At 54.4% G+C, this 102,758-nt stretch carries 77 protein-coding genes and 9 pseudogenes; 42 read left to right on the top strand and 44 right to left on the bottom strand.

Annotation, left to right across the window (positions count from 1 at the left end; genetic code table 11):
* From SD626R_RS02855 to SD626R_RS02840, 5 genes and pseudogenes are all read right to left on the bottom strand, one after another.
* Positions 1-226: pseudogene (locus tag SD626R_RS02855) on the bottom strand (IS1595 family transposase); the annotation flags it as partial.
* A 127-nt stretch (positions 227-353) separates the two neighbouring features.
* Positions 354-1,157 carry a nucleotidyl transferase AbiEii/AbiGii toxin family protein gene (locus tag SD626R_RS02850; RefSeq protein ID WP_092563189.1) on the bottom strand — a complete coding sequence of 268 codons (804 nt, stop codon included), beginning with the start codon at positions 1,155-1,157 and terminating at the stop codon, positions 354-356.
* A gap of 5 nt (positions 1,158-1,162) precedes the next feature.
* Positions 1,163-1,993, bottom strand: a complete 831-nt coding sequence (locus tag SD626R_RS02845; RefSeq protein ID WP_092563186.1) for a type IV toxin-antitoxin system AbiEi family antitoxin domain-containing protein — start codon at positions 1,991-1,993, stop codon at positions 1,163-1,165.
* A 124-nt stretch (positions 1,994-2,117) separates the two neighbouring features.
* Positions 2,118-2,303: pseudogene (locus SD626R_RS17120) on the bottom strand (DUF955 domain-containing protein); the annotation flags it as partial.
* Positions 2,304-2,693: 390 nt separating this feature from the next.
* Positions 2,694-2,936 (bottom strand): ribbon-helix-helix domain-containing protein, encoded by a 243-nt coding sequence (locus SD626R_RS02840; protein ID WP_092563183.1) that lies wholly within the window; start codon positions 2,934-2,936, stop codon positions 2,694-2,696.
* Between the two features lie 343 nt (positions 2,937-3,279).
* Between SD626R_RS02840 and SD626R_RS02830 the strand changes: the two genes are divergently transcribed.
* Positions 3,280-4,644, top strand: a complete 1,365-nt coding sequence (locus tag SD626R_RS02830) for a restriction endonuclease (RefSeq protein WP_092563177.1) — start codon at positions 3,280-3,282, stop codon at positions 4,642-4,644.
* Positions 4,645-4,717: 73 nt separating this feature from the next.
* Here SD626R_RS02830 and SD626R_RS02825 read toward each other — a convergent pair whose 3' ends face one another.
* The 3 genes from SD626R_RS02825 to SD626R_RS02815 all read right to left on the bottom strand — a co-directional run bounded on the left by SD626R_RS02825 (position 4,718) and on the right by SD626R_RS02815 (position 7,000).
* Positions 4,718-5,587 (bottom strand): hypothetical protein, encoded by an 870-nt coding sequence (locus SD626R_RS02825; RefSeq protein ID WP_092563173.1) that lies wholly within the window; start codon positions 5,585-5,587, stop codon positions 4,718-4,720.
* Positions 5,584-6,534: a helix-turn-helix domain-containing protein gene (locus SD626R_RS02820; RefSeq protein ID WP_092563170.1), complete on the bottom strand. Its 951-nt coding sequence runs from the start codon at positions 6,532-6,534 to the stop codon at positions 5,584-5,586. The genes SD626R_RS02825 and SD626R_RS02820 overlap by 4 nt, the downstream gene beginning before the upstream one ends.
* A 109-nt stretch (positions 6,535-6,643) precedes the next feature.
* Positions 6,644-7,000 (bottom strand): DUF8165 family protein, encoded by a 357-nt coding sequence (locus SD626R_RS02815; RefSeq protein ID WP_092563167.1) that lies wholly within the window; start codon positions 6,998-7,000, stop codon positions 6,644-6,646.
* A gap of 504 nt (positions 7,001-7,504) precedes the next feature.
* Here SD626R_RS02815 and SD626R_RS02810 point away from each other — a divergent pair.
* On the top strand, positions 7,505-8,044 hold the full coding sequence (locus SD626R_RS02810; protein WP_199239159.1) for an HNH endonuclease: 540 nt from the start codon (positions 7,505-7,507) through the stop codon (positions 8,042-8,044).
* Between the two features lie 361 nt (positions 8,045-8,405).
* Here the strand turns inward: SD626R_RS02810 and SD626R_RS02805 are convergent, their stop codons facing one another.
* From SD626R_RS02805 to SD626R_RS02800, 4 genes are all read right to left on the bottom strand, one after another.
* Positions 8,406-8,570 carry a hypothetical protein gene (locus SD626R_RS02805; protein ID WP_241988260.1) on the bottom strand — a complete coding sequence of 55 codons (165 nt, stop codon included), beginning with the start codon at positions 8,568-8,570 and terminating at the stop codon, positions 8,406-8,408.
* A gap of 113 nt (positions 8,571-8,683) precedes the next feature.
* Positions 8,684-8,812, bottom strand: coding sequence for a hypothetical protein (locus tag SD626R_RS17115; RefSeq protein WP_255310039.1), 129 nt, complete (start codon positions 8,810-8,812; stop codon positions 8,684-8,686).
* Complete coding sequence (locus SD626R_RS16305; protein ID WP_137703772.1) at positions 8,767-9,000, bottom strand: hypothetical protein; 234 nt, start codon at positions 8,998-9,000, stop codon at positions 8,767-8,769. Before SD626R_RS16305 ends, SD626R_RS17115 begins: the two co-directional genes overlap by 46 nt.
* Positions 9,001-9,057: 57 nt before the next feature.
* Positions 9,058-9,483, bottom strand: a complete 426-nt coding sequence (locus SD626R_RS02800; protein ID WP_176697257.1) for a J domain-containing protein — start codon at positions 9,481-9,483, stop codon at positions 9,058-9,060.
* Positions 9,484-9,867: 384 nt separating this feature from the next.
* Here SD626R_RS02800 and SD626R_RS02795 point away from each other — a divergent pair, with 384 nt between their 5' ends.
* Positions 9,868-11,535, top strand: a complete 1,668-nt coding sequence (locus SD626R_RS02795; RefSeq protein ID WP_092563164.1) for a hypothetical protein — start codon at positions 9,868-9,870, stop codon at positions 11,533-11,535.
* Between the two features lie 268 nt (positions 11,536-11,803).
* On the opposite strand, the pseudogene SD626R_RS16300 reads toward SD626R_RS02795, so the two are convergent.
* From SD626R_RS16300 to SD626R_RS02780, 3 genes and pseudogenes are all read right to left on the bottom strand, one after another.
* Positions 11,804-11,953, bottom strand: a pseudogene (locus SD626R_RS16300) (IS1595 family transposase); the annotation flags it as partial.
* Between the two features lie 489 nt (positions 11,954-12,442).
* Positions 12,443-12,799, bottom strand: a complete 357-nt coding sequence (locus SD626R_RS02785; RefSeq protein ID WP_092563158.1) for a DUF7970 domain-containing protein — start codon at positions 12,797-12,799, stop codon at positions 12,443-12,445.
* A complete protein-coding gene (locus SD626R_RS02780) occupies positions 12,796-13,662 on the bottom strand; it encodes a ParA family protein (RefSeq protein ID WP_092563155.1) in 867 nt (288 codons plus the stop codon). Before SD626R_RS02780 ends, SD626R_RS02785 begins: the two co-directional genes overlap by 4 nt.
* A gap of 346 nt (positions 13,663-14,008) precedes the next feature.
* On the opposite strand from SD626R_RS02780, the gene SD626R_RS02775 reads away from it, so the two are divergent.
* Positions 14,009-14,596, top strand: a complete 588-nt coding sequence (locus SD626R_RS02775; RefSeq protein WP_092563152.1) for a DUF7437 domain-containing protein — start codon at positions 14,009-14,011, stop codon at positions 14,594-14,596.
* 5 nt (positions 14,597-14,601) lie between these two features.
* A complete protein-coding gene (locus tag SD626R_RS02770; protein WP_137703771.1) occupies positions 14,602-15,135 on the top strand; it encodes a PIN domain-containing protein in 534 nt (177 codons plus the stop codon).
* A gap of 62 nt (positions 15,136-15,197) precedes the next feature.
* Here SD626R_RS02770 and SD626R_RS02765 read toward each other — a convergent pair whose 3' ends face one another.
* The 3 genes and pseudogenes from SD626R_RS02765 to SD626R_RS17465 form a co-directional block, all read right to left on the bottom strand.
* Positions 15,198-16,499 (bottom strand): site-specific recombinase, encoded by a 1,302-nt coding sequence (locus tag SD626R_RS02765; RefSeq protein ID WP_092563146.1) that lies wholly within the window; start codon positions 16,497-16,499, stop codon positions 15,198-15,200.
* 362 nt (positions 16,500-16,861) lie between these two features.
* Positions 16,862-17,032 (bottom strand): annotated as a pseudogene (locus tag SD626R_RS02760) (type II toxin-antitoxin system PemK/MazF family toxin); the annotation flags it as partial.
* Positions 17,033-17,164: 132 nt separating this feature from the next.
* Positions 17,165-17,566 carry a DUF8048 family protein gene (locus tag SD626R_RS17465; protein ID WP_092563206.1) on the bottom strand — a complete coding sequence of 134 codons (402 nt, stop codon included), beginning with the start codon at positions 17,564-17,566 and terminating at the stop codon, positions 17,165-17,167.
* Positions 17,567-17,996: 430 nt separating this feature from the next.
* On the opposite strand from SD626R_RS17465, the gene SD626R_RS02750 reads away from it, so the two are divergent.
* From SD626R_RS02750 to SD626R_RS17455, 5 genes are all read left to right on the top strand, one after another.
* The gene (locus tag SD626R_RS02750; RefSeq protein WP_092563144.1) at positions 17,997-22,469 is read left to right on the top strand and encodes a PAS domain S-box protein; all 4,473 of its coding nucleotides are present in this window, start codon (positions 17,997-17,999) and stop codon (positions 22,467-22,469) included.
* Between the two features lie 3 nt (positions 22,470-22,472).
* Positions 22,473-25,181: a response regulator gene (locus tag SD626R_RS02745; RefSeq protein WP_092563141.1), complete on the top strand. Its 2,709-nt coding sequence runs from the start codon at positions 22,473-22,475 to the stop codon at positions 25,179-25,181.
* 158 nt (positions 25,182-25,339) lie between these two features.
* Positions 25,340-25,663: a HalOD1 output domain-containing protein gene (locus SD626R_RS17460; protein WP_158601460.1), complete on the top strand. Its 324-nt coding sequence runs from the start codon at positions 25,340-25,342 to the stop codon at positions 25,661-25,663.
* Between the two features lie 10 nt (positions 25,664-25,673).
* Positions 25,674-26,267, top strand: coding sequence for a response regulator (locus SD626R_RS02740; protein WP_092563137.1), 594 nt, complete (start codon positions 25,674-25,676; stop codon positions 26,265-26,267).
* Between the two features lies 1 nt (position 26,268).
* On the top strand, positions 26,269-26,652 hold the full coding sequence (locus tag SD626R_RS17455; protein WP_394324691.1) for a DUF5658 family protein: 384 nt from the start codon (positions 26,269-26,271) through the stop codon (positions 26,650-26,652).
* A 268-nt stretch (positions 26,653-26,920) separates the two neighbouring features.
* Here SD626R_RS17455 and SD626R_RS02735 read toward each other — a convergent pair whose 3' ends face one another.
* Positions 26,921-28,174: an RNA-guided endonuclease InsQ/TnpB family protein gene (locus SD626R_RS02735; protein ID WP_092563134.1), complete on the bottom strand. Its 1,254-nt coding sequence runs from the start codon at positions 28,172-28,174 to the stop codon at positions 26,921-26,923.
* Between the two features lie 358 nt (positions 28,175-28,532).
* On the opposite strand from SD626R_RS02735, the pseudogene SD626R_RS02730 reads away from it, so the two are divergent.
* Positions 28,533-30,035, top strand: a pseudogene (locus tag SD626R_RS02730) (transposase); the annotation flags it as partial.
* A 57-nt stretch (positions 30,036-30,092) separates the two neighbouring features.
* On the opposite strand, the gene SD626R_RS02725 reads toward SD626R_RS02730, so the two are convergent.
* Complete coding sequence (locus SD626R_RS02725) at positions 30,093-30,515, bottom strand: arsenate-mycothiol transferase ArsC (RefSeq protein WP_394324693.1); 423 nt, start codon at positions 30,513-30,515, stop codon at positions 30,093-30,095.
* A gap of 189 nt (positions 30,516-30,704) precedes the next feature.
* Between SD626R_RS02725 and SD626R_RS02720 the strand changes: the two genes are divergently transcribed.
* Positions 30,705-31,139, top strand: a complete 435-nt coding sequence (locus SD626R_RS02720; protein ID WP_092563203.1) for a low molecular weight phosphatase family protein — start codon at positions 30,705-30,707, stop codon at positions 31,137-31,139.
* A 128-nt stretch (positions 31,140-31,267) separates the two neighbouring features.
* Here the strand turns inward: SD626R_RS02720 and SD626R_RS02715 are convergent, their stop codons facing one another.
* Entirely contained in the window at positions 31,268-31,597 is a 330-nt protein-coding gene (locus SD626R_RS02715; RefSeq protein ID WP_092563128.1) for a hypothetical protein, read from the bottom strand.
* Between the two features lie 284 nt (positions 31,598-31,881).
* On the opposite strand from SD626R_RS02715, the gene SD626R_RS02710 reads away from it, so the two are divergent.
* The 5 genes from SD626R_RS02710 (at position 31,882) to SD626R_RS02690 (ending at position 39,161) form a co-directional block, all read left to right on the top strand.
* Positions 31,882-33,714, top strand: coding sequence for an ABC transporter substrate-binding protein (locus SD626R_RS02710; RefSeq protein WP_158298354.1), 1,833 nt, complete (start codon positions 31,882-31,884; stop codon positions 33,712-33,714).
* Between the two features lie 67 nt (positions 33,715-33,781).
* Positions 33,782-34,807: an ABC transporter permease gene (locus SD626R_RS02705; RefSeq protein WP_089308970.1), complete on the top strand. Its 1,026-nt coding sequence runs from the start codon at positions 33,782-33,784 to the stop codon at positions 34,805-34,807.
* Entirely contained in the window at positions 34,804-36,231 is a 1,428-nt protein-coding gene (locus tag SD626R_RS02700; protein WP_089308969.1) for an ABC transporter permease, read from the top strand. The genes SD626R_RS02705 and SD626R_RS02700 overlap by 4 nt, the downstream gene beginning before the upstream one ends.
* Positions 36,232-36,234: 3 nt before the next feature.
* Positions 36,235-36,690: a DUF7529 family protein gene (locus tag SD626R_RS02695; RefSeq protein ID WP_137782649.1), complete on the top strand. Its 456-nt coding sequence runs from the start codon at positions 36,235-36,237 to the stop codon at positions 36,688-36,690.
* A complete protein-coding gene (locus tag SD626R_RS02690) occupies positions 36,687-39,161 on the top strand; it encodes a dipeptide ABC transporter ATP-binding protein (protein ID WP_092563123.1) in 2,475 nt (824 codons plus the stop codon). Before SD626R_RS02695 ends, SD626R_RS02690 begins: the two co-directional genes overlap by 4 nt.
* A 700-nt stretch (positions 39,162-39,861) precedes the next feature.
* Here the strand turns inward: SD626R_RS02690 and SD626R_RS02680 are convergent.
* Genes SD626R_RS02680 through SD626R_RS02670 form a run of 3 tightly spaced genes read right to left on the bottom strand, consistent with a single transcriptional unit; the run spans position 39,862 to position 43,134 of the window.
* Positions 39,862-41,061: an ABC transporter permease gene (locus SD626R_RS02680; RefSeq protein WP_092563120.1), complete on the bottom strand. Its 1,200-nt coding sequence runs from the start codon at positions 41,059-41,061 to the stop codon at positions 39,862-39,864.
* Entirely contained in the window at positions 41,058-41,801 is a 744-nt protein-coding gene (locus tag SD626R_RS02675; protein ID WP_089308965.1) for an ABC transporter ATP-binding protein, read from the bottom strand. Before SD626R_RS02675 ends, SD626R_RS02680 begins: the two co-directional genes overlap by 4 nt.
* Positions 41,794-43,134, bottom strand: a complete 1,341-nt coding sequence (locus SD626R_RS02670) for a CARDB domain-containing protein (protein WP_092563117.1) — start codon at positions 43,132-43,134, stop codon at positions 41,794-41,796. The genes SD626R_RS02675 and SD626R_RS02670 overlap by 8 nt, the downstream gene beginning before the upstream one ends.
* A gap of 417 nt (positions 43,135-43,551) precedes the next feature.
* Here SD626R_RS02670 and SD626R_RS16295 point away from each other — a divergent pair.
* Both SD626R_RS16295 and SD626R_RS17110 read left to right on the top strand, forming a co-directional pair.
* Positions 43,552-43,694 (top strand): annotated as a pseudogene (locus SD626R_RS16295) (ISH3 family transposase); the annotation flags it as partial.
* Positions 43,695-43,993: 299 nt separating this feature from the next.
* Positions 43,994-44,362, top strand: coding sequence for a hypothetical protein (locus SD626R_RS17110; RefSeq protein ID WP_241897989.1), 369 nt, complete (start codon positions 43,994-43,996; stop codon positions 44,360-44,362).
* A gap of 898 nt (positions 44,363-45,260) precedes the next feature.
* Here SD626R_RS17110 and SD626R_RS02655 read toward each other — a convergent pair.
* The 5 genes from SD626R_RS02655 to SD626R_RS02635 form a co-directional block, all read right to left on the bottom strand.
* Positions 45,261-47,009: a sensor histidine kinase gene (locus tag SD626R_RS02655; RefSeq protein WP_092563111.1), complete on the bottom strand. Its 1,749-nt coding sequence runs from the start codon at positions 47,007-47,009 to the stop codon at positions 45,261-45,263.
* A gap of 290 nt (positions 47,010-47,299) precedes the next feature.
* Positions 47,300-47,839 (bottom strand): winged helix-turn-helix transcriptional regulator, encoded by a 540-nt coding sequence (locus tag SD626R_RS02650; RefSeq protein WP_092563108.1) that lies wholly within the window; start codon positions 47,837-47,839, stop codon positions 47,300-47,302.
* A 42-nt stretch (positions 47,840-47,881) separates the two neighbouring features.
* A complete protein-coding gene (locus SD626R_RS02645) occupies positions 47,882-48,178 on the bottom strand; it encodes a hypothetical protein (RefSeq protein ID WP_092563105.1) in 297 nt (98 codons plus the stop codon).
* Between the two features lie 96 nt (positions 48,179-48,274).
* Positions 48,275-48,901 (bottom strand): PepSY domain-containing protein, encoded by a 627-nt coding sequence (locus SD626R_RS02640; protein WP_092563102.1) that lies wholly within the window; start codon positions 48,899-48,901, stop codon positions 48,275-48,277.
* A 311-nt stretch (positions 48,902-49,212) separates the two neighbouring features.
* Complete coding sequence (locus SD626R_RS02635; RefSeq protein WP_092563099.1) at positions 49,213-49,698, bottom strand: chemotaxis protein CheW; 486 nt, start codon at positions 49,696-49,698, stop codon at positions 49,213-49,215.
* Between the two features lie 297 nt (positions 49,699-49,995).
* Between SD626R_RS02635 and SD626R_RS17105 the strand changes: the two genes are divergently transcribed.
* From SD626R_RS17105 to SD626R_RS02610, 5 genes are all read left to right on the top strand, one after another.
* Positions 49,996-52,989: a PAS domain S-box protein gene (locus SD626R_RS17105; RefSeq protein WP_092563096.1), complete on the top strand. Its 2,994-nt coding sequence runs from the start codon at positions 49,996-49,998 to the stop codon at positions 52,987-52,989.
* Between the two features lie 123 nt (positions 52,990-53,112).
* Positions 53,113-54,591: an ATPase domain-containing protein gene (locus SD626R_RS02625; protein ID WP_092563093.1), complete on the top strand. Its 1,479-nt coding sequence runs from the start codon at positions 53,113-53,115 to the stop codon at positions 54,589-54,591.
* A gap of 48 nt (positions 54,592-54,639) precedes the next feature.
* On the top strand, positions 54,640-56,181 hold the full coding sequence (locus tag SD626R_RS02620; RefSeq protein ID WP_092563090.1) for an ATP-binding protein: 1,542 nt from the start codon (positions 54,640-54,642) through the stop codon (positions 56,179-56,181).
* Positions 56,178-58,007 carry a PAS domain S-box protein gene (locus SD626R_RS02615; protein ID WP_092563087.1) on the top strand — a complete coding sequence of 610 codons (1,830 nt, stop codon included), beginning with the start codon at positions 56,178-56,180 and terminating at the stop codon, positions 58,005-58,007. Before SD626R_RS02620 ends, SD626R_RS02615 begins: the two co-directional genes overlap by 4 nt.
* 55 nt (positions 58,008-58,062) lie before the next feature.
* A complete protein-coding gene (locus tag SD626R_RS02610; RefSeq protein WP_092563084.1) occupies positions 58,063-59,163 on the top strand; it encodes a sensor histidine kinase in 1,101 nt (366 codons plus the stop codon).
* Positions 59,164-59,206: 43 nt separating this feature from the next.
* On the opposite strand, the gene SD626R_RS02605 is transcribed toward SD626R_RS02610, so the two are convergent.
* Complete coding sequence (locus SD626R_RS02605) at positions 59,207-61,618, bottom strand: PAS domain-containing protein (protein WP_092563081.1); 2,412 nt, start codon at positions 61,616-61,618, stop codon at positions 59,207-59,209.
* Between the two features lie 119 nt (positions 61,619-61,737).
* A complete protein-coding gene (locus SD626R_RS02600; protein ID WP_092563078.1) occupies positions 61,738-63,942 on the bottom strand; it encodes a HAMP domain-containing methyl-accepting chemotaxis protein in 2,205 nt (734 codons plus the stop codon).
* 183 nt (positions 63,943-64,125) lie between these two features.
* On the opposite strand from SD626R_RS02600, the gene SD626R_RS02595 reads away from it, so the two are divergent.
* From SD626R_RS02595 to SD626R_RS02575, 5 genes and pseudogenes are all read left to right on the top strand, one after another.
* Positions 64,126-68,298, top strand: a complete 4,173-nt coding sequence (locus SD626R_RS02595) for a PAS domain S-box protein (protein ID WP_092563075.1) — start codon at positions 64,126-64,128, stop codon at positions 68,296-68,298.
* A gap of 102 nt (positions 68,299-68,400) precedes the next feature.
* Positions 68,401-69,294: a PAS domain S-box protein gene (locus SD626R_RS02590; RefSeq protein ID WP_158298356.1), complete on the top strand. Its 894-nt coding sequence runs from the start codon at positions 68,401-68,403 to the stop codon at positions 69,292-69,294.
* The gene (locus SD626R_RS02585; RefSeq protein WP_137706897.1) at positions 69,291-69,806 is read left to right on the top strand and encodes a sensor histidine kinase; all 516 of its coding nucleotides are present in this window, start codon (positions 69,291-69,293) and stop codon (positions 69,804-69,806) included. Before SD626R_RS02590 ends, SD626R_RS02585 begins: the two co-directional genes overlap by 4 nt.
* Before the next feature lie 265 nt (positions 69,807-70,071).
* A pseudogene (locus tag SD626R_RS17100) lies at positions 70,072-70,221 on the top strand (RNA-guided endonuclease TnpB family protein); the annotation flags it as partial.
* 192 nt (positions 70,222-70,413) lie between these two features.
* A complete protein-coding gene (locus tag SD626R_RS02575; RefSeq protein WP_092563066.1) occupies positions 70,414-73,758 on the top strand; it encodes a PAS domain S-box protein in 3,345 nt (1,114 codons plus the stop codon).
* A 215-nt stretch (positions 73,759-73,973) separates the two neighbouring features.
* Here SD626R_RS02575 and SD626R_RS02570 read toward each other — a convergent pair.
* Positions 73,974-74,312 (bottom strand): annotated as a pseudogene (locus SD626R_RS02570) (ISH3 family transposase); the annotation flags it as partial.
* Complete coding sequence (locus tag SD626R_RS02565) at positions 74,311-74,685, bottom strand: hypothetical protein (protein WP_092563063.1); 375 nt, start codon at positions 74,683-74,685, stop codon at positions 74,311-74,313. The gene SD626R_RS02565 and the pseudogene SD626R_RS02570, both read right to left, overlap by 2 nt.
* 381 nt (positions 74,686-75,066) lie before the next feature.
* On the opposite strand from SD626R_RS02565, the gene SD626R_RS02560 reads away from it, so the two are divergent.
* A complete protein-coding gene (locus SD626R_RS02560; RefSeq protein WP_092563060.1) occupies positions 75,067-75,303 on the top strand; it encodes a hypothetical protein in 237 nt (78 codons plus the stop codon).
* A gap of 170 nt (positions 75,304-75,473) precedes the next feature.
* Here the strand turns inward: SD626R_RS02560 and SD626R_RS02555 are convergent, their stop codons facing one another.
* Entirely contained in the window at positions 75,474-76,295 is an 822-nt protein-coding gene (locus SD626R_RS02555; protein WP_176697255.1) for a recombinase family protein, read from the bottom strand.
* A gap of 74 nt (positions 76,296-76,369) precedes the next feature.
* On the opposite strand from SD626R_RS02555, the gene SD626R_RS02550 reads away from it, so the two are divergent.
* Positions 76,370-77,104 carry a replication initiation negative regulator SeqA gene (locus SD626R_RS02550; protein WP_241996732.1) on the top strand — a complete coding sequence of 245 codons (735 nt, stop codon included), beginning with the start codon at positions 76,370-76,372 and terminating at the stop codon, positions 77,102-77,104.
* Positions 77,105-77,182: 78 nt separating this feature from the next.
* Here SD626R_RS02550 and SD626R_RS02545 read toward each other — a convergent pair whose 3' ends face one another.
* The 4 genes and pseudogenes from SD626R_RS02545 to SD626R_RS17445 all read right to left on the bottom strand — a co-directional run.
* Entirely contained in the window at positions 77,183-80,527 is a 3,345-nt protein-coding gene (locus tag SD626R_RS02545) for a helicase-related protein (RefSeq protein ID WP_092563057.1), read from the bottom strand.
* Positions 80,524-84,630 carry an Eco57I restriction-modification methylase domain-containing protein gene (locus SD626R_RS02540; RefSeq protein WP_092563191.1) on the bottom strand — a complete coding sequence of 1,369 codons (4,107 nt, stop codon included), beginning with the start codon at positions 84,628-84,630 and terminating at the stop codon, positions 80,524-80,526. The genes SD626R_RS02545 and SD626R_RS02540 overlap by 4 nt, the downstream gene beginning before the upstream one ends.
* A gap of 136 nt (positions 84,631-84,766) precedes the next feature.
* The gene (locus tag SD626R_RS17450) at positions 84,767-85,021 is read right to left on the bottom strand and encodes a transposase (protein ID WP_394324692.1); all 255 of its coding nucleotides are present in this window, start codon (positions 85,019-85,021) and stop codon (positions 84,767-84,769) included.
* Positions 85,012-85,320, bottom strand: a pseudogene (locus SD626R_RS17445) (transposase); the annotation flags it as partial. The gene SD626R_RS17450 and the pseudogene SD626R_RS17445, both read right to left, overlap by 10 nt.
* A 551-nt stretch (positions 85,321-85,871) precedes the next feature.
* Between SD626R_RS17445 and SD626R_RS02530 the strand changes: the two are divergent.
* The gene (locus SD626R_RS02530; protein ID WP_092563054.1) at positions 85,872-86,555 is read left to right on the top strand and encodes a hypothetical protein; all 684 of its coding nucleotides are present in this window, start codon (positions 85,872-85,874) and stop codon (positions 86,553-86,555) included.
* A 4-nt stretch (positions 86,556-86,559) separates the two neighbouring features.
* Here SD626R_RS02530 and SD626R_RS02525 read toward each other — a convergent pair whose 3' ends face one another.
* Positions 86,560-86,928 carry a hypothetical protein gene (locus SD626R_RS02525; protein ID WP_092563051.1) on the bottom strand — a complete coding sequence of 123 codons (369 nt, stop codon included), beginning with the start codon at positions 86,926-86,928 and terminating at the stop codon, positions 86,560-86,562.
* Positions 86,929-87,049: 121 nt separating this feature from the next.
* Between SD626R_RS02525 and SD626R_RS02520 the strand changes: the two genes are divergently transcribed.
* The 6 genes from SD626R_RS02520 to SD626R_RS02495 all read left to right on the top strand — a co-directional run bounded on the left by SD626R_RS02520 (position 87,050) and on the right by SD626R_RS02495 (position 92,135).
* Positions 87,050-87,928: a DUF4238 domain-containing protein gene (locus SD626R_RS02520; protein WP_092563048.1), complete on the top strand. Its 879-nt coding sequence runs from the start codon at positions 87,050-87,052 to the stop codon at positions 87,926-87,928.
* 68 nt (positions 87,929-87,996) lie between these two features.
* On the top strand, positions 87,997-88,893 hold the full coding sequence (locus SD626R_RS02515) for a TIGR02391 family protein (protein ID WP_092563045.1): 897 nt from the start codon (positions 87,997-87,999) through the stop codon (positions 88,891-88,893).
* Between the two features lie 101 nt (positions 88,894-88,994).
* Positions 88,995-89,180: a hypothetical protein gene (locus SD626R_RS02510; RefSeq protein ID WP_092563042.1), complete on the top strand. Its 186-nt coding sequence runs from the start codon at positions 88,995-88,997 to the stop codon at positions 89,178-89,180.
* A 566-nt stretch (positions 89,181-89,746) separates the two neighbouring features.
* Positions 89,747-90,085, top strand: a complete 339-nt coding sequence (locus SD626R_RS02505; protein WP_092563039.1) for a hypothetical protein — start codon at positions 89,747-89,749, stop codon at positions 90,083-90,085.
* Positions 90,086-90,321: 236 nt separating this feature from the next.
* Positions 90,322-91,293, top strand: coding sequence for an ABC transporter ATP-binding protein (locus SD626R_RS02500; RefSeq protein WP_241996733.1), 972 nt, complete (start codon positions 90,322-90,324; stop codon positions 91,291-91,293).
* A complete protein-coding gene (locus SD626R_RS02495; protein ID WP_089309340.1) occupies positions 91,290-92,135 on the top strand; it encodes an ABC transporter permease subunit in 846 nt (281 codons plus the stop codon). Before SD626R_RS02500 ends, SD626R_RS02495 begins: the two co-directional genes overlap by 4 nt.
* Positions 92,136-92,425: 290 nt before the next feature.
* On the opposite strand, the gene SD626R_RS02490 is transcribed toward SD626R_RS02495, so the two are convergent.
* Positions 92,426-93,349, bottom strand: a complete 924-nt coding sequence (locus tag SD626R_RS02490) for a hypothetical protein (protein WP_137782650.1) — start codon at positions 93,347-93,349, stop codon at positions 92,426-92,428.
* A gap of 47 nt (positions 93,350-93,396) precedes the next feature.
* On the opposite strand from SD626R_RS02490, the gene SD626R_RS02485 reads away from it, so the two are divergent.
* From SD626R_RS02485 to SD626R_RS02475, 3 genes are all read left to right on the top strand, one after another.
* Complete coding sequence (locus SD626R_RS02485; RefSeq protein ID WP_089309338.1) at positions 93,397-93,849, top strand: ArsR/SmtB family transcription factor; 453 nt, start codon at positions 93,397-93,399, stop codon at positions 93,847-93,849.
* 94 nt (positions 93,850-93,943) lie between these two features.
* On the top strand, positions 93,944-94,336 hold the full coding sequence (locus tag SD626R_RS02480) for a DUF7994 family protein (protein ID WP_089309337.1): 393 nt from the start codon (positions 93,944-93,946) through the stop codon (positions 94,334-94,336).
* Positions 94,333-95,403 carry a M23 family metallopeptidase gene (locus tag SD626R_RS02475; protein WP_089309336.1) on the top strand — a complete coding sequence of 357 codons (1,071 nt, stop codon included), beginning with the start codon at positions 94,333-94,335 and terminating at the stop codon, positions 95,401-95,403. Before SD626R_RS02480 ends, SD626R_RS02475 begins: the two co-directional genes overlap by 4 nt.
* 838 nt (positions 95,404-96,241) lie before the next feature.
* Here the strand turns inward: SD626R_RS02475 and SD626R_RS02465 are convergent.
* Positions 96,242-96,538, bottom strand: a complete 297-nt coding sequence (locus SD626R_RS02465) for a DUF8011 family protein (RefSeq protein WP_089309334.1) — start codon at positions 96,536-96,538, stop codon at positions 96,242-96,244.
* A 90-nt stretch (positions 96,539-96,628) separates the two neighbouring features.
* Here SD626R_RS02465 and SD626R_RS02460 point away from each other — a divergent pair, with 90 nt between their 5' ends.
* Entirely contained in the window at positions 96,629-98,047 is a 1,419-nt protein-coding gene (locus SD626R_RS02460) for a restriction endonuclease (RefSeq protein ID WP_241996735.1), read from the top strand.
* Between the two features lie 138 nt (positions 98,048-98,185).
* Here the strand turns inward: SD626R_RS02460 and SD626R_RS02455 are convergent, their stop codons facing one another.
* The 3 genes from SD626R_RS02455 to SD626R_RS02445 form a co-directional block, all read right to left on the bottom strand.
* Positions 98,186-99,169 carry a restriction endonuclease gene (locus tag SD626R_RS02455; RefSeq protein ID WP_092563030.1) on the bottom strand — a complete coding sequence of 328 codons (984 nt, stop codon included), beginning with the start codon at positions 99,167-99,169 and terminating at the stop codon, positions 98,186-98,188.
* A 435-nt stretch (positions 99,170-99,604) separates the two neighbouring features.
* A complete protein-coding gene (locus SD626R_RS02450; RefSeq protein WP_092563027.1) occupies positions 99,605-100,861 on the bottom strand; it encodes a Cdc6/Cdc18 family protein in 1,257 nt (418 codons plus the stop codon).
* Between the two features lie 618 nt (positions 100,862-101,479).
* Positions 101,480-102,577, bottom strand: coding sequence for an IS630 family transposase (locus tag SD626R_RS02445; RefSeq protein ID WP_092563024.1), 1,098 nt, complete (start codon positions 102,575-102,577; stop codon positions 101,480-101,482).
* Between the last annotated feature and the right edge of the window lie 181 nt (positions 102,578-102,758).

Below are 102,758 nucleotides of genomic sequence, written 5' to 3'. Positions count from 1 at the left end.
CGTGGGTGTAAACTGGCTTAAATTCGCAATTACGGCACCGAACTCGGTCGTGTTTTTCCCACGTCATAATGCTCTGGTGACCACAGCGAGGACAGGATGTATTCTCCCAGAACCGCTTGAGTCGCCGCTCGATGCGCGCATCGAGCGGCTCGGTGTTGATCTCTATGACTCCTAGCTCGATCAGTTGCCGAAACATCCCGCCGAACGCTGACTCAGTGGAAGACATATCGCCAGATTAGAACTGTCTGAGTGTAATTATACGGGCTTTCCGCGTTTCTACATAAGAGCGAGAGCGATCGCCAGAAATCCGGACGCGATACTCATTGGTCATCCACACCGACATCGGCCGTTGGCTACGGCGATCCCTGTTGGGAGATCACCGTGTCCAACTGTTCCCAGACCATTTCGAACGCCGGCGGATCACCGGTCAGATCCGGCAGCGTGGTCTCCCACTGGTGGCGGATCGTTTCTTGTTGTTCGTCCGGAAGTCCGTCGTTCAGGTCAACGGTGAGCCCATCGTGTTTGCACTTCGCGTCGAAGGCGGGCCCCACGTCGGCAAAGTTGATCGCGACCGAATCGGTTTCGAGCAGCTGATAGAGATCATAGTAGTCACGGGCGGCCCCGCGCTGGTAGATCGCCCGGAGCTTTTCGGCGAAGATCTCCTCGACGCTGTACGCCTGGAGATCGAATTCGGGCACGTCTTCGTACGCGTGCGTGTGCTGAACAGGGTCGAAGGCGACGTGTTCGTCGACCATCACGTCGATGCTGGTCGTGTTGGGGTGGTTGAGGACGGCGCGGTACTGAATGCTGATGTCGACGTAGTGGGCCGGGTAGTGGTCCTGCTGGGATTCGTGGTGCTCGCGAACCTCGAATTCGATGCCAGAGCGGTTGGCGATCGTATCGAGGACCGCTCGGAGCTCCTGTTTGGACCCCTGGTACTCCCCTTCGACGCCAAAATCAAGATCTTCCGAGAATCGCCACGACTGCGGAAAATACAGCTTGGACAGCGCGGTCCCGCCTTTGAACAGGAGGTTGTCGCCGTAGTCGCTCGTGAAGATGCCCCAGAGGAGCCACGAATTGACGTAGTTCTTTTCGGCGTATCCTTGCCGAACGCCCAATTCGCGAGCGAGAATCCGGAGCCGGTCTTGACTGATCACTGCGATCAGGACTCCGTCGGCTCCAGTATGGCTGACTTGACGTTGATTCGGAGGCGATACGTACTGTTGGTCGATCCGGTGTCGGGCCGCGTCGGGTCCAGTGAGGAATAGCCACTCGTGAACGACGCAACGAGTTCCTCGCGGGTGGGGAGGTCGATGCCGAACTGGTCGGCGAGATAGACGATCCGCTTGGTCGCAGCGCCGTTGTCGAGGCGTTTGAGGTACTCGCCGACGGTGTCCCAGTCGCAGCCCCGGTCGTCGGCGGTGCGCATCGCGGTCGCAAGTTCCCGAAGGCCACCACAGAACTTGGGGTGGTCCGCACAGTCGACCAGCGTCTTCTCCAGGTCGCTGACCTGAACGGTCGTGCCCTCGACCGATGTCGGCTCAAAGCCGAAGAATTTCCGCTCGGTGACTGTCGTGACGCGGTACGGGACGCTGTGGATCTCCCTGCTTTGCGCTCGGGTCGGCGTGACGACGTACACTGTCCGAGGTACTTGTTCGGTTAGCCCGTGGTGGTTGAGGGCGCTGTAGTAGCCGATGTACATCGGCTCGGCAACGTGGCCGGCGATGAGGTACTCGTGGGTGGTGTACATGGCCTCCTCGCCGGCAGTGAGTGGAATGATCAGATACGTGCCCGGGAAGAGCCGGTCGAGCCAGCCCTTCCCGGTGAGCCGGGAGGCGATCTCGCGGGCGGTGTTTGGGGGGACTTCCAGCGTCGTCTCGATGTCGTCGACGGAGATAATCTGGTGACCCGCGCCAGCAAGTCGTGTAAGGAGTCGACTTTCTCGAGTCGAGAGGCCTTGCCGTATATTTGCCGATCGTTCTGTAGTACTCATACCTGCGTTTCTTACATAGAGTATAAACACGGGCCTTCTTTAGCCTTGCGACTGCCGCGGATGGCGGAGACGAGCAGACTTAACCAACGAGATTGGGGTGTAGAACCGAGTGTTGGTTAATAGTTCAGACGCCGTCTTCGAGCACGTCGATGAGCTCTTCTGCCGTCCGACTGATTCGTCCGAGCCGCTCGCGAACGACCTGCAGATCGTTTGATTCCCACGCAGCGAGGTAGAACGCCGACCCACTGGTGTCGAATCCGCAGTACCGGCCGACGACGTACGCGACGGCCTTGACCTCTCTGGGGGCACGAAAAACAGGTCACGAAGTACGCCGTCCGGAGGTAGGCCCTCTGATTCTCAGGATTCCGTTTAAATTGGCTGTAGAACGTCCCAATATTCCTCTAGGCGTTGAAAATCATTGACACGGCTTTGTTTACGTACAAATAGCACGTGAAATTGCTGCTAAGCAAGGTTGCTCACTCCTCCCGCCGTTCTCGGCACATACTGCAAAAATCATCGACCTCACCTAGCGACGACACCTCTGTTGTTTCCTCGAATGAATCTTCCTCTGTATATGTCTGTGCCCACCCGCAGTGATCTGGTTCGGTGAAGTGCCACATCTTGCCGACCTTTCGTGAAATTCTCATACACTGTTCATATTGCCACAGTTAATAAGCACATTGTCTGTACTTACGTCCTCCTACGACACCGTCTCGCCCTGCTCCCGCTGCTTGCGGCTCTCGGCTAGATGCGCCAGCGCCTCCTCGGAAAGCTGCGTTGGCGGGTTAACAGCGTCCCGAAGCGCGTCGCGGATGGACTCGGATTTGTTCGCATAGCCACGCTTCTCCCAGACGTTGTTGACCTGGGCCAGCAGCGACTGTGGCACCCGGACGTTGATTTTCTCCATTTCACCGTCGCCGCCGGCATCGCTGTCAGTGCTCATATACTGTGATACACATGTATCACGTAGGTAGCTGCGGTCGGATATCTCGACCGTGATTGACCAAGTCGAGACTCCAGTCTGCGGTGAGATGCCGATGCTCCGAGAGGTTTAGGACGACAGCTTGGCCACCGACGTGGAAGCCGACGTATTCGACTGTGTCTTGGTGGAATTGTGCGGGCGATGCGACTGGGACTGCACTTGAACCGGCTGTTGGTACATTGCCGTTCATCGTTGCTCGCGGGTGGTTCGGTGACCCCCGCACCCCTCAAGGGGCGACAAACAGGGAGGCGAGCTGTTCGGCAACGTATTTGACAGTTGCAACATACTATCCACATAATTGAGGATGGCTGTACTGGACGACCTCTCCGGATTCGAATTCGAGGACGTGATGGAGGACGTGTTCCGCACCCTCGGTTACGAGAACGTCCGGCAGGCTGAGAAGACAGCCGACGAGGGTCGCGATGTCATTATGGAAGAGGTCGTCGACGGCACCCGGCGTGCGATCGTCGTCGAGTGTAAGCACACGGGAACCGTCGGTCGGCCGGTCGTCCAGAAGCTCCATTCAGCGATCGCCACGTTCGGCTTCGACGGCCCGAAACGCGGGATGGTCGTGACGACCGGCCGGTTCACCAACCCTGCCCAGGAGTACGCGACACGCCTCCAGCAGAACGACGACCCACATCCAATCGAACTGCTCGACGGTGAGGACCTCCGAGAGATTGCCGACGAGATCGGGCTTGACCTCTACAACGGTCGCATCGAAATCCTCTGTGACGAAACGCTCCGCCCGTACGATCCGGCCGGCGACGTCGACGCGCCCGTCGCGGAGGCGTTCCGCGACATCGAGAACATCGACGCTGTCGGCCTCCCAGACCCACACTCATCGGTGACGTTCCGCCCCGTGGTCGCGGTCACCGCGAACACGAACGCCGTCTTCGAGACATCGGTGGGCGTCATCCACCGGATCAACGACCGATCGCGATTCGTCGCCCACGCCGAGCGCGGGCAGCCACAGGTCGCGGACGAAGACGTCGTGACGCTGGTCACCGATAACCTCCACGCGACGGTCGACCTTGACTCGGAACAGTTCAGAGAGGTGTTCGACGATGTCGAGGAGAACCGGTTCGGGCAGACCCAAACGGAGTACAAGGAGTGGGCTGTCAACCGACTCCAGCAGCACCATACGACGACGGTGACCTACACCGGCGACAACAACGTCACGTACAACAAGACGTGTGAGCCGAATGTCTCGGATATCTCCGTCCAGTCGATCGAACCAGTGTACCTCCCCGAAATTCGGCAGACCACCGACATCCAGGAGTACACCTATCCCTACGAGTACTACGCAGCGGGCCCGTCACGAGTGACCGTCGAGGACGGTATCCATCGATGCGTCCACTGTGACACGAGCGGCGTCGACGAGACGTACACCTACTGTCCGAATTGCGGGGCAATCGCCTGCGACAGCCACATCAAAACGGAGCGGCTGGAAGGCGAGCCGGTCTGTACGGGGTGTGCAGTCACCGAGCGGTTCACACTGAAGACGAAGTACTTCTACGACGACCAGAACCTCGAGACGTTCCGCGAGGAGTACGCCGACATGCCGTTCCACGAGAAAGCGATGGAGAACAAGTGGCTGGCCGGGGGGTGCGTGGTCGCGACGCTGTTGGCCCTCATCGTCCTCCTCATTATTGGCGGCGTCATCTGAACTGACTGACCCTCACATCGCTTTCCCAACGAGATCTATGCGCGCCTTCTTGGAACACCCAGGAAGTGTTGCGTCACCGAAGTCGAACCGTTCCCTCATCATGCTCGAGAATACCCTTCGTGACTAGTCGCTCAATCGCGTCGTCGACGGCGTCTTCTTGATCGCCAGAAAGCGCCCGCACATTCGAGAGCGCCTGCTCTTGAATTGCTTCGACGCCGTTGATACCCTCGTCAACAGCCCTCAAGACGATGTATTCGATCTCGAACGCTGTCGCGAACGCTTCGATGCGGTCGATGAACGTATCTGGAAGCCCGGACAGTGAGCTCACCGCCATTTCGATTGCGAATAGCGGGTGGGAGCGGTCACGGATCTGTCGTGCTTCAGTGGAGCCGGTGTTGAACGGTCGCTGATCGTCAATCTCCGTCAGAATCACCTCGTAGTCCAACCCACGCTGGGCATACGTTCGCATATCTTCGATGTCGCGGCGCCGGCCACTCCCCAGGTCTCCGCCGGAGACCGCTTTTAACAGAAACATATCCTCATCGGAGAGGATGTGTGCTGTTGCGTGACGGCCGGTCCAGAACTCTTCAGCCCGGTCGTGCATTCGGTCGGTGATCCACACTTTCCCGACGACTTGCTGTTCGAAGAGGTCAATCTGGAGTCCACGCTCTTCGTGATGTAGTTCGACGGTTTTCCCGACACCTTCGAACGATTCCGTTGGCTCGCTAACCACTGAGAATCCCTGGGATATGAGCGTCTGATAGACGTGTTCGAACTCAGATACCACACCCAGCGCGAGGTCGATATCCTCGGTTTGGTCTTTCAAGCCATGAACTGTCATCGCCGATCCCCCAAGGAGATACACCGTCACGGACTCCGACAGCCAGCTGTCGAACTCTTCGAGAAACGCTTTGATCGCCTCGCTACCACTGAATACAGTCATGCGACCCCGTACTGATCTTTGAGCGCCCTGAATTCTGCTTCACTCGGGAGGACGACAGGAAGGTCGTCTGTGGTGTCGAACTCTCCGTGGAGTGTCAGATACATCGCAGTCACTGTCGACTCCAGACTGTACCACTGCGCAGTCTCTGTCAGCGTCTCTTGATCGATATCCAACGTCTCGATAAGGAGCATCGCATAACTGACACGACGAGACCCGCTATCGAGGACGAGCGTGTGGCACACGACGTTGGCAGGTGTGAGCTCCTCGTCGGGCGCATACCAGAACGCGGGTTCGCCGGCGAGGAAGAACTGTAGGCCGTACTCCACAAACCGAGCAAGCCCGGTCAGTTGCCAGTCGGTGGCGGCCTCGAGTGCTTCTGTATCTTCGGCTGTCTGTACGCGGACGAGTGCTCGCTTCGGATCACACCATTCGACGGTCGCACTCGGTGCAAGTCCTCGGACGCGCGACCGGTGTTCGTGCCGGACGACTGCACGAGCGAACGTCAGCAGCGGCGAGAGGTCCTCACTTAACGCATACTCCGGGCCCGATGGGGACAGCATCGCGCGATGCTTGAGTGGTGACAGCGCCTTGTGGACACCTTGCCGGGTAATACCGAGTCGCTCGGCGATCTCGGACACGCGTCGGGGCTCGTCGAGATACCAGCACACCCGAAGTGTGGCCGGCGAGAGGAGGTCGGGCCATTCGACGTGTCCGAGTTCGGATCGAAGGGCCCGGTACGCTTCGACGACCGGGTGGTCTGTGAGGGAGACTTCCCGCTGGTTGTTTGGCCCACGGTGTTCGGCGAGCAACCCCGATTCGAGTAACTTGTCGAGTACGTCGTAGAGATGAGTCTGCGAATACTCAGTGTCTATCGCGAGATCAGCTGCTGTTGCTTCCCGGCCGGTGCTCAACGCGTCGATGACAGCGAGTCCGGCCTTCGTAAGCATCTCTGTCCACTCTAAGCACTATACGTATAAATACGTTTCTTGGTTTAGGTTGACGAAATCTGATCCACTATTGCTACCTCTGTCATAGAATCATCACCAGCGACCAAATTCATGCGGTCTCGTATTCGCTGAGCGACCGATTCGGACTGCTTGTCACCCACTTCCCAACTTGTACGATCGCAAACGAGTTGATTGCGGCGTCGAGTGCGTCACCAAGCCTCCCGCGAACCGTCGCCGGAAGCGTCTCAACGCGAATCGCTGTCAGCGGGTTCTGACCGAGTGCGTACCCCGTCGCCATACTTTCTGGATACACACAGATTACGTCCTCACTCCGGACATTTTCGAGCACTCGCTCGGCATCCCGGTACTGGTGGACGGTCGCATTGAGTTCATCCACCGGGAAGAGATCAGTCGCGTCCCCGTACTGTATTCGCCCTCCCGCCGATTTATAATGTCCTTTGGGCATATCTGTTCTAATATATATGTTCTACAAGCATTAAGTTTGTGCCGGATATCCGTCCACTCTGTCCTCAAGACTGACCATCGCTAGTTGTCTCTGCCCGATGTCACCGACAACTCATATCTCATGGCGGGACTATACAGGATGGAACCACACGTTCGGAACTCCCAATTTCTGAAATCCAAAATTCCATTTGAGTGGGACTCTTCAATTGCGGCCATTGAAACTGACTGTCTCCCCGGCAGCTGTGGCCGCTGTAATGCGACCGACATCAGCGGTGGTGGATAGACGTGATTTCTAGTGGGTAGTGATCGGTCTGTGGTGTCTATTTTTATTTCCCGATGGGGGTGAGGTGAACAGTCAAAAAAAAGAAGCACCGCACGGGAGGAAGCTCCCACAGAGCCGTCTCGATTTCCAACCAGTTTGCTGCTCGCGGCATCGTGTGGACACACACTGTCGGCGTCAGGTCACAGCCGACCAGCCACGCGAGCGGCCATCCACACCAACTTAATGCGACCAACACATCTTGAACAAGCAGTCTTCGACCGCTGGGGCCGGCAATGCGTACTCTGCGGTCGAACGCCAGAGGAATGGCTCGAAACCGATTACGGAGCGCGCAACCAAGACAAACTGTCCTTCCATCACGTCAACGGCGACGATACGGACCACCGTGTCGAGAACGTGATCCCGCTGTGTCAGAGCTGTCACGTCCACATCCACAAGGTGGACGAGCCACCCTACCGGATATGGCATCGGCAACTCCCGATCGAGCATCGTCATGCGTGGAACGAGTACCACCACGAATACTACGAGGGACCACCCCTGACTCGTGAAGAAGCTGTGAACCAGTTCGGCGACGATGGAGGCGTCCCAGTGAGTGTAAAGTATCTCGTTCATGAACGCAAGGACTTCGACCCTGCTGAGTTCGAGGCACCTGATGTCGACTTGCTTCCCGAGGATCACGCTGACGATGAGTGTGATGAGGCTGACTCAGGCGACGTGGATGATGATGACGGTGACGGCGACGAAGACGACAACTCTGCGTCATAACGCCCGACATTAGGACCAACTTCTTGCGGTCTAGTGCTTCTACTCCCAATTAAATATTTTTGGAACACTCATGTGTAGAAGATTGCTGATCGCTCGCCTTCTTGCGGTTTGACGGATTTGTCTTCGGTTCGAGAATCGTCTTGTAAACCGATTTCCTTGGGTTTAGCACTCACTTCGAGTTCGACTTTTAATAAAGCACTTCTGAATGGGGCCCTGAGGCGTTTATCCTCCCCCAAATCGTGGTACAACTTTGGATCAACCGTCCATGTTGTCTTCTATCCACTAGAATGGGACCGTTGCGTCCTTAGAGCCGTCTATCGCCGTAGCTGGGCGATACTGAAACCACGTTGAAGCAGTAGTGCTACTCGTTGACGTCGACGACGGTCGCCTCTTCAGGCGGCGCAATATCGAGTTCGGCAGCGCCGCGCTCGATCTCTTCTGGTGCCGTCCCCTTGGCCTCGGCGAGCAGCTCGGTGAGCTCCTCGTCCGAGATTGTGTCGATGTCGGCCGGTGTTTTGTGTCCCATATCATCTTCTAGCCGCCGCGAAGTGATATTCGTGGGTGTCGGAATCTCTTGATTTCGCTCTTAACCAACACAGTGGACCGATATTGCCTAGTTGTTGGTTAGGATTTGCGTTCTCACCAGTCGGCGACGGTCTGTTCGTCGACGTCGCCCTGGACGTCCTCGCCGCACTCCAGACAGGTGAACACGCAGTCGTCGGTCATGTTGAGGAGGATGAACAGATATCGACGATCACCAAGACCCATTCAGCATCAACTTCGAGGAGCAGATTACGCACGGCAGGATGGAATATATGATCGAATACTACGTTGAGGAACTCCTGGATGGCAGCTGTAATCGGGAAAACCTCTGGTGTTGGTACAGCACCTAGAGTGCCGCCGACCGCCCCGCCCAGAGTAGCACCGTGTTCGCCGCCCAGTGTGAACCCGCTCATACCTTAGTCTACGCCACAATCGCGTAAAAAGCTCACACTCGATCTCTGGACCAATGTTCAATCATCGAGCAGCTCGTCACGAGCCCGCTTCAGCTCCGAGACGTCCCACTCGTCGCTGCCGCCCTGATCGCCGTGCTCTTTCTTCACCAGCTCTCTGAACGGACCCTTCACGACAGGATCGGGCGCGTCTTCCGAGAGGTCGAGGACTTCGTACGGCGGTGGCGTCTCGACCCGGCCGCCGGCGACGACCACCGACTCGTCCCTGTTACCAGTCGGCAAGCGGGGGGTTTCGAACTCCGAGTCCACCGTGGTGACGCCGCACTTCTCGGCGAGGCGCTTCCGGCGGGCGTAGAGTGCGATCGCCCGGGCGTTGTCGCGCAGTGAGCTTTCACCGATCGCACGCGATCGCGTAGCCGATGTCGGTAGGGCGATCGTCGTACAACCAAAGAGCCCAAGGAGTAGCACGAGGGACAGCGACCGCAAGGAGCCGTCTGTTCATATGTTAGCGAACAAATTTTATATATTATTGTTCGGATAAACTACATTTAGGAGCAATCGGCATCGCTTTTTTGTGCCAACAGTGGCGGCACTCCCGTCCGTGATCTATACTTGTGTGTTGGTTGTTCAACTTCGGACAGCCAACAGGAGATGATCTACAGAGCCGGTGACGACCGTTGTGTCGTGCGATTTGTTGTGCTTCCAAACACTCTATGATATGTTGCTATCCACACAACCCCCGACTCACGTCATGCGGTTTGGGTCTTTGGATCTTCAAACAACGACGATCAAGGTACGGATTCCCGTTTGGACCGCACAACAAGAGACACCCCAGTAACGAATATTACCCTGGGCTGGGCAGTACTGATCATGTCGCGCAAATGGACCCTCAAGTATCTCCGGAATGGGTTCGTTGACGAGGTGAAGCAACTGCGAGCCGAGCAGGGCTACAATACGAACGAGAAGCCGACCCACAAGTGGCTTCGACAGAATGGATTCGGATACTTCCTCAAACGTGTCCGCGAACTCAACATGCGTCCTGATGAGTGGCTCCTCGAGGAGTGTGGCTTCGAGCAGTCGGGGAAAGACTACCCGTGTAGCAATCCCGAAACAGTCCGGCGCGTCGAAAGCTGGCTCAAGTATGAAGAGGAGGTTGGCGAGCGGATCAACGGGACGAGTATCTCGACAGCTCGGACACACATCCGGCGCTCAATGGAAATCGCCAAGGAGACGACCGGAACGAGTGACATCTTCGAGCTGGGCCGCGGCGAGCGTGAGGTCTGTTTCAATCGCGCGGAGCAGCTGATGCGGGGGTTCAAGGACGAGTTCAATAGTGGCCAGACGAAGTACAACTACGCGACGACGCTTCGCGATCTTCTCGCACGGATGGAGGAGAAAGACGTCATCGACCACGACCCGCTGACGTCGCTGGTCGGGATGTCTGGCTGGGCCGGAGATTCGACATCAGTCACAATTGCGCCCTCTACATCGCTCGTAAAGGCGTACTTCGACGCCTGCGAAACCCGAACGGAGCAGATGGTGATGATCTGCCTAGCCGTAATGGGGTGGCGGCCAGCTGACTTCTGTGATCCGGAGGCGATCCGCGGCATCCACTTCGACGGGGAGCGCCCCTACGTCGAATTCACAGATGAACGAAAGAACGGCCCCAGCCTCGTCCCGATTATCCTGTGCCAAGACTTCATCGAACAGTGGGTGCGGTTCGTCAAGACGGTGCCGGACAACGGCACAGCGCTGTTCCCATCTGATGATTCCGATGACGGGGCGCGGTCGACGCAGTGGGTTCGAGATACCGTCAAAGCGATCGGAGAGCGCGTCGACGAGACGCTTCGCAACGGTGAGAAGCCCACCCCGAAGCACTTTCGCAATTTCTGGTACACCGAGTATACTGCAGCGTACTCCGAGTTCCGTCGGGACAATAACTTCGCAGCCTCAGCGCAGGGGTCACAGTCTGACCGCATCCCAATCTCATCGTATAATGATCCTCTCATGGGTAGCTGGTTCGACACGTTCGAACAGTTCGCCCACACCAAACTATCGGTCCCGGTTGAGGACCTCGAGCCTGCCGACGAGATCGGCAACATCGACATCGGCGATATCGATGGAGACGCAGCGTTCGACCTCGTCGAGACGGCTAGACAAGCTACACTAGAGGGCTGGGAAGGTGCGAAGGCGTTGTTCCCCGCTGGGGCTGCTGCCTATCTCACGAGCTACGCAGGCGTCGCTGCTGGCCGAGTAGCAACTGCGTGGGGTCAGGCAAAGCATGACGGGATGACACTCCACCCAGACTTCGAGCACTACCCCAACATGAGCAAGAAGCGGCAGGCGGGGTTGGGAATAGGGCTCGGCGTGCTCTTCTCGATCGAACTTGGCTACCTGTACATCATCGGGATGTTCGGGGAAATCGCCTCCGGAGACATAACAGCGTGGCTCCCGATCGTGTTCGCGGTCATATGGTGGATCTGGCTGTTCGATTCCGAGTTTCCTGACCGTGAGGAAGCGCTCGAGGCGCTGAGGTAGGCTACCGCCTCTCCCACTCGCCAACCTCTCGAGCGTCGATGTCGACCCGAGCGGTGACGCCGCACGAACAGTGGATACCGACGGACTTCGTGCCCGTGGTGATCGCCCTTGTCGTGTCGCCACACCCCGGGCAGTCGACGTCGAACGTCTCGATCATGCTCGTCGATATCGGCCGCTCGGGGATAGACAGTTCGCCCGGCTCGCTCTTATGTAGAACTGCGGAAAGCCCCCATAACAAGACAATCGATGGTGATATCAACATACGCTGGTGACCGCAGCGTGGACAGAATGTATTCTCCCAGAACTGCTTGAGTCGCCGCTCGATGGCCTCATCGAGCGGCTCCGTGTTGATTTCGATAACTCTCAGCTCAATCAGCTGTCGAAACATCCCACCGAACGCTGGCTGAGTAGAAGCCATATCCCCAGATTAGCATCGGCTCAGTGTAATTATACGGTCCTTCCACGTTTCTACATAAGAGCGGCCACTTTAACCAACAAACCAGCCCTGCTTACTCGCCGCCTCAAGCAGCTCCTTCACTTAGGGATTTCCTGATTCCACGACGTACTTCGCAGGAACCACCGTGTTTCCCGTAGGAACCGCAGTCTCCACAGGCGTGTCTCCGGAGTCAACTCTTGGGTCGGTGAGTCCACGAGAACCGCTGTCCTGTCCGTCTTTAGTTAACCCCTACACCTCGGTTGTGTAGCGGTAGCGAGCATTTTTGAGGGTATCATAGAAACGTTCACATACCCGCAGTACGGCGATCTACACCAAGAGTAACTCCAGTTTCACTCCATTTTTGAACTCAACTAGACAAACGCTCTCTCATCCTACCCATGATAACCGTTCTATGACATCCTCGGGCTAAACGTAATTGTGGTCTAAGCGTAGTCAGAAGCGACGACGCAGCTACTCTGTCCGTTCGTTTTCGAGCCGTTCGGCGACCTCCTCAGGGTGCTGTATCGCGACCTTCAACACTGCCTCATGTAACTCTCGTCCCGTCTCGTTGCGGATATTCCGGTCACGGAGGTGGCGTTTCACCTCGATATCGAGGAAATCTTCAAACTTCTCGTGCGTGGATTTCCGTGGGTAGATCTGCGCCTGGACGGATTCGTCAAAAGAGAAGGCCGGCTCGTTTCTGTCGTCTACAGTCGACGTGCTCGTATCCTGCCCGGTGGTCTCATCGGCGTCGACGACGGGTCCGGACTCCTCTTCCTCTGCCGCTTGGTCTTTTCCTGCCTCGTTGAGGTCATCAAATCCGGTCATCGGTCGATCCCTCCTTGTTCGACGATCTGAGCGAGTTCGGCGTAGTTCTCCAGTTGGTCACAGCTCTCGTCGTAGTCACGGACGGGAAGAGCAGCGTCGTGCGCAGCGTCGATGGCGCCACGGAACCGGATCCCCGGAAGCCCACCGTCGTACTCACCGACGTCGATAGCGTCCCACTCCTCAGGGGTGATGCGAGCGTAGGAAGGAATGATATCGTCGGCGATATCGAGGGAGTTGAGCTGTTCGAGCAGACCCCGATCGCGGGTGTCCTGGTCGATCCGACTGTTAAGCGCCGTTGGCGTCACCGCGAGGATATTCAGCTCGAAGTATTCTCGAGCTTCCTCGACGAGCCGTTGAATCGTATTCGAGAGGCCGGAGTCGTAGCCACTCTCAGGTTTAAGTGGAATGATGATGTTCCGCGTGGCGTACATCGCGTTGTCGTTCAGCTTTCCCCGGTTTGCTGGGCAGTCGACGACGATGTAGTCGTATTCGTCGCCGAGTAGCGGATCGACGAGATGCTTGCGGAGTCGGGCGCTCCCCATCGTTGCGTTCCGGAGTTCGTTCTCGACGGATTCAAGTTCGGTATGGGCCGGGAATAGGTCGAGACCGTCGACGACGTTCACGATGTACTGGATCGGTTCCTCGCTGTCGACGAGGACACGCTGTGTATGGTTCACCTCACTTGTAAACTCGTCTTCGAACCCGAGTTGGCGGGTCATGTGCCCGTTGTCGTCGAGGTCAATAACGAGCGCGCTCCCGTTGCGGTGGGCGAGTTCGCGCGCCGTGTTGATGGCGGTAGTCGTCTTCCCGAAGCCACCTTTTAATACGCCGACGCTGACCGCCCGTGGTTCTGTTTCAGACATAGGTGGGTTAGCTAAGGTAGCTATGGCAGCTGTGTCACCTGAGGTGACTAGGGTACTTTATTCAACTGCCATAGTCCCTGTTCTGCCTAGAACAGCGTCTGCGGCGCACTTGAATCTACCCATGCCAGCTACTCTTAATAAAGCAGCTACCTTAGCCACCTTAGCTACTTTATCTGTTATGCCGATTTATGATCGCTACGGTAGATATTCCTGCAGAGTTAGCTAAAGCAGGTGCCTAAGCTACCTAATTTAAGAGAGCTATCACCGCTATCAGCGCATTTCAGATCGGACCTGTGTGACCTCATCCCGCCGATAGATTTTTGCTATTCCGCGGAAAGTAAAATACATGGCAGAATCCGCGATCTCACATTCACACCCGCTTGATACGATGCTGGCCGTCTCTGACGTGATTCGGAACGACCGGCTCGCCCAGTTGTATGCTCGTGTCCTTGAACTTGATTCGCCAACTGTCGAGGAACTATCTGAGGGCATCGAGAGTTCGACGACAACCATTTACGAGGATGTCAAACATCTCGTGGAGATTGATCTGTTGGAACGGGTCACGGAGACGCAACCGTACCGCTATCGAGCGAGTCAGGTTGATATGACGATTCAGGCTAGCGGAGAGACGTTCCAGATCACGCCGACGCTCCTCGTCGCTCTCGCGGAACGCCAATCGAACGAGAATATTAGCCTCTATATTGACCGCAACGGTGTCAGTGGACTCGCAACGGCGATCGAATACGCTCGTGCGTACACACAGTCGAAAATGAACGCCCGAATCATGGCCCGTGAACAGGATATCCCTGTTCTCGAAGCAGAAACTATCCTCCAAGAACTCCAGGAGATTATTCTGGAAGCTGAGCCTGGTATCTCGACGAGCCTCGATATCGAGGAGCTTGACTCCGCCGTCGACGAACAATTGGACGAATAATATCCGTGTCAGCGCAACTGTTCCCATCTGTGGAGAGTCATCTCATCGACGCGAACCTCTTCATCCGGTTCGAGCGGCACAACACTGTCAATCTGCTTGAGCGGGCTGTCACCGAGCAGAATATCGTCCTGCTCCTGCCCACACGAGTATATGAGGAACTCACGCCAGAATCCTATCCCTACGGGACCCCTCCGGTAGAGGATGCGATCGAAGCTGGCTGGGTACAGCTTCTCGAGGAGGTCAAATATTCAAATCCAGTCGTTTCTGCGACGATGGATATGGTTCGCCAGTATATCTCTGCTGCCACCGATCGCCCCGAGCATACGATAGAGCAAGCAGATGCGGAAGTAGGTGGAGCGGCAGCAACACTCCTTGAACAGGGACGAACAGAATCGATCGCTATCTACACGAACGACTTACCGGCGTTCCGCGGGATTGAGCGGGCCCTCTCACAGCATGGCTACGAGGACGCAGTTCAGCTCATCAAGGCATTCGACTTCGTCACGTCCATCGAAAACCGCTACCAGTTCTCTGGATAATCCCTTTCTGATGGACCGACCGCAGGGGTGTGATATCATTCGTTGCCGATATCAGCAGGGCTCTACTGGTCACTTACCCGTTGGTCGGTTTGTGAGAACGCCTCAGTCGCCATATCGGCGCGCTCGGCTGCCTCGATATGCTGGTACGCCTCACGGACCTGTTCCTCGCTGTTGTCGAGATACCGTGCGGCCGCGGCGTAGCCGAACTGTCGAACGAGGACTTCACCGACGCCCCGACGCCCGCCGTGTAGTTCGAGGTAGTCGCCATCAAGCGAGAGGTCCAGCTCGCCGCGACGTTCGACGAGCGCGTCGTGGGTCCAGAGCCGCTCCATGATCGAGCGTGCGCCGTCGGTAGTAAGCGGCTTCGGTGGGTCAAGGTCGTGTTCGGCAGCGACGATCAGGTCAGGAGCGCCCGTCCGGACGCGTTCGATCTGATCATCGTCGAGGCCGGTATCGTTGAGCCCCTCTGTGACGTGCGAGGCGAGCGAGGGGCGGTGGAGCGTCGTGAACACCGGCCACGACTCTGGTACCTCCAGCACCTCGGCGTATCGCTTCAACGGCGTGCTGACGGGCTCTGGGAGCGAGGCCTCCTTCCACTCGCGACTCTTCCGGAACACGGTAACGCTGCTGTCCGCGAACGACACGTCACGCCAGCGGATTCCGTTGCGGCCCTCGTGGTCCTCCTTCGGCGCGGAGAGGAATTCCGAGCCACGCAGGCCGGTGTAGGCGACGACGTACACGAGCGCCTGCTCGCGACACCGCTGGTAGGCCTCGAACCGCGCTCGCTGTTTGGCCTGCCACAGCTCACTCTCGGGGTCACCACGATCGGTGTGGGAAACTTCGATCGCGCCGAGCTCGTCGAACGCTTCAGAGACGCGGCGGTCGACGAACTGCGTGATCAGGTCGCGGTGGATCGGCTCCCACGCTTGTTGGTCACCTGGACGTCGCCCGTCGTTTTCGGGCAGTGGGTCTTCAGCGTCCGATTCGCGGGCATAGTGGCGTGGGAGGTACCCCTGGGCGTGCGCCCAACCACACCACGACGCGACGTGGGCGTAGTAGGTGAGCACGGTCCCGGCGGCGTATCCCGCGGTCGAGAGGTACCGTGCGTAGTCTGAGAAGACCGTCGTGTCGAGGTCGACGAACCGGACGGTGTCGTCGTCGACGACACCCGCCCACGATTCTGGTGGTGACGCATTCGCTGAGTCAGCTGTCTTGCCGAGACACCAGCGTCGGAATCGATTCAGTTCACGATCGGCGTCGGCTCGGTACGCACCCTCCTCGCCGGCGTCACCCTTCCCCTTGTCCGTGAGGTACTTCGTGAACGTGTCCTCGATCGGCGTTTCGACGGAGCGGCGACCCGTCATCGGCCCCTTGGAGTGTGGGAGTTGTACCTTCGGATCACTGCCCTAGAAGCGTTGTTCTGGCTGGAGCGACTGTCTCGGGAAGCGTTGGCCATAATTCGGAATCTGCCTTGGTTGGGGGCACGGGTGGGGGTCACTAAGAGTTTACTTTGTCTTACCGAGATAAGACAAAGTAAATAATTTTGGCGAATATGAGAGTCTGTGAGTGGTTCTCGAGTGATATTGGCCGCGAGAGCCTATCTGGACGAACGAATACGCTGTTATATTGTATATCGCTATATTGAATTCCCGCCTGGGAGAAGATGAGACTGATCGTCTCAATGCATACGGGTCTGACACTGATTTCTTTGCACAGGACCTCTCGATCAGTCGATCCCGTGGCTTAACTTGAGCGCGTCGTCGATCTCACCCATTGTCGAGTCGTCGAGACTGCCAGCCACCGAATGGATTCGGTTCTCGACAGACACGACTCGAATTTGGTCAAGCCGCACGAAGTGATCTTTCTCAACCAGTGAGTCCGACGCTTCCACAAGTAACGCCAATCAACCCGTCAAGAAGTGAGAACGATGATACCTAACCGAGGACTTGTTCTGTCCGACATACTACGGTCGGTAGCGGCCGAAGCTTACAATATACACTGAATATTGAACGGAGCAAATAAAACGATATCAACACCCAGGAGTTTCCGTGATGAGAATAAACGGATCGCGCTCGCGATTGTAGTCGGCGACATCTCCGGCGACCGCTTCGATGAGTCGGCGATGAACTTCTCTGGCTGCTCGTCCCTCGTCTGGGCTCAAGTAGTGGAGCCCGCCCAGCTCCGTCCAGAAATCACCGTCAAGCCAAAACAGTGTCTCATCGTTCGACTGGTGGACGATGTCGCCGTTATCGCTCAGTCCCTCGGTGTCGAGTTGACCACCCGAGAGCTGGGCGCGTGCCAGCACCGCCACAAGCTGCCGGCGTGAAATGGATGCATGAACAGCAACATCGTCGATCAAACTCCCGAAGTAGCCTTCGACAGTATCAATCGTTTGGGAGAACTCATCAAGCGTAACGGAATCTAACGGTATTGTATCCCTTGGTACTTCTCGAGTTTCCCAAGATCGAGAGCCGCTAAGTAATACGTCAGATGCAAGGTTGAGTTCAATACTATCCGCCGTTCGACAGTACTGTGTTCTATCCCTGCTCTCGTCCGCAGTGACCTCTTCTAAATACATATTCTCAGAAAGTTCCTTCACACGTCTATAACAGGTGGCAATCGGGATATCTAGCTCTTGACTCAGCCAGCTAACTGATCGCGGTTCCTTCGCCGCCCGCAGTATATCTACGCTGTATTTCCGCCCGAGTACCTCAACTGCTTCCGTCGACATCTTGTTACCACGATTGATTCTCAAGGCTGAATAGCTGTACCCTATATTTATCGATCTAATTCTATTAGGGCCGATATGAAATGGTTCTCTAAGCGAAAACATAATAGAGCGGAACAACAACATCGGATGTATGAGCGATGGAGACGCGTACACGGAACATACCCCCGCGGGACTTCTCGAATTGTCTTCGGAACTGAATCAAGCTGGTTCTATTGAGGACGTCTCTGTCGTTGCGGTCCGAATGTTGGATCTCAATTTTGATGCGCCTCTTTCGGCGATCTGGGAATACGATGAGGAGGGAAACGAACTCCGCCCAATCGCCGAATCAACTGAGGCACAAGAGGTGATCGGCGATGCACCTATCCTTCCACTCGATTCTCTCGCCGGGCGTGTGTACAGACAGAATCGTCCGGAAGCGTTCGACGATGTCCACGAGGCCGATGACACGTATAATTCAGACACCCCGATTCGGAGCGAAATTCTTGTGCCAATTTCAGATTTCGGCGTCTTGAGTGTCGGAGCCACTGAAGTGGATGCGTTTACCGAAAAAGACTCAGAACTGGCAAAACTCGTTGCTTCGAATCTTGAAGCTACAATCTCACGAATCCGACGACACGAGGAGCTACAGGCTGAACGTGATTGGACACACACGTTGTTTGAAGGCTCCAACGATGCCATTTTTATTAGTGATTCAGATGCGAATTTCGTCCAAGTAAATCAGGCTGCTTGCGAGTTAACTGGCTATGAGCGAGAGGAACTCCTCTCGATGCGTATTCCCGATCTTCACGAAGAGGTCGACTTACATGCCTATCGGGACTACCACGCCCAAATTTTAGCTGGCGAACCAGCAACCACTGACGCAAAATTGCTTCGGAGCGACGACAGTAAAATTGATGTGGAGTTCTCGAACCGTCGGATCGAGCGCGATGGGACGGCCTATATGCATACCGTTGCGAGAGATGTGACGGAACAGCGGGAACGCCGACGTCGTCTGGAGTCATTTCAATCAGCTATCGAGAACGCGAGTGATGGGATTGCTATTTTGGAGAACGAGGAGTACACGTACGTTGATCAAACGCATGCCGACATATACGGGTTCGAGGACAAAAACGAGTTACTCGGGCAGACCTGGCATGAGTTGTATACCGATCCCGTCGAGGTCGAGCGCATAGAGGATGAGGCGCTTTCAGCCCTCTGGTCCGATGGAGAGTGGAGAGGTACTGTAACTGCATCTCCAGAAGGCAAGGGAGAATTTCCGACCGAACTATCGCTGACACGCTTGGAAGACGATCGAATCGTCTGTGTTGTCCGTGACGTGTCTGAAAAATATCGGCGTCAAGCGGAACTTCGGGAGAATGAGCGGCGTTTCGAGTCGGTGTTCGAAGATCCTGAGATGCTGGTCGGATTACTGGAAACCACTGGTGAAGTGATCGATGTGAATGAAACAGCCCTGGAGTACGTTTCGCACGCTAAAGATGAGATGTTGGGGGAACCGATTTGGGAGGGGGAGTGGTGGTCACACTCTCAGACTCTGCAGGACGATCTAAAAGACTGGATCGATCGAGCAGCGTCAGGTGAGTACGTCAGTTTCCAATCCGAATACCCAACACCGGATGGAGAGATTCGGTTCATGACGGGCACAATCCGTCCGGTTACAGGGGAATCTGGAGTCGAATCGCTCGTCATTTCTAGCCGTGATATTACTCCCCGTGAGCGACGACGTCGCGAGTTAGAGACGTTCCAGCAGGCTGTCGAGGATGCGAAAGACGGCTTCGCTATTCTTGAGGATGGAGAATACACCTACATCGACGACACACACGTGGATATGTATGGATTCGATGGTACTGACCAACTCCTCGGGGACTCTTGGCGGATGCTCTATGACGAAGATGAGGTAGAGCGTCTTGAGTCGGAAGCCTTCCCTGTTCTTGAGTCGGAGGGCCACTGGCGGGGTAAGGTAACCGGATCCCGACCGGACGGGACCACATTCCCGGCTGATCTCTCTCTGACCATCATCGATGAGGGCCCCCTCGTTTGTACTGTGCGCGATCAGACTGCACAACGAGAACGGAAGCGCGAACTCGAACTCAAGGAGCAAGCGATTGACTCCTCGAATGTTGGGGTCATGATCACCGACCCACAGCGAGAAGACAACCCGATCGAGTACGTAAATAAAGGATTCACCGACATTACTGGCTACCAGGAGGACGACGCCTTAGGTCGTAATCCACGTTTCCTCCAGGGACCCGAGACAGACCCAGACGAAATATCGAAGCTTCGAGAGGCGATTGCGGCCGGTGAACCGGTAACAGTAGAACTGAAAAACTACCGAAAAGACGGAAGTGAATACTGGAATCGATTGTCTGTCACGCCAGTCACTGATGCAGATGGGACGCTTTCGAAGTTTATTGGCATACAGCAGGACGTAACAGGTCGGAGGCAACGGACTCGGAGCCTGGCAGAACAAAACCGGAAACTCGAATTGGTTCTTTCTGGAACGGACACTGGTATTGCAGAGTGGAGTCTTGAGACGGAGCAGATATCATTCGACGACACGCTTGTCGATTTACTTGGCCATGACCCGGACAACTATGAAGAGTTCGTACAGATCGTCGCGCCGGAAGATCGGGACCGTGTTCGTGATTCACTAGAACGAGTCGGTGATATCAACGACTTGTCTGCGGATTTCAGAGTTATTGATGCCAACGAACAAACGCGATGGATACACACAGATGCTGTTCTGATACCCGATGACGAAACTGGAGAGAGACTTGTCGCGATTGCCACGGACATAACGGAGCAAAAACGACGGATTCGGCAGATTCAACAGGAGCGGAAGCGATTTGAGATCCTCTCCGAAAGTCTCGAAGAATACGCCTTTGTACTTCTCGATGACGATGGACAGATCGACAGCTGGAACGATGGAGCAGCCGACATCTTTGGATATGACGAAGAAACTGCAATTGGTATGCCAGCAGCAGAGTTACACCCTGAACAGGATCAAAAACGTGGGATTGCTGATCGGTTATTAAAACAGGCATCACTCGCAGGAGAAAGTACTCACGAAGGACAGCGAGTCCGTCAGGATGGATCGTCGTTCCCTGCAGAAGTCTCATACGTTCCCCTTCAAACTGAAGATGGAGTGTTCCTAGGATACGGGATGGTCATCAGAGATCTTACTAACCAGCGTCAACAGCGACGTAGAACAGAGCGGTTCGTTGAGGAATCAGTCGACGTCGTGTCTATCTTAGATCGCGACGGGTGTTTCACCTATCTTAGTGGCTCTGCTGAACGGGTTCTCGGGTATGATCCAACTCAGCTAAATCAAGAGAGTGTCTTTGATTATATCCATCCTGAGGATCGGGAACGTGTAATGGAAGCGTTTTTCGCCGCCGTGGAGGATTCCGATTCAAGCGTTCAGCTAGAGTTCCAAGCAATGGATGCGGATGACGAGTGGATTACCGTAGAGGCACGTGGACGGAATCTCTTTCACGATGAAGCAATTGGTGGGTTTCTGATTTATATACGTGACATCAGTAATATAAGAGAACAAACGAAAAAATTCGAATCCGTATTCAATCAAACGTTCCAATTGACGGGGCTGATGACCCAGAGTGGTGAAATCCTCGAGCTAAACGACCCCCTCACGGAGTTCGGCGGCACAGGTCTCGAGGAGAGCAGAGGCACACCACTCTGGGAGTGTCCTCTGTTCGCGCATTCGTCTGAAGTGCAAACTCAAATCAGACAAGCAGTTACTGAAGCATCTTCGGGTTCATTCGTTCGGTTCAACGTGGAAGCAGAAGGCGTTGATGGACTCGCCAGCTTCGACTTCTCGGTCAAGCCGATCTCAAGCCAGCGCGGGGAGCTTAGCTTCCTGGTATTCGAGGCACGAGATGTTACAGCTCAGGAGCAGCGTCGGCGACACGTCCAGGTTTTACACCGGATTATGCGGCACAATATCCGAAATGATCTGACGAAACTGAGAGGGTATGTCGATCTGCTTGCGTCGGACACAGAGACAGACACTCGTGAACAGCGCGCTGCGACGATCCGAGACATTCTCGACAAGTGGGAAAGAATGGCAAATAAGACCCAAGAGCTCCAGAATATACTCACGAGCGAGAGCGCTCTCGCTTCCCACCAGAGTGCTCAGCAAATAGCTGAGGATATTCAAGCCAAAAAAGAAGACGAACATGCTAATGCGAATATCACTATCACAGCCGACCACGATCTAGAATCACAAATACCGAGTGACCTTGAGAAGGCAATTTCTGAGCTCGTTGAGAACGCCATCACAGCGAACGATACTGAGCATCCATCCGTACAGATCAGTGTCTCGCAAGCCGATGAACGGTGGGTAGAGATTTGTGTCTCCGATACTGGGCCTGGACTCCCAGACATGGAAAAAAATCTCCTTGAAACTGGCGAAGAAACGCCGCTAAGTCACGGGCAGGGACTCGGATTGTGGATGGTGCGGGCACTGGTGACTCGTGCCGGGGGATCGATTTCAGTTGAAACCTCGGACGATGGGAGTGAGATCAGACTGGAAGTCCCCACCCGACCGGCTCGAGAGGACTCACAAAAACCGGGTATCGTATCGTAAACTATGACTCAAAACGGAAACACAAAAATCCTGGTCGTCGAGGATGACCAAAATTTGGCTGAGCTGTATGCAGAGTGGCTCGCAGACCGCTATGTTGTCGAAACCGCATACTCTGGCGAAGAAGCCTTGGAGGCGTTCGATGCGACTGTCGATATCGTTCTTCTGGATCGGATGATGCCCGGGTTATCCGGCGGAGAGGTTCTCACACGACTCAGACAATATGAGTCGAACTGCCAGGTGGTTATCGTCTCTGCGGTGACACCGGACTTCGATATCGTCAAAATGGGATTCGATGCGTATCTCGAAAAGCCCGTTGAAGCTGACGATCTCGAAGACGTTATCTCCCAGATGCTCACTCGTGCCGAGTACAACGAGGATCTGCAAGAGCTGTTCTCGCTGATAGAACGCCAATCGACCTTGGAAGCCGTCATGGAGGCAGATACCCTCGAAACGAGCCCGAAATACCAGGCACTCACAGACCAAATCACAGAACTCGAAGATAAAGTCGAACGGTACCTCCAGAACCTGCCAGATAGGGATTTTCGAGTGGCTATCGAGCGCCTGCAACGAACTGCAGCAGAGCGCAGGGAACAACAGCAGTACCAGTCCCTCACTGAAGACGTATTAGACACATCACAGGAAGGGGTCATTGTAATTGACCGTGATGGACAAGTGGTGTGGGCAAACGAAACTACCGAAGAATTACTCGGAGTTGATAGAGACGATATCCAAGGGGCTGACTACAGTCGAATTGCTTCTGAATCGTACCAGGAATATCCCTCAGGTGAGCAAACACTGTCTGACCTCGTAACTCATTCTCTAGAGAACATGAATTCCGAAGTCGAAGCCATCGTCCGTATCCCTGAGACGGCTTCGAAAGAGCAGCAGTGGTTGGAGTACTGGAGCGGGCCGATTCAAACTGGTCTTTATGCAGGCGGGCGGATTGAACACTACCACAATATTACAGAGAGGTACGCGTATGAACAACAGCTTGAGGATCTGCATGCGGTTTCCCGCGATCTAATGACAGCGGACTCGGAACGTAGCATCGGCGAGACCGTGACAACTGCCGCAGTCGGGGAACTCGGATTCGAGTTTGCCGCGATATATACACGAGAAGAGAACACGGGACGCTTGGTCCCACTAGCACACGCATCCACGGAAGATGTTACTGAAATCGACCTTCCCACTATCTCTGAAGGAGACACACCAGTCTGGACGACCTATGTGACTCGAACGGAACAGTTGGCTCCCGACGACGAAGACGTAGTAGATACTCGGTCGAGCCAGTGGTTGGCAGAGGAGTTCTCGTCGTGGCGACTCTACTCACTAGAATCAGAGGGGGTTCTGTTGGTGGGGATGACCACGACGCCAGAGATCTCCTCAAGAAAGAACAAATTGGCAAAGACGTTAGCAGCGAACGCAGCAAGCGCATTCGAACGAACAGCACAAGAGGCGGCCCTTCGGCAACGCGACCAGCGGTTAAACGAGCAAAACGAACGGCTGACACGACTGGATCGAATCAATACACTGATACGGTCGATAAGTGCCACGGTTGTCAGTGCAAATACACGAGAAGAACTGGAGCAAGAGGTCTGTAATGCTTTAGCTCATCTGGATCTGATTAGCGGGGCGTGGATCGGTAAAAAAGATATTAATACGAATACGATCGAGGTCAGAGCCAAAACGGATTCGCTCCAATATCAAAAAGTGGGGGCGAACGACACTCCAGCAGATGACAATACCCAGCGGAGTAACTCTACATTGCCACCTACTGAACGGGCATACAGGATTGAACGTTCGGTCGTGGAGAGCGACTTAATGACCGCTCGCTCCGAAACGGAGTGGGAACAAGACGCACTGAAAAATGGCACCAACTCGATTGTGGCTGTACCACTACAGAGCGAGGCTTCGATCCTTGGCGTATTAGAAGTCCACTCCAAACTACCAAACGCCTTCGCTGAAGAAGAGGTGACAGCCCTCACAGAGCTCGGTCAAATAATAGGTCACGGGATATCAGCACTCCGGCAAAAGGCGGCGCTTCTATCTGGTGGGGGCACAATTCTCGAAATTCAGTTCGAGGACGATACTGGCCTTGCAACTCTTGTTTCGGATATGGAGACGGATCTCGAAGTGTTGAATGTAGTGACTGAGAGTCCAGATCACCTCCTGTTCGCGCGAGTGACCGGTGAAAACGTGACCCCCGAGGCGTTCGAAGCTGCTGGTTTCGATCCAGAGACGGTCATTTTGAGCGACTCTCGAAATGGTATCTACTGTAAAGTCCCGGTGCGGAACAGCAGCTTTTGCGAGAAACTGACCGATCAAGGAGTTGCGATAAATCAAATCACAAACGCTTCCGAGTCCAACGAGATCGTGGTTTCAGTAACCGTGCCATTCACCGTCGACGTCGGGGAATATCTGAGTTCACTCCGGGAAGACTACAGCGATCTCACCCTGTTATCCAAACTGGATAGTGGGCGGGGAGAAACTAATACCTCTCTCTCAGCACGTCTTGATGGAGCTCTTACCGCCCGGCAAGAAGAAGTCTTGCAGACGGCGCTCTACGCAGGATATTTTAATTGGCCGCGGGATGCAGATTCGACGTCGATTGCCAAGACTCTCGATATCGCACAGTCAACGTTCAACCAGCATCTTCGAGCTGCTGAGTCTAATCTGCTGACGACTCTCTATCAGGATTCAACCGAGCTGTGACCTGCCTCAGTATCACGTTCTACAGTACTCGGGCTGTCCTGCTTATCGACATTCGGAAAACTGGCTCCAAATGGTGGGCCTTTCCATATAGGCATTAAATTTGGCAACCCGATATTAGAGGGTAGAAGACGTTTGATTGTAGAATAGATGTATTCTTTATGGCCCAAAGCTCTCCGCACCGAGAGTCTGAACCTACGGGATGGAGTACAGATTCCCAAATAGTGCGTGAATTTGATAGACCTGTCCGTGTTTCGGATGCGGTCATTGAGACACTTATGGAAGCTGTCGAAGACTGGCCGGAACTCAGTAGATCACCTCCGGTGTTCGAATTTGTTGATGCAGACAAATTAGATGGCTTGTTCAAAACTCGTACAGTCGAGGAGACCAGTCATATGCCCTCTGTGGAGTTTCTCTTTCAGGACGCACTTGTGACGGTCATGTACGCATCAACGGTGCGTGTCATCGTCGAACGAGATGCGTGAGTGAGAATAGATGACCCATTCCAGTACCGTTCTGATCGTCGAAGACGAAGAGAATCTCGCTGACTTGTTTGGCATTTGGCTACAGGAGCGGTTCGAGGTTCATGTGGCCTATTCCGGGGAAGATGCACTGGAAATCTTCGCTGAGGAACCGATTGATATTGTCCTTTTAGATCGTCGAATGCCGGGCCTCTCTGGCACGGAGGTGCTACAATCAATTCGTGAAGGCGGCGATGCCCAGCAGGTGATCATGGTAACAGCTGTTCAGCCAACGGAAGACCTAGCGTCCATCGATGTGGATGACTATCTTCTCAAACCAATCGACCGGACAAAGCTTCTTCGAGCTGTGGAAGCTGCAGAGCTGATTCTAACATACGAAGATTCACTCACAGAGCTTCTCTCACTCACCGCGAGGAAAGCCACGTTAGAAGCGAACCTCGACAAAACAGAGCTAGAAAAGGACGACCGATACGGCGATCTCCTCCAGAGAATACGAGAGTTGGAGGAAGAAGCTGATACGACACTCCAGCGTCTCGAGACAGATTATCAGATCGATATGCTGGTCAGAGACCAGCGTATCGGATCCCAACCTGTAGAGCAGTTCTGATATGGTGCGAGGAGCCGTGGCATCCACTAATTGTGCTACCAGCAGCAGTACCGAAGTATTCGCAGAAAATAAATATCCGCTGCTCATCGGATTGGTCTTCGTACGAGCTATAGATGCGAGTCTCACGTACTATGGGCTAAGCATCGGACTGCGAGAAGCCAATCCGATTGTCGTACTTATTGTTGAGACTCTCGGAATCATCCCCGGCCTATTCTTTCTCTCGTCGGTGTCACTAGTGTTATTATTCTTTCTTGGTGAATACCTGCTTCCCGGAGTCGCACAATCGAGACATAATATCGATCTGTGGAGCAATGTAGCATACCTTTCAGTTTTGGTCGTATGGAGCGCTGTGTCGCTTCATAATATGGTACTCATTTGGATATGAGATTGATCGAGTTTGTCGGTTTATTATTATATGTTTCAATTGTGTTAATTATATCATTTGCTATGCTGCTTTCTCTGCTTTAATTTCTGCAATGAAGCTCCAAACCCTCATTATATAAACGGTATAGGAGTATGGATTAACCTTGCGGCAATTCACGGATTAAAACTGTATAGAGTATTGACACCTATTAGCAGAAGCAATCTACGAGTTACACTATACATGACATCCTCCGCGCCGTGAACGGCGCGGTTTCCCAAGCGTTGGGATATTATGGTTCGCGGGACGCCCACTCTTGTGGGGCGACTTGCCCCGTGGATTTGTCGAACAGGCGCACCGCTGGCTGTGCCATCCAGCCGTTATCCCTATCTCCCCCGTCACAGACGAGATTCGGGAGTACCTTCTGTCGGATGTTCTCGGCTCCGTTCACGTCGGCGTTGGCGACCACCCCGCACTCGTCGCAGACGTACAGCCCACGTTCGACGCGCTGGCTGTCGTCGGTCGTCCCACAGGATGCACACGATTTGGACGTGCCGCGCTCGTCCACGCGCTCGACGCTGATGCCGCGCTCGGCGGCTTTGTATTCCAGCATCTCGAGGAAGCGGTCGAACGCCCATCCGTGCAGGTCCAGATTGCCGTGGTCGCCCCAATCGGCGTCCTCGCGGATACCAGAGAGGTCGCCCACGGCAATCGTCCCGACGTTGCGGGCCGCACACTCAGCTACCACATCCTTCGAGACGGCGTGCAAGAAGTGGTCACGCCGCCCCCGGCGCTTCCGGTCTAGTCGTTGCGCTTTGTGGGAGTCGCTGTCGTCGCACGTCGCTCGCTCCTTCTGGAAGTAGTAGTCGTCCTCTTTGAGTGCGCCGCCGGGGTACAGCAGGGCCTTGTCTCCGACCGCGACGGCGGCAAAGTTGCAGATGCCGAGGTCGATACCTGCCACCCGGTCGCCGGGAGGGTCCGGATCGCCAGTGTCGACGCGACAGACGATGTGCAGCTCCCACTCCTTACCGGTCCAGACCGCTCGGACCTGCTGGACGTGCTGTACGTCCACATCCGGGCCGGTGGCGTACTCGCAGAGAACGAAGTCCGACCACGACTTTTTGAGATTCGCTCCTTTCGAGAGTCGAATCCTGTTGTGGTCGGGGTCGTGTTTGAAACCGTCCTCTTTGAATGTGACCGTCGAGCGGGGATGCTCATCGCCCTGCTTGCGGTAGCCGGGTGGGTTCGCGTCCCCGTTGCCCTTTTGACGGTGGGCGTACCACAAGTCGAACGCTTCAGCCAATTCTTCGAGAATTGCCTGACTGGATTGAGCGTTCAAATCCGCGTAGCGTTCGTGACTCTTGAGGTACGCTTTGAGCGTCCCGTGGTCTGGAATCGTGCCGGTTTCACTCCAGATACAGTCGCAGGTCCACCGGGCGACGTTCCAGAATTTCGAGGCGGCGAACCCAAGCGAATTGAGGTCGTCGCGCACCTGCTGGTGGTTGCGAATGGACGCAACGTAGGTGCGCGTGACCAGATTCGCCATACATAGCATGTGGCGGAGTGGCTACATAATGGCGTGCCAACCGGAGTGAAAGTAGAATATCCGGCCCGACAGACCCGCGTGGACTGTGGCACCGGGCTTACGCGATTCACGCCCGGCGTGAACGCCGGGATTCTCTCGCTGTTAGAAGATAGATAGTAAGGCCAATACTTAGACGTTGACAATATTGATCAGGTATATCTATTGGGTTCAGAATTATATTCTTCCTCAATAATAATCGAACCGGATACCTCTCAAACTGGTATCCAGCGAAGCGTCAGAGGCACACCCACCCCACCCCCCACCCCCGTTTAATTAAATATAACACGCGTTTTGAGTTCGTTCTACTTTCTATAGACTGATGCCCTACACCAGTCAGTCCTGTCGGACTACGTTTCGACGGATCACCCAACGACAATATAGTGAGTGGCCGGCGTACAATTCGACACTACTGTACGATCGAACGTCGCTCGCTGGACTGGAATCTGATATCCGGACAGTCTCAGAGACGTGGTTCGATCACGATAGTCACGACTCTATCGAGGAGTTCGTCTGTGCACTCCCGCTAGCCTACTTTCGATTTAGCGCCCATGATCAGTATGCGGGGTCGACACGCTACCAGATGGCCACTCTCTTCCGGGTGTTCGTCCTGCAAGAATGCCACGGGTGGGAGCACGAAACCGCACTCGTTGGCTACCTCAGGAACCGCCCTGAACTCCGCGATAAACTGGGGTTCGAGACGATCCCGTACCAATCGACACTGTGGCGAAGTTGGCACGAGCGGTTCACCCCTGACCTCCGAGAGACTGTCGAGACAGCGGCTCGAACGATTCTCATCGAAGCCCAGAATGCGGGTGTCGAGACTCCGCGTGAACCGGCACGAAAGCTCCGATACCACGGGAACGAGTCTGGTGAGTCAGACCCGAATGATCAAACTACGTTGGAGCAGGCAGAGAAGATCACCGGACACGTCAGCCGCATCGTGTTCCCGGCGTTTTCGCTGGAACGTGGCGAGGGCTGTGAGATACACGAGAACGCCTACTGGGACTTACAGACGTATCTCGGACTTCGCGAGCGGCTGGCTGCGAACGAAGGGGCTCGCAGTTTTATCTACGAATCGACTCGGGATCGGACACCGCTGGGCCACGCCCATCGCGAGCACATCCGCGACCTCTCGATTGAACAGGTTCGAGCGATGTACCGGCAGGCCGTCACTCGGTTCCTGAACGAAGTTGCCGGGACAGAGCAGTTCTTTCGAGCGGGGATCGTCGCGATCGACATTACCGAAGCTGACCCGTTCACGGGCGATAGAACGGGCCACGAAGACGAAATTATCGGCACCAAGGAGACAACTGACGAGTACGCCTATCAGTGGGCGACAGTCCAGTTAGTCGGCAACGCCGTCCCGATCGTCCTTGATGCGCGGCCAGTTCAGAAGGGTAAGTCCCGCTTAGAAATCGTCAAGGACCTCTTGAATTCTGCTGAGGAGATGGTTCACGTCGATAACGTGCTGATGGACCGAGAGTTCGATAGCCAGCACGTCCTGGAGATGCTCAGCCAACGTGGGCTTTCATACGTCGTGCCGAAGCGAATGCAGACCAGCGAGAAAGCCCAGGCCAAGCGATTGCTCCAGCGCGACCAAGACCGCTACGAGACCGACCGGAAGCTCCATCTCGGAAAGAATGAGTGGCACGAGACGACGCTGATCTACCGCCGGAAAGAGGACTCCGAGCACGACGATCATCGGCAGTACTCGGCGTTCATGACGAACCGGGGGAGCGGACACCTCACGGAGTACGGCTACCGGTGGGAAATCGAGAGTGGCTATCGATCAATAAAGCGGTTCATGGCGGCGACGACGTCGACGGCTGCTGTTAGCGGAGGTCATAGGGGCCGTTCCGGCTGACGGCCCTGCCAATTGTCACTCCGCGGACGGAGTTTGCGACAGGAGTTCGTCGAACAGCGAGACGACACGTTCTTCGATCTCGTCACGGATCTCCCGAACCTGCTCGATCGGACGCTCGTGGGGATCGTCGAGCCCCCAATCGCGATTCTCGCCGTTCCACGTCGCCGGGCATACGTCCGATGCCGAACACCCCATCGTGACGACGATATCGACCGCCTGTAGCTCGTCTGGCGTCACCTCTCGCGGCGTTCGGTCGCTGAGATCGATGTCTCGCTCTCTCATTGCTTCGACGACGATCCCGTGGACGTGGTCTGCGGGCTGTGTGCCACCGGTAACGATCGTAATCTGATCGCCCACACCGCGACGGTCGCGCTCGCGCTCGGCGAACGCTGCCGCCATTTGGCTCCGTCCTGCGTTTTGGACGCACACGAACGCGATCTGGTGGTCCGTCCGCTCATCGGATTCAGTCACACCTCCACAAGCGAGTGGGATCGGTATAGCTGTTACTTCAGGCACAGCGGCTCTTGATAGGCTATCTGAGAAGTACTCTCAGACCTGTTTTGAGCTATTGAGACATATATACATCACATATAAGTGCTCAAGTCGACGGCATCGATTCTGCTGTTTGTGAGTGATGAGTTGCCGGTTACTCTAGGATTCGTTTGTGTACAAAATGCTGGTCGCAGTCAGATGGCAACAGCGTTCGCCGAACGCGAGCGTGACCGTCGTGGACTCGAAGACAGTGTTGAGATCATTACCGGTGGCACTCACCCCGCCGATAGCGTCCACGATGAGGTCGTGGCGGTCATGCAAGACCACGAGATCGATCTCTCGGATCGAGTCCCCCGAGAAGTCTCAACGACTGAGCTCGAATCATGTGACGTCGTCGCCACAATGGGCTGTTCGACACTCGAACTCGATGCTGAAGAGATAGATGTTCGCGACTGGGCGCTAACGGACCCTGATGGCCAAGATCTCGATCAGGTCCGTGAGATCCGAAACGATATCGAACAGCGGGTTACAGACTTGTTCGACGAAGTTCACGCGAACGGTTCGCAGTGAAACAAGCGCCTGCTGGAGCGGTACTCGAATGACGGACTGTTATTGATTTAGCGAGGTTTTAATCAAGCTTTTGGCGGGAAAAAAGGACGCATGAGATCTATCCTCTGAAGTTATCGGCTGGAGTGTTGTTACTCCCCTGTAATGGACTGACAGTCTGCTTCGAGTCGAATCTCGGGTGTCCCGTCTTCAGCGCTTTCAATATACACCTCGACACCTGCCTCATTCGCGCCATCCCACGGGAGTTCTGCCCGCTCAAAATCCGGCCAGTCACGCTCAAATCGAATTTTATCCACAGTTATGACAATATTTTTGAGATCTGTCAATGCTGGAAATGTTACATTTTCGTCCGCTTCGTTGCTATCTGAAAGCGCGTATTCGTTCTCAAAGACTGTCGTTCCATCTTGATCTGTAATCGTGATAGTAACGTTGTAGGTCTCGTCACGGTCGCCGAGATACATTTTTACTCAATGAGAGCCAGACTCTCTCCCACTCAAATTCACTGTAGTACAGCCGCTGGCGGCGAGCAGGGCGGCGCTCGAACCCCCAAGAAACGCACGTCGATTCAGGGAGGGCATTCAACTGATCACATACAATCCGTCGTTTATCAAACCCCATATGAATTCCATATTAATAGTACTCAATAGATCAATATATAATATCATCTAATCTAAAATAATCTGGGTATGTTTCAGCATTTGCTGAGTCACCACGTATTATTATTCGATACTCATAGGATATTCGTGTGCCCGAAGATACCACGGCGAGTGGGCAGCGGCGACGGACCTTTCTGAAAACTGCCGGCGGTGTCGCAACCGTCGGAATCGCAGGATGCTCCGGCAACGAATCGAACGCAGCGGATGGAACGGGAGAGACAAACAATAGCAACGAGAGCGCAGGTGGCTCAAGCGACGAGTTCAGTGGTGACACGCTATCCCTGTCGATCCCGGAAGCCGCAAACTTCGATCCGGTACAGATCAAAGGTGACGGGTCGCAAGTGGTCTCTGACCATGTATTCAGCGAGCTGTTAACGCTGCCGTCGGACGGCTTAGAACCAACAGCGCAATTGGTCTCTGACTACTCCGTCTCGGAGGACGGTCAAACGTACACGTTCACGCTGCGTGAAGGTGTTACGTTCCACAACGGCGACGAACTCACGGCCGACGACGTGGTGTACTCGTGGGAGCGGCTCGCTGCCTCCGAGAACAGTCAGGAAGGTGAGACTATTCTTGAAGGCAGTTTCCGGATCGCTCACGAAACGATGACCGAGACCGTCGACGGTGAAGAGCAAGAGGTGTACCAGCCGGGAAGCCTCGCGGTCGAGGCCGTCGACGATTATACGCTCGAGGTGACACTCGAGCAGGCGTTCTTCGACGCGTTGTTCTGGTTCGCGTACGGCTCCCTGAGTCCGGTTCCGGAAGGGATAGTTGGCGACATCGAGGGGTACGATGGCAACATGGAGTACTCCGAATTTTCCTCGCAGTCGCCGGTCGGAACCGGTCCCTTCCAAGCGGAGTCTGTTGAGACTGGAACGGAAGTCGTTCTGTCGGCGGCAGACGACTACTACGGCGACGAGCCTGGCCCAGACCGGATCGCCATGCAAGTCGTCCAAAATTCCGATGCGATTCACCAGCGAGCGATGAACCGAAGCGTTCAGGTCTTCCGCCTGCCGAACTCTCGGTTCGACCCGGGGAAGGTGTCGATTGAGGAGACGCGGAATCTCGGCCAAGAGGTCGGGACCTACGGGCCGCTCGAGAATGGTGAAACGGTAAACTACTCGACCTGGGACGAAGCATACACCGCGTACTTTATTTTTGACTGCTCGCGCGTCGAGAAGCCGGTCCGGCAGGCGCTTAATTACGCGGTTAATCAAGAGAACTTCGTTGAGCAGGGGTTCAGAGGTGTCGGCGAGCCGGCATACCACCAGGCGCCGCCATCTGTATACCCAGGCGGGAAGGAGGCGTACGATCGACACGCAGAAGAGAACTTCCCGTACGGCTACCGTGAGGCACAGGTCGACGAGGCCCGGAGCGTCATGGAGGACGCGGGCTACGGCGAGAACAACCGAGCGTCAATCACCCTGACGTTGTACAACGACCGCAACCCGGACGCGTACTCTCGAATCGCGGACCTGATCCGGTCGAAGGCACAGGCGGTGTACGTTGATCTGTCAATCGAGCGCGCGCCGTTCAACACGATCATTGACGAGGCGGTCAGCGGGAATCTTGACATGTACACGCTCGGAAACGGTCTTGAGTACCCTTCGCCGGCAGACATGCTAAAGTTCGGCCGCCCATACGAGGGGAATCTCGTCCGATGGCGCGAAGATCCGTCCGATGCTTCAGAGCGGGCGGCGGCGGCCTGGGAGGAAATCCAAAGCAACCTTGGCCCGACCGACGCCGAAGAGGAGGCCCGCAGCGAGGCGTTTATCCAGATGGAAGAGGCTATCTGGGAGGACGCGATTTACCTGACGAACTACCATCCCCGCGGGCGGCAGTGGTGGTACGACTCGGTGGACGCGCCTATCCAGCCAAGTGGGTTCCACGACCGCCTCTACAACGACGTCACGTTCGAATGACGGCGCCGTGGCAGCCAGCGGGAACGGGATCGCCGCAGTTGGGTACCTCCCAAGATCGCCGGCAGGTATGAATCGCCTGATCTACCTGTTCCGCCGGTTGTTGATGTCGATCCCGGTCGTGTGGCTGGGCGTCACTGCGACGTTTCTGATCATTCGGGTTGGCCCGCTAAACCCGGCTGCGGCTATTGTCGGGCCAGTGAACAGCGCACAGGCACAAGAACGGCTCGACCGCATTGAGGAACAGCTTGGGCTAAACGATCCAATACACATCCAGTACGGCGAGTATCTCGTTGATCTCGTCACCTTCGACCTCGGACAGTCATGGGTGTTGTATCCCGGGCAGGACACTGTCGCGCTGCTGGCACAGTTCGGCCCCCGAACCATCTGGCTGGGTCTGTGGGCAGTGTTGATTCCGATCTTCATCGGCATTCCCCTGGGAATATACGCCGGACTGAACGTCAACACGAATCGCGACTATCTAGCCTCTATCACGGGTATTGTGTGGCGTGCGATGCCAAACTTCTGGCTGGCGGTGATCCTGTTGGCACTGCTGTCACGTACCGACGCGCTCTTTTTCGGCAGCGGCTGGGAGTCGTTTATCATTAAGACCGATCTGATCGGCGCCCCGGATCTGTCCGCGCTGGGGACGCCCGAGGGGTTCATTATCGCCACGAAGCAGATTCTTCCCGCGGCATTCGTCCTTGGTTCCGCCTCGATGGGAAACGAACTACGGCTCTCGCGGACGGCCGTCCTCGAGATTATTAACGAGGACTTCATCGATACGGCACGAGCCGTCGGTGTCTCGCGCTGGCGGCTGATCGGCAAGCACGTGCTTCGAAACGCGCTGATTCCACTGATTCCCGTCGTCACGAGCGAGGCGTACCTGCTCGTTGGTGGCTCCGTCCTCGTCGAAGTTGTCTTCGGGATCAACGGGATCGGGACGCTGTTTTTCGACGCCATGACGAGCGGTGACCTTCCGCTGGCCGGCTCACTCATGTTCGTCTTCATCCTGCTGACCGTCTCGATCAACATCGCACAGGACCTGCTATACACCCTCATCGACCCGCGAATCGGGTACGCTGAACGACGATGACAGACACATCATCTCCGTCCGACGCGAACGTGACCGTCCGAACCAGACTCGACCGGATTCCGACTTCAGCGACCCGTGCGTGGCTTGCGGGCGCGGTGTTGCTGATACTCCCCGAGGTGGGGGCGCTCATTCAGTTCGCGGCGAGTGCGCTTCCGCTCGGGGAGACCGCCGTCGCGGCCGCTGACCGTATCCCAGTCCTGTTGAGTCGGGAGAGGATCCCGAATCAAGGGACGCTCGTCCCCGGCGAGGGCTGGCAGGGAACGTTTCTCGGACTGTCACCCGCGAGGGCGTGGGGGCTGCGTGTCGGGCTGATATACCTCTACGGCGCCCTGTGTCTGTACTGGATCTGGCGCGGCTACCTGCTGTATCGCAACCGCTACCGGACGGCAAGCTGGACGCCGTTCGACGACGTCGTCAGTCGCTTCCGGGGCCATCGCTGGGGACAGTTCGGCCTTCTCGTCGTGTTGGCGTTCCTGATTCTCGCCGTCTTCGCGCCGGCACTTGGCCCGACGACGCTCGAGCAGAACGCCATCGACCCGTACAGTTACGAGCTCGACTACTACGACGACGACACCGGCGACATCGAAACGATCACTGTCGGGGCAGCGAACACGGACACGACCTCGCAGGGTATCGAGGGCCGGAACGTTGGCCCACTCACATACGACCAGTATGACCGCTTCCATCCGTTCGGGACGTTACCCTCCGGACAGGATCTCTTTACACAGGTCGCACTTGGAGCACGGGTATCGCTTTTTATCGGTCTTCTCGCGATTACGATAAGTGGTGTCGTTGCCACTAGCTTAGCCCTGATCAGCGCTTACTACGGCGGGCTCGTCGACTTAGCGATCGTCCTAGTGAGCGACGCGACGCAGTCGCTACCCCAGCTGCTTGTCGTGATTCTCTTATCAGTGGTACTCTCACAGACGTGGCTCGCCGGGCTGTATAGTGGGGGAGTGCTGTTGGCGCTCATCTTTGCTCTGACGGGTTGGCCGTCGCTGTGGCGCGCCGTTCGGGGACCGGCGCTTCAGGTCTCCGAGCGGACATGGGTCGATGCTGCCGACAGTTACGGACTGGCCCCGAAGACGACGATGCGTCGCCACATTCTCCCGTACATCGTCGGCTACCTAATGGTGTACGCGTCGATGAGTCTCGGCGGTATCATCATCGGCGTTTCCGGGCTCTCGTTCCTCGGGCTCGGAATCTCGTCCCCGACGCCGGAGTGGGGCCGGCTCGTCGACGTCGGACAGCCCCTGCTGACGACGATGTCGTGGCATATCGCCGTCCTTCCGGGGACGCTGATCGTCATCGTCGTGACCGGATTCAATGCGCTCGGGGACGGGGTTCGGGACGCGATCGACGCCGAGACCGACCTGAGCAGCGAAGAAGAGACGAGTGCGGCGGCCAGCGGTGCCGGAGGATAACAGATGTCGGCAGACACTCCACCTACGGCGGCGTGGAATCGCCTTCGAGAGACGGTTGCGACGGTGGCGGCAGATCACCGCGCGGCCGGACGCACGGTCGTTGAAGCGTACGCGGACCACGGGACGGTGAGGGCGTCCGACGACGGGCCCCTCACGTTCGTCTTCACGGTCTCCGGCGAGACGGCGACCGCGCTCAGCGAGCAGACGACCGCGAGCGCGATCCGTCGGACCGACGTCCAGTACGTCGACACCGGTGGCTACCGGTTGTACCTGCTAGAGGTCCACCAGCCGGACGATGATGTCGTCACACTGGTGGCGGGCGGGATCCGACAGCAGTCGCTCGAGGCGTATGCGAACACATCGGGGCCGGCACGAACGAGGGTCCGGTCGATCTCTGACGTGGTCGCACTAGAGTTAGCACACGATGACCGAGCGCCATTCCTCGCGGGGGTCGAATGACCGCGAACGAATCTGTGGTCCCGCGTCAGGGATCGGCGACCGCCTCTGAACGGCGGTCGGACGCGCTCCTCAAGGTCCGAGACCTCCGGACGGTGTTTCGAACCGGCAAGGAGACGATCCACGCGGTCGACGGGATCTCGTTCGACGTCCACGCGGGCGAGACCGTCGGTCTCGTCGGCGAGTCCGGCTCCGGAAAATCGGTCACGGCGCGCTCGATCCTGGGATTGATCGACCGACCGGGAGCCATCGAGGGCGGCGAAGTCCGGTTCAACGGAGTCGACCTCGTCGAGGCCGGGTGGGACGGCCACCGCGGTGACATCGCCATCGTGTTCCAGGACCCGCTGAACTCGATCAACCCAGTGTACACGGTCGGTAACCAAATCCGCGAGGCACTCCGCATCCATCAGGGCCTGACGGGTGAGGCAGCCCGGTCAAAAGCGATTGAACTGTTAGAGGACGTGGGAATTCCGGACGCCCCCCGGCGGCTCGGCGAGTACCCTCATCAGTTCTCAGGTGGGATGCAACAGCGTGCGATCATCGCCATCGCGCTCGCCTGTGACCCGGACCTGCTCGTGTGTGACGAGCCGACGACCGCGCTCGACGTGACGATCCAAGCGCAGATACTGGAGCTGCTCGATGACCTCCAAGAACGGGAAGACCTCGCGATCCTGTTCATTACCCACGATATGGGCGTCATCGAAGAGACCGCCGATCGGGTTAACGCCATTTACGCGGGCGAAATTGTCGAGCGTGCGCCAACGGCAGAGCTCTTCGAGCGACCCGAACACCCATACACGCGTGCCCTCCTCGAGAGCGTCCCCGGACGGAGCGACGCGGACGACACGCTACCGACAATCGACGGCGAGGTTCCGACGCCGGCGAAGCCAGCCGATAGCTGCCGATTCGCCCCACGGTGTCCGGCAGCCACAGAGGCCTGTACAACGACTCACCCCGAACAACTTCCAGTCGGAGGCTCTACCGATCACACCTCGGCTTGTCTGATCCACGATGCTTCCCATCCGGAGGTGACACGAGAGACCTCCCCAGACACCCAGAGACAAAACACGGGAACGTCCTCGACTGCGGGCCGAGCCGACGGGTCTTCCACGGAGGCCACTGAGCCGGCAGATACCGAAGTACGCGCCGACTCGTCCGCGGAGATGTCCGGCGGAAGCTCCCCTGAGACCGGAGAATCATTCGTCTCAGTCAAGGATCTGCGGACGTACTATGAGAGCGGCTCGCCGCTCGATAGGTCGCCGCCGGTGAAGGCCGTCGACGGCGTGTCGTTTGATATCCATCGGGGAGAGATACTCGGACTTGTTGGTGAATCGGGCTGCGGTAAGACGACACTCGGTCGAACGCTCGCCGGGCTTGAGGCCGCGACAGACGGATCGGTCATGGCCAACGGGCGGGACGTCACAGACCTTTCTGGCGGCGACCTTCGCGAGTGGCAACGCGAGGTCGGCGTCGTGTTCCAAGACCCCGAAGAAAGCCTCAACGACCGGATGACGGTCGGGCAAATAATCAAAGAGCCACTTGAGGCCCACAACTGGGGGACCTCAGACGAGCGCGACGAGCGGGTTTTCGAGTTGCTCGATCGGGTCGGCCTGCTTGAAGAACACTTCTACCGCTACCCGCACCAGTTCTCCGGTGGGCAGCGTCAGCGTATCGGTATCGCTCGCGCGCTGGCCTTAGAACCGGAGTTTCTTGTGTTAGACGAGCCGGTCAGTGCCCTCGATGTCTCCGTCCAAGCACGAGTGATAAATCTGCTTGAGGAACTACGAGAAGCGCTCGACATTACGCTGCTTTTTATCGCGCACGACCTCTCAGTGGTGCGGAAAATAACTGATCGCGTTGCGGTGATGTATCTCGGAAACATTCTTGAGATTGGCCCGACTGAAGAGGTGTTCAATTCTCCGGCGAACCCGTACACGCTATCGCTGCTGTCGGCGATTCCGGGTTCGTCAACACCGGCTCCAGACGACCTCGACCGCGTCACGCTACGCGGGTCGCCGCCAAACCCTCGGTATCCACCCGATGCCTGTCCGTTTGCGACCCGGTGTCCAGTCCGAATTCGACCGCCCGAGTGGGACTCGCTCTCGCCGGACGCGTGGGAGGCTCTCGAGACGTTCCAAGAAGTGTTACGCCAGCGTGAGCGTTCCGACTCATCGCTCCTTCGGACGGCCAAACGCCGGCTGGGGCTGATCGATGACAAGCAAAGCCCGCAGAGTGTCGCTGCCGACGTCTTCGCGGATGTGGAGCTCTCATCGGACGCCGCGGAGATCGTCGATGAGGCGACGCAGCGGGCCGAGTCCTCACCATCGGCTGCGGTTGAGCTGCTCGCTGCGGAGTTCGGCTCAGTCTGTGAGACCGATACGGTCGAATCATATTCGATCGGAGAGAACGGGCGCGAGAGTCGCTGCCACCGTCACCTGGCAGAACACACGGACGCGGACACCGAACTCCGCTGATGTTAAGCCTGGCTAGGAACTTTGAGGGGGGCAAGCGGAGAGTGGGGACAGATGAGTCCTACCGTCCAAGAGCTTCGAAATGCGATTCGCGTGGGGACAGGTCGCTTCGAACGGGATGTCAAGTCGTCGTTCACTAACGAAGAGCTCCGAGCAGTTTGTGAGACACTAGGAGTCCGTGTCAACGCGGCGGGCCGACCGTCGACGTCACGGCTGCGACGACTCATCCGAGCGCACGTCGGCATCGCAGAGTCGCTAGCGGCGGCCGACGATGCCACTTTCCGGAAAGCAGATCTCCAAGTATTTGCTGACCACGTCGGAGTATCGTTCGAGTCTTGACGTCTTCTCCCGGCTCTCTCCGGTCGCGTTAAGTTAGTACTCACCTAGCTGCTGTCATGCGATTTTCTGTAGTGTTCTGGAACGTTGTAGCGGATCGTGTTCTGAGGATCAACGAGAAGGAGAACTGAGAAGGCAGATCCAGTTTCTCCCGGAGTTACTACCTATCTTGAGTATGTAACTCGGCTTTCCAAAGCTCACGGGATACTCTTGCCGTCTTGCGTTTCTGCTTAACTTAACGCGACCGCTGCTTCTGCCCTACTATTTATGAATCGTGATTTTACGAACTAGTGGCAAAAACCCGTCAACTGGCTGAGTGTATATAAAATGGTTGATTTCCGATTTGATATTCTATGGGTGTACTGGTTTAGCTTCGCAACGCCTCTACCGGGCGTTCGTTTGCTGCCTTCCAGGCAGGGTACGCCCCACTGATAATTCCCACTCCAACTCCAAATCCTAGCGCCAACAGGAGATAGTAAGCGTTAGTCGGGTCGATAACCAGGCTGGCGTCAACCGCTGGGGTTGCGGCTACGAGCGCGGCGACGAGTATCACGGTCAGCACAGTCCCTGCTGCGGCGCCCGCGGCACCAATCAGGCCAGCCTCTGCTAACAACACACGCAACACGTCTCGGCGGGTCACACCCACAGCACGCATTACGCCAATCTCTTGTCTCCGCTCGACCGTACTCATCAGCATTACATTGAGGATCGAGACGCCGGCGACCACGAGCGAGATAGCACCGAGCCCGAGCAGGAACGTACTCAATAGGTCAAAGAAGCCATTAATCTCATCCACGATTGCTGCTAATTCGAATAGGTCGACTCGATCTTCACGAGCGTTCACCTCTCTGCGGATCGCGTCCGCAGCGGCCTGCGCCGTCTCACCGGATTCTGAAATAATAAGCGCTTGCGCGTAGCCGTCAGTGGCGAACGCCGACTCTGGGAGAAAGACGGCGTCATCGGGTGCAACCGGGCTGAATGTCTGTGTCTCAGCGAGCACGGCAACGACGCGCACTTGTGACCCTACGATCTCCACAGTATCGCCTGTCCCAATATTGAGATCAGTAGCAACACCCGCACCGATGATTGCGCCCTGCCGGTGACGGTCCGGGAGCTCCCCCTCAGCGGCTTCAAACGCGAGGGCTGGTTCCTCAACGCCATAGATTGTCGCAAAGGTCTGTGAGCTTGCGCCCGCAACAATCCCGTTGTCCGAATACAGTGGAACCACAGCCGGATCGCCGACCGCCGGGTCGTCAACGGCACGTCGGATCTCCGCTACATCAGTCGTCGAAAGTGACTCTACTCCGGTGTCCGAGTTTGGCGACACGACTACTTGTGTGCCAATATCACCGATAGCGTCGTTGGCGCCGAGCGCGAGCACATTTCCGAATATCCCTAGCGCGGCCACTGCCAGCACGCCGATACAAACGCCAAGCACCGCTAGTACCGTCCGTACGCGGTTCCGGCGGAGATTCCGGCCGGCCATTCCAACAGCGGGTCGCCAGCCCCGGAGCCAACTGGTAGCTCCGGCTTCAGTGTCGGTTCCGCTGGAAGTACTCTTGCTCATTGTTCTCCCGGTGCGAGCGGCGACTCGCTGTCCCGGCCTCCTAGGGTATCGTCTACTGAGGTCGCCTCATCGACATCCCCGCCTACCAGCACCCCGTCGGTGAGCTCAACGACTCGGTCCGCGTACTCCTCAACTAGCGGATCGTGTGTGACCGCGATGACAGCAACACCCTCCTCTTTTACCCGCCCGAACTCAGCGAGGATTGACTCGCCGGTGTCCGTGTCGAGGTTCCCCGTTGGCTCGTCAGCGAGTAACACTGCCGGGTCATTTATCAGCGACCTAGCGATAGCGACCCGTTGTTTCTGTCCACCAGACAGTTCTGATGGTTCGTGGTCAAGCCGGTCACCGAGCCCAAACCGTCTAAGCAGGTCCACAGCACGGTCGCTCGCGTCGCCTGAATCGAAGGCGGTTGGTAGCGCAACGTTCTCGACCGCGGTCAGCGCTGGCAGGAGGTGGAAGTCCTGAAAGACGAATCCGATCGATCCCTTGCGAGCTGTGGTGCGCTCGGCGACCGAGAGTTCAGTCACATCGGTACCGTTCAGCAGACGCCACCCCTCAGTCGGGTCGTCGAGGAGACCGAGTACGTTGAGCAGCGTTGATTTCCCAGAACCACTGGGGCCGACAACAGCAACGAACTCTCCAGGCTCAACCGCGAAGTTCACGTCGTCGAGTGCGACCACCGGTTCGGTCCCCCCGCCTGGGTACCGCTTGGTCGCACCCCTGAGTTCGACGCTATACATCGCGGCGACGGATTACACTCCCGGCAATTGCGACCCCAGTGCCGCCAACAACTCCGACAATACTGATTACTCCAAGTGTGCCAACAGTACCAGATTCTGACCCACTCTCGTCATCTGGCTCTGGAAGCGCCACTGTTGTGGTCTCGGTGTAGCGGACACCACGCTCGGTGTACTCGATCCGGATCGGAACCTCATCCGCTACAGAGGCATTCGCCACAGTTTGAAGGTCAAAAGCGACGAAATCGCCCGCGCTGACGGTTCCAATGAAGTATTTTTGCCCGACTGGGGTCGGTTCAACCCCATCTGTCCCAGTAACCGAAACGACAACCCCGTTCAATTCACCAGTACCCGCATTACCGAGGTTGGCATCAACAGTTACCTGACCATCATCAGTCGTCCGGATGGTCGCGTCGGTAACGCTCGGACTACCTTCGCGCGTTGGATACGTTACTGTCGACTCCGCGGTTCGGTCAGCACCGCGTTCGTTTCGCACGTCGGTATCAGCACGGAACGCCGCGGTAACCGTCACATCCAAACGCTCGTCAATCGGGCCAAGGTCGATAATTACCTGCCGCTCCTCACCGGGTGCGAGGTTCTCGACAACGAAGGGGCCGACTTTAGTTGTTGGATCAGCATCGTCACTCGCGGCATTTTCTCCCCTATCCCCTCTGACTGATGTGCCAACGGCAGTCAGGCTCACGCGGTCTGCGGTCGTCGTCCCGGTGTTAACGACCGTCACCGCTACCGGAGAGTCAACTGACTCGACGGACTCAGAGTCAGACTCGTCGGTCCCACCGGCTTGGAGGCCGCCGCCACCACCACCGAGAAGATCTCCGACACCACCAACATTTATTCCACCAGCATTTTGATCATCATCGTCGCTCTCGAGGTCTTCTGGTGCTAGCGCGCGGGTTCGGAGGTCAAGCGCAACCTCTACTGGCTGAACATCAACAATCACGTCGCGTGTCACCGTGACGGTCCCGCCGTTAGCCTCGCCACCTGTCGCTTCTTGATCCGCAACGACCTCGACAGTGAGTCGGTATTCCCCCGGCTCGTCGAACTCTGTCCACAGAGCGACATCAGTTGTGTCACCCGGAGAGAGTCCTCCGACCATGGTAGCCTCGTCACGTGGGTTGCCGTCCTCACCCGCATTATACAGCCGAACGCTCGTTATGTTGGCGGCTGCTGGACTTCCACCAGAGTTTGAGACAGTCACATTCAATAACGTTCGCTCATCGACTACCGGCTCACTTGAGCTGACATCGACCTCATCGATACCAATCCGAGCATCTGGCACTGCTGTGACCCCTCCTACAGCGCCTAGTAACGTCAACAGGACCAGTAGGGAAGCTATAATCCGTGGTGAATCCGCGTTCACTCTCGATAGAGGGTTGCGAGTCACGCATCCACCGTGGGATTAATCCCGTTAATGATCACCTGTGAAAAGAGTGCGGCCACCACCGCTTGTAGGGGCCCCACCTCTATGTCGAACGGCTGTGTTTCTTCGCTATGGACCACACTTGTATGACGCGCTGAACGGCTTTTAATATTGTGGAACAAGAACTATACTAGATGCTACAAACGAATCTAAAATACAAATTCGGGTATTTGAACGAAAAGAAAAGTACACAATTTCCTATATAAGGCAATACTATCTTGTGTGTAGCGTGTATACAATTGATGTGAATATCAGTACATCACAAAGCCGGTTAGTTGAGACGTCTGCTTGCTGAAGGTGTGTCTAATACCAGCGACGCCCCGCCGTGGGGGCGTCGCCTCTGGAAGTGGTCGTTCAAGGAGTTCATCAATATGATTCAACGGGCAGCGTGGACAGCCCTCGCGACGCGTCGGACCGTCCCCGCAAATCGACCACCAGACGATCGGTTTACTCGCTACTCTCCGACCGGGCTAGCCTTCGCCAGGAGTGGCGACGCTGTCACGTCGGCGGCAGTCGCCGCCGACAGCGACAGTTCTCCGTCGGTTCGTGTACGAATCTCTCGTCAGGGCCACCAGCACAACCGCTCCGCCGTGGAACTTAGGCTTCGGAAACAGCTAGCTGAGGATGCTTTGTGAGGTACTGAGACTACCAATAGCAGTCATTCACAGCCATTAGATCCGCTGAAGTCTTATTTTTCAAATGGTCTTGTATTAATAGAGCAAGATTAATACTTGTCGAGTCACACGAATATACTGTGTCTACACCGACTCAACAGGCGCCGACAGGGACTTCTGGAATGAACTCGCTATCAACGCTTGAGCAAGTCGTACTTATTCTGTTAGGCATCACAGCCGCAACACATCTGTATGCTGGTGTTATAGAGGGAGCGCCGCCAGTACTTCTTGCTGGTGTTGGCTTCATCGGGGGAATGCTCCTGTACGCACGAGGTGTCCGTCGCCATGGTCTTGCTATCGCCGCAATTCCGTATACAGCTGTCCAGATCCCATTGTGGTATATTGCCAAGGCGGGAAACTTCACCCTCGTTGGGTATGTCGATAAGATCGTTCAGATTGTACTTGTTGTGGCGCTTGTCGTTCTTGTCTTCCGGCAACGCGACGCATGAACCACTCAACCTGGTATTAAATTAGAGGATGAGGCGGACGACTTTGAGTGCCTATGCCAGAGTTCGACCGCCTCAGCGAACGTATTATGTGGGTTGACTTGTCGTTTGTGGAATGAGAACCAACTCTGCGGTGGGCGATTAGAGTAGGGATCTGCTGTCATTTGGCTGGTACAATCTGTCGCCGCAGTGACCGCTGCTAATACCCGCGCATTCTCTGAGGCGTTGTCCCTGAGTGAGACCCAACGGCGAACTGTCGTCGTCCGTGGATTTCACGTCCCAGATAGAGTACTCGATGTGGTGTCGCAGTCAATACTGTGTGACACCACTATACGACCTTGCTAGCGTGAGCCGCCGAAGTCGGACTCGGCATCCGCCGCTGCGACGTACGCATCACTGACGGGTGGTTCTCGCCACGTACGAAGCGTCCTGCGAGGCGGCCAGGTTCAGTAAGCGGGGGCAGTGAGTCTGTATAGAGACCCTTGACCGTGAGGATCCAGATATCAAGTATCTGGGAAAGCATCCACGCCCGGTTTGTTACGCCCCACGCAACGACGAGGACAGGCATCGCCTCGGCGAGCCCCTCCGATACGGTGATCTTGTACTGCCCGTTCGCCCCCTGACTAACTCTCGTTTTCTCCATCTCTGTATAAGCCTATAGTTAGGCCCATTCTTAGTCCTCATACTGGTGTTCAGAAAACCCCCGTTTCCTGAACACCTTGCCCGGTACACAATCCGCTTATCTGTAGAAGATCGTTGATGGCTTGCCTTCTTGCGGTGTGAAGAATTTGTCTTCGGTTCGAGAGTGGTCTTGTAAACCTATCTCTGTTGAGTTTAGCACTCATTTCGAGTTCGACTGAGCTGTATCAACGACCTCCGCCGGAAGAGCGTACAGTATATATTAATCCTTCGGTATGAATGGAAGATTGACAATAAACACTACACCCTCAGGCGGTGTATCAGCGGGTGTTTCCGTCTCAATAACGTCGCCTTCTTCCCGGTCTTCAATCCAGATGTCACCCCCGTAGCTCTCTACCAGCGACTTGACTAGGTAGAGACCGATTCCGGTGCCCCCACTGTCGAGGCCCTTTTCGCCTTTGCCGAAGATGTCCTCCTTTGCGGCATCGGAAATACCGGGGCCGTTGTCTGTAACTCGAATGCTGATATGCTCATCCTCTGTTTTCGATGATACCGCAACGGTCGGAACCGGTTTGTCATTATGTTGAACTGCATTTTTTAGCAGGTTGCGGAACACAGAGCCTAACATTTCGTTGGCCCGCACAGAGACCTGTTGTACCTCCGAAGCGGTGATGATGTTGGCGTCTGGATATGCCTCACGAGTCTGTTCCACCTCAGACATTACCACGGGCCGGATACTGACCGCCTCAAGTTCTTGTTCTCCTGAGAGCATGACGGCTGCCATCTCTCGGGCTACCTTCGTGAGATCAACTGCCTGCTCTGCGTTTTCACTGACGGTCTCCAAGTGTCTCTGTAACTCATCATCATCTATCGTGTCTACAACCATCTCAGTATACGCGAGTATCAATTGGAGATTATTCCGGATGTCGTGACGCAATACTTGATTAAGAATATCTAGATTGTCTCGTTGCTCTTCAATGCGGTGTCTGTACTCTCTTTCTGCCGTAGTTTCATGTAACACGAATGTACGGCGTCTCTCGTCGCTGCCGACTGTTGACGCTGACACAGAAAAGTATCGTTTCTCATTCCCATTTGTGATCTCAATTCCTGTCTTACCGTCGGCCACCTCAGTAAGCTGGTTGAGTTCTTGATTTCCGGCTGAGGAAACAAAGTCGTCTGCCGGCATGCCGACGTACTCTGGGTCAGTATCAAACAAGTCATGGGCAACGCCGTTGGCGTAAACGAGACGATCCTGATGATCAAGGACTATCGCAGCATCATCTATGTCATCTAATAACGCCCTGCGTGCGATGGGAGCTAACTCCAGAAAATCAGCGTAGAAGAGAGCCCAGAGGAAAGTTACGGACAAGACCGTACTCCCAGCCATCGTTGCGTTGTACAGTGGGTCTGGATATGGCTCAAGTCCAGCGACCTCAATAATTGCCGTCAGATAGATGACTACGACACCGCCAAGTACTGTACGGGCCTGTTGACGATACGCCCCACTCTGGGTCAAATACGCTTCGAGAAACATCCCCAACATCGCAGTGGCTGCGACAAACACCACAAAAAGGTGTACTGTCCACCAGATACCAAACTCATAGACTGGTGTCCCAGCTTGAACAACTGTCGGCGTACGGGTATAGAACAAGCCGCCAGGATTGAGTCCGATCACTAACGCTTCCAGACAGAGATAACCACCAACACTGCCTAGTGCTATTGGTTGTTTGAGCCACGTCCGTTCAGTATACTCCACAGCGACATACATACCGGAGAATGCCACCACAACCGCAGCAAGCCACGAAACGCCCAACATACGTGGAGCAATCAACTGACTATTTATTCTGGTGCCTATTCCATAGCTAAGTATCCAGACGGCTGATCCGAGTCCGTGGATGACGAGTGGCTTGCCACCGGGGCTCGATCGATGTTCCCACGCAAACAGCGCGACACCTACTGATATCAGAGCCGGAACCCCGAACAAGATTAGATCAAACTGGGTCACACTCATATTAGGATAATTAGCAAAATGTCATATAAAGGCCATTCATGTACCGATCGCGTACTTCCCCGCTACCTGTCAGGAAAGTCGTGCGAGATACACAGGGTGTTGTCAGCACGGGAACTGCGTTTTTTATCTGAATGCTAAATCAACCGATAGAATTCGCTTGCGTGTAGGCTGCCGGAAGCTCTTTGATTGTAACGTATGTTCTGGTGACCATGTTGTGGATACATGTATCTGTTAGGTAGTGGTGTAAGAATGGATCATATTTTAATTAGTTTGTACCTCAGATCGCGGAGTTAACCCCAGAAGTCAAGCACATTATCGACTGCCCTGTCAACGAAACTTTCCTGATATCGTACGAGGAGTTGCATCGTCAATTCCTCGTCGGCAACAGTGTAGAGCGTCGTTCGGCCATCTCGAACCTCGGAGATAATCCCCTCTTCAACGAGGCGTGACACGTGCCAAGAAACCGTCGCTGGCGCCACGCCGACCTCTTCGGCGATCGCCCCATTTCGGGCCGTCTCCTCTTGTATCAAGAACAACAAGACATGGCGGGCCGTCTCGTATCGGAGGGACGACAGTATCTCACGCTCTTCACTATCGAGTTCCTCGGCGACGAACAACCGACGTTTACCCTGATGGTCCTCGCTCATGAGCACGTCATAGTTTTCGAGCGTGTCGAGATGGTGCTGTAAAAGCCCGGTCTCCATATCGAGTTCGCGCTTCGCTTGGCTGAAGTGAACACCCGGGTTTGCTTTGACGTATTCGAAGATCTCCTTCCGCGTCTCTAGCTCAAGGATGTCTTCCTCGCCGTCGTGAGGTCGGCGTCTAACCATCTGCGTTTCGTTTCTGTGAGCCGGCTGTGGCGCGTGGGGATATCATCGTGGCTGCCAATCGAAGCGCCAGATTACTGTCGATAACAAGAGGAGTGCAATCCCGAGTGCAAACAGGCTCGTGAGCAACTCGAAGTGTGGGATCCCTTCCTCGAAGAACTCGTCACCGACCTCTAACATGAGATCGGTTGCGAGTAGCGCTGCGAGCAGCGCAAGGACAAGAATACGACGGACCCGGGTGCGGTAGTAAGCGAACGCGGTAATAAGAACCACAATCATCGTCACTAAGAGCGTAAGAGCCCGGATGAACGTTTCCGGTTCAAACAATTCAATCTCTGTCATATAATGAAATTGGGTGTGGGGGCTATCTAATTATTTGCTAGGTGGTCACACGCGACCGTTGGTTCTGACGGTCATATTGTTGAGCGACACCACCGTTTATTCGTCGTCGCTGTCTTCGTACTCATCCTCGCCGTCTGCCTCCTCATCTTCGTCGGCTTCGCTCTCAGTTTCGAGGACCGTACCATCGTCTGCGTGGACGGCAACTTCAGTTTCTGAGCCGTTTGCCGTCACGAGTTCGACTTCGTAGACGGGTGCGCCATCCTCAGTTTCGAGTTCAACTTCGTCAACAGTTCCGTTGGCTTCAGCAGTTGCGATATCAATTGCTTCTTGCTCAGTGAGTGAAACGTTACTCTCCGAAATCGAGTCTTCGTCCATCTCCTCGTCTTCGCTCTCAGTTTCGAGGACCGTGCCATCGTCTGCGTGGACAGCAACTTCGGTCTCTGAGCCGCTTGTCGCCACGAGCTTTATTTTGTAGACGGGTACGCTGTCTTCGTTTTCAAGTTCAACTTCATTAACAGTCCCATTAGCTTCGGCAGTTGCGATATCAATTGCTTCTTGCTCAGAAAGTGTGACGTTACTCTCTGGAATTGAGTCGTCGTCATCAACGTCCGATACGAGTGATGATCCACTCCCTTGCGCGAATGCTACCCCGCTGCCGACAACGGCGAGCAAGGCGATTGCAACAACGGCACCTCCGATTATCTTCCGACTGTTAGATTGCATCAGTTTCGTAGCCTCACTACGACTATTCGGGACCACGTGTAAAGTGTCGTTTGGTATATGAGTCTAGCAGTGGTACACGCCTCTAACAACTCATTACATCTTGAGTCTGTAGATAATTGTAATCACTCTACCAGTCACATATCCCCCAATAATAGATATATTTGTTAATCTGGGACGTACATGAGACACAGCGCAAGTTAGCCCGACAGCAGTATCATTAACGTCCTCCCCGCGCTAAAAGCTGTCTCTTACCGTCCCGCACGAGTTGAGGTCGGAGTCTCCACGTTGTATTATGCTGATCCGTCGACCCACTATTCGTCGGCCTGCTCCTTCTCCCTCACGAGATTGGGAGCTTCGAAGTCCACGACCTCGTCGATATCTGTAGTGACCCAGATCAAGAAGCGGTTTTCGGATTTGACGATTCCATTAACTCCTTCGCCATTAACGGTTGTTGCTTGATCCACGTCTTCCGGAGCCACGTCGCGGACTTGGAACAGTTCATCAACCATCCAGCCGACGGCACCGCTCCCATCGGTCTCGTCGTCGTCGAACACCACAATCCGTTCGCGGGGTCCTTTCTCGTCGATCGAAAAGAGTGTCTTCGGGTCAACAATCGTTGTCGTACGTCCTCGCAGGTCCATTACGCCTTCAACGTGGTCAGGGGAATTAGGGATCCGCGTGAGCTTGCCGGCGTCAACGATTTCGTCGATGATCCCGATATCCAGACAGTACGTCCCGTTGCCCAAGCCAAACTCCAGCACTTTGGTGGGTTCAGCTTCAGTTTCTGTGACTGACATAAAGAGTCTTTGGTGAAGATACAAATAACTGTACCTCTGAAATTATTAGCTTTGATTGTCAGACCCGTAAAATCATCTTGACTCTCGCTCTTCTCGTGGAGGTTGTTGGCACGGATTTCTTTTATAAACCTCACTCAGTAGGTAGTCGGCAGAGCTACTGTGGTGCGAGATATCTCACAGAAGTGGTGTATCTCGAAATCGCAAGAACTCTCTCCATCAACAATGTGCTATACAAGAACAAATCAAACATGATAATCCTCAGAAAGTGTTATAGAACTGGTGTCAAAGTAACGGGTAATGACTCTCGCTTCGGAACACCAGATTCAGGTTCTCCACGTTGACGATGAGCCGTCTCTTACAGACCTGACTGCGACGTTCCTCGAACGTGAGGATGATAAATTCACTGTTGAGACAGCAAACAGCGGTAACGAGGTCCTAGAACGGGTTGATAGTCACCTACCCGACTGTATTGTCTCGGACTACAACATGCCCGGCATGGATGGCTTAGAACTCTTACAAGGTGTCCGTGAGAACAATCCAGACCTCCCGTTCATTCTCTTTACCGGCAAGGGCAGTGAAGAGGTAGCCAGTGAGGCGATCTCCGCCGATGTAACAGACTATCTTCAGAAGGGAACAGGTTCAGAGACGTACGAACTCTTGGCCAACCGAATTCGGAACGCGGTCAACACCCGACGTGAGGCTGAGCGCGCTGACAGACAGGAAGAACTGATGCGCCTGACAGAGTTTGCGGGCAACACCGGCGGGTTCGAACTTGACAGAGAGAGTGGTAGGGTCTTGCTGACCGTTGGTGCCCGTCGAATTATCGAGCGTCCCAACCTGACTGAAATCCCTGTTGAAAAGGCGATAGAATTGTTCCACCCGGATGACCGCGAAGAAGTTCAGCAAGCACTCGAGAAGGGTTTCGAAGCAGGTGATAAACTACGAGACACGTGGCGACTCCATCCAGGCGGCAGCGACGAGCGTCTCTTGGACGTTACGATCACTCCAGTCGTGGAATCTGGGGAGCAAGTAACGAAGCTCCGCGGGGCAGTCAACGACATCACTGAGAAAAAAACACGTGAACGACAGTTAACCGAACTGAACCGGGCTACACAGGCACTCCTAGAGGCAGAAACCAGACAAGAGGTCGCTGATATTGGCGTTGAGGCTGCCAGTGATATCCTCAATTTCAAGGCAAATGCTATCCACGTCTCCGAAGCTGACGACACTCAACTGGTTCCCGTGGCACAGACGGATGAGCTAAACTCGCTCATCGGAAATATACAACCACTTCCTGTGACGGACAGTATCGCGGGACGAGTCTACCGCGACGGCGAACCAGCAGTAATAGCAGATGTACAGCAAGATTCGGACAGCCACAACACCGGAACTGATCTCGCTGGTCACTTGTATCTGCCACTTGCTGACCATGGGGTACTGATCGCTGGCTCCGAGAAGCGAGCAGCCTTCGATCAACAGGACACCGCGCTCGGAGAGCTACTGGCAGGGAGTCTCATAGCAGCGCTTAATCGCGTCGAACACGAGCAGACTACTCGCCAACGACAGCAGGAACTCGCGCTGTTATTCGAGGAATCCCCACTTGGGGCCGTCCAGTGGGACAACACATTCCGATTCGAACGGCTGAACGCACGGGCTGAAGAAATCCTTGGATATGGTGAGCAAGAGATACGCGGCGAACCATGGGAAATGATTGTCGCCGCCGATGACCATGACAAAATTGGCACTGTCGTCGAGAGCCTTCTCAATGCCAATGGCGGAAAACACGCACTCAATCGGAACGTCCGAAAGGACGGCGAAGTATTCACCGGTGAGTGGCACAACCGTGTTGTTACCAACGCAGAAGGGGACGTACAGTCGATCTTTTCAAAGTTTCAGGACGTCACCGAGCGCGAGAACCGCAAGCGAGGATTAGAAGAGTACGAAACGATCATTGAAGCACTGACCGACGCAGTGTACGTGATTGACGAAGAGGGCCGGTTCACCTACGTCAACGACGAGTTCGTCGAGTTAGTCGGCTACGACCGGGAAACTATCTTTGGGAACACACCGTCGCTCATCAAAGACGAGGAGGCTGTCGAACAGGCAGAACACCAGTTGGGACGGTTGTTGTCAAGTGATGGCCCGGAAACGCTCACATTCGAAGTGACGGTGCACCCGCGGGAGGGTGACCCGATTGTCTGTGAAGATCAAATGGGCGTTCTCCCGTACGAAGGCGACCAATTCAACGGCTCAGTTGGAACACTCCGGGATGTGACCCACCGAAAAAAACGTGAACAGGAGTTACAGGAGTTAAAAAACCAGTACGAGACACTAGCCAAGAATTTCCCGGACGGTGCGGTATTCCTCATCAACACGGATCTCGAATACGTACGCGCCGGTGGCAGAGAACTGGGCAACATTGGCCTACCTCCCGACGATATCGAGGGTCGGAAATCACACGATCTGTTCCCGGAAGACATCGCGAATGAACTCTGTCACTACTACGAGGAAACGCTGAATGGGAATGCCAGCACGTTCGGACAGGAGTACGGGGGCAGGCAATACCGAATTCAGACCGCCCCTGTTCGGACCAACAACAATGAGATCGAGTACGTGATGGCAGTCTCACAGAATGTCACCGAGGAAGTCGAGAACAAACGGGAACTCGAACGTCAGAACGAGCGACTTGAGGGGTTCGCCAGCATTGTCAGCCACGATTTAAGAAATCCGCTTCAAGTGGCTGTCGGACGGTTAGAACTGATTCGTGAGGAGTGCGAGAGTGACCATATTGAGGGTGTTGCCCAGGCACTCGATCGGATCGGCGCGCTCATAGAGGACTTACTAACACTGGCACGAGAGGGTGAGAAGATTGGTGAGCCCGAACCAGTTGGACTTGCGGACATAGCCAAGGACAGTTGGCAAACCGTTGGCACGGGACAGGCAGCACTCGAATCTAATGTCTCTCAGGTTGTCAAGGCCGATCAGAGCCGTCTTCAGCAACTATTTGAGAATCTCTATCGTAACGCAGTCGAACATAACGACGAAAACGTGACAGTATCCGTCGGTACAATAGAGAACGGCTTCTACGTGGCGGATACCGGAACCGGTATCCCAGGGAGTGACCGCGAGGAAATATTTGAGGCGGGCTACTCGACCAATGAGGAGGGGACCGGCTTCGGCCTGCGGATCGTCGAGCAAATTGCCAGCACTCACGAGTGGGAGATTACTGTGACCGAGAGTGAACAGGGTGGTACACGGTTCGAATTTACGGGGGTCGAACTTGTAGAGTGAGTTCTGGACTTTGGTGGAGAAAGTGAATCGCCTCGGGGTATTCGCCTTGTCCGCCGATAAAAGACAAGACTAGAGCACGGTCACAGCAACAAACTACTTGAAGACTAAGAGTAATACCCTATTATGACAGATCGACGATTGTCTACGGGTATTAGTGGGTTGGACGGTATTTTAAACGGCGGTCTCATCCACCCGCGAAACGTGCTTATACGCGGGTCTCCTGGTTCAGGGAAGACAATTTTCGGCTTACATTTTCTTTCGGCGGGGATAGACGCTGGCGAGACATCTCTGTACGTCAACATGGGTGAGCCACAGGCGTACGTTGAGGAAACCGCAGATGCGTTCGATCTTCATACCGAGCAAATTCACTTCCATAATATTTCCCCGACTCAAGAACAGTTCTCAGAGCGTAACTCGTACAGCGTCTTTGAGTCAGCGGAAGTCGAACAGCCGGACTTTATTGCCGATCTCCGTGAGAAGATTGATGAGATCGACCCAGACCGCGTGTTACTGGACCCAATCACAGAATTCCGACATCTTACAACTGACGAGCGGCAATTCCGGTCCGGAATCCTCGGTCTCCTTGATTATCTCAAAGAAATTGACGCGATGGGCATGTTAACGTCTCAAGCTGGCGGGCCAATCACAGACGATGATATTCAGTTTCTTGTTGATACTGTCATTTCTCTTGATGTGACTCCTGAGAGCCGGATGGTCAGTATCTCTAAGTTCCGAGGGTCGTCGTTCCGGCGTGGGGATCATTTCTACGATATTTCTGCGGCGGGACTGGAAGTATGGCCGGCACTCGTGCCCGATACGCAGAAACAAGTGATCGACACGGAACCGCTCTCATCTGGCGTGGACGAACTCGATGAGTTGCTCTATGGCGGGTTAGATCAGGGCACGATAACAATGCTTAGCGGGCCAACCGGCGTCGGCAAGACAACGACTGGGCTTCAGTTCCTCATCCAAGCAGCACTTGAGGGCAAACAGAGCGTGGTATTCCAGTTCGAAGAAGCAGAATGGACAATTCGTGATCGGGCAGAAGCAATTGGGCTTCCACTTCAGGCTGCGCTGGACAGCGGCGAACTCTCTATTGTCGACGTCTCCCCCGATGAGTATACGGTTGGTGAATTTGAGCATCTCCTCCGGGAGGCCGTTACCAACGGTACTGAGGTGGTGATGATTGATGGGTCACAAGGCTTCCAAGAGAATCTCCGTGGACTTGCCGACACGACGGGTGCGTTGGTGCGGATTGGCCGGTTCCTGCGGGCTGCTGGTGTCACCACTCTCCTGGTTAATGAAGTCCACAATATCACCGGGGACTTCCAAGCGTCTGAAGAGCGGACGAGCAATCTTGCCGATAATATTGTGTTCCTGCGCCACGTTGAGTACCGTGGCGAGATGCGGAAAGTGATTGGGACACTGAAAATGCGAACGAGCGACTTCGAACGCAGCCTTCGCGAACTTGAGATTACGGCCGACGGGATACGCGTCGGGGAGCCTCTCCCACAACTTCGGGGCATTCTCACTGGGACGCCTGACTGGAACGAGGATACTGGCGGCACTAGTCGCGATGTGGCTGACACCGACCAATCGTAGCCCTCGCGTGATATAGGCACCAAATACGAGCCCACACGATCAAACCTCATGTCCACGAACGAACAGCAGCCATATCAAGAGACGGCCGACGAAGCGAAGCGCGTCCTGCTGCTGGTTAGTGACCAAGGGAACCGACGTGTCCTCACAGAGTGGCTAACCACACATGACCAATATACGATTGTCGAGAGCGTAGATATCGCTGAGGCGGCGTTCGACTGCTGTCTCGTCGACAGGACAGCGTTCAATGAGCACCGCTCGGAACTGCTCACACGAAAGCAACATGAGCAGGTTGTGCTGCCGTATCTGTTGTTGGTCCCCGAGGCAAAGCACCGCCAGATCTGTAATCGTCTCCGCGAGACACACCCGGAGTTGTGGGATGCTATCGATGGGCTGATCGATATGCCACTCGCAGAACACAGACTTGGCGAACAACTAGAGATGGCTCTCCGCCTGCGAGACCAGTCGACTGTCGCGTTCAACCGACGTGAGCAACTCCGCCAAATCCGCGACCAACACGCCGGTCACGGAGTATTGATCACCGACGTCGACGGGACAATTGAGTACGTCAATAGAGGTTTTGAGTCACAATCAGGGTATACAAGTGAGGAAGTCGTCGGAAATACCCCGCGGATGCTCAAATCTGGTGAACACGATGAGGCGTTCTATGGAGAGCTGTGGGAGACTATCACCGCCGGTGAGACGTGGCATGGCACGGTTGTCAACAGACGCAAAGACGGCGAGAGGTATATTGTCCAACAAACAATTGCTCCGGTTGAAGGCCCAAATGGTGATATCACACAGTTCATCGCCGTTAATCACGAAATTACTGATCTCCGAGAACTCCAAGAACGTCTTCGTGAGCAACGTAAGCAACTCGACGTGTTGAACAGAGTTCTCCGTCATGATATCCGAAATGATATGAACGTCATTGTTTCGTGGGGAGAAATGCTTGAAAATGAGCTCTCTTCGGACGGTAAAGAGAAACTTGACCGGGTCCTCCGGGCAGGAAATCATGTTATCGAACTTACAAACGTTGCCCGTGACCTATCAGCACTCATTCACGGTGATGAAACGCCAGATCTCAAGCCGATCTCACTTCGAGAACTCCTCACTCAAGAACTCGAAAAGCGTCGGGAGACGTTTTCCGACGCAGAAATTACGATGCCAGACCCACCCGATCAAGAAACGTGCGTACTGGCGAATGAGTTGCTCTCGTCAGTGTTTCGGAACCTTGTCAACAATGCGGTCCAACACAATCAGAGACCAGATCCGAAGGTAGTCATCACCGTCGAAGAGATGGATGACACCGTCCGTGTCAGAGTGGCTGACAACGGACCAGGAATTCCAGCCGACGTCCGAAAAGACCTGTTTCAAGAAGGTCAGAAGGGACTAGAGAGCGGGGGGACCGGAATGGGTTTGTTCCTTGTTGATAATCTTGTTGAGAGTTACGATGGGAAAGTCTGGATCGCGGACTGTAGTGAGGATGAGTTGCCCAGTGAAGCAACTGAGACGGATCAGCCTGGCGTAGCCTTTGTTGTTGAGTTACAGACGACTGAGGCTCCAAACAATAGCGAGGGGGGCGATCGATGAACGATACACTTTCTGTAAATGACTCCTCTGATGATGTTACTGACCAAGCGGCCTTGTTCCCCTTACTCTCTGATAAAGGAAATCGGCGGCTGATTGTTGAGTGGATTGAATCCCACGACAGCTACACGCTTGTCGATCCTGACCAGCCAGTCGGAACAGCGGCATTCGATTGTTGTATCCTTGATGCGGAGATGTTACAGACGCATGCTGAAACGCTCCGAGCTCGGAAACACGAGGCTGAGCCCGCTCTCTTGCCATGCCTTCTGCTCATTCCGGAAGCAGACCTCTCCGTTATTGAAACCGATCGTGGTGAGATTGCCGACAGCGTTGTGTTCGAAACCGCCGACGAAGTGGTTTCGATGCCGATCAAAAAGGCCGAATTAGAGTGGCGGACAGAGGCGCTCACCAGACTGCGGACTCAATCGTTACGTCTCAAAACACGCACAGAGTCGCTGAAACTATTCAAACAAGCGGTTGAGTCCTCTGGTCACGCGATCTGGATGTCCGACACTACTGGGAAGATTAACTACGTCAACTCAGCGTTCGAATCAATTACGGGCTACAGTCGAACAGAAGCTGTCGGTGAGTCGCCAGAACTTATCAGTTCTGGAGAGATGACCGACGACTACTACAGTGACCTTTGGGAGACGATCACCGCCGGCGACACGTGGCATGAAGAAATCACAAATCAACGGCGTGACGGCTCCCAGTACGTCGCTGATCAGACTATCGCTCCAATCGTCGAAGACGGTGAGCCGAAAGCATTTGTCGCCGTCCAAAGGGATATCACCGAACGGAAAGAGATTGAACAACGGCTCTCCTTATATCGTGATATTGTTGAGCGGCTTGAGGATCCAATTATGCTCCAGAGCTGTGAGGGAGAGTTTCGACTGGTTAACGACGCACTGTGCTCGTTTGCCGGGCTCTCAAGAGATGAATTACTCGGCGATGGTGAATACGAGTTTATGGACGCAGCTACTGCCACAGAGATTGCCCGGCAGAAACAGCGTGTAATCGAGACCGAACAGCCAGTCGAATACAGTGTTGAGCCGACGTTCACACATACTGACAAGGAGGCAGTCTTCTACACGAGTCGGTACCCCTACTATGAGGATGGAGAACTCACAGGCACAGTTGCGATCTGTCGGGACGTCACCAATCTCGACAAGCGGACGCGACAGCTGAAAGTCTTCGACAATATTTTGCGCCATAATATTCGCAACGATGTGAATGTAATCCGTGGTCGAGGCAAGCAGCTTCAAGATGAACTCGATGGTGACCTCAAGGCTGCTGCCGATGTCATCGTTGAGCGAGCTAACGGTCTGTTGGCGACGAGCGAGAAGTCACGAAAGATTACTGACGGCCTCAGTGATCCACGCGAGCCGGCCCCGGTAGACCTCGGACAATTAGTTCAAAATCTTGCGGAAGAGACTGATCAGAATTGGTCTAACGCAAGTATCGATGTTTCGGCCCCGGCTCAACTTGTTGCCTCTGCGTCTGACTCGATTGATACCGCTATCGAAGAGCTACTGATTAATGCTGTAGTCCACAACGACAGCGACGAACCACGTGTATCTGTTGACCTTACTGCTGACAGTTCGTGGGGTATCCTCCGCGTGCGAGACAATGGTCCGGGTATTCCGGAGTTTGACAGAAACGTTCTTGAATCGGGCGGAGCTATCGAGACACTCTCTCACGGCAGCGGACTCGGATTGTGGCTCGTCTATTGGACCATCACTCACTCTGGCGGAAAGATTCGTGTTGACGACCGCGAGCAAGGTGGGACCGAGATTACGATTAGGCTCCCGTTGGCAGCTGAGAAGTGACTTCTTCTACTCCTTTAACAAGTAATTTTACCGGCTGTGCTCCCATTTGTTTGATATGACCAACTCGCCTGGCGAAACGATTGAGGCTCTACATGACGTTGCGACCAGACTTCAATCTCAGGATACGACTGAGAGTGTCTGTGATTTAACGGTTAGTGCCGCATCAGATATTCTGGATTTTAATCTTTGTACTATCTTGATTCGCGATGGCGAGTGGCTCGTTCCGCGCGGCACATCAAAAGATGCTCCAGCAGACGGAAGTCGTCAGATGCGTCTTGACCAAGGATTAGCAGGCAAAACATATCAGACCGGAGAGTCGCAACTTGTTAACACAATAGAACCGGATGACAATACGGACCCCGCGAAGCCGGACTATCGGTCAGGCATAAGTGTTCCAATCGACGACCACGGTGTTTTTCAGGCGGTTAGTACGACTGAGTCTGCGTTTACTGTAGACGATATTGAGTTAGCTGAGCTACTTGTGAGTCACTCAAAAACAGCTCTTGATCGCATCGAAAAAGAGCAAGAACTGAAACAGCAAATTGAGCGTCTAGATCGGTTTGCCTCAGTAGTCAGCCACGACCTCCGCAACCCACTGAATATCGCTCAAGGATACCTCGAAACCGTTCGTGAGGAGGAAGATAGTGAGCCTCTTCGAAAGGTCGCCGCTGCTCATGAACGAATGGACCACTTGATCGACGACATGTTAACTTTTGCACGAATCGGAACAGAAGCGCTCAATCTGGAGGCTGTAGAGTTAGCACAACTTACTGAAGAAAGTTGGTCGAGTGTTGATCAACAGAACGCTACATTATCCATCGACACAGAGCAATATATCAGCGCAGATCGGACGCGTCTTCGTCAGTTGTTGGAGAATATTTTGTCAAACGCAGTGATGTATGGTGGGTCAGATGTTTCTGTGAGGGTCGGGGAAATTGAAGATGGCCCCGGTATTCCAGCTACAGATCGCACAGCTGTATTTAAGGCGGGATACTCTCCGGGTACGGAAGGTACTGGATTTGGATTAAGCATTGTTAAGCAGGTTACTGAAGCACATGGGTGGGACATTCGTATTACCGAAGGAAGTGACAACGGTGCACGATTCGAGATTACTAAGATTGACATCATTTCTCAGAGACACCCCCGCACAGGGTGATACAGCAAGGTACACGTATCGAAAGAGCCTCTAAGATATTGTCTTAACCTACAAGATTGAGACCGTTAGAAGATCGGAACACCATTCTCACCGTCGTTCCCCGTGGCTCATTATCGTTAAATTGGAGTACTCCACCAGCCTGTTCAACGATCGCTTTCACGAGCCATAGTCCAAGACCAGACCCATGAAGAACAGGCTGAATCGTTTCTTCACCAGTCCGTATATCGCGCTCCTCATCCGGAATACCCGGCCCGCTGTCACTCACTTCGAGATACGATGCGTCATTATCTGACCAGACCCGAATCGAAACTGACGGTTGGTCACGGTCTGAATGGATAACCGCGTTTTCGATAAGTTCCTCGACCGCTGTTTCGATCGTTCCATTTGGAACGCTGACCGGCTCATTCGACGTTTCCAGCGTAATGTCTGCCTCAGGGAATTCTGCTTGAGTGTTTGATACTGCGTATTCGGCCGACTGTGCAAGATCGGTTGACTCAGCCGTTCGCGACTTCGAGAGAACTTTTGTGACCTGTCGTATTTTCCCAGCCATATCAATCAACTTCTGGCTGTGCTCCGAGACTGTTTCAGCGGTGTTCACAACTTCGGGGTCAGTTGTCTGCTGTTCAATCAGCTCAGCACTCCCTTTTACAATGTTCATCGTGTTCTTTATATTGTGACGGAGCACTCGATCGAGAACCTGAAGTTGCTGCTCACGTTGTCTAACCTCGCTAAGATCATGAACCGACCCCACTACACCGGTAACCGCTCCATCGTCGTCCCACAATGGCGAAAGGACAGCCCGAACGAAGCGCCGTCTTTCACCCGTATTGGCCTCAGTTTCGAGTTCCAAAACAACTGATTCTCCATCCAGCGCTTGTTGTATTGCGGGTTCAATCTCCTCAGCAGTACTTTTTTCAACAATCGAATCAATTTGTGTCCCACGAACTCGGCCCGAATCAAGTCCATAAAACTGCCGAAAGTTCTCGTTAGCGAATACAAGTCGCTCTGATGAGTCAATACAGAAGATCCACGTAGGTGACGCCTCGACTGCCGATTTGTATTGTCGGAGCCGCTCCTGTTTCTCTTTGTCTTCTGTGACATCCCGGTGGAAACCGGCGAATTCACTGATCGTACCCTCTGTGTCGGTAATAGGAGCAAACGTTTCTTTTGTCCAGAATTCCGGTCGATCATCGTGGTTGTCACAGCGCTCGATGGTTACTGATTCACCTTCTTCGACGGCTCTCTGGACCGTTGCGGCCATTTCCGAATCTTTGCCATCACAGAACAGCGCTGTGAGGTCAGACCGATCCTCCAGATCATTCTGCGCTAGTTCATCAAACCGATTGTTTGCATACACGAGCGGATCGTCTTCCTGATGTAAATCGAATATCGTGATTCCAATCGGGGCCTTATCCATCACTCTGGATTTGCGATGGAGTTCGCGGCGTGTCCGCTCGGATGCCGTCACTTCGGTATACACGTATACTCGGTGCGCGCCCACTCGCTCGCTCGGTAACCCCGTCTCGATCACCCGGTAATGCCGAGTTTCACCGTCAGCTTCCCACTCGAAGATCGGATCGTCTCGAACGGTACACTCATACAATTTTGGTGCCGTGTCAGCGAAGCTCGTTTCACCGGCCCCGCGGAGCTCATCGAATGTCTCAGCGGCGGTGGGGCTTATGTGTCTGATTTCTCCATCGGCGTCAACGATGACCGTTGCTTCGTTGAGATGTGTAAGCACCTGTTTTCGCCAGAACCGTGGAATCGGGCGAAACGTCTCATTCAAAAACACGAAGCTTCCCAACGCGAAAACGGCCATTCCAAGAGGAGCATAGCTCGTCTCGACAAACTGCGGCGGGACGCGCCCCAGTCCGATAGCGACGTCCACTACTGCTGGGACGGCTGTGAGGACTACAACGATCCCGAGCCGCCAGTCTTTGATGCGAGAGGTAGTCACGGCTTCGATCAGCCAGACCGTTGCAACCCCGACCGACAGGTATGCCGCCCCGGAGATCAACCAATAGGTAACACCGGGATTAAACGCAAGGTGCGCGAACGGTTCGGTTGAGATATAGGCAGTGAAGTAGAGATTATATGTGGGGTTAGTGAGTTTGATAGCGATAGCGACGAGGTACAGCCCAACCGCAAGACGCCGCAGTGCGGGGCGCCGGTGGTATTCGTGACCTGCGTACGCCGACGCAAAGTATAGCCACGCGCCAATACTAGCAAGTCCAACAATTAACCCGATGATTCGTAACCATACGGCTGCTGAAACCCAACTGATCGCGAACTGTATCGCAGTTGTCGCTGTCCACCCACCAGCCAGAACGAACACTGACACAAGTCCAAGGCGTGTATCACGCTCGGCGATATCGGTTGCTCGCCAAGCCCCATAACCCGAAATGAGCGTCGCGAGAACAAAAACCGCGATATACGCCGCCCGTGCTACCTCCATACGTATTTTATTATATCTATTATAAAATGTGTTATCATAGTCCCAAGATTCTTTTGTGTCATTACTATTGGGATTCTACGACTCAAAATATCTCCCAGCAGTAGGGGAGAAGAGTCAAATTAGTTGCTTTCCTCCTCGCAGCGAGACTCAGACGACACCTTGCCTCCATCCGCGGCCATCTGAGACTGTGTGTTTGCCTGAACTGTCGTTTCTTGTTGTGTTTCGAACCCAGTCACCTGATCGTTGAGATCATCAGCCAGCGTCGAGAGTTCTTGAATCGTTTCGGTCGTTTCCGCGAGTGACGACGTCTGCTCCTCGGTCGCCGCCGACACGTTGCTCGCCTCCGCGGCGGTCTGTTCACTTACACTTGCCACCTCATCTACCACCGAGACGACCTCCTCTGTCGAGGCGGCCTGGTCATCCGTCGCGTCACTAATTTCTCGGATGCCGCTCTCAGACTCCTGTACTGCGTCCGCGATCTCATCAAACATCTCAATTGCACTCTCGATCGTTTCCGACCCTCGCTCAACGCGCTCGCTCATCTCCTCCATTCCCGCAACTGTTTCCGTTGTACTTTCTTGCGCAGTCTCAATCCGCTCTTCTACAGCAGTCGTCGCTTTTCCTGCTTCCTCTGCGAGCGATTTGACTTCAGAGGCTACAACACCGAACCCCTCTCCAGCTTCTCCAGCACGCGCTGCCTCTATCGACGCGTTCAGCGCCAGAATGTTTGTTTTCTCGGCGATCCCGGAGATCATCTCTACAATCTCTCCAATCTCGTCCATATCCTCTTCGAGAGCCTTGACCTGTGCGGCTGCCTCGTCGGCTTGTTCCTCTATCGACTCGATTTCTTCAGTCGCCTCCGAAGCGTACTCACGCCCTTCATTCCCCTGTTCAACGGCTGCTCCAGCCGTTGCAGCCACTTGATCTGCTGAAGACGCAATCTCTTCGACCGTAGCGGACATGTCGTTCATCTCGTTAGCGACTTCTTGCAGATTTTCACTCTGCGTGTCTGCTCCGTGTGAGATCTCCTCGACGGACCCGGCAACCTCTTCGCTTGCTTGCTTGACTTCTTCGGTGTTTTGCGCAACCACATCACTTGAAGTGGCGACGTTCTCGACAATATCTTTGACACTACCAACACTATCACTAAGACGGTCAATCCCGTTTTCTAGGTTCGACAGCACGTCGCCGTACGCTCCTGGGTAGTCGGTATCGATGTCTTGCGCGAGTTGACCCTGCTCTAGCCGGTCGCTCGCAGTCGATATTTGCTCGAAGCTGTTCGATAACTGGGTTGTCCCAACCGCGAGGTCATCAAGCACGGCACCGTACTGCCCAGGGCGGTTTGTGTTGACGTCGTCATCAAGCACACCCTGTTGAAGGTCGCTACTAACGCTCTGAATTTGCTCGAAACTTGCCGAGAGCTCGCCGGCACCCGTTTCAAGATTGGTTATCGTCTCACCGTACGTTCCGGGGTATTGGGATTCAAATTCCCAGTTGAGGTCCCCCTGTTTGAGCCCTTCACTTGCGGTTCCAATCTGAGAAAACACCCCCTCAAGGTTTTCCTGCATCTTGGTGTACGCCTCGACCATCCGCCCGATTTCATCATTCTCGACGTGCTGATCTACCTCCTTATCGAGTTCTCCGTTACTGATCGCGGTGAGCCCGTTCGATAGCTGCTTGATTGGTGGTGTGATGCGCCCGGCGACGAACAGGCCGATCATAATCGCCACGATGAACGCTCCGATGGTCAGCCCGAGAACTTCCAACTGTGCGGTTTGTGTCGTGCTGTCGGCTGTAACAACCGATGACTCTTTGTCTTCGATAGCTGCCTGCTCGAGCGTCTGCGCGGAGTCTTTGGTATCTGCGACGATTGCGTCTAACTCATCGCTCTTCGCCTGTGCTTGCTCCATATCACCGGCTTCTAAGGCTGTAAACAGTTCCTGAGCAGTTCTGGAGTACTGTTCGTGTTGTCCTTGTAATTCTTCGAATTCTGCTTGTTCTGCTTCGCTCAGCTCTTGCTGTTGTAACTTGACGGAGTATTCGTCGAATCTCCCACCTGCTTCTTCGAAATTGGACTGCTCTCCCTCTTCACCGAGGAGTGCGGCGTGTACGGCGACTTGTTGCTCTTCGATGGCTACGAGCATGTTTAGCGAGGCATCGATTTTGTCACCGTCTTCAGAGATGACGTGTGCCTCTTCATCGACATCTCCAACGGCTTGGTATCCGACCGCGCCGGTGACACCCACCAGTAGCGCCACTAAGACGAATGCGATGATGAGTTTCGGCCGAAGGTCCAACCGGTCTATCGCAATCTTATTCAGCATATCTGGGATTATATATCAGTTTGATAAGTAGTTACGCACCTAGATATTGTCTGTGATAATCAAGGAGGGTAGTTTCCCAAGAAAATTGGGGCAATGAAATGTGTGTCTACTTCTGTAGAAAGTGTAGTTCTCATATCACAAATCATCCAACAGGTTAATATGCTCCTATTTCGATAACTATATATGAATATTACCGACCAATCAAACAGCGAAGTTAATTCGTTAGCCTTCGCTGAAACTATTGGCGGCGCGAGATCGAGTCAAATAGTTGTCGATAACCTACTGTTGCTAGCTCAGTCATTTCTTTCCGACTCGGCGGTCGCTTTCTACAGAAATGGTACTGAATCAGATTTGGATACAGAACTTAGCCCACAAAAAACTACAGATAACTTTGGAGATGTTAGGGAAGAAACCGTGTCAGTATCAGTTGTGCGCTCTGTTATTAAGAAAGGTCAATCACAGCGGCGTACTGACTTGGAAACAAAGAGCCTCAGTGAAAGTAAGGAATGTGCCCCAACAGACGTCTTTCTACCTGTAGGTAAGCATGGCGTATTACGAGTTGAAATTTTAAATGAAGACCAAGTCCCCAGCGGTGATCTTTCGCGACTGACTCAGGCTACATCTGCGGCTACAGCAGCACTTGACCGACTGATCCAAAATAACGGAGCAGATGAGGACGAACAACAGCGTACAGTCGAATTTGATGCGGACTCACTCGATCAAGTCTATCAGCCTAAAACAACCACAGATAGTCACGAGACAATCGTCACACAACTACTCTCACTTGGTCAGGATTACGTCGGACTCGACACTGGAATTCTTACGAAAGTAGAAAACTCAACAATCGAGATTGAGTACACGGTTGGTTCGACGACCGAGCGCGAAAAAGAGACGACATACGATGTTTCGGATCAGCTGTGTGAAGCCACACTCAATCAAGACCTTCTCGAATCCAGATCGTTCGCCGACGCGTCTGTGGAGGATTACGGAACGCATCCAGCGTCTGAGAACAGCGTCGCGTATATCGGCGTTCCGGTCTTTGTTGATAGTGAACTATACGGAACGATCAACTTTACGAGTAGCGAGCCGCGGTCAGAGGCGTTTGACCGCGACGAACACGAGTTTATCAACCTTCTCGCACAGCGGATTGGAATTGAAATCGAACACCAGAACCAACTTTTAGATGTCGAACGGTACGAGACTATTCTTCAAGCAGTTGATGACCCAGTATATGCGCTCGATGCTAATGGAAAATTCACATTCGTCAACGATGCCGCAGAGCGAGAGTTCGGGTACGGAGAGGACGTGATCGGTGCAGACCCATCAGTCGGGATGGATGAGAACGACATCGCTCATATCCAATCGCAGATTGATGATCTAATTACGACCGATCAGCGGTCAAAACGATCGGAATTCGAACTTAAATCGCGTAACGGCGAGCGTAAGGTTGTCGAAAACCGTATCGGATTAATTGGCAAAAATGAATTCCGAGGGACAGCTGGTGTCCTTCGAGACGTCACCAGTAGAAAAGAACGAGAGCGGCAGTTGGCCTCGTTTCAAAGGGCAATTGAGCAAGGTGCTGATGGCGTCGCTATTCTGGACGACGAGGAGTACGTCTATGTTGATGACACTCATGTCGAGATGTACGGATTCGACAACAAAGACCAGTTAATTGGGTCAACGTGGCACACGCTGTACGACGATTCTGAGATTTCTCGGCTCGAAGCAGAAGCCCTCCCAGCAGTTGAGTCCGACGGTCACTGGCGCGGACAGGTCACAGGTCAACGTCCGGACGGAACGACTTTCCCGACTGAGATCTCCCTAACTCTGATCGATGATGGTCGGATTGTGTGTACTGCTCGCGACGAGACCGAGCAACGACGTCAACAGCGTGAGCTCAAACTCTTCCAGCAGGCTATTGAACAAGCGGCTGATGGCGTCGCAGTTCTTAAAGATGACAAATACACGTACATCGACAAGACACATATTGAGATGTACGGCTTCGAGAGTAAAGAGGAGTTGCTTGGAGACTCTTGGCGCAGACTGTACGATGACGCTGAGATCGAACGGTTCGAAACCGAGGTCTTCCCAGCTCTCGAAGCTGACGGCCACTGGCGTGGGCCAGTCACGGGTACCCAGCCTGATGGAACGACGTTCCCTGCTGAACTCTCTCTGACAATCATCGACGATGGTCGCCTCGTCTGTACTGTCCGGGACGAAACGGACCGCAAAGAACGCGAGCGTGAACTGGAACTGAAAGAGCGGGCGATGGACGAAGCCACTGTTGCCATCCAGATCGCTGACGCAACAAAAGACGACAATCCGTTAGTGTACGTTAATGACGGGTTCGAACAAATAACTGGATACGAGCCAGAGGAGGTACTCGGCCAAAATCCACGGTTTCTCCAGGGTGACGACACCGACCCAGAAAGTAGACAGAGGCTACGCGAAGCGATTAGCCGAGAAGAACCGGTCTCACTTGACATTCAAAACTATCGAAAAGACGGGACACCGTACTGGAGTCAGCTCTCGATCACACCCGTTACAGACAAACACGGTACTGTCGAGAACTACATCGGTATCCAGCAGGATATTACTGAACGCAGAGAGCGCGAACAGAAATTGCTTGCAGAGCGCGAGCGATTCCGGTTATTGATTGAAAGCGTTGACGAGTATGCTTTCCTCGCCATCAATGAAGACGGGCAGATCCAGACGTGGAACGAGAGCGCCAAACAGCTGTTCGGATACACTGATGAATCGGCACTTGGGATGGACGTCGCTACACTCCACCCGCCTGCTGATCGAAAGTCAAAGATCCCAGAGAGACTGCTTCAGCAGGCCAAAGTCGCTGGGAAGAGCTCTCACGAAGGATGGCGAGTGACAGCTGATGGGGACCAGTTCTATGCTGATACACGGTACGTCCGGCTCGAGAACGACGAGGGGACGTCTCATGGGTACGCGCAGATTGTCCGGGACATGACTGAGCGACGCCAGCAGCGGCGTCGCACTGAGCGGTTCGTTGAAGAGTCTGAGGACGTGATCGCAATCGTCGGGACAGACGGGACGTTTAGCTACGTTAGCGGCTCAGCACAAGCAGTTCTTGCGTATGATCCAAATGAGATGGTCGGTGAGAATATCTTCGATTACGTCTATGAAACTGAACGCGAGCAGTTGATGCAGACGTTTTTCGCTACTGTCGAAAGCACGGATGCTGACCAGCAGGCAGAATGTCGCTTCAAATCGGGTAACGACGACTGGCTCAATATTGAGTTACAGTGCCGGAATATGTTGGACGACGACGCTATCGACGGAATGCTGCTGTACCTCCGAGACGTTACTGACAGTAAACAGCGTGCACGCCGATTTGAGAGTATCTTCAATCAGACGTTCCAGTTTGCGGGGTTGTTGGAACCTGACGGAACGGTTATCGAGGTGAACGACAGTGAAATAATACCCGCTAGCGATCAAAGTGACGGAATAGCTGGAGATCTATTCCACGAAACGCCCTTCTGGACGCACTCAGAGACAGTACAAAATAAAGTACAGGATGCGATCACTCAAGCCCGAAAGGGTGAGACCGTTCGATTCAAAACGGAGATTCAAGACGCGTCCGGTCTCGCGACGGTTGACCTCTCGATAAAACCGGTCATAACGGGTGAAGGAGATATTTCTGTGCTTGTCGCAGAGGGTCGCGACATTACCGACCAACAGCACCGACGCCAGCATATTGATGTCATCCACCGGGTGATGCGGCACAACATGCGAAATGACCTATCAAAACTTCGTGGCTGGGCACAGCAAATGAGTGAGGAGCCAGAGCCTAGCACGCGTGCCGAACATCTCGCAACGCTCGAACGGATATTTGACAAGTGGGAGTCAATGACTGATCGTGTAAAACAGATACGCCAAGCATCTCGACAATCAAACAAAGTAGCTGGTGTTAATCCCGGGTCACTAATTGAGGACGCTGTGGCTCCAATCAACGAACAGTACCCCACCGCGACTATTTCAACTGACATATCAGTTGACGCGTCAACACAAGTGCCGGCGATACTGCTTGACGCTGTCCGAGAACTTGTGGAGAACGCAGCTAAGGCTGATACTGACGCTACGATTAATCTTGAGGTCACCCCGGCTGAAAACGAGTGGGTTGAACTCTGTGTCTGCGACGACGGACCCGGTCTCCCAGAAATCGAGGCTCATGCCCTCGAGACTGGGAACGAAACCGACCTTGATCATGGGCAGGGCCTTGGACTGTGGATGGTTCGGATGATCACCACACAGGTAGGCGGAGATATCTCGGTTGAACTGAATGAGAAGGGAACGGAAATCAACCTCCACATTCCTACTAAGTGACTACAAAGTCGGTACGTGTCTAAATTCAGGGTGAGTAACAAGCAATATGCGGGTGCGCCTACATTAACATGTATGTCTAGACTGCGAGGATCAGCCGTGGTCATGACATTCGGTAGTCTGCTGTTGACCCTATCCGTTGGCCACCATGTACGAGAGATTGCTGTACTCTCCACTCAACTTGGACCGATGATCGCACTATTTTTAGACGGGAGCCTCAGTCTCGGATTAATATACGCAGGATACTGGCTTCGTCAAAGAAATCTGACCGCTACTACCGAATGGTCTGTTGGTATTTGGACGATTTTTGGTGGTCTTGTAGGAGCTACGATTGCAGGAATAACACTTACAGTCGAGGTAATTGAGGGTCGGCCGCTCGTAGAACCACAGTTTAGGCTGTTAGTTTCCGCGGGTGGTGGGGCGTTAGTACTGTTTACTGCCGGATACTACGCAGCCCGCCAACAAACGCTCAATCACCGATACGAAACCCTGTTCAATAACACGATTCAGATAACTGGTCTCTTACGATTAGACGGAAGCATCATCGAGATCAACGACACCGCACTGGAATTTGGTGGTCTTGAGCGTGATAACGTCGTTAATGAGCAGTTCGACGAGATCTCGTGGTGGACGCACTCTGAAGAGGTCAAAAAAGGTATTCAAGATGCGATAGCACAAGCAAGAGATGGTGGGTTTGTTCGTTACGAAACTGAAGCGAGGGGAGCTGATGGTCTTAGAACTATTGAGGTTTCAGTGAAGCCAGTCACTAATGAGAACGGTAAGGTCATACAGCTCATCGTAGCTGGCTACGACATAACTGACAAACAACGGCAGAGAGAACACCTTCGAGTTCTCCACCGTCTGATGCGTCATAACATGCGAAATGATTTGATGAAAGTAAATGGCTGGACACAGATGGCTGCGACAGCGGTTTCTCGTGAAGAGCGCATGTCTCACGCAAATAGAGTTAAGAATATCTTGGATTCATGGAAAAAATGACAGGTGAACTGAAAGAAGTCCAAAAGTTGATCGAATCAGAATCCGGAAAGCCAGATCATAAGCTTCCAGGTGATTTCTTACCAGATATCGTTGAGTCCCAACAATCTAAACATCCTGAAGCAGATATCTCGTTGACACTAGACGCTCCATTCACCGGACGCATCCCAGTGTATGTACAGAAAGCAATCATCGAAGCAATTGATAATGCCGTGGCGGCAAGCACCGAAGAGACGCCAACAGTAGGTGTGACCGTAGCTAACACCGATAACAATTGGATCAAAATTACGATTGCGGATGATGGGCCCGGAATACCACCAGCAGAGGCTGCGGTATTAGAGACAGGCCAAGAATCAGCATTAATGCACGGTAGCGCCCTTGGAATCTGGAAAATTCGGATGGCAGTCAAGCAAGCGGGCGGCAACATCTCTGTGGATGATCTCAGTAACGGGACCGCACTTCAGTTTCAACTCCCAAGCAGAGGTCAACAACAACAATCACTTGCCAGAGTGTGATTGTGGGACCCTTCGACGCAGTCGCTGGAACGTGTCACGTCTACTCGGTGAACTACCCCACCCTACTCGCTCCCGCTGGTCGCTCCTTGAGGAAGGGGGCTTACCGCCTGTATTCTGCTAACCCCACTCCCTACTGCGCTACTTCGTCGCTTCGATTTCTGCGTTGCTCCTTGAAAAAGGGGGATTAGCGCCTAATTCCACCTTAGCATTCTCGCCGGTTAAAATACGAGTTCTTAGCTTCGTGGATTCCCTTTTGAGCTCGGTAGAGTACTTTCGACAAAAGGTACTCCCGAGTCTCGCCACGGATGGCGGCGATAGGGATAACGGCTGGTTGGCACAGCCAGCGGGTCACCTGTTTGACCGCAGCGAGGGCAGTTTCGCCCCGCGAGAACAGGTCGTGAACTGCGAACCGTAATATCCCAACTCAGCGGTGCGGTGCCGTGGGATTCCCGCGTCTTCAGGCGTGGGAGGATGTCAATTAGTCTGAGGACCGGCTAGATCTGGACGAGTCTTGTATCAACCTCACAGTAGATGGAAAAATCGGCTGAGTATCCCGAATGAAAATTTCCTCCGAAATGCTATATGTGTCACCGCTTAGTTATCATACATGATTGAGTCAACAGGCGTTTCGGTTCTTCTCGTTGATGATGACCCCGCTCTCGCGGGACTAACAGCCGATATACTCTCTGAACAGGAGAGCCAATTTGCTGTTGAAACAGTAACAAGCGCCAGCGAAGGGCTGGATCGACTCGCCACAGATAACTTCGATTGTATTGTGAGCGACTACGATATGCCCGGCCAGAACGGTATTGAGTTCCTCAAAACAGTGCGCGAGGAAGATCCCGCCTTGCCGTTTATTCTTTATACAGGCAAAGGTAGTGAAGCGGTCGCAAGCGATGCGATCGCTGCCGGTGTGACAGACTATCTACAAAAAGACTCTGGAACAGCTCAGTACACGATCCTTGCCAATCAGATTCGAAACGCCGTAGAAAGACATCGCCATCGAGACCGTGCCCAAGCGACTCGCGACCAGTTGCGCCAAATCATCGATATGCTCCCACAGCTCGTCTTCGCTAAAGACGAGACCGGTGAGTTTCTGCTAGCAAACGAGGCCACTGCCGACGCGTATGGGACCAGCGTCAATAACCTCGAGGGTGCTACAGACGCCGACTTCGCAGACTCCAAGGAGCAAGTTAGCCAGTTCCGCTCCGACGATCAGGCCGTTATAGCGTCTGGCGAGCCTAAACAAATTCCCAAGGAGACGTTGACGACCGCCGATGGTGAGACACGGCTCTTGGAGACGACAAAGATCCCTTACGACCCGGTAGAAACCGACAGCAACGCTGTGCTCGGGATCTCAACAGACATCACCCAACGTAAAAAAAGAAAAACCGAACTAGAGATGCAGTCCGCTGCGATGGAAGCGGCGATGGACGGTATCTCGATCCTGAACGAGGACCACGAGTATATCTACATGAACCAAGCCCATGCCGATATCTTCGATTACGAGGCCGGTGAACTCCTCGGCAGCACCTGGCGACGACTGTATGGCGACGACGAGATCACACGGATCGAACGGGACGTCTTGCCAGTAGTCGAAGAGAAAGGTGAGTGGCGAGGCGAGACTGTGGGTAAGCGACGCGACGGGACCACAGTCTCTCAAGAGATCACGCTCTCACTGCTTGACGATGGCGGTCTTATCTGTACAAACCGGGACATCACTGAGCGCAAAGAGCGCGAGCAGAAGATTAAGCAGACGAATACTGTTCTCCGTACAATCGTCGAAAATCTGCCGATGGGGGTGCTCGTCGAAGATGCCGAACGTGACGTACTCATGGCGAATGACCTACTGGGCGAAACACTTGGCAAACCTATCGATAGTGACCAACTTGTTGGGCGTGACTGTGCCGCGGCGGCTGAAGAGCTCAAAAACCAGTTCGCCGATCCTGAGGGGTTTATCCAAGGCATAGCAGATCGGATTGAACGCCGGGAGGCGGTTCAAAACGAGGAGCTCACCCTCGCAGACAATCGCGTTGTTGAGCGCGATTACGTGCCGTACACCCTGCCAGAAGGTGAGGCGATTCTGTGGCTATACCGTGATGTAACAGAACGCAAGCAGCGAAAGGAGGAACTTGAACGGAGCAGTCAGTTTCTGCGAGACACACAGGAAGTCGCAGCTGTCGGTGGTTGGGAATTTACTATACAGTCAGAGTCTTTGCGATGGTCGGATGAAATGTACCACATTCACGGAGTGTCACGGGAGACTAATGTGACATTCGAAGACGCAATTGAATCTTATCATCCGGAGGATAGAGAGACCCTCGAAAAAGCCTTTAACGGTCTCGCAACCGAGGGCGATCCGTACGAACTGGAGGTTCGGATTCTCACAGTGGAAGGTGATGTGCGGTGGATAAGCGCCCTTGGAGAACCAGAGTATGAAGATGATGAAATCGTCGCCGTGCAAGGGACGTTCCAAGACATCACTGAGCGCAAGGAACGCGAGCAGGAGCTTCGGATGGTCCGTGAGCGGTTTGAACGATTTGCCGGCAATGTCCAAGACGCGTTTTTCTTATTACCAACTGATTACTCAGAAACTAAGTACGTAAATCCGGCAGTGGAAACAATCTACGGGATTACACCTGAGGAGGCCTACGATGACCCGACGGCTTGGCTCCGGCACGTCCATACCGATGACAAGGACGAGCTGCTCAAAAATCTGGAGGCCCAACAAGATGGAACAGTAGAGTGGCCAATCGAGCAGGAGTTCCGTGTCAACCATCCCAACCGTGGGGTACGCTGGGTACAGGCCCGCCTCGACGTAATTACCAACGAGAACGGTGATCCGTTTCGGATTACCGGTGTCACGACCGACATCACCAGACGAATAGAACGCAAACAGCAGTTGGAACAACAAACAGAGGAACTGGAGCATTTGGCGAACAAATATGAATCACAGTACCGAACGCTGTTCGAGGAAGCCCCAGTGATGACGGTTCTCACTCGATCTGAGGACGACCGGCCGATTATTGAGGACTACAATAGCCAGTTCGTCGAGACACTTGGATACGATGCGGACGCAATAACCGGCAGCAAACTCACAGAATTCTACACACCTGAGTCGGAAGAAGAATTACAATCTGGAGGATATAGTCGATCGATTAACGGTGAGTTCACTAGAGAGAAACGCAATCTAGTGGCTAACGATGGTGAGGTAGTAGAGGCTCTCTTGCGCTCGGTTCCACGTCGTACAGCAGACGGTGAGATCATCGGAACGGTAGCAATGTATATCGACATTACTGAACGTGAGTCGGTTAAACGCACAAACAAACGACTAGAGGAGTTCACAAGTGTTGTTTCACACGACTTGAGAAATCCACTACAAATCGCTACGGGGGGAATTGAAATGGCATCCATAGAGTGTGACAGCGACTATCTGGATGAGGCAAAAAAAGGTCTCAACCGGATGGAGACGCTGATTGACGATCTCCTGATGCTAGCCCGTGAAGGAAAAGAAGTAACCGACGCACAGCCGTTCGATCTCGCCACGATGATTAATGGGTGCTGGGAAACCGTTGACACAGGCCAAGCAGCATTATTCAACAATATCGAACGGAGTATACTTGCAGATAAAAGCCGCCTCAAGCAGGTGTTTGAGAACCTGTTTCGAAACGCAATCGAACACGGCGGATCTGACGTGACTGTGACGGTCGGGGAACTTGACGACGGATTCTATATTGAGGACGATGGTCCGGGTATTTCGTCCGAGGAATATGATGACATCTTTGAGGCCGGGTACTCGAAATCGGCAGACGGAACCGGATTTGGGCTGAGTATTGTTGAAGAGATTATCGCCGCTCATGACTGGCAGATTCGTGTCACAGGCGGGAGTGACGGTGGAGCTCGATTTGAGGTTATGGATGTCGAATTTGAGAAATCATCAGGGGAGGTGTGACCTCCTCCCCGTCGTAAACAGTAGTTGCCGAACCTCACAAAGCATCCTCAGCTAGCTGTTTCTGAAGCCTGAGCTCTGTGGCGAAGCGGTTGTGCTGGGTGGCCTTGACGAGAAAATCTTCGACGAACTGACGCAGAGCTGTCGCTGTCGGCGGCGACTGCCGCCGACGCGACAGCGTCGCCACTCATGACGAAGGCTAGCCCTGTCGGAGAGTAGCGAGTAAACCGATCGTCTGGTGGTCGATTTGGGGAGACGGCCCGACGCGTCGCGAGGGCCGTCCACGCTGCCCGTTGAACCATATTGATGAACTCCTTGAACGACCACTTCCAGAGGCGACGCCCCCCACGGCGGGGCGTCGCCACGTACTCCCAGTGTAAATACCGCCAGACGTTCTGTAACAACAAGCTCACCACGACGTACAGCAGCCGTACGACCGGATTTTGTGTTGAGGTCGTCGCAATACTTTGTTTAAAGAGTCGATAGCTCGTGTCGATACCGAAGCGTTTCGCGTGGTGGTATCGAGCATCTCGTGGTGAGTCGATGAACGGCGCGTCAGTCCTTGCCACTGCCAGAACGTTCGGCCTTCAGCTGTCGAACCTCCCGTTCCACGTCGAGATCGTCCAGATCGTCGAACCGGACGATCAGCGTCTCGTCCTCACCAGCGTTCGCGTTCCGCCCATCGTTGTCGGCCGTGTCGACCTCGTTGGCGGTTGTCGGTTCGTCTCCGCTAGTCTCTCCTCCCGAAAGCCGGGCGTCGACCCGACGGACGAGTACGTACGTCGTGGCTGCAGTTCCAGCGGCCACGGCCCCGTAGGCGGCCAACAACGCCTCAGCACCGAACCGAGCCTCCAGCACTGGCCCTGCGAGCCACGCGAACACACAGACACCGACAAGAAACGCCGTGGCGACAGAAACGGCTCTGCTCATGTGGTGCGCTTCGGCGTCACCGGACAAAGCCCTTCGCTCGCCGAGTGCCGGTCCGTGGGCCTATCAGCACGCAGTCGAGAGGTTACACCGTTGATCGTCCGTGTCTATTGTTCGAGGATTAAAACATCATCTCGAGTGTTATACCCACTGATGATTTCTAACCAACAGATCGGTGTATAAAGACCCATCACAGAGGAATTCGTACTCTCTGACGTTAACCAACAGGGGTAGATAAGGGCGGTTTTGTTGGTTAAGCGGCCCTGTTGAGATCCTCAAGAGATAATAGGTTTCTGGGGATGTGCTAAATATAGAAACTTCGTCTCACAGGGTATTTTGCGAATCGCCAGTCATCTATATGATACTCGTTCTCGTAGTTAGCTCATGGTAGTGGATGTGCTCACGACGATAGAGGAGCTGTTAGGAGAGGTTCAAGAAGATATGGACAACCCGGACGCAAGTTACAAACTGAGGACTGCGAGACAACTTCTTAGTGTGCTTGAACAGCGTAACGAAGACCTAAGTATGGCAGTCAGCGAAGCAGTCTCCGACGATGAGTTGCTCGACCGGCTCCGTGAGTTAGATTATATACAGCCAGCAGTTGACGACTTCGCTGGATAGGATTGGTACGTGCTCGTACTGTTGGCGAACCTACCTGGTTGATAGATAGTACACGGCCGATTCGCACTCTATATTCAGCAAATGGTTGACGACAGATCGCCGGTTGAGGGTTTTAATAGAACCAATTCGACACGTACGCACGACTCGGGTTTGAGGAGGTAGGGTGTGCGTCAGTGGGGGTCGATATCGGTGGCCTCCTCCAGCCGCTCGACGCGTTCGCGCAGTTCTTCGAGGTTGGGATCCTCGGCCCGCGCATCCTCCAGCGGGCGGACATCGGTGAGTGCGTCGTCGACGCGCTTGTCCTCGGCCTCGCCGCCGAGGTAAAGATCGCGGCGATCCTGGTGGAGGCTCCGGAGCGTCGACTCAGCGATGCCGGTGTCGTCGGCGACAGTCGCGAACGACTCACCGCGGTCGACACGGGTGAGGGCCTCCCGGACGTGTAGGAACTCGGCCGGATCAACGCGGAGGTAGCCGTCCTCGACGACGAACCCTGCTGGCGGCCTCCCGGTCCACTTTCCGGCGGACTGTGCGGCGCGGACGCCCGACCGTATCCGCTGGAGTTTTTGTTGGTGTTCGATCTGGGCGAGGTCGCCCATCAACCGAGCGACCATGCTGTATATCGTCTGCTGAAGTTCGCCGTCGTCGACATGGATTTTCAGGCCAACATCGAGGGCCTCGACGCCAGTGTCATGTTCCAAGCAGTGTTGGATGAACTCGTGAATCTCAGTCGGACCGAGCCGAGAGAGTCGGCTGATTTCGTGAACGACCACGAGGTCGAACTGTCCCGTCTCGACATCGTCGAGGAGTCGGTTGTACACCTCGCGAGTGTCGGTGTCGGCAGCGCCGGAGACGATCTCTGGATACTCCTCGATGTCTTCTACACCGAGACGTTCCAAATGCTCGTGCGCCTCGTCGAGCTGCCGAGATACGTCCTGATCCGATGTTGAGACGCGGGCATAGATCGCCGCAGTCGCGGGTCCGTTTTTGCTCATGTTTTCGAGGACACGCTGTCAATTTAAACAAGTGGGGGTTACTGCGGTTTTATGTATACCACTTCCTTCTCGCAATGCTTAATCTCAAGAGATCATTCCCTCAAGACCTGTCTATGAGAGAAGTGGTCTATGCGATTCGGATTTCTCACCTCGAATACTCCGGGCTCAAAATCATGGACATCAAGATCGGCAAGTCCACCGACATCGAGAACACCCTCCGCCAGTACAGCCGGGGCAACCGCGACATCGAACTGCTCGACATGTGGACGCCGAACCCCGACAAGACCCTCTCCACCGCCGAGCGCGGCGTCCACGCGGTCGCCGAGCGATACGCCTACGACAAACAGAGCGAGAAGTTCGTCTTCCTCCAGGGCGCATATCAGGAGTTCGCTGAGACGGTCAACATGCTCCTCCGGAACGTCAGTCGCGAGGACCTCGCCGCGGAGTCAACGTCAAGCGAGTTCACCGATGTCGACGACTATACCGGCACAACGCCCTCGGTGATCAAAATCCTCGGTGAGATGCACGACGTCGACAGTTGGGCGGACGCGCTGACGGTGGGGGTCGCGACGATCCTTCGCGACGTTGATGATCATGAGCGCATCACCGAGATCGACGGCCGGACGCGGAGCTACTTCGTGGAGGAGGGTCGGCAGTCGGACCTGTTCAAGCCCCGGCAGATTCCGGACACCAATCTCTACGTGGAGACCAACTTCTCTGCGAACGACTGCGTTCGGAAGGTCGAGCAGGCGATGGCGAAGTACGGGTATGATAGGGCTGAACTGGAGATTTTTACTGAGGAAGTCTAACTAATTTCATATTAGGGCAGTGGACTCGCTCAGGTTGCCAGCTGCCTAGGCCGGGGTCTTTCTATCCACGTCAAGATGCTATAGCGTCGACTGCGAGACTAGCGTTGGTCCACTCTCATCTTCATCGGTCTGTTCTGGAGCAACGGCCATCCAGCAGATCAGCTTGACCTCTTCCTCCCGGATTGGTGGCAATGGCTCAGGGGCGTCATAGGGTTGGAGGCCGAGGTCATCAGCCTTGTCGACAATTTCACGCGTTTTCTCTTCACCCTCTAATCCTTCATCGCGAACTAGCTCTCTCATCTCGCGCTCGTACTGCTGGGGCCATGGAGCTCCCAGTGAATCGATAAGCTCTTCTTGACGGTTCTGGGTTAGTTCTGAGGGCCAATGGTCCCGAACTTGCTCAATTGCCTCTCGGAATGCCTTCGGAACATCTGGCTGAACACTACGCGGATCAGTCTGTTCTTGCCACTGCTGCCAGATGTCCACCTTCGCATCCTCCCACGCGCCGTAGACGCCTTCTTTGAATTCGTTTGGAAGTTCACGCGGGGTATCGCGGTCGCAGTCGATCCGCTGGAGACAGGTGAGCGTGTCATCGATTATTTCTGTTTCATCGTTGTCCGGAACGAATCGCATGAACATTTCATCCCCTACCCGAGCACAGAAGAAGTAGCCAGGATTCTCACCACGGAATCCGGATCCTGCTGCCCACGGGAGCGACGTGATCTGGTCTCCCCGGTCTTCCAGACCTTCGCGAAGCTCCTGACGATACTCTTCGCCGGAGTACGCAGCTGCTTTGCCACCGCCTTTCTCGTAGACTTCTTCATCTTCTTCACGAATCGATTCGATATCATCGACTCGGTCAGAGAAATTCTGCTGCATCGTATCCATATCCGGAATTACCTGGCTGTCAAGGCCAATGGATCGAGCGGCTTGTGTCACTTTGCGTCGAACGCGGAGCTCAAGTTCTAATAGATCGTCGAGGCGGTCTTCTGGGAAGAACGTCATCGGGAATATCTCGGGGTGTGGCGAATTGATCCGGTCAATCCGGCCATTCCGCTGGACGACACGCATCGGATTCCACGGCAGGTCGTAGTTGATTACGTTGCGGGCCTGTTGGAGGTTGACCCCCTGGGCGAGCACGTCAGTTGTAACGAGTATATCGTACTGGTCTCCGACGCCCGCTGGCGCATCTGCGGAGTCGGGGGCAAAGCCGTGAACTGCGTCCTCTCTCGTGATGCCTCGAACTGATCCGTCCCCAGTAACGCCAGCGATCCGTCCCTCGTAGCAAGATAGGGTATCGTCGTTCTGGACGCGCTCTTCTAAGTAGTCCAGAATCCACTCGACGGTGTCGGCGTAGTACGAGAAGATGATGACCTTCCGATTCTGCTGGAACGCCTCCTCTACCTCGAGTTCGGGATCTGTCCCCGCATCTTCTTCGGCGTCCTCAACGATATCGACGAGCGTCTCGCCGAGGGTATCGAGCTTTTCGTCTTGCTCTTGCGTGACAACACTCACGCGCTCGTACCACCCTTGTAGGATTTCCAAGTCGGCTTTGAGGTCCTGACGGAACTCCTCAACTTCCGTTTCTGTCGCACCGAGATTGTATGCTGTTTGGTTGTCTGCTTGGTCAAAAGCCTCATCGAGTGCCTCATCGCTGTCGGCCTCGACCCACTCTTCGATCGCATCGGGCTTTGGGAACATCCCATTATTGAGAAGATTCAGCGCAGCCCGATTCTGATTGATCATCCGCTCTAGCGTGTTAGCGAACGCTTTGCTCGAAGATTCGAAGCGCTTCAACAAGCCCGTTCTGAGTAACCCGACCAGCGACAGCTCTGAAGCGTCTTCCTCGCCCTCAAGATAGTACGAGGGGCGGTATCGTGCTAGCGAGAGCTCTGACTCGTCACGATCCCCGGCCGCCAACCCCTCTGCGACATCTTCGAAGAACGCGTCCCCGAATGTGTCGCTGAAGTCGTAGTCGATACGCCGGGGTTGTGATTCAGGGAAGGTGATCCTAACTTCACCGCCCTCGCCATTGGGGAGAGTGGCGTTCTCGTAGTGTTCCCGAATAAATCGACGGGTCCGACGAACGGTCGTCTCGTCGAGAACATCAAATAAGAGATCAGGGCTCAGGTCTGAGGGGTCCTCCGACTGTGCGTGTTTGAACCGGTCACGCAGCGATCGAATTCCCTCGGAGGCAAACGCTGCGTCGTTCTTGATGAAATAGTACAAGAGGTAGTAGAGGTCCCACAGCGAGTTGTTCACCGGCGTCGCCGTGAGCATCACGACATCCTTGGGCGGGTCGTCACGCAAGAGCTGTCTAAGCGCGTCGGCCTGCTGTGTACCGGGGTTGCGGAACGCGTGTGCCTCGTCGATGATGACGAGTTGGTACTCCTCTTTGTCCAGGTCCAAGTACGATCGGTCACCACCAAGCTGGCGCTCGTTCCGCAGCTCAGAGTACGAGAGTGTCTCGAACTGGACGCCCCACTCTGGGGCCTTCGACTCCCACATCCCGTCACGGAGGTAGGCTGGCGCCACCACCAGCGCGCGTTGGCGGTTCTCGTTGACCGTCTTCTCGAGGAGCTTCCCGGCGATGTAGGTCTTCCCGAGGCCGACCTCGTCGGCGACGACCACACCGTTGTGTTCGTCGAGGAATCGTTCAGCGCGGCGAACCCCGTCCTGCTGGAAGTTGGTTAGGTTGATCGCGCCGTCGTCCTCGGCTTCCTCCTCGAGTTCGTCGCCGTAGCGTTCATAGAGGACGCGCAGGTAGATGAGGTACGGGTCGTAGGGTTCGAACCGTTCTTCGTAGATCGACGCTAGGTCGTAGGGCTCGGCGTCGGCCCAGATGTCCTCGAACCACTCGTTGACCTGCCCCGTCACAGAGGGGCTGTACTGGCCGACGTTCAACTCCATGTTCGAGGTCAGACCTGCACCCGTGAAGTTGGAGGAACCAACCAGAGTGCCCTGATCGTGGGAGAAGAGATACGCTTTCCCATGAAGGAATCGCTCCTCGTAGCGCCTGACTTTGACATCATCACTCCGCAGGAAGTCGACGAGTTGCTGGAGCCGGCTGTCGATCCGTCGAGAGAACCCCAACAGGTCCCGGTCCTGGTCGAGGTTCCGATCGAGAGTCTTGAGCGATTCCTCGAGGCGTTTCTGGTTGTAGTCCTCGCCACGTGGCTCGCCCGGCTGGCGCCAGCGCTCGGTGTCCTTCTGGTCTGGTTGTGCGCCCAACAGGAGACGAACCTCACCGACTTGGTCGAGGGCGTCGGCTACTTCGAAGTAGCCGCGGGGGTTGAAATAGCCCGTCGCGATGTCCAGGTTGGGCTCTGGACCCATCTTCTCCCGCAGGTCGTCGATGTATTCATTGATGGCCACGGCGAGGGTGTTTCCCTCACGATTGTCGATGAACTCTGGCCTGGTCATTCTTCACTCTCCAGTCGCTCGGCCCACTCATCATAGTGTTCGAGCACCGCATTCATACGGGACTCGTGGTCCCAGTTCTCGTGGAATGTCTCGAAGACGACCTGAAGATTCTCACGGCTCAGGCCGTAGAGATGCGCTGAGAGGGCGTCGATCTCTTGCATCATCTCCTCGCGCTCATCTTTGCTGTGAGCAGTACAGGAGACCCCGACCGCGTCAGCCCACTCCCGAAACCGCTCATCAGTTGCCGCAAGGGCTCCGGACAGTTCCACCATCCGAGACCACAAACGGCTTTCACGTCCTGGGCGCGGGACCGGTAATCCGTTGAGAAGGTAGAAGCTCACATGGTTTTCAACGAACCGTCTTGCGCACCAATCGAAGGGGATAGATCCCATAATCCCCATCAGGTACGCTTGATCTTTCTCATCACCCCGTGGCCAAACCAGATATGGGGAAGTGTCAAGTAAAATTATATTTGGTGGGGCAAGCGCCGGCAACACAGTTCTCGTATTAGTTTTGTTCGTAGAATCGCGGAATACGACACGAGCACTATAGCATGGAAGTGTCGATTTATTGTGAATCCATTCCTCGGGCATCTCTGAGAAGGGAGAGCGACTGCCAATGCGGTACGAGTTTTCTCTTTTTTCCTGAAGATAATCAAATATCAGATCAGGATCAGTCCAGACAGTTGCCTTAGACACATCAACTGACCAGAAATCAAACGCCTTTCCACCTAACACGGGTAGGAAATCCTCTTCCGGCGGTTGGTCTGAACGGTGAAGAAGCGTAGTTCCGTCGTCCAATTCTTCGTCTTCGTACGGAGCGAGCTTAAGCGGGGTAACAGGAACTGGTTTCCAGTCACCACCGCCGTAGCTAAACTTGGGGTGTGAAACGAGTTGTTCAAACGCTTCACTTGCCTCGTCGCTTGGCGGAAGTGGGACAACCGAAGATGTAGTCCAACTTCGAATGTCCTCTATACTGAAGTAATGGGGATCTCTCTGTATTCCCTCCTCGTACTCTTCTTCGTCGTAATACGGTCCTCGAAGGGGCAGTTTCTCACCCGGATCCCCAGAGTTGTGATAAGATGCCAGCGTAATTGTCATCTGGCCATGAATCCCTTCAAAAACCCACTCGTTTGTGTTGACTAGGAAAGTCAGGTCGTCTACCGTGGTGGTGTCGAAAAGTTTCTCTCTGAAGTCTGAAGTGTTGTCCCCAGAGAACGCTCCTCGGGGAACAATAATACCTACGTGCCCTCGGTCGCCAACAAGATGCTTGAATCTCCACGAGAAAGCGATGTACATCTCCGGAGCAGAACCTCCCGAACTATTACCGCCATACGGGCCGTTCTTCAGGATAGTACTTCTCTGTCTTTTCTCATTCTTCTCGCGTTTGAGCTCTGCTTCCAGTCCTGGCCGTCGCTCCAGCAGTCTTTGTCTTGCCTCTTCCTGTTTCTGCTCAGACTTGCCCTGAAAACCGGGGATGTACCTAGCCCAGAACTCTTTGTCTTCCAAGGTGGATTCATCCCACGGTGGATTCCCAAGGAGGACGTCGAATCCGGGGTTATTACCGTTAAATACTTCGGGGAACGCGGCCGGAAAGTGTAGCGGGCTGGTCGCTGCCAATACATCCTGTGCAGTTTCGTACTCGTCCGATTCTAGCAGATTCACCCCGTCGTCGTCGTTAACCACTTCGGGGTCAATTTCGTCGTCGATTCGTGAGGCCGCCAGAATGTCGAACGCCGCACGGGTCTCCTCAAGTTGGTCCCGGATCTCCTCGCGCGTCTCCCGAGCCTTAGCGACCTGTTGAGCGTCAGCGTCCGCGAAACTCCCCAAATCGTCGATGGCGTCTTCAATTTCTTTCATCACGCTTGATCCGCCCATGAACATCCCAAGATTCGTCTGATCGACGTCGAGGATGTCGCTCACCTCGTCCAGCGTGCCGATGCCAGCCAGTGAGTCGCCCGTGGTGAGGTTGTAGTCGAGGAACGCCAGCGGAAGTCCCGGAACGAACGTGTGTACCCACAGTGAGAGTCGCGCCAGCTCTGTCGAGAGGTCGTTCACGTCGACGCCGTAGATACATCGACGAGCGACTTGCCGCCGAAGGAGCTGGCTACGTTCAACCTCGGGCATTTCCTCACTACTCTCGAAGGCGTCCTCGGCGGCGTCGCGCAGGCGATCGAGTTCCTCCTCGACCTGCGGAAGGTGTACATCGTCCCGAGTCAGATATTTCATCAGACGGTTCTCGATGCGGTCGACGGCGCCGACGAGGAAATGCCCCGATCCCATCGCAATGTCAGAGACACGGAAGTCGAAGAACGCCTTCGCGGCCGCTGTTCGACCTTCCTCCTCGCGCAGTCGGTCCAGCCGTTCGAGGTGGTCATCTAGTGCCGGTTCGAGTGAGTTGTCGAGAAGGTGCTCGACGAACCGGGTCTTGGTGTAGTACGTCCCGGTGGCTTTTCGTTCACCGGACTGACCGTGGAGGTATACTTCGCCCTGCTCAACAACGACGTCTGAATCGTTCTCGCCTAACTCTTGCTGACCCGTCGGGTCGACCGGCGTGTAGTGTCCTTCGTCGTCGACGGTTAGGTCCTGATCAGCTAGCGAGAGTTCAGACTCGAGCAGCCCCTCGTAGATGACACCAAATTCCCTGACGCCGATGTTGCGGAAGTCGACTGGGCCCTCTATGTCGTCGGCCTCAGACTCGTCGATGAGCAGGTTCGCCAGCACCGGTCCGAACTGGTCGTCAGTCAGTTCAATTTCGGCCAGCTTAGCCCCCGCTTCCGAGATGTCCTCGTCAGATGAGAGCAGTCGCCCGTTGTACTCGGGCAGACTCCACTCAGAGTGGCCGTCGTGAATCGCTCGGGCGAGTTCCATCACGTCGTCCCAGTGTGTCGTCGACCGCTCATCGAACTCAATCCCCTCCTGCCGAAGGTCGTGAAGTTCGTGGGCCTTCGCTTTCAGTGAACGACGCTCGTACCGAGGATTGTGCCGCGGGAGGAACCCTTCGTCCTCAGCGTACGCGATGAACAGAAGCCGGTAGAGCTTGATCAGCGCCATCCGGTAGGTCTCGTCCAACTCGTCCTTCGTGGGGTCCTCGAGATCGCGGGCGTGGGCAATAGCCTCAGCAAGGTCGGGAATAACGTCATCATAGATTCGCTCACGAAGACGTCGACCCAACTCAGCAGCGTAATCCTTCGAGTCGGCCATGATCTCGTGGAGCGATCCTTCCTTCTGGAGAGCCCCTGACGAGAACAGCAGCGATAGGTAACCCGCGTTGTCGTCAGTGAGTAAGTCAGTGTTGACCTCGACGAAGGTGTCTGTTCGACCACGAGAACCAAACCCAGCATCAGGGTTTGTAGTGTATAGTCGCAGACGGCTCTCAGAGCTGGCGATGACGTAGTCCAAGTTCTTCGTATCTGCTTCGCTGAGCGCGTACGAGACCGGTGTTTGACCGGTGAAACGGTCCTGTGCGTGGTCAAAGGACTCGTCCTCGTTCAGGAAGACGGCAACCGCCTGTTCTCGACCATCACTCGTGTCCTTGAGAATGTAACTGTGGTCCTGAAGTCGTTCAATCTCGTAGCCGAGCCCTTCAACTAGGTCTCGGCCTTTTTCATCAAGTAGTCCTTCGGCTCGACTAACAGCATCGTTCCAATCGGCACGATCGGGTACTCCGGTTTTCAGTTCGTGTGTCGAAAGAAGGCCCTGGTTGCGAAGACCGACTAACTCCTCATCAATTTGGGCTAAGACGGCGCTAAGGAAGCGTTGTGCGGCGTGATGGTCCGGTCGATCGAGAGCCGATTCGCAGATTCGCTCTACCTGTGATGTTTCGAGATCGCGCTTAACATCTGGATTCTCCCCGGCGGGTCCGATGATGTCGACTGTCTGGCCGTCATCTCGAAGCACGACAACGAGAATCGGGTTGATTCGCTGATTCCGGCGGTCTGTGTAGAGCTGCTGTAGCCAGTTTTTTTGCGGCCGGTCGTCACGTTCAGTAACAACCACTTCGAGGGCATTGGATCCCTCCCCGAGATAGAGTTCGCAGTCGGCACTAACCCGATCTGACTTCCATGGGCGTGGTGTTGCCGACTCAAGGAACCCGATAGGCATTAAGAAGAGCAACATTCTGTTGATTTATTATTCTTCTGTACTTTCTCGCGTGTGCTGAGAAACAAAACGCACGTCCAAAGCGAAATCTAGAGCTTTTTTCTCTTCTGCTTTGTTGAATCCGATGACGGCGCGGGGATTACTGTTTGAGAGCTTGTTCGAGGTTGTAGACTGCGGCGGTCAACACGAGTTCACGGAACTCGCGGTACCAAGCGCGAGGGTGGACAGCGGGGCCGAACCGACGCTTGATAGCCGAAAAGGCGGTCTCGGCCATCCACCGCTGGCCGTATAGCTCGCTACCAACCGTGCGTTGTGGGCGTGATCGTACGCAGCGAACAACCGGTGACGCAGCAAGGGCCGGACTCCCGCTAGACGGAGGGCGTCCCGGAGAGATTGGTCGTCATAGCCTTTGTCGCCGGCGAGACTCTCGGTTTTGTCGGTGTTACGAAGGGCAACTCGACGGCCAGTTTGGGTGTCGTGAGGCCAGTGTGCCGAGCAGTGAAGATCGAGGATGGCACACGAATCTGTATCGACGAGCGCCGTCGTTTTGAGCGTCCGTATGCGGCGATCCGAGCGGTGTTGGTAGTGTCTCGATGCCGTTTCGCGGTCGAAGAACGTTGTATCAATGGCTCCGTGCGAGCCCGGATCGCAGATGGTCGCAGACTCACGGAGGAAGCCACGCCACACAGACATGGGCACCCTCTCAAACGACCGGTACAGCGTTGAGGGTGCGGGAAATGCCGTTCGAGCGAGCTGTAACAGTCCACAAACCCGATCCATTTCACTCGCCCAGTCGACAATCTCGCGGTACGTCGCACCCATATGAACCCGCAAAAAAGTGGAGCGTGACATGCTTCCAGCCGGGAAATCTGTAGCCAGTCGGATCACTCACCGCCGTTGGAGTGGCGGCACAGCGTTTTTGAGCCAGCGACGCGGCTTACTTAACGAAGCGGAAGAGGGGACTGGACACATTCGGCTCTTCCGCTTCGCTTCCACCTTCAGAGCGACGCTATCCCGACGCCTTCTGCGGATTCAACAGAGCAGATCAGTCCTTCATCCAGATTTAGAGACATCGACAGGAGGTGAATCCGCACGACAACTTGGTGAGTCAGGCCTTCGAGGTCTACTACGAATTAACGGATCAAGAGAGGTGAATCCGGAGGAGGCCTGAAAGACTCACAGGTATCACTCTTAGAGGCGAAGAGGCAGGTTCCTTTTTGTGGGTAGGCTTTGACTCGGATTGTATGGATTTCTCCCAGATTGTCGGTGATGACGACCGTTACTCGGAGGACTGGCATACGAGTGATATGCCGCACGACGTGAAGAACGCGCTTTCACTGGCTTTTCTCGATGGATTTCATAATGAGATTCACCGGTTACACGGTGAGCTGCGGGAGCAGAGGGAGGAGGCGGAAGATGATGATCTGCCGATGGAGTTCAGTTTCGGCGGTGTCGGATTGAAAACTTACGAGATCCACAGCTTGACCGTCAGCTATTTTGAGGCAGGCGTCTCGATTCTCTGCTTCCATCATCTCCAGAATGAAACGGAGGAGGGCGCTAAGATTGTTGAATGGATGTTGGAGAATCGTGATCGGGCTTTGGATGAGAATAGTGAGGTGCCGTATGGAACCCAGATAATGGAGTGGCTGGACGGTAGAAGGGCTTCACTAGCGGACAAGGCCCATTTGATGGATGAGACAGGACTGCTTGGCCACGATAAGGTGAAGAGGGTGAAAACTCAGCGGCATAGTTTCCTTCATTCACCTCTGGAGATCCTGTACATCTCCGACTGGGACGATCTGATGAACATGGCCGATCGATGTGTTACGGTGGTCGATGATATGGATGAGCGTCTGTACCAAGATATAGATCTCCACGCTTTCTATCCGACTCTCACCGATAAAGAGCGTTCCAGCCGTACGTTCTGACTGCCTATTCTTCTTGCCGGAGCTGGATCTGGACTCGGTCAGAGATGGCAAGTCCATCTGCGCCACCGTCAACGAGTTCGAAGATTTCTCCTTCATCGGTTTCGCCAACAGGGATGGTGTTCGAGCCTTCCAGCAAGTAGGCCACTCGCTCGAATCCATCTTCAAGCAGCGGGCTCCACTTTGATTCCTCGATGATCTCCTCGACATCCTGTACTAAGACGTCTTTCTCGACGCCGCCTCGATCCCGGTGATAGAAGGCAGTAAACTCGCCTGGTTCCTCATCTAATTCGTATCCTGATTCCTGCTCTGCGATTCGTTCGTTGGCTGCGAGGGTGTACTGGCGGAGTTCCTTTAGAGAGAGCTGTTCCGGCATTACTGTGAAGATCACTGGTACGTCGGATAACGGTAGTGGATGTCTTGTTCCCTATTTTCCCGTGGATAAGTTGAGGTTGCGTTTATACGGATCCACTCGCAAGTTGTAGTCAGATAAGCTCATGGGTCGTGAGACAAAGAGACAGCACTTCGTCCCACGATTTTACCTAAATACGTTCTCTGAAAACACTGAAGAACCGTACTACCTGTACTGCTACGATCTGCCGGAGGATAGGGTGTTCGGCTCTAACACGATGGACATCGCACAGGGAGAGTACTTCTACGATCTCTCTGACGAGCAGTTTATCGAGAACAAGTTCGCAGATTTTGAAGCCGTATTCTCTCAGGCTTACGACAAATTAGTGGACAGCGCCGATGTCACCGCTCTAACACCGGAGGAAAGGCACGTTATCTCCCTTTTTCTCTCCCACCAGCATATCCGGACAAGGAAATTCCGGGAAATCGTTAAGCAGGCCTCGGAGCACACGTTGGAGATTGTTGAGGAGGATGAAGGCGAAGAAGAGGCACGGAAGGCCGTGAAAGCTGGTACGACGGAGGAAGGTGCGAAGCAGTGGCAGGCCCAGTTGACAGCGAACGCTCTACAAGGCTTTGCAGACATTCTTTATCGGATGGACTGGTTCCTCTTCGTGAACAAGACGGAGTACCCCTTGTGGACCTCCGATCATCCGATAGCGATCTTCAACCCGATTAATCCGGAGCCTGATCCTAAGAGGGGGATTAAACGACCAGGGTCTAAGGTCCACGTCCCATTGAGCACGGATCTTGTTCTGGCGTTATACGATCCAGGAGAGTATTTCGTGAAGTCGAAGCGTGAAGAGTTGAGGGAGAAGGAGCACGTCAATTTCCAGAACAAGCTACAGGTTGAGCACTCACGTCGGCAGGTTTTCTCTCCTTTGGAGGATTTTGAGTTCGCTAGAGAGGTTATCAAGGAGAATCCAGAATACGCTGAACGGGACTACTCAGACAGCTTTGTAGAATAGCGCTTGGTCGGTCGGATTTGGCTTTCGAGGGAACGCCTATTACAGTCTCGTCGTACATATCTACTAAGATGCGTATCTCACGGGAGTTTACCTCGTCCCAGTATCCCTCAGAGGAGGACTTGGAGAATGATGACTGTAGTTTCCGTGTCGAGACGATCCTAAAACTGGATAGCGACGAGAGGCTTTTTGATATCAGTACGCACGAACAGTATCCAGGGGACAGTACGTCGACTCAGTCCTTTGGTGGTTCCTTTGTCTTCTCGGACTGGTCTGACTTACAGGATGTAGCCGAACTACTGCGGCGATATATCCGAGAGCAGGATGATCAGACCAGGTCGATAACTGTCCCGTTAGATTCAGGAACGGGATTCAATAGCCGTCTCGGACATCATATCGAGGATATTGAGGAAGCAAGATTCACAGTAGATGACTATCGGCTGGAGGTGGATGCTCAAGGGCATCGAGGAGAGATTCGTCACTACCATCGATCTGTGGATAACACGCATCAGGAGAGGCGGAATGCGATAGATTTCCTGGATATGGTGGATGAGATCTTCGAGGATCCAGATGAAGGACCTATTCTCCAGCTTACTCATCCCGATCTTCGTAGTGACGCCTTTCCGGAGTATGTTGACGGCCATTACCAGAGTTCTGTCCGTACAGCTTTCCGGGTGCTTGAAGAGAGAATACGTGAGGAAGGAGGATTCCCTCAGGATTCGACTGGAATGGGAATGGCTCAAGAAGCGTTTAGCACGGACGACGGCCCGCTGACATTTGCCGATGTTGAGGCAGAGAAACGTGGTTGGATGTATCTGTTTGCCGGTGGATTTGGAGCGCTACGTAATCCCCCGAGTCATAGAGATGAGGATTCAATCGATCAGCGGCGTGCGATGCAGATCCTGCATTATGTCGATCTTCTTCTGGCGGTGCTTGAGGATGAAGCGGCTGGTCGTGACGGCTTGTAGCTTGGAAATCTCGTCATCAGAATCGCTCTCCTACAACAGTAAGGGTTGAGGCCCCCCCTTTGAAATTAGTCGATGAACTGGATGAGGAGATACATCTTCAGATGGATCGGTTGGAAAGCGCTTCCAGAGAGGATGAGCCTGAGATCCGTGAAGGCTTGAAAGAGTTGTATCGGGAACGGCGCAGGGAGAAGCGTAGCTATTGGCAGGATAGGGAGGACTGGCTTGACCGGAAGATAGTATTGAGGGAAGAGTTGGCGAAGATCGATGAGTCGGAGAAGTTCTTCTAAGGGTAACTCGCTGTCCAGATTGTTGGTTTAATATTCGCCTCCGAAAGAATTAGTAAGCGGACGTACGGGTTGCTTTTCGGCTATGCTTGGTGTCAAAGGTGTGGCCTCGGCACTCATAGGGCTCCTCACATATCGTAGTCGAAGATAGCAGAGCGTCAACTGTGGTTATGATTATTGCGCTAATTCCTCCCACTCGGTAGCACGACAAACCCGCAACGGGCGTTTTTCGGGTTCGTTCACACGATGTCCGATATCAATTCCTTATGTAACATATAGACAACACCAGGAAGCAAGAGTCACATAAGGAATTACGACGGTGTTGAGGAGCTACTATACCCACCCGATTTCGGCGGGTGTTTAGGTGTCTTGCTCTTTATTAATACCTCTAGAACACTCGTCACAGTCGACATCGACCGTGGCGGCTCTCATTGAAACCCACCGAATATGACATATTCTGCCTCAGTACGGTCAGTACAACATACTCAAGAACCGCTCAGTACAGGTGAACTACATCTCATCCAGTATACGCGGTATATTTACGCTCGTATTGTTCGATCAGACAGTTAATGACGGACTGGGAACGTGTGAAACAGGAACTCATAGAGGCTGGCTATTCTGGATTTGAGTTCGATAGCGGCGATACGGCTGTGTCGGGGCTATCCGGTGAGTGGGTATCCGGTAAAATCGCACGCGAGGGAGGACTAAAACACGAGAATCAATCGCTATTGATACGGATTCTCGACGCATTATCAGGTGACGGTGGTGCCGTAGATGCTACACCAGAAAACGCCCCGGAACGCATACGCAACATCGCCACTGAACACGGGTTAGAAGTCGTGATAATCAGCGTTTCTGCTGATAAGGCGCGTATCGCACTTTGTGACCCCTCCGAACATGATTTGTAACGGCGTATTCGCTGTCACCGTTAGGGCGGTTGAGACTGAGTATGAACTACTCGGTTTTTTTGACTGTCTCATTTTCCATCTTTTTCAATACCACCCGTGTTGGTGCCCAGATAGACGTATACTCGACACTTGACCGTCCTGAAGCGTCGTAGACGATGTTTCCCCGCAGTACGGTGCTCAAAACGGAATTTGAACATCCCACAGCCATAGTATACTCCCACCACCCGTTTTCGTTGATGAGCTCTTCCGATCCAGCGATCCAGGTGGACGGATTGACACAACGGTATAACGACATCGTCGCTGTCAACGATCTCGACCTCACTGTCGAACAGGGTGAAGTGTACGGGTTTCTTGGGCCGAACGGCGCTGGCAAGTCAACTACGATTGACACCCTGATTGGGACAACCCGACCCACATCCGGGTCTGTGTCCGTACTCGGGTACGACGCCCAAGCGGCCTCGATATCGATCCGACAAGCCGTTGGACTCCTTCCGGGTGAGTTCGGGCTGTTTGAGCGACTGACTGGGCGTGAACACGTCGCATTCGCGCAAAACTGTAAAGATGTGACCGAGAGTCCAGACGATCTCCTTGCCCGAGTCGGCCTCGCCGACGTCGCAGACCAGCGGGCGAGTGGCTACTCAACGGGGATGGGACGACGGCTCGCACTTGCGATGGCACTGACTGGCGATCCGGACTTACTCGTGCTTGATGAGCCAACGCGAGGACTAGACCCGAACGGTGCCCGAACTGTCAGATCCATCATACGTGAGGAAGTTGAGCGTGGGGCAAGCGTATTCTTTTCTAGCCACAGTATGGAACAGGTAGAGTCGGTCTGTGACCGCGTTGGTGTACTCCGGGATGGGCAACTCGTAGCTGAGGGTGACGTTGAGATGCTTCGGACACGCCTCGGTGGTCACCGACTCGCCCTCACAGTCGAGAGCGTACCGGACAGCCTCCCCGATCGGCTCGGTGGGCTGGACGCTATCTCAGATGTCCAGATTGACGGCACGACTCTCACCGCCTCACTGACGACGGCCAGCCGAAAAGCCGCAGTTATTGACGCCACAGAGGCTGCGGGGGCAACTGTGACTGACATCGAGACGTACACTCCCTCGTTAGAGGAGTTCTTCGCGACGGTGACGGATCAAGATGAGGAGATGACCCGCAACGGGATGTCCGCAGCCGCCGAGACAGGAGGTGACGCATGAACTGGCACTACATCGCCCAGACCGATCTCCGCGAGCTTAGCCGATCAAAGCTAATCTGGCTGGCGACCGCTATCGTTGCCGGACTGTGTGGGCTGGGTACAGCGGTTCCAGCATTGGTTACTGATGGCTCAGGTCTAAGCTATACACTCGGTGTAGAGACGCTGTTCATTACGCTCGGTACTGTAGTGCCATTTGTCGCACTTGGTCTCGGTTATCGCGTGATCGCTGGCGCACGCGAATCCGGTACGATGCGGTTCCTGCTCGGACTTCCAAACCGACGGCTCGACGTCGTCCTCGGAATGGCATTATCACGGGTAGCAGCGACGATTGGCGTTACAGGGATCGGCGGTGTCGTCGGCCTACTTGTTTTGGTTGGATTGTACGATTCGACCTCGTTGGGCCCGCCACTTCTAGTAGTGGTTGGACTGGTCACTGTGGGCGTCGTCTACGCGGTTGTCGGTGTCGCTATCTCCGCGAGTGTCGACTCGTCCACTGGCGCAGTCGGCGGTGCGTTCGGCGCCTACGTCGTACTGTTTTTCTTCTGGGAAAGAATCCCGCAGGCGGTATACTGGCTCGTTAACGGGTCGTTCCCGAGTGGAGACACCCGGCCTGGTTGGTTCGCATTCTTGACACGGCTAAATCCTGGAACAGCCATCGGCGACCTTACTGTCGCACGATTCGAGTGGATGCGCAACGCCGAGTACGTCTCAGTCCGTCAAACATCAGATCTGATCGAGGGAGATGTACCATTCTATCTCTCGGAACCCGCCGGAGTTGTCGTCGTACTAATCTGGATCGTCGCTCCAATAATAGTCGGATACTGGTCGTTTAGGAACCGATAGCGATTAATTTCATTTTCATATTGTCCGCCCGGAAGGCGTACCGATCTAGAGAGCAGTAGAGCACGGACCGGTCTCTCGTACTTTCAGCCGCATTAGTCGTCTGAGAAGCCTTCTCTCCGGTTCTCTTCTTGCTTTTTCGGTCGCTTGAATTATTTATAAATTCAGCCAAATTGACCGTAGAATCATGGCGACACGAAAGCGGGTCCTGCTGCTGTCCGGCATCGTGCTGCCAGCGGCGATCGGGGCTATTCCCCCCGGTAATAACAGCCAACACTCCGCAGATACACCATTTACGATATCCCGGACCCGCCGAGAATCGATCGGACGTATATCTGGGTGCCAACGGAGTACCAGACAGACGCGGTCAACCATCGAAACCCGCTAACGAGGGTCTCGCTTCCCGGGGCGCCGAGCACGAATTCCGCATTAGTTGCCGCGAGCGCGCCGCTGAGGATGTCGGGCACGGCAACAGTCGCGATAAAGCTCACCAGCAGAGACACGACTCGTAGCCACTGACTGGTTGTGGTTGTCCAACTTATCCGAAGGGCGGTTACGGGCCCTGCCCTACCGACAACCGCGATATCCGGCGCGAGCCAGAACTTGTAGAACACGACCGTCACAACCGGGCCGAACAGGAGTATCGGCGTTACTCCCTCAAACACGCTTGGTCCAAGCACTCCTGCGTCGAATACGAGTAACGAGACAATCATGAGCGACAGCGCAAATGCGATCATACCGATGATCATCATCCCGAGCAGTGTAGCTGACAGAGGCAGAAGCCGGCGTATGGCGAATGCGACTGTCTCTCGCCTTGTCATCTGCTGGTCGGTCAGTTCGCTTGCGACGACGGTGGAGACGTACCCCCGGAGCAGGACACCCAGCAGCACGCTTCCGATTAGATTGTGAATTGGAGTATCGACCCACCCCACCGTCGGCTCAAACGGCGCCAGTACGAGTTCGAGTGCTGCCAGCATGACGACGAATATCATGGCTGTTACCGGGACTGACAGCCGCTTCTGGAGCAGATCAATACTCCACCGAAGATCACCTGCCGTTGATCGCCCGAGAATCGCTGGATCAATACCGCGACAGCGAATACACCCACACCCGTCGATGTCGTCACGCGGAGGGATCATGGAGGCTCCTAGCAACACATATGATGATGAATTCTTCAATCTATTGGGGATAGCTACTGAAAATTCAGCTTTAGTCACCCAAATTACTATTTTCCCTTCAGACTTATCTCTGCCACACTGATCCCATGTCTGGGCTACTCCCAACCCAATCGGACGCAACCATCGACCGGTCCGACGATCCGAGTCTCCTGTGTATCGACGATGAACGGGCCCGCAAAATTCTCTCGACGCTCTCTTCGGATACGAGCCAGGCAGTGTTCTGTGAACTCAACGAGGAACCGAAGCCTGTGAAAGACCTCGCAGCCGAATTGGATATGTCGGTACAAGCGGTTTCCTACCACGTTGATAACCTCCAAGACGCCGGGTTAATCGAAGTACTCGACATGTGTTACTCAGAGAAGGGACGAGAAATGAGCATCTATGGACCGTCGACAGAGCCGTATATACTCTTTCTCGGCACTACGGACGATCAGTCAGGACTGACAGCCGCGTTCAAACAGTTCGCCAACGCGATTGGACCTGTAGGTATCATCTTCGCGATTGGCGCCGCACTCTCGCGGCTGGTCGATAGAGAATGAGCCCCCACCGAATTGTACTGCGACACCCTGACCAACGTCCCTCTGCCCTCTGGACAGACCGATACGAGTACGGCTCCTCCCCAGACTGGAAAGCATGAGTAGCTACCAAAATCAGCGACGGCTCTACGCGCTTTCGGGCGTGTTCCTGACCGCGGCTGCGGCTGCTGTGACCGTGCTGCTCGGCGGCGATCTGCTTGCGACTTCAGTACTAGCCATACAGGTCTCGATGATTGCTTTAGCAGGCATCTGTGATCTTGTCGCGGCCACCGGCAGCTTCGGCGGTTGGGCGTGGTACCGCTGGGGCGGCCTCGGAAACATCTTGCTGGGACTGTCGCTCCCACTTGGCTTCGTCGGTACCGCATGGGACTCGATATTCCTATTAGTCACGGGCCTCGGCGGCCTCTCGCTTACCGCAATGGGCATCGATCTGGTCGCGTTCCACGGAAGATACACACAGCAGACACTATTGGACGAGCATAATCAATGACATCGTCCGCGACTCATCCTGTTGATCCCTCAGCAGAGGAGTCCCTCGTCGATCGGGTTGCCCGCATCTCACTGCTTCTTGGCCTCTTAGGACCGCTTGGCTTTCTCGGATGGCTCCAAGACGTTTACTGGGTGTTCGAGATCGCAGAGATATTTTACCTGTTTTTCCTTTTCTTTTTTATCCCCCCAGGTCTCGTTTTGTTACGTGGTTTCTGGAATCGAATCTATTCAGTATTCCGGCAGGTGACAGGAACAGGACACGGAGGGACATCGTTGATCGGCAAAAATGATCCGCGTGCGTGGATCGAATTCGGGTACGAGCCGAGTCCGTTCAAGACCCTCCAAATGTTGGCGCTGTTCGTTCATCCGACTATCGCGATCCGTGGCTTGTTCCAGACAGCCGGCGCTATCGTCGCCTATCTCAGGCACGGCGGACGGCTTCCGCGTCCGGAGACGTTCGAGTCGACGGTCGAGTACCGCCCCCCGTTTGACGACAAGTGGACTGTACTGAACGGGAGCCCAGATAAACAGTATTCGCACTCTTGGTTTCCGCCTCGACAACGGTACGCATACGATTTTGTCATCACTGACGACACCGGCAGTACGCAAGATGGCGGTGATGGAGTAGAGTCGTTCTATTGCTTTGACGAGCCGATTTGGGCACCAGCTGATGGGACTGTGGTGCGGGCGAAAGATGGTCACCGGGATCATCATCGGACTACCGGCTGGATTGACCCGCTCCAGTATCGCCTCGCTGGAAACTACGTCGTCATCAAACACGCTGAAAACGAATACAGCTTCTTTGCGCATCTGAAACAAGGAAGTATCTGTGTCGAATCAGGTGATCACGTCAAGCGGGGGGAGTCGATCGGCCGCTGTGGCCACTCTGGGAACTCGAGTGAACCACACCTCCACTTTCACGTCCAAGACCATTCGATGCCGTACATCGGCGCAGGCCTTCCAATCCAGTTCGACGCAGCCACCAATCACCCTGAACTACAGTCCAATGAGTGTACCCAGACGTACATCCACTGTGGACAGACAGTTACTCACAATATGTATGATTAAAAAACGAGAGCGGGGCATTTGGCGAGATGGCTCTCTGTTTCTAATCGGCCTCGTTGGTATACTCCTCGTTGAATTCGTATTATCAGGAGTTGTCGGGAGTGACGGAAAACCAGTTCATGGGTTCCTTTTCGGATGCTCGGTTGGAATATCGTGTTCCGGTATTTTTCGTGCTACGGGCAAACAAGCTGCTTATTCAACCCTTGCGTTGGGAGTCGGATTTGCTCTTGGTGCTGTGATCAACTTATTTTAATGAACACCGGTGGGGTCAACGACCTCGCCACAACTTGGACATTCGGCCCACACGCCCGGATCACCGTCAGTGGTCTCGTAGTGGATGAGTGCGTGCCGACCTGTGACTGTCTCGCCGCAGAACGAGCAGTCGCCACGGATCGTCTCTGGGTCATCAGGGGTCATGCTCACGAGTTCACAGGCTACTTCGAGGGAGAGAGGGAGCGTGTGACTCTGTTTTGGAGCTAATCCGGCTGTTGAAACCGACTTAGCGGTGCTCCCTCTCCTCAAAATTAGAGACTCTGTGACCTATACTCGGGGCGAGCGAGGAGAAAGTACTGTTCCAGGACAGCAGCGTGACCGCAGGTCGTGAGTAGCCATCGTGCGCGATGTCATAGAACAGTCCACATATCCGGATCAATATCGGTCAATACAGTGGACTCACGTACTGCCCAAGATACAACCTTTTTTGCTACCTGTCAGGAGCTCCGTGCGGGATACAGAGGGTGTGTGTAGCAACTTTACCTCTTGTCTTTTCGGTCACTCCTGATGAGTTCTCCGTGTCAATGAACTCCTTACAAGAGCGGTGAACTCAACCCAATCGGCTCAATCACACTAAGAGGAGCTCGGGCCTGACGAAGCCGATCACGAGAATACCTGCCAGTACAGCGATCGCTGTGAGTCGCAGGGCACCAGAAGCCCGCCGTCGAGATTTTGGCAAGGACTCGGCAATGCCGGAGAGGGCCATCCCAGCACCAATAAATAGTGTGGCATAGTAGAGCGTCGCCTCCTTTAGAATGACGTAGTACGCTTGCTGCCCGGCTATCAGAAGTGCGCCACAGAGGAAAACCAGTCCAAGCCTTCTGGAGGGCTCGCCGAACACGGTCTCATCGATAATGGAGGGCATCACGCGTGTTGTCTCCGGCGACGCTCAAATATTGAGGGGTTTGCGTACCCGTCGCTGAGACGAGTATAGTGTGGTCGTGAAACGGTGCTGATGGCGCTGACTGACTCGCGCTCTGTATTCAACAGAGTCAATGAAGTTGTAGCCAGCTATATTCTCCCCAGCAATAATTTCCACTCAAGCATGACCGGAATCGTGATCCTCCCCGCTGGTCGCGACGACGCGTTCGAGGACTACAAACAGTTCATCCGAGATGGGCACCCAATTGAGGATATTGAGTCCTACCTCAATGACGAGGATCTCGAACTGTTTCGGACGACATCTGACAACGATCTCGTCCATGTCTGGGGTACTTCAGTAGACGGGACGTGGCGGAACGTCGAGCGAAACGACATCGCGCTCGTCTACCACGATGGCGCGTTCGTCGCGAGGGGTCAAGTCCTCCAACTCCGACATGACCCCGACCTTGCGGAGTATCTCTGGAGAGAGAACGTTGAACACAGTCGCTGGAACGAGGAAAGCCCGTGGGAGTACATGACCTTCCTCACCGATGTTGAGGAAGTCGACGTCGACATTGAGGAATTCAACGAGCTCGTTGGCTATGATGAGACCTACCGCCCGCAGGGATTTACACGAGTCGCAGACAAGCGCCTCAACCAACTCTCTGGCGAGGAATCAGTCGAGACCGCTATTGCCGACCTGACCGATGCCGGCGAGCGTGTTCACCCGGTCGATGACGAAGACGACGGACCAGCTCCCGACCTCGCCGACAAACTCCAGGCGGCCAGCACGGACGGGAACGCCCACGAGGAGTTCGAGAAACTCGTTGCGAAGGCTTTCTCTCGGCTGGGCTGTGCCGCCGACTGGATCGAAGGAGGGGGTGACACCGACGTGGAGATCCGATCTCCCGAACACGTCGTTATCGAGGTAAAGGCCCGAGGGAACGGCCGAGTCAACTCGCTAGAAGTCACCAACGTAGACAAACACCGACGCCAGCGTGGAGCCGATCACGCCATCGTGGTCGCCCCAGGCTTCGCCCCGAAGGTGATCGATAATGCCGAGACGACTGAGCTGACAACAATCGCCGTCGACGACCTCGTCGAACTCCTCGATCGCCGGGAGGAGTATGCCGTCCCACCTGAGGAGATATTGGCCCTCTTGACACGCTCAGGAGCCTTCCAAGACGACAGACTCGACATCCTCGATGAGTACATCCAAGACCGGATCGATGCTGGAGAGACTCTTCTTGCGGTCATCCGGGCTCTCGAGCGTGCCGACGGAGCCGTGGAGACAGCGGAGGACGTCCGGTGGATCGTCGTGGGCATGGAGGACTCGAACGATATCCCAACCACCGAAGAGGTTCGATCCGCCCTCCAACTGCTCGCGCATCCAAGCGTAGGGGCCGTTGAGCAGGACAAAGAAGGATATCGGGTGACGACTGACTACGATAATGGGATCCAATTGGTTCGATCCCTCGCAGATGTCGTTCAACCACCGGGGAGGGAGGAGTAGGTCAGAGGCATCTCGCCTGTCTTAATTCTTCAAATTTTATATTTCGATGCCACCTTTTGTTAAATAGACAAGATTTCACCGACCCATCTGCCGTAGGAGATCTGATTCCAGGAACGTGTTAAATCAGAATCAAATAGATCATCTAATAACCCGTGTATGAGACTCTATAGTGGGGTCATTGTGAGCGCCGTGAACCAAGTCAGTAATTTCGGAACCAGATAGGTCCTGGTCATAAATTCGTTCAAGCATCAATTTTATAATGCGTGCTTGGCGCCTAGGGATAGGAGATTCTGGTAAAGTGGTGTCTAAAGATATAAAGAACATATTTGCTTCTTCGGGAGGTACGACCATCTCAACACCGCCAGCGCCGGAGCCATAGGTTTCAGAATTGACTACTGTCCAGCCATACTTTTTTGCGGTTTTCTGTAATTGTCCCAATAGTTTTGGAGATTCTGCGGGAAACTGGATTTGGTGAGTGGTACCCCGTACTGTGTACTCACTAGTTTCGTTGTGCTCTCGGTCAATCTTGATGAAAAATGTTCGCTCACGATTGCCGTGCTGAACCGCTTCAGAGAGTCGTCGTAGATACCCAGAGTAGAAGTCTGCTAGGTCTTCTTCAGAACTAGTTAGTTGATTTATTTTAATCCGGTCAGAGTTCACCTGACCACTACTCTCCACGATATCCTTCCCCGACCCAGTATACTCAATATATTTTGAGAGATTTTCTTCTGAGATGTTCTGAACGCAAGCCTCAGCCAACTCAGAACCATTTACAATTTTGACACCTAACTGTTCAGCTAGTTGTTTCGCCTCGCTTGTAAATGAGCTAGATGTGACAACAATAATGGAGTCCACATCGGGATATTCAGTTTTCAGCGAAGAATATTGCTGAATGTCTGGTCTACCAACTTTGTTTGAATCACTATACCGTTTAGCTTGGATAATCGCTTTTTGTTCAATCAGGTCCGATTTAGTTGCTACAATATCGATTCCCTGGTCTCGACCTTGCTGTGATACCCGCGTTGACCAACCCATCTGAGACCACACAGCAGCAACTAGTTCCTCGAATTTCGCTGAGTCTGTTTGTTGGAGAGCAGATCGAATACGGGGTATATCGCGCATATCCACCACAGTAACTTTCTCGTTTTATATCTCCTTTTATTTGATTGTGGATCTACATGACAGGCTGCTATTCCGTATGATTTCTTCTAGTGAACTAGCTATCTTATCAGATACCCAAACTGGGGTATGAGCGTTAGTTTAGACTAATACAGAGCTCAGTATACAGAATTTTAGGTTGTTCTATTTGTCTGAATTTTGCTGGAGCAACTGAGCTCACAAGGTATTACCCCTCCACCGTTTCCGGAGCTTTCAGTAGCGGGTCTGATCCCCTTGACTAACAATTCAGAACGATCGTGGCGTGGGACCAGAGTGGCCGTGTTCGCTCTGCTTCCGTTATTTTCGGAGTCTTGAGAAACTACAGACCCTCCACCGTTTCCGAAGCTTTTGGAAGCAAGATAGGGTGAGATTTCGTATTGAAGATCACAGAGGAGGAACTCAGTAGTCGGAGATATCCGACTGGAGCAGATTGTTATCATCGGCTGTCGATTGGATGATGTTCGCGAGCTCTTGGAAGCGAGTTGTTTCGAGAAGAACCTCGAGCACTGCTTTCAATGGGACATCAAGCTCGTATTCGTGATACCGACCAGCCGAGAGACCCTCATTCCGCTCATAGAGATTGATCAGCCCGAGCATATTCATATCTGAAAGGTGATCCCGGACACGACGTTCGCTCACACTGTCGGTGTCGAGACGGTCGCAGATCTTCACGTATCGTTCGTAGAGATCACGAGAACGCACAGGGACATCATCAAGCGCCTGGTGGTATGCGAGCGCACAGAGGACAGCGTGTCCTTGTGTCGTGAGTTCTTGCATCCCCTCGTAGAGTTGGTTCTTTTCGAGCTCGTCTTGGGCGTTCCGAACGTGCTCCTCAGTTACCGCGTCGGAATCAGCAGCTTGCGCAAGTTCGCCAGCCTCACGAAGCAGTCGAATTGCTTGTCGAGCCGATCCAGTATCCTGAGCAGCAAATGCCGCACAGAGCGGGACAACATCATCTGATAACACATCGTCGTGGAACGCTTTCTCGGCACGTGGACTGAGAATCGAGCGGAGTTGATCCGCATCGTACGGAGGAAAAAGAATCTCTTTTTCCGCGAGTGTGTCCTTGACTTTCGGCGAAAGGCTGTCCCGGAACTGGAAGTCGTTACTGATGCCGACGATCACTGGGCGGACGTCGTCGACATAGCCGTTCGATCGTGCGCGAGGGAGTCCGTAGAGGATGTCGTCGGAGTGGCCGATATTGTCGATTTCGTCGAGAACGATAACGACGGTACCACCAAGCGCATCAAGTTCTTCGTAGAGAATATCGAAAACTCGTTGCTGAGAGTAGCCAGTAGCACTAATGCGGTCTTTATCCTGGTTATCACGGAGTTCGTTGACAAGCGCGACAGCAACTTGATAGGACGAGGAGAGGTTCTCACAGCTGACCCAGACTGTCGAGAGCTGAACATCGTCGTACTCGGCAGTGTCAGCCTCTAGATGCGATAACATAAACTTCGTCGCGACGGTCTTTCCCGTTCCCGTCTTCCCGTACAGGAAGATATTCGACGTTGGCCGGTTATCGATGATCGGCTGGAGAGCACGCTGGTACTTTTCGAGTTCCTCGTCCCGTTTGCGGATGTCTTCGGGCTCGTAGGAATCGTCAAGCGGTTCGGCGTCAGCGAACACCTGACGATCCCGCTGGAACATTCCCATGTCAGGAAGTCTCAGAGAGCAAAATCATAAAACCACCGCTTCCTTAGCTTCCGAAGCGTCCGTAGCTACTATGTATATAAACACTACACACACCACCGTTTCCGAAGCTACGTTTATTTATATAACACAGTCACTCCACTGTTTCCGAAGCTATCGAGATACGTGTATTCCCATCCCAAGAAGTATCAAATAGACAAAGAAAAGACTAAGACAATATAATTAAAACAGTAACCGCAATAGAGCTAACAATAAAAATAAAATAAATTATATTATTCTCTGCTAAGTATAAGATTCACTCGTAGGGCTCTGTTCCCGGTTGTTTTTGCGGGATCTTTCGAGACGGTAGTTTCTCTTTCGTGGATAGCTCCGGAAATGGTGGTGTGAGGGTCCTCAAGATCTCTGTTCAACAAAAGCTTCGGAAACGGTGGAGGGTTGGTCCTACACACAGACGAAAATGCTCGCTCTTATGTAGAAACGCGGAAAGCCCGTATAATTACACTCAGACAGTTCTAATCTGGCGATATGTCTTCCACTGAGTCAGCGTTCGGCGGGATGTTTCGGCAGTTGATCGAGCTCGGAGTCATAGAGATCAACACCGAGCCGCTCGATGCGTAATGATCAAGATAACTTCTGAACGCTAAGAAACTTCTCACACCACTTTTTGGCGTAGCTGACTCGCTGTGTCACTTGTTCAAATACGTCTTTGACGAGTTCGTGAAATTCGTCTTCGTCGCCGACAATGATCGGCGACATCGTCCATTTCATCTGTTTCCAGACTTGCTCGATTGGGTTGAGATGCGGCGAACCTGCTGGAAGGAAGATCAGATCGATCCCTAGTTGATGTGCGCGCTTGCGCGTGTATTCACAGATGTGCGATCCGTGCTTATCTAAGACGAGCAGAATCCGCTGTCCCGGATTCTGCTCGCGGACCGTCTCTAAGACGCTACAGATCTTCTCTTTCTCTTCTGTTTCGGTCCAGCGAACCAGGCTTACTCCGTTCAATGCGTAGAATCCAACCGCCGAATCTTCGGTTTTGACTAACTGCCGTTCAACGTGTGGGTCATCGACGTACCACACCCGCCGCGAATTATCGTACGGCTGGGGGTGTGAGGCATCGAAAAAACCGACGACCGTACCGCCGTCTGTACAAATATCGTCGTCAACAACCCATCCGTCTTCTTCGTCACCCTCCTCCTTGTTGTGGGGTTCGTCGTCAGTCTCGTCGAGCGCGTCAGCGACGCGCTCGTCGAGGACTTCCTCGGGATTCTCCGGCCTATTCGGTCGTTTCGGCCGGGGTTTCGCGTACGACAACCCAAGATCTCGGAGAAACTTCCCGAGGTAATCTGGGTGGTACTCGACACCGAACTCCTCAGCCAGAAGGTGCTGTATCTCCTGTGATTTCCATGGCTGGCCCTCTTGGAGAAGTTCAAGCAGTTCTTCTTGTTCGTCCTCGGCGAGTTTCGGGGGCCGGCCGCCCCCGAAACTCGGCATCAATTCTTCGACTCCGCCCTCGTTCCACGCATCCGCCCATCGGCGGCCGGTCGCTGCCGACCGAGCTTCCCGGTCGGCAGCTTCCGCAATCGTGTCGCCTTGGTAGAGATTCTTCACGAACCCGAGACGCCGAATCCTGTGCTTGTCTTCGGCGTCGCGAAGAAGCTCGTCGAGCTTCTCCTCTGAGATGTGACGCTTGATCTCTTTGCGTCGCTCGCGTCCCATTGCCAGCACATCGAACCGACCCCACAAAAGATTCCTCACTCATTACGCATCGAGCGGCGACTCAAGCGGTTCTGGGAGAATACATCCTGTCCTCGCTGCGGTCACCAGAGCATTATGACGTGGGAGAAACACGACCGAGTTCGGTGCCGTAATTGCGAATTTAAGCCAGTTTACACCCACG

This window comes from Halorubrum sp. SD626R, assembly GCF_001261915.1.
Classification (GTDB): Archaea; Halobacteriota; Halobacteria; order Halobacteriales; family Haloferacaceae; genus Halorubrum.
The sequence above is the reverse complement of the archived record's forward strand: the minus strand, read 5'-3'. Positions and strand labels throughout refer to the sequence as shown.

Bases quoted from the DNA above. Each gene is read 5' to 3' on its own strand.
- SD626R_RS02845 (WP_092563186.1), bottom strand. From the start codon at position 1,993: ATGAGTACTACAGAACGATCGGCAAATATACGGCAAGGCCTCTCGACT.
- SD626R_RS02840 (WP_092563183.1), bottom strand. From the start codon at position 2,936: ATGAGCACTGACAGCGATGCCGGCGGCGACGGTGAAATGGAGAAAATC.
- SD626R_RS02830 (WP_092563177.1), top strand. From the start codon at position 3,280: ATGGCTGTACTGGACGACCTCTCCGGATTCGAATTCGAGGACGTGATG.
- SD626R_RS02825 (WP_092563173.1), bottom strand. From the start codon at position 5,587: ATGACTGTATTCAGTGGTAGCGAGGCGATCAAAGCGTTTCTCGAAGAG.
- SD626R_RS02820 (WP_092563170.1), bottom strand. From the start codon at position 6,534: ATGCTTACGAAGGCCGGACTCGCTGTCATCGACGCGTTGAGCACCGGC.
- SD626R_RS02815 (WP_092563167.1), bottom strand. From the start codon at position 7,000: ATGCCCAAAGGACATTATAAATCGGCGGGAGGGCGAATACAGTACGGG.
- SD626R_RS02810 (WP_199239159.1), top strand. From the start codon at position 7,505: ATGCGACCAACACATCTTGAACAAGCAGTCTTCGACCGCTGGGGCCGG.
- SD626R_RS02805 (WP_241988260.1), bottom strand. From the start codon at position 8,570: ATGGGACACAAAACACCGGCCGACATCGACACAATCTCGGACGAGGAG.
- SD626R_RS17115 (WP_255310039.1), bottom strand. From the start codon at position 8,812: ATGGGTCTTGGTGATCGTCGATATCTGTTCATCCTCCTCAACATGACC.
- SD626R_RS16305 (WP_137703772.1), bottom strand. From the start codon at position 9,000: ATGAGCGGGTTCACACTGGGCGGCGAACACGGTGCTACTCTGGGCGGG.
- SD626R_RS02795 (WP_092563164.1), top strand. From the start codon at position 9,868: ATGTCGCGCAAATGGACCCTCAAGTATCTCCGGAATGGGTTCGTTGAC.
- SD626R_RS02785 (WP_092563158.1), bottom strand. From the start codon at position 12,799: ATGACCGGATTTGATGACCTCAACGAGGCAGGAAAAGACCAAGCGGCA.
- SD626R_RS02780 (WP_092563155.1), bottom strand. From the start codon at position 13,662: ATGTCTGAAACAGAACCACGGGCGGTCAGCGTCGGCGTATTAAAAGGT.
- SD626R_RS02775 (WP_092563152.1), top strand. From the start codon at position 14,009: ATGGCAGAATCCGCGATCTCACATTCACACCCGCTTGATACGATGCTG.
- SD626R_RS02765 (WP_092563146.1), bottom strand. From the start codon at position 16,499: ATGACGGGTCGCCGCTCCGTCGAAACGCCGATCGAGGACACGTTCACG.
- SD626R_RS02750 (WP_092563144.1), top strand. From the start codon at position 17,997: ATGAGCGATGGAGACGCGTACACGGAACATACCCCCGCGGGACTTCTC.
- SD626R_RS02745 (WP_092563141.1), top strand. From the start codon at position 22,473: ATGACTCAAAACGGAAACACAAAAATCCTGGTCGTCGAGGATGACCAA.
- SD626R_RS17460 (WP_158601460.1), top strand. From the start codon at position 25,340: ATGGCCCAAAGCTCTCCGCACCGAGAGTCTGAACCTACGGGATGGAGT.
- SD626R_RS02740 (WP_092563137.1), top strand. From the start codon at position 25,674: ATGACCCATTCCAGTACCGTTCTGATCGTCGAAGACGAAGAGAATCTC.
- SD626R_RS17455 (WP_394324691.1), top strand. From the start codon at position 26,269: ATGGTGCGAGGAGCCGTGGCATCCACTAATTGTGCTACCAGCAGCAGT.
- SD626R_RS02735 (WP_092563134.1), bottom strand. From the start codon at position 28,174: ATGGCGAATCTGGTCACGCGCACCTACGTTGCGTCCATTCGCAACCAC.
- SD626R_RS02715 (WP_092563128.1), bottom strand. From the start codon at position 31,597: ATGTATCTCGGCGACCGTGACGAGACCTACAACGTTACTATCACGATT.
- SD626R_RS02705 (WP_089308970.1), top strand. From the start codon at position 33,782: ATGAATCGCCTGATCTACCTGTTCCGCCGGTTGTTGATGTCGATCCCG.
- SD626R_RS02700 (WP_089308969.1), top strand. From the start codon at position 34,804: ATGACAGACACATCATCTCCGTCCGACGCGAACGTGACCGTCCGAACC.
- SD626R_RS02695 (WP_137782649.1), top strand. From the start codon at position 36,235: ATGTCGGCAGACACTCCACCTACGGCGGCGTGGAATCGCCTTCGAGAG.
- SD626R_RS02690 (WP_092563123.1), top strand. From the start codon at position 36,687: ATGACCGCGAACGAATCTGTGGTCCCGCGTCAGGGATCGGCGACCGCC.
- SD626R_RS02680 (WP_092563120.1), bottom strand. From the start codon at position 41,061: ATGAGCAAGAGTACTTCCAGCGGAACCGACACTGAAGCCGGAGCTACC.
- SD626R_RS02675 (WP_089308965.1), bottom strand. From the start codon at position 41,801: ATGTATAGCGTCGAACTCAGGGGTGCGACCAAGCGGTACCCAGGCGGG.
- SD626R_RS02655 (WP_092563111.1), bottom strand. From the start codon at position 47,009: ATGAGTGTGACCCAGTTTGATCTAATCTTGTTCGGGGTTCCGGCTCTG.
- SD626R_RS02650 (WP_092563108.1), bottom strand. From the start codon at position 47,839: ATGGTTAGACGCCGACCTCACGACGGCGAGGAAGACATCCTTGAGCTA.
- SD626R_RS02645 (WP_092563105.1), bottom strand. From the start codon at position 48,178: ATGACAGAGATTGAATTGTTTGAACCGGAAACGTTCATCCGGGCTCTT.
- SD626R_RS02640 (WP_092563102.1), bottom strand. From the start codon at position 48,901: ATGCAATCTAACAGTCGGAAGATAATCGGAGGTGCCGTTGTTGCAATC.
- SD626R_RS02635 (WP_092563099.1), bottom strand. From the start codon at position 49,698: ATGTCAGTCACAGAAACTGAAGCTGAACCCACCAAAGTGCTGGAGTTT.
- SD626R_RS17105 (WP_092563096.1), top strand. From the start codon at position 49,996: ATGACTCTCGCTTCGGAACACCAGATTCAGGTTCTCCACGTTGACGAT.
- SD626R_RS02625 (WP_092563093.1), top strand. From the start codon at position 53,113: ATGACAGATCGACGATTGTCTACGGGTATTAGTGGGTTGGACGGTATT.
- SD626R_RS02620 (WP_092563090.1), top strand. From the start codon at position 54,640: ATGTCCACGAACGAACAGCAGCCATATCAAGAGACGGCCGACGAAGCG.
- SD626R_RS02615 (WP_092563087.1), top strand. From the start codon at position 56,178: ATGAACGATACACTTTCTGTAAATGACTCCTCTGATGATGTTACTGAC.
- SD626R_RS02610 (WP_092563084.1), top strand. From the start codon at position 58,063: ATGACCAACTCGCCTGGCGAAACGATTGAGGCTCTACATGACGTTGCG.
- SD626R_RS02605 (WP_092563081.1), bottom strand. From the start codon at position 61,618: ATGGAGGTAGCACGGGCGGCGTATATCGCGGTTTTTGTTCTCGCGACG.
- SD626R_RS02600 (WP_092563078.1), bottom strand. From the start codon at position 63,942: ATGCTGAATAAGATTGCGATAGACCGGTTGGACCTTCGGCCGAAACTC.
- SD626R_RS02595 (WP_092563075.1), top strand. From the start codon at position 64,126: ATGAATATTACCGACCAATCAAACAGCGAAGTTAATTCGTTAGCCTTC.
- SD626R_RS02590 (WP_158298356.1), top strand. From the start codon at position 68,401: ATGACATTCGGTAGTCTGCTGTTGACCCTATCCGTTGGCCACCATGTA.
- SD626R_RS02585 (WP_137706897.1), top strand. From the start codon at position 69,291: ATGACAGGTGAACTGAAAGAAGTCCAAAAGTTGATCGAATCAGAATCC.
- SD626R_RS02575 (WP_092563066.1), top strand. From the start codon at position 70,414: ATGATTGAGTCAACAGGCGTTTCGGTTCTTCTCGTTGATGATGACCCC.
- SD626R_RS02565 (WP_092563063.1), bottom strand. From the start codon at position 74,685: ATGAGCAGAGCCGTTTCTGTCGCCACGGCGTTTCTTGTCGGTGTCTGT.
- SD626R_RS02560 (WP_092563060.1), top strand. From the start codon at position 75,067: ATGGTAGTGGATGTGCTCACGACGATAGAGGAGCTGTTAGGAGAGGTT.
- SD626R_RS02555 (WP_176697255.1), bottom strand. From the start codon at position 76,295: ATGAGCAAAAACGGACCCGCGACTGCGGCGATCTATGCCCGCGTCTCA.
- SD626R_RS02550 (WP_241996732.1), top strand. From the start codon at position 76,370: ATGCTTAATCTCAAGAGATCATTCCCTCAAGACCTGTCTATGAGAGAA.
- SD626R_RS02545 (WP_092563057.1), bottom strand. From the start codon at position 80,527: ATGACCAGGCCAGAGTTCATCGACAATCGTGAGGGAAACACCCTCGCC.
- SD626R_RS02540 (WP_092563191.1), bottom strand. From the start codon at position 84,630: ATGCCTATCGGGTTCCTTGAGTCGGCAACACCACGCCCATGGAAGTCA.
- SD626R_RS02530 (WP_092563054.1), top strand. From the start codon at position 85,872: ATGGATTTCTCCCAGATTGTCGGTGATGACGACCGTTACTCGGAGGAC.
- SD626R_RS02525 (WP_092563051.1), bottom strand. From the start codon at position 86,928: ATGCCGGAACAGCTCTCTCTAAAGGAACTCCGCCAGTACACCCTCGCA.
- SD626R_RS02520 (WP_092563048.1), top strand. From the start codon at position 87,050: ATGGGTCGTGAGACAAAGAGACAGCACTTCGTCCCACGATTTTACCTA.
- SD626R_RS02515 (WP_092563045.1), top strand. From the start codon at position 87,997: ATGCGTATCTCACGGGAGTTTACCTCGTCCCAGTATCCCTCAGAGGAG.
- SD626R_RS02510 (WP_092563042.1), top strand. From the start codon at position 88,995: ATGGATCGGTTGGAAAGCGCTTCCAGAGAGGATGAGCCTGAGATCCGT.
- SD626R_RS02505 (WP_092563039.1), top strand. From the start codon at position 89,747: ATGACGGACTGGGAACGTGTGAAACAGGAACTCATAGAGGCTGGCTAT.
- SD626R_RS02500 (WP_241996733.1), top strand. From the start codon at position 90,322: ATGAGCTCTTCCGATCCAGCGATCCAGGTGGACGGATTGACACAACGG.
- SD626R_RS02495 (WP_089309340.1), top strand. From the start codon at position 91,290: ATGAACTGGCACTACATCGCCCAGACCGATCTCCGCGAGCTTAGCCGA.
- SD626R_RS02485 (WP_089309338.1), top strand. From the start codon at position 93,397: ATGTCTGGGCTACTCCCAACCCAATCGGACGCAACCATCGACCGGTCC.
- SD626R_RS02480 (WP_089309337.1), top strand. From the start codon at position 93,944: ATGAGTAGCTACCAAAATCAGCGACGGCTCTACGCGCTTTCGGGCGTG.
- SD626R_RS02475 (WP_089309336.1), top strand. From the start codon at position 94,333: ATGACATCGTCCGCGACTCATCCTGTTGATCCCTCAGCAGAGGAGTCC.
- SD626R_RS02465 (WP_089309334.1), bottom strand. From the start codon at position 96,538: ATGCCCTCCATTATCGATGAGACCGTGTTCGGCGAGCCCTCCAGAAGG.
- SD626R_RS02460 (WP_241996735.1), top strand. From the start codon at position 96,629: ATGGCGCTGACTGACTCGCGCTCTGTATTCAACAGAGTCAATGAAGTT.
- SD626R_RS02455 (WP_092563030.1), bottom strand. From the start codon at position 99,169: ATGCGCGATATACCCCGTATTCGATCTGCTCTCCAACAAACAGACTCA.
- SD626R_RS02450 (WP_092563027.1), bottom strand. From the start codon at position 100,861: ATGGGAATGTTCCAGCGGGATCGTCAGGTGTTCGCTGACGCCGAACCG.
- SD626R_RS02445 (WP_092563024.1), bottom strand. From the start codon at position 102,577: ATGGGACGCGAGCGACGCAAAGAGATCAAGCGTCACATCTCAGAGGAG.